Below are 109,762 nucleotides of genomic sequence, written 5' to 3' on the forward strand. Positions count from 1 at the left end.
GGTGACTTGCCCGTGCTGTCATGGCATAGGGAGGCCGCAACGCGACAACCTTACGCTCCATTCCACTCAACAAAGTCCTCCCGTTCCATGATCCGCATCGACAATATCAGCAAGTCCAACAGCCATCGCATTCTCTATATCGAGGCTTCCGCCGCTTTGAACCGTGGCGAAAAAATCGGCCTTGTCGGTCCCAACGGTGCGGGCAAGACAACCCTGTTTCGCATGATCACCGGCGATGAACTGCCGGACGAAGGCCAGGTTTCCGTCGAAAAAGGCGTGACGGTCGGTTATTTCGACCAGAATGTCGGCGAAATGGGCGGTCGATCAGCCGTTGCGGAAGTGATGGAAGGTGCGGGGCCCGTCAGCGTGGTTGCGGCTGAACTTCGCGAGCTGGAAGCCGCGATGGTCGATCCGGCCCGTATGGACGAGATGGATGCGATCATCGAACGCTACGGTGAAGTGCAGGCGCGCTACGAAGAGCTGGATGGCTACGGTCTGGATGGCCGTGCGCGTGAGGTTCTGGCAGGCCTTAGCTTTACGCAGGAAATGATGGATGGCGATGTCGGCAAGCTCTCCGGCGGTTGGAAAATGCGTGTTGCGCTGGCGCGCATTCTGCTGATGCGCCCGGATGTGATGCTGCTCGACGAACCAAGCAACCATCTTGATCTCGAAAGCCTCATCTGGCTGGAAGCATTCCTCAAGAACTACGACGGCGCGTTGCTGATGACTTCGCACGACCGTGAATTCATGAACCGCATCGTGACCAAGATCATTGAAATCGATGGTGGTTCGCTCACGACCTATTCCGGCGACTATGCCTTTTACGAGGGCCAGCGGGCGCTGAACGAAAAGCAGCAGCAGGCGCAGTTTGAACGTCAGCAGGCCATGCTTGCCAAGGAAATCAAGTTTATCGAGCGTTTCAAGGCGCGCGCGTCCCACGCTTCGCAGGTTCAAAGCCGCGTAAAGAAGCTGGAGAAGATCGACCGCGTGGAGCCGCCACGCCGTCGCCAGACGGTCGCTTTCGACTTCGCGCCGGCACCGCGTTCGGGTGAGGACGTTGTGAGCCTGAAGGGTGTGCACAAGACCTATGGCAGCCGCACGATCTATGACGGTTTTGACTTCATGGTTCGCCGCCGCGAACGGTGGTGCATCATGGGCATCAATGGTGCAGGAAAATCGACGCTGCTGAAACTGGTTGCAGGCGCTGCCGAGCCGGACAAGGGCAACGTCAATGTTGGCGCCAGCGTCAAGCTCGGCTATTTCGCGCAGCATGCGATGGATGTGCTCGACGGCGATGCAACGATACTGGAATGGCTGGAAGAGCGCTTCCCGAAGGCAGGGCAGGCCCCACTTCGCGCGCTGGCTGGCTGCTTTGGATTCTCCGGTGACGATATCGAAAAGAAGTGCCGCGTGCTATCGGGCGGTGAAAAGGCGCGTCTGGTCATGGCGGCCATGCTGTTCGATCCGCCGAATTTCCTGGTCCTGGACGAGCCGACCAACCACCTTGATCTCGATACGAAGGAAATGCTCATCAAGGCGCTTGCTGCCTATGAGGGCACGATGCTGTTCGTATCGCACGACCGGCATTTCCTCGGCGCTTTGTCGAACCGGGTTCTGGAGCTGACACCGGAAGGCATTCACCAATATGGCGGCGGCTATACGGAATATGTGGAGCGGACGGGGCAGGAGGCTCCCGGGTTGCGTTCATAGGGCGATTCAACTGTCTGTTCTGGTGCGCATCTTATCCGAAAACCGTTTCACACTTTTCGGGATGCGCTCTAACGGCAAAATTTGCGCCGCTTAATCAAAATAAGCCATTGATGCATATGCGCGGTTCAGTTAGAAACGCGCATGTAAAGGCTTCGAGCCTTCCGGCAATGCACCCGTAGCTCAGCTGGATAGAGTGCTGCCCTCCGAAGGCAGAGGTCACAGGTTCGAATCCTGTCGGGTGCGCCATTTTTCTCCAAAAATCCTTTAAATATCAATGGTGTCTATGATTTCTCGACCTTTCCGGTCCATAAACGGGTCCACGGAAGGTGCGCAATGGGCTTGCATTGAAGCATATCGTTATTACCCAAGCAGGGACATATCACTATCGCCGTCGATTCCTGCGAGACGTTGCACAGGTATGCGCCCGACGGGTCGTCATACGACGGTCGTTCCTCCTGGCGTTAATTGGATTGATTGGGTCGCTGGCCCCTGTGTTTCAAGCATCTGAAATTCACTGTGGAATTTCTGCGGGACAAGCTCCATTCTTATGGCGACTGGCTATCTCGCCGGCGTGAAGGCCGTCAACTGCGCGACCGAATGAAGGAAACGAGCAAGCTTCTCGATCCGGTACGGGCAGCATCACGTTCTTAAAGAGTTTTTTCCGTCCTGGCCAAGCTGCCTGCGAACAAACTCAACGACATTTCGAAGGGGAGCTGTGAGCTTCCAACAAGTTGAATTGCGGAGTTGGTCTATCTCATTCGTATATTTTACTATATCTTGTTGGGATTTTGAAAACGCTTCCAAATGGACGTTGCTTTCCGCCTTTTGATTGGCAAGCTGCTCGGAAAGTACGTTATTGCGTTCAGTTAGTGTGCGTAATTCTTCAGATAATACTTCGATCCTCCTGGCGTTGTCGTGTAAAAATCTAATGTTGTCCCAGGCAATCCTATTAACTAAATCGGTTGCGGCACGACGTAGTTTTGCCGGCCATAAGACTGGCTCTTCAAACAGCATTGATGCGAATACACTCTGCTCGTTCATTGAAGCTGTTACGTTGGGCCTGAGAGCGGTGGGCCACCAATCAGCGCTGTCGGCGATATCAAGAAAATTGGCAAATTGAGGCATGCCTGAACTTCGTGACTGTTTCCAGTGTGCCGAAAAATGAAGTACTGTCGGCAAGCGCCGATAAGTCAATGGATCGTCAGAGTTCTTTTGGATAATTTCGTGCCATAGCCGCCAGTCGCCGGCGGAAGAAACATCTTCTGGCCAAACATCCCTTCGCGACAGCGCGTCTGCCCGGTAAGCGAAGCAACTGGCTGGTATCGAGTTTTGATGCAGCATAAAGAATTCAAGTTCATCTTCGAACTCAAGATTTGTCAAAAATGGTGCCGCAATTCCATCTGTCGAAATCCAAATTGCCTGAGTATACGCGAGCGCGCTTCCTCCGCTTAATGCCTCCTCCAATACCTCCAGATGATCTGGCAATATTAGGTCATCGTCCGCCATGAAGGCTATGAATTTACCGCGCGATTCTTTCAATGCAATATTACGATTTGCATAGCCAAAATGCGGCGCCTTAGGCAGGTCAAAAAAGCGAATCCGAGGGTCGTTGAAGCCTTGCAAAATTGTACGCGTTTCGGGCGGGCATCCGTCCCCGACAACGAGTAGTTCAAAATCCTTAACTGTCTGATTTAATACTGATTGCACCGCATAGCCGATTACATCGACCCGGCTATGGGTAGGAAGCAATATCGAGAACAGAGGGTCGTCTACCATCCCTTTGCTGCTCCGAAGTCATAAGGTATCAAATCTGTATCGAGAGGCAGGCGATATTTATCTGGTTTTGAATGATCATATTGTATCGTTGGGAAATTTAGCACTACGAGTTCGGAGTTACCTATGTTGTGATCTGCATGCCAAACAAACTTCGGTACATTTACAAGCCTCGGCTGGTTTCCGGATAAATATACTTTACAAATTTTATTGTAAGTGCTCGATTCCGGCCTTGGATCAAATAAGACAAGCTCCAATTCGCCGCTGATCACAAAGTATCTATCTTCGTGCTCCTTATGTAGTCCCCAGCCTTTTACCATGCCGGGGCGTATCGTGAACATATAGGAGAACACCAGCGGATCTGGATGCCAGTTCCAGCGCGGGTCATATATTTCCGTTACGCTGCCACGGTCATCATTATGACGGATACTTTCATAGAAAGACATCCCATCCAGCAGAGGAGCAACACTGCGGCGATTATCGTCAACTGTTCTCTGGTCTTGTTTTGCTGCGTCAAGAGTCACATCAAGTAGGCTATTCATTGCACACCTTTGGCAATATTTGCGTGTTATGTTTAATGTATTCTATTATTTTCTATAATTTCGCGCCAATGTTTGGAACGATTTATGTTTATTTTAGTTAGCCCTCCCGCTGGGAACATCAACTCGTTAGCTTTATCCTAATCGCTTATCATGATTACTTTTTATCGTTGAAAAGGTCTATTTTGTATCGATCTTATCTATTGTCGGCGGTAGCTGTACGGTAGTTTGCAGAATAGGTTTTAGTGCTTGCCTAATTGATGAAGACACCGAAGGCAGAGGGCACAGGTTCGCATCTCGTATCGGGTGCGCCACTTACTTGATGAGCTTGATGAACAGCATTTATGCGTGCAATCAGGACAGAATCGAGAACTATTTCCGTATTCAAAAAGACATTGTGCAAGCTCCATCGAACCATCTATTGATAGCGGCGGGGGAGAAATCATGACGAGTCGGCGATTTGCATTGCCTGCTTGAGCCTCCCCTTGTCAGGGGCTTAACCAGAAGATCAATTCTGGAAAAGCCAAAATGAAATGGGAGGGATCTGAATGCGCGTATTAAAGCGTATCGCTGTGGCAGCTTCGATTGTCGGGATCGCGGCAACGGCAAGTGGTTTGGTGATCGGCGCGGCAACTGCCGAAGAGCCATTGAAACTTGTAATCGGAACGGAAGGCGCCTATCCGCCGTTCAATTTCACCAATCCGGATGGCTCGCTGTCGGGCTTTGATGTCGATATCGCAAGGGCGCTCTGCGAGGAAATGAAAGCCGAGTGTACATTCATCACGCAGGAGTGGGATGGCACTATTCCGGCACTTCAGGCCGGAAAGTTTGACGCTTATGTATCCTCCATGTCGATCACGGATGAGCGCAAGAAGCAGGTCGACTTCTCCAATAAGTATTACAACACACCTCCCGGCATCGCGGTCCCCAAGGACAGCGACATCAAGGGTGTGACCAAGGAAGACCTCGCCGGCAAGACAATTGGCGTTCAGGTGTCAACGACGCACGCCAACTATGCCGAACACGCCTTCACGGACAGCACGATCAAGGCTTATCCGACCGCCGAAGAATACCGGCTCGATATGGCCAATGGTCGCCTTGATGCCGTCAACGACGACAGTGTAACGCTCAGCGAATGGCTGAAGACGCCGGATGGTGCCTGCTGCAAGATGGTCGGCACTTATCCGTCCGACGACAACATCCATGGCGTTGGCGTCGGCGTTGCCATGAAGAAGGGCCGTCCTGAACTGGTCGAAAAGTTCAACAATGCCATCAAGGCGATCCGTGCGAACGGCAAGTACAAGGAAGTCAACGACAAGTACTTTGATTTCGACGCTTACGGCGCTGAAAACTGATCGCGCAGAACGAATGGGTCGTTTGGCATACTGAATTTTGCAACACCGCCCAATTTGGGCGGTGTTGCTGTGTCAGAAGGGCTACTCGCGCACGCGCAATAGCTAATCCATATAATTACGAGGCATTTGTTGGCGTTGAGAAATTCTCCGCCAGCAAGGACAATGTTGATCTTCCGGCGCAAGGGAGATCAAAATGTATCAAATATTGTGCCTGACGATTTCAGGCTTCGTACTTGTTGCAATTTATTCATTTTACGACCGGGAAAAGCCCGGACTATCCTATTCCGCGTCAAACGGTTGTATCTGCGATAAAAATCGCCAGCCAATCTCAGCATGTCTGGATGTTTGCCAGCCTGCGAACTGAAGATTGCCGGAACACTGAAATCAGGAGTCCAAATGCGACCTGAAAATCTCGTCATTCGCGCAGTAGAAGCTACGGATGCTGAAGGTCTCACCCGCCTGCAGAACATGCCGGGATTTCGGTTCGGCACTTTGCGCACGCCGTTCCAGCGCCTTGAGACCACGAAGAAATGGCTGGATTCGCTCGGACCGGAATCGACGGTGATTGTTGCGACGATCAATGAAGAGATCGTCGCAAACGCTGGCTTGCTGCGGCGCACCGGAAGACGGAGCCATACCGCAGGTATTATAATGGGAATAGACGACCAGTATGTCGGCAAGGGGATAGGCACGGCACTTATGACCGAGCTGATCGAGATCGCCGATAACTGGCTCGGTCTGAAGCGGCTTGAGCTGACCGTCTATGTCGACAATGTCGCCGCGATCCATCTCTATGAGAAGTTCGGTTTCGTCCCGGAGGGCATTCACGTGAAGGATGCTTTCCGAGCCGGAGAGTTTGTCGATTCACTTGCAATGGCCAGGCTCAATTTCTGATGCATTGCGCCAAAAATTGAGCGCCGAATGTTGTCTCCATTGGGTTGACTGATGAGTATCCGCATGGCCGCTGAACGAGAGTTACCCTTCGTCAACAACTGAGTGCGAAACAAACGTTGCATTTTCGCCACAATGCGTTGCATAGATGCAACGCTATTGGGTAACATGGTTAACATGAGCACGGCGAATCTGACGACGGACATGAACGGCGAGAAACAATCATCGCAAGGCGGCGAGGGGCGCAGGCTTCTGGCGCTGCCGGGTATCATCACTGTTGTTTCAGCGCTGATTACAGCATCGATATCCTTCGCCATTCTGATTGGCATCACCCCGATCACGCCTGACCGGACGGTAACGCTGGCATTGGTCATCATCAATGTCGCGTTGATTCTGTTCCTCATTCTGCTGATTTGCCGCGAAGTCTATCGCATCGTCATGGCCCGCCGGCTTGGAAAGGCCGCTTCGCGCCTGCATGTCCGCATCGTCGCGTTGTTTTCGTTGATTGCAGCGGTTCCTGCCATCGTGGTGGCCATCGTTGCTTCCGTAACGCTCAATCTGGGTCTTGATCGCTGGTTTGACACCAATACCCGCGACATTGTGAGTTCATCACAGAGCCTGACCACCGCCTATATTCGCGAAACCGCGCTCAACCTGCAAAGCACGTCCTATTCGATGCTGCAGGATCTCGATGCGCAGCGCACCATCTACAGTCTTGATCGTGGCGGCTTCGTCCAGTTGATGACGTTGCAGACGCGCGGTCGCGGTCTGCTCGGTGCGTTCCTGGTGCGTGAAAATGGTGAAGTGGTCGTCAAGAGCGATACCGGTGTCGAAGATCGCTTGCCGCCGCCGACTGAAGATGCACTGAAGACGGCACCGGACGGCAAGCCGGTCATCATCCCGCCGGGAAACAGTAATTTCGTCGGCGCAATTATCAAGATGCGCGAAATACCGGACGTCTATCTCTATACGGTTCGCGCCGTGGATTCGCAGATTCTCGACGCCATGCGCCTGATGGAAGCCAACACCCAGCGCTATCAGGAAATGGATGCGAACCGCATTCCAACGCAGATCGCGTTCGCGCTGCTCTATTTCGGTCTGACTCTGATCGTTCTGCTTTCGGCGATCTGGACCGGTATTGCTGTTGCTGACCGGCTGGTGCGCCCGATCCGTCTGCTGATCGGTGCGTCGGACGACGTGGCGGCTGGTAACCTCGATATCTCGGTTCCGGTGCGCGCTTCGGACGGTGATGTCGGCGCATTGTCAGGCACTTTCAACAACATGGTCGCGGAACTTAAGAGCCAGCGTAACGAGTTGATTTCCGCCAAGGACCAGATCGATGAGCGCCGTCGCTTCTCTGAAGCCGTGCTTTCCGGTGTGACGGCAGGCGTCATCGGCATCGAAACAGATGGCTGTATCTCCATTCTGAACCGTTCCGCAGAGCATATGTTCGGTGTCACATCGGATGATGCTGTTGGCAAAAGCCTTACCAGCATTGCGCCAGAGATCGGGCAGGCTTTCGAGGTCGCCCGTTCAACGGGACGTGCCGTACACCGCGAGCAGGTCAGCATGACCCGCGGCGGCGTGGCGCGCACGTTCAACGTGCAGGTGACCGTCGAGGATACGGAATCCGAAGATCATTCCTATGTCGTGACCGTGGATGACATCACCGATCTGGTGCAGGCGCAGCGTTCGTCGGCCTGGGCGGATGTCGCCCGCCGCATTGCGCATGAGATCAAGAATCCGCTCACGCCGATCCAGCTGTCCGCCGAACGCATTCGCCGCCGTTACGGCAAGGTGATCACCGAGGATCGCGAGGTTTTCGACCAGTGCACGGATACGATCATCCGCCAGGTGGGCGATATCGGGCGCATGGTCGATGAATTCTCCGCCTTTGCCCGCATGCCGAAGCCGGAAATGCGGCTTATGGACATGCGCGAGGCATTGCGCGAAGCCTCCTTCCTGATCGAAGTCAGCCGCAGCGATATTCGTTTCCAGAACGATTTCGGGGCGGAAAAGCTGGTCGGTTCCTTCGACAGCCGCCTGATCGGGCAGGCGTTCGGCAATGTCATCAAGAATGCCAGCGAAGCCATTGACGGACTTCCGAAGGAAGATCGTGCCAAGGAAGGTGAAGGCGGGCATATCCTCATCCGTTCCTATCAGGCGGATGGGCAACTGGTTGTCGATGTTATCGACAATGGCAAGGGCCTGCCGGGCGACGACCGCCAGAAGCTACTCGAACCTTATATGACGACGCGTGAGAAGGGCACTGGCCTTGGTCTCGCGATTGTCCGCAAGATCGTCGAGGATCATGGCGGGCATCTGGAATTGCATGACGCGCCTTCGGATTTCCACGGAGGCCGAGGCGCGATGATACGCATGGTCTTCCCGCAAGCGCCTGCCAACGAAGCTGGTGCGAATGCGGGACCTGCCGGCGAGGCTGGCACCAATGCGGAAAATAACGAAAAGAACATAGCTGGACAGGTGATTTGATATGGCTGCCGATATTCTTGTAGTTGATGACGAAGCGGATATCCGGGAACTTGTTGCAGGCATTCTGAGCGATGAAGGCCATGAAACCCGCACGGCTTTCGATGCGGACAGCGCGCTCGCGGCGATCAACGATCGCGTTCCCCGGCTGGTTTTTCTGGATATCTGGCTGCAGGGCAGCCGTCTGGATGGTCTGGCGCTGCTCGATGAAATCAAGAAGCAGCACCCCGAACTGCCGGTGGTGATGATTTCCGGTCACGGCAACATCGAAACGGCGGTGTCTGCAATCCGGCGCGGCGCTTACGATTTCATCGAAAAACCGTTCAAGGCTGATCGTCTGATCCTCGTTGCGGAACGGGCGCTTGAAACCTCAAAGCTGAAGCGCGAAGTCTCGAACTTGCGCAAACGTACTGGCGACCATCTGGAATTGATCGGTGCATCACTGGCGTTGAACCAGTTGCGCCAGACCATTGAACGCGTAGCGCCAACCAACAGCCGCATCATGATCACTGGCCCGTCGGGTGCGGGCAAGGAACTTGCCGCGCGTGCCATCCATGCGCAGTCGAGCCGCGCCAGCGGTCCGTTCGTGACGGTTAATGCCGCGACCATCACGCCAGAGCGGATGGAGATCGAGCTTTTCGGTACTGAGATGGACGGCGGCGAACGCAAGGTCGGCGCTCTGGAAGAAGCCCATGGCGGTATTCTCTATCTCGATGAAGTTGCGGATATGCCGCGCGAGACGCAAAACAAGATACTGCGTGTGCTTGTCGACCAGCAGTTTGAGCGCGTTGGCGGCACCAAGCGCGTGAAGGTGGATGTGCGCATCATCTCCTCGACGGCACAGAACCTCGAAGGCATGATTGCGGAAGGCACGTTCCGCGAAGACCTGTTCCACCGTCTGTCGGTTGTCCCTGTGCAGGTGCCGCCGCTTGCATCCCGGCGCGAGGATATTCCGTCTCTGGTCGATTACTTCATGAAGCAGATTGCCGAACAGGCTGGCATCAAGCCGCGCAAGATCGGTCCGGACGCGATGGCGGTTCTGCAGGCGCATAGCTGGCCGGGCAATCTTCGCCAACTGCGCAACAATGTCGAACGCCTGATGATTCTGGCACGTGGCGACGATCCAGAAGAGCCAGTGACAGCCGATCTTTTGCCGGCTGAAATCGGCGACACCCTGCCACGCGCACCAACGGAATCCGACCAGCACATCATGGCGCTTCCGTTGCGCGAGGCGCGCGAGCGTTTCGAGAAGGAATATCTGATCGCCCAGATCAACCGGTTCGGCGGCAATATTTCACGCACGGCGGAGTTCGTTGGCATGGAGCGTTCGGCGCTGCATCGCAAACTGAAGTCTCTGGGCGTATAAGCATTTAGAGCGCTCCAGCCAAAGAGGAGAGGCTGGAGACGCTCTAGATATCTGTTTTTTGCATTATCCTACGCAAAACCGCTTCGCACTTTTGCTGGAAATGCTCTCATTGTCTCGGACGGAGCAGTCATGCGGGTAATCGTTTGCGGAGCAGGGCAAGTCGGATACGGCATCGCCGAGCGGCTTGCCGCCGAAGAGAACGACGTCTCTGTCATCGACACATCCGCACGCCATGTCGAGATCGTGCGCGACACACTTGATGTGCGGGGATTTGTCGGTCACGGGTCGCAGCCCGATGTGCTTGCGGCTGCGGGCGCAGACGAAGCGGATATGATCATCGCCGTCACATTGTCCGACGAGGTCAATATGGTGGCCTGTCAGGTGGCGCACTCGGTCTTCAACGTGCCGACAAAGATTGCCCGCATCCGTGCGCAGTCCTATCTCAAGGCCGAGTATCAGGACCTGTTCCTGCGCGAAAACCTGCCAATCGATGTTATCATTTCGCCTGAGCTGGAAGTGGGCGAGGTGGTTCTGCGGCGCATCGCGTTGCAGGGCGCGACAGACGTGTTGCGCTTCGCGGACGACAAGATCATCGGCCTCGCGATCGAATGTCTTGATGAATGTCCGGTCATCAATACACCGCTGAAACAGCTGACTGATCTGTTTCCCGATCTTGCAGCGACTGTCGTTGGCGTGGTGCGCAATGATAGCCTGTTTATCCCGCGCTCATCCGACGAGCTGAATGCGGGCGATCTGGCCTATGTCGTGACAACGCGCGAGCAGGTTCGCCGCACGCTTGCCTTGTTCGGGCACGAGAAACCGGAAGCCAGCCGCATCGTTATTGCAGGCGGCGGCAATATTGGTCTCTACGTGGCCAAGGCCATCGAGGACCGCAAGTGGAACACGCGCGTCAAGATGATCGAGAGCGAGCATGATCGTGCGTTCGCGATTGCCGATCAGCTGAAGCGCACCATGGTCCTGCACGGCAGCGCACTGGACCAGAATCTCCTGCAGGAAGCCGATATTCAGGATGCCGACCTGATGGTGGCACTGACCAATCAGGATCAGGTCAATATCCTGTCGAGCATCATGGCCAAACGCCTGGGCTGCAAGTCCAACATGGCCCTGCTCAATACGGTCGCCTATCAGGATTTCACCCACATGGTGGGGATCGATGCCTACATCAATCCGAAAGCGGTCACGATCTCGAAAATCCTGCAGCATGTGCGCCGGGGCCGTATTCGCGCGGTCTATAGTGTTTATCGCGACATGGCCGAACTGATCGAAGCCGAGGCGCTGGAAACGTCATCGCTCGTTGGTGCGCCGCTGCGCGATCTCGACTTGCCGGAAGGCTTGCGAATCGGGGCAATCTATCGCGACGGGCAGGTGATCCGCCCCAATGGCGATGTGCGGATCAAGCCTAAGGATCGTGTCGTCATTTTCGCAACGTCTGACGCCGTAAAGCATGTGGAGCAGATGTTCCGCGTCAGTCTGGAGTTCTTCTGACGCATTGGGGCATCAAACTCCTGTCGGATTGGAACGTTCGTTTCGCTCCGGCCCGGAAGTTTTTGGATCGCACGATAGATTTCACGCAGCCACTGCTTGAATCGCCATTAAATGAAGAGCTTGTCGTGGCCGGTTGAGATAACGAAACCATCTCGCCTGACGGAATTTGCCGGGCGACTAATGAAATTGACGGTTGCGCAAAGATTCCCATCCTGTTAACCGAAGCTAAATAGCGAAGCAGTTGTCTTTCCACAGCAATTGCAGTCGAGCCCCGGTTTTGCACGCTCCGGTGCTTGATTTATGTGCATGCGCGTGTTCGTTTAACACATCGCGAGCTGGCTGCTGATCGATTAAAGGAATAAAAACAATGGCTGAACGATCGCAAAATCTACAAGACCTTTTTCTGAATTCTGTACGTAAGCAGAAAATTTCCCTGACGATTTTTCTTATCAATGGCGTGAAACTGACCGGCATTGTAACGTCGTTTGATAATTTCTGCGTGCTTCTGCGCCGTGACGGTCATTCGCAGCTTGTCTACAAGCATGCGATTTCGACGATCATGCCAAGCCAGCCTGTGCAGATGTTCGAAGGCGAAGAAGCCTGACGCTTTGCGAATTCCACTGGAGCGCGATGACTTAGAGCTTTTCCTGTTTTGATTGAATCATTGGAAATGCTCTATAATTTTTTTACGCATGTCTTTGTCCCGAAACCGGTTCCCACTTTCGGGAGACATGCTCCAAGTCGTTTCGCTCCAGTTTTGTTTCTGCTGATGATAACCGGACACGCTCTGCCTGTCCGGTTCGTCATGTTTAAACAATCCGGGGCGTCTTTCATTTGAAACAGCTTTAGCGGCGACTTATCTGCATTGGCAGATAGTGCATTGACCTGATTTTTTCAGCCAAATGCATCGACAATAGGTTCCGCGTCCCGGAGTGAATATATTTGTCCAAGTTCAAGGATAAAAAGCCGACATCTGCCGATGCAGACAAGGCTTTCGAGCTTTCAGAACCAGAGCCCACAAGGGCAGCCGTCATCGTTCCCGTCCTGCCGGAGCGATATAATACGGGCACGTCGGCGGAAGACGGGGCTCGCCCCGAATTTCAGCGCTCGAACGAGGCGCGCCTGGAGGAAGCCGTCGGGCTTGCCCGGGCAATCAATCTCGACATCGAACATGCCGAAATCGCGATTGTCGCCAATCCACGGCCTGCGACCTTGCTTGGCGCGGGAAAGGTGGAATCCATCGCCGAAACCGTCAAGGAAAAGGCTATCGGGCTGGTCATCGTCGATCACGCACTGACACCGGTACAGCAGCGCAATCTCGAAAAGGAATGGAACGTCAAGGTCATCGACCGCACCGGGCTCATTCTCGAAATTTTCGGTGAACGCGCGCGCACCAAGGAAGGTGCCTTGCAGGTCGAGCTGGCGCATCTGAATTATCAGAAGGGCCGTCTGGTCAGAAGCTGGACCCACCTTGAGCGTCAGCGCGGTGGTGGCGGCTTCCTCGGTGGTCCGGGTGAAACCCAGATCGAAGCCGACCGCCGCTTGCTGCAGGACAAGATTCTGAAGATCAAGCGCGAGCTTGAAACGGTGGTGCGCACACGCACACTGCATCGTCAGAAGCGGCGCAAGGTGCCGCATCCGATCGTGGCACTTGTCGGTTATACCAACGCTGGAAAATCTACGCTTTTCAACCGCATGACGGGTGCGGAAGTGTTGGCCGAAGACATGCTCTTCGCCACGCTCGATCCGACATTGCGGCGTATTCGCCTTCCGCATGGTGAAACGGTTATCCTGTCGGATACGGTCGGGTTCATTTCGAACCTGCCGCACCATCTCGTCGCGGCCTTCCGTGCCACCCTTGAAGAAGTGGTGGAGGCGGATCTGATCCTGCATGTCCGCGACATTTCCGATCCGGACAATGCCGCGCAGGCGGAAGACGTGGAAAGCATTCTTTCTGGGCTGGGCATCGAGCCGCAGGACCGTAAGCGTGTCGTCGAAATCTGGAACAAGATCGACAACCTTGACGAAAGCGGGCGCGAAGCCGCCCTGCGTCTGGCCGCCGCCGGTAGTGAGGAGGGGCGCCCGATCCCTCTGTCAGCCATTACCGGTGAAGGTGTTGACAGGTTGCTTTCACTTATCGAAACCCGGATAGCGGGCTCGCTCGGCCCGGTCGATGTTGTGCTGTCACCATTCGAGCTCCATCTTCTCGACTGGATTTACCAGCATGGCAGCAGCGTCGAACGCGAGAATCTGGAAGATGGCTCCGTTCGCATCAAGGCGCGACTGACCGAAGTGGCCCGCAAAACGCTGGACGAGAAGCGCGGCATTCGCCCCGAAAAGCCGGAGTCGGATTGGGAGTGAGGCAGGTAACGCTACGCCACTTGCGGAACAGGGGCGCAACGCCCTATGTATGGAACACTTACGATTCAGAACTATTCACTTCGCCATAAATATATCCAGAGGCCCATAATGAGAGATCCGATCGAAACCGTCATGAACCTCGTCCCGATGGTGGTTGAGCAGACCAACCGTGGCGAACGGGCCTATGATATTTTCTCGCGCCTTCTCAAGGAGCGCATCATCTTCGTGAACGGACCGGTTGAAGACGGAATGTCGATGCTGGTTTGCGCACAGCTTCTCTTTCTCGAGGCAGAAAACCCGAAGAAAGAGATCAACATGTACATCAATTCGCCTGGCGGCGTCGTAACCTCCGGCATGGCGATCTATGACACGATGCAGTTCATCCGTCCGCCGGTTTCCACGCTTTGCATGGGGCAGGCTGCTTCGATGGGCTCGCTGCTCCTGACCGCCGGTGCGACAGGCCAGCGTTATGCGCTGCCGAATGCCCGCATCATGGTTCACCAGCCATCGGGCGGTTTCCAGGGACAGGCTTCGGACATCGAACGTCATGCGCAGGACATCATCAAGATGAAGCGCCGCCTGAACGAGATCTACGTCAAGCACACGGGCCGCGATTACGAGACGATCGAACGCACGCTCGACCGCGACCATTTCATGACCGCGCAGGAAGCGCTCGAATTCGGCCTTATCGACAAGGTGGTTGAATCGCGTGACGTGGGCGCGGACGAATCGAAGTAAGAGCCGGAATCTCCGGCTCGCACCCGTTTTTAGCGCCCTTTGCCACAAAAGGGGCCCAATTCTTGCAACTACGTGATGGTTAACGCGCCACGTTAAGCATCTGTTGGGGTTCGGGGCGCTAAACTTGGTCAGATTATGCCGAATCTTTGCCGGGAACTTATTTTTCATTTGTTCGACGGTGCAGCTTCTGCAAAAGTCGCCAAATGGCTCCTTCGGTCGGGGAGCCATACGGTGACAGGAATCCTGAGACTACAGGCCCTACATGACAGGCAGCGCGTATCTGCTGCCGTTGTGACCGGCGGGAGGCGCGTTTCTCCTCCAGCACTGGGTCCGAACCGGAAGAAACGATCGATATGAACGCCCAAGGTTCATTTCGGTCAATTGAAAGGAAACTGCGATGAGCAAAGTCAGCAACAGCGGCGGCGATTCCAAGAATACGCTTTATTGCTCGTTCTGCGGCAAAAGCCAGCATGAAGTGCGCAAGCTGATTGCAGGCCCGACCGTTTTCATCTGCGACGAGTGCGTCGAACTCTGCATGGACATCATCCGCGAGGAAAACAAATCCTCGATGGTGAAGTCGCGCGAGGGCGTGCCTACGCCGCAGGAAATCATGGCCGTCCTTGACGATTACGTCATCGGTCAGAAGGATGCCAAGCGCGTTCTGTCGGTTGCGGTACACAATCATTACAAGCGTCTCGCCCATCAGTCCAAGAGCAGCGATATCGAGCTTGCGAAGTCGAACATTCTTCTCGTCGGTCCGACGGGTTGCGGCAAGACCTATCTTGCCCAGACGCTCGCACGCATCATCGATGTGCCATTCACCATGGCCGATGCGACGACACTGACGGAAGCAGGCTATGTCGGTGAAGATGTCGAGAACATCATCCTGAAGCTGCTTCAGGCCGCCGATTACAATGTGGAACGTGCGCAGCGCGGCATCGTCTATATCGACGAAGTCGACAAGATCAGCCGCAAGTCGGATAACCCGTCCATCACGCGCGACGTGTCGGGCGAGGGCGTCCAGCAGGCGCTTCTGAAGATCATGGAAGGCACCGTCGCTTCCGTGCCGCCGCAAGGTGGCCGCAAGCATCCGCAGCAGGAATTCCTGCAGGTGGACACGACGAACATCCTCTTCATCTGCGGCGGCGCATTTGCCGGTCTCGACAAGATCATCTCCGCACGCGGCGAGAAGACGTCCATCGGCTTCGGCGCTACCGTTCGTTCGGTCGATGAGCGCCGTATCGGTGATGTCTTCAGGGAACTGGAGCCGGAAGATCTTCTGAAGTTCGGCCTCATTCCGGAATTCGTCGGTCGTCTGCCGGTGATCGCGACGCTCGAAGACCTCGATGTCGATGCTCTGGTGCAGATCCTGACCGAGCCGAAGAATGCGCTCGTGAAGCAGTATCAGCGCCTGTTCGACATGGAAAGTGTCGAGCTGAGCTTCCACGACGACGCCCTGCGGGCGATTGCCAACAAGGCGGTCGAGCGCAAGACGGGTGCACGCGGTCTGCGTTCGATCATGGAAAAGATCCTGCTCGACACGATGTTCGAGCTTCCGACGCTGGAAGGCGTGCAGGAAGTTGTCATTTCCGGCGATGTGGTGGATGGCAGCGCCCGTCCGCTCTATATCTATGCCGAGCGCCAGGATGAAAAGGGTAATGTTTCCGCTTAAGCGGGGGCACCTAATCCATAAAAAGGCCGCGTAAGCGGCCTTTTTCATGTGCAAACTTGCGCCGGGCTGATCCTGTCACTATTGCAGGCGCAGCAATCGGGGTACAGCCTAAGCTAGATATTGTACTTAATGACGGTACAGCGCAGGATAGATGACGATTCTATGAAAGCCGTCCCGATCGAGGCTATTGAATTGCCGGGTTCGGCTCTCCAAGTATGGAACGAAGCACATTCGTGACCTGCCTCATGATGAAAGGGGGCGCGGACGTGGCAGTCAGGTTGAAAGACCTGAGAAAGGACTTGAGTTATGACGGGTACTGAACAGAAGACCCCATTGGGTGGTTCTGAAGCGGGCGGTTCGGACGGGCTCTATGCCGTTTTGCCGTTGCGTGACATTGTCGTTTTCCCGCATATGATCGTTCCGCTTTTTGTCGGCCGCGAAAAGTCCATTCGCGCGCTGGAGGAAGTGATGGGCGTGGACAAGCAGATTCTGCTTGCCACCCAGAAAAACGCTGCCGATGACGATCCGGCACCGGACGCGATTTATGAAATCGGCACGATTGCCAACGTATTGCAGCTCCTGAAGCTGCCGGACGGCACCGTCAAGGTGCTGGTCGAAGGCACGGCGCGCGCCAAGGTTTCCAAGTTTACCGACCGCGAAGATTATCACGAGGCCTATGCTGCAGCGTTGCCGGAGCCTGAAGAAGATGCCGTCGAGATCGAGGCGCTTGCCCGCTCGGTGGTTTCCGACTTCGAAAACTACGTCAAGCTGAACAAGAAGATTTCGCCGGAAGTGGTTGGCGCTGCCAGCCAGATCGATGACTATTCGAAGCTTGCCGATACGGTTGCCTCGCATCTCGCGATCAAGATTCCCGAGAAGCAGGAAATGCTGTCGATCCTCTCGGTGCGCGAGCGCCTCGAGAAGGCACTTTCCTTCATGGAAGCCGAAATTTCGGTTCTCCAGGTTGAGAAGCGTATCCGCAGCCGCGTCAAGCGCCAGATGGAGAAGACGCAGCGCGAATACTATCTCAACGAGCAGATGAAGGCGATCCAGAAGGAGCTTGGCGATGGCGAGGATGGTCGCGATGAAGCGGCTGAACTCGAAGAACGCATCAGCAAGACCAAGCTCTCCAAGGAAGCCCGCGAAAAGGCCCAGGCTGAGCTGAAGAAGCTGCGCAGCATGAGCCCGATGTCTGCCGAAGCAACGGTCGTCCGCAACTATCTCGACTGGCTGCTGTCCATTCCGTGGGGCAAGAAGTCGAAGATCAAGCAGGACCTGAACTTTGCCGAAGGCGTACTCGGTGACGATCACTTTGGTCTGGAAAAGGTCAAGGAGCGCATTGTCGAATATCTCGCGGTGCAGGCTCGCTCGACCAAGATCAAGGGCCCGATCCTTTGCCTCGTCGGACCTCCCGGCGTCGGCAAGACCTCGCTTGCCCGTTCGATTGCCAAGGCTACCGGCCGTGAATATGTCCGTATGTCGCTCGGCGGCGTGCGTGACGAGGCTGAAATCCGCGGTCACCGCCGTACCTATATCGGTTCGATGCCCGGCAAGGTCATCCAGTCGATGAAGAAGGCGAAGAAGTCCAACCCGCTCTTCCTGCTCGATGAAATCGACAAGATGGGCCAGGATTTCCGCGGCGATCCGTCATCGGCCATGCTTGAGGTGCTGGATCCGGAACAGAACTCGACCTTCATGGATCACTACCTTGAGGTGGAATATGATCTGTCGAACGTCATGTTCGTGACGACGGCAAATACGCTGAATATTCCCGGTCCATTGCTGGATCGTATGGAAGTCATCCGTATCGCCGGCTACACCGAGGATGAAAAGCTCGAGATCGCCAAGCGGCACCTGTTGCCGAAGGCAATCAAGGATCATGCCCTGCAGCCGAAGGAGTTTTCGGTCACGGACGATGCGCTGCGCAATGTTATCCGCCTCTACACGCGGGAAGCAGGTGTGCGTAGCCTCGAACGCGAATTGATGACTCTGGCACGTAAGGCCGTGACCGAAATCCTGAAGTCGAAGAAGAAGTCGGTGAAAGTCACCGAAAAGAACCTCTCCGACTATCTGGGTGTCGAGCGGTTCCGCTTCGGTCAGATCGACGGCGAAGATCAGGTTGGCGTTGTGACAGGTCTTGCCTGGACGGAAGTTGGCGGTGAATTGCTGACCATCGAAGGTGTCATGATGCCCGGCAAGGGCCGCATGACTGTCACGGGTAACCTCCGCGACGTGATGAAGGAATCGATCTCCGCAGCGGCTTCCTATGTCCGCTCGCGTGCCATCGATTTCGGCATCGAACCTCCGTTGTTCGACAAGCGCGACATCCACGTGCACGTGCCGGAGGGTGCAACGCCGAAGGACGGTCCGTCCGCCGGTATCGCCATGGTCACGGCGATCGTATCCGTGCTGACCGGCATTCCGGTTCGCAAGGACATCGCAATGACGGGTGAGGTCACCCTGCGCGGTCGTGTCCTGCCAATCGGCGGCCTGAAGGAAAAGCTCCTCGCAGCTCTGCGCGGCGGCATCAAGAAGGTTCTGATCCCAGAAGAAAACGCCAAGGATCTGGCGGATATTCCGGACAATGTGAAGAACAGTCTTGAGATCGTTCCGGTGTCTCGCGTGGGTGAAGTCCTCAAGCATGCTCTGGTTCGCGAACCTGAGCCGATTGAATGGACCGAGCCGGCAACCCCGGCGACCGTGCCTTCGGTCGAGGAAGAAGCAGGGGCCACGACCGCTCATTAAGGCATTTCCGGCAAACGTGCGAAGCGGTTTGCTTACAGGTAATGCACCGAAATGAACGTCCAGCGGGCGATTCTGTTTCAGTCAGATTGCCCCGCTGGAAGGCGTCTATCAGGACCAACAATTGAAATGCCGGGCAATTTGCCCGGCATTTCTGTGTTTAACCCCGGTTTTCCGGGGGTTTTTCACGTTGACAGGCTTGGTTTGTGAAACGATTTGAATAAACTCCGACCAATCCGGTCACGTTATCCGTTCCGGTAGATAAAGAAAGGAAATGCCAATGAACAAGAACGAATTGGTTGCCGCAGTTGCGGAAAAGGGCGGTTTGACGAAGGCTGATGCCGGTACTGCTGTTGACGCCGTACTCGCCGCTGTTACCGGCGCCCTGAAGGCTGGTGAAGAAGTCCGTCTGCCTGGCTTCGGCGTTTTCTCCGTTTCGCATCGCGCTGCCTCGACCGGCCGTAACCCATCGACCGGCAAGGAAGTTGCTATTCCGGCTCGCAATGTGCCGAAGTTCTCGGCTGGCAAGGGCCTGAAGGACGCCGTAAACGGCTAATCATGATCTGGAGAGTGAAAGCTCTTCGAACGGATCGTGACGTTAAATTTCCAGCCATCGCGGCATGATCGCGAATGGCTGTCGAGAAGGCCCGGCATTGCCGGGCTTTTTTCGTAAGTGTAGTAAGCGTGAATGAGTGCTTGCAACTGGATGTTGGTTTCTAAGAACCAAAAATATCCGTCAGGATTCTGGCCAGTGCGAAAACGGCTGCCAATGGTAGCAGCCAGTCGAAAAATATATCCGGGTTTTTCATGAGTGAAAGAATGCTCGGCTAATCTTATTAGATTGCACCGCCAAATGACACCATTTGGCGGCTCAATGGACTAGCGGACGATCTTCAGCAGGGAAGTGCGCTTCCCGAAGATCATATCGGTGCACAATGTGCCTTTACGAGAAAGTCTGTAGGTAGCAGCAGGCCGCGTATCACAAATGGACTTCACAAAACGCAGTGCTGATACGCGATCTGTGAAAAGTCCCCCGACAAGTCCCAGCCGGTCATAGACGACCCAGCGCCGTGCGGCTTCCTTGTCGACGATAAAGCGCGGCAGTGGAACGGCGGCGTTTCTCTGGTTTTTTGTGGTCATAGCGAGTGCTCCATCCAGAGACGCAACCGCATTCACTGTGTAAGTTGCATGATGAGGAACGTCACCAGAACGCCGGCTCCAATCACGGTCATCAAGCGGAGCAGTATGCTGATGTCCTGGCGCAATTCTTCCTCGGTAATGGCTGAACTGATGTTCCGGGACCCTGCATGCGTACGCTTTGCTTTGCTTAGGTGTAAAAACAGGCCCAATTTTCCGTACATGATCGAAACCTCACTTCTGATGGTTACACGAATGTTTCAATTGCTGGGGGGCTAGGCTGGCGGTGTTTCAGCGCGCCGCCAGTGTGATGGAAAGTACCGCTTGCTGATGCTGCGCTATGAGCGCCGAGGGTGTTTCTTCCACATGGTCAATGGCAGCACAGGCCCGACGAATGGCGCTGGCGGTTTCTTCGCTGACGCCAACCAACGGCAGCCGTACATCTGGCGAGAGACCGCGCCGATGGTGCAAGGCGTACTTCACCGGAACGGGATTGGTATCCTGTTCCATGGCAGTCAGAAGAGGCTTCAATTTGAAGCCGAGCGTTCTGGCAGCGCAGGCATCGGCTCGCTTACAGGCTTCGTAAAGTTCGACAGTGGTTGCTGGAAGCACATTCGATATGACTGAAATCATTCCGTCTCCCCCCTCAAGATTGAAGGAAACGGCGGTCGCGTCATGTCCTGATAGTTGTATCAGCCGATCGTCTATACGACGAACGATGCGTTTGGGCCGGTCGAGTTCACCAGTCGCGTCCTTGATACCAATGACGGTCGGGAGTTCACTCAGCCGTTCGATAGTTTCCAGAGAAAGATCGACGCCGGTTCGCTTCGGGACATTATAAAGGATGATTGGTATCTGAACATTGCGAGCCACCGCTTCGAAGTGGCGATACAAGCCTTCCTGAGACGGACAGTTATAGTATGGCGTCACAATCAGGGCGGCGTCAGCACCGCAGGCAGCTGCAGCGCTCGTCAATGCAATTGTCGATACAGTATCGTTGGTGCCTGTTCCTGCAACAATGGGTACACGTCCTGCAGAGACGTCAACACAGGTTTTGATGAGGCTGATCTTTTCCGCCGTATTGAGAGTTGGGGCCTCCCCGGTCGTGCCACAGGGAGAAAGAGCATGGATGCCTTCTCCAATCTGCCACTCCACCAACTCGGCGAAAGCCTTGTGCGCCACTTCTCCGTTTTCAAATGGGGTAACAAGAGCGGTTGTTACTCCGCGCAATCTGGTTCTGAGTTCGTCATAAGCCATTGTTCTGGATCTCCGTTACCCGAACCTCCGACTGCAAACGAACCTCGCATATGTCGCAGAAGCCATTCAGAACGCAGTCTTGCCGGGCGTGAACAAGCTATGAGTCCCGGCGTATAAATTCGAGATCGGGAACAGACCCGGAGTATTAGAAAGTCGTATATTGCCTCAGGGCATGATGTGACCGCGCTGGCCGTTATAGCGACTAACGTTTTTATTCTCAGGTCCTTGCCCGCTCAGACAGAGGAGTATCCGCAAAAAAGCCGGGCACTGGGCCCGGCTTCCAATAACTCTCTTTGCCTGCCGCTTATTCAGCAGCCTCTGAACTGCGCTTGGGGCGGCGTTCCAGCAGTTCCTTGAGGAAGTGGCCGGTGTAGGAGCGTTTCTCCTGCACGATGTCTTCCGGACGGCCCACGGCAACAATCTCGCCGCCGCCATCGCCACCTTCCGGTCCAAGGTCGATCACCCAGTCGGCAGTCTTGATGACTTCGAGATTATGCTCGATCACAACGACTGTGTTGCCCTGTTCCACCAACTCGTGCAGCACTTCGAGCAGCTTCGCCACATCGTGGAAGTGCAGGCCGGTTGTCGGTTCGTCCAGAATATAGAGCGTGCGGCCCGTTGCGCGGCGTGACAGTTCCTTGGCAAGCTTCACGCGCTGCGCTTCACCACCCGAAAGCGTCGTCGCCTGCTGGCCGACCTTGATATAGCCGAGACCCACCTTAACGAGCGTTTCCATCTTGTCGCGCACCGCAGGCACGGCTGAGAAAAACTCCGCGCCTTCCTCGACTGTCATATCCAGCACATCGGCGATGGACTTGCCCTTGAACAGGACTTCCAGCGTTTCGCGGTTATAGCGTTTGCCGTGACAGACATCACAAGTCACATAGACATCCGGCAGGAAGTGCATCTCGATCTTGATGACGCCATCGCCCTGGCAAGCCTCGCAGCGTCCGCCCTTCACATTGAACGAGAAGCGGCCCGCCTGATAACCGCGCGCCTTGGCTTCCGGCAGCCCCGCAAACCAGTCGCGGATCGGCGTGAAGGCACCCGTATAGGTTGCCGGGTTGGAACGAGGCGTACGACCAATCGGCGACTGGTCGATATCGATCACCTTGTCGAGGAACTCCAGTCCCTCAATACGGTCATGCTCAGCCGGATGCTCACGTGAACCCATGATGCGGCGCGAAGCGGCCTTGAACAGGGTTTCAATCAGAAAGGTGGACTTGCCGCCGCCTGAAACGCCGGTGACAGCGGTAAAGGTTCCAAGCGGAATATCCGCCGAGACATTTTTCAGATTGTTGCCGCGCGCGCCGACGACCTTGATGCGCTTGGACTTTGAAATCTTGCGGCGTTCCGCCGGAACGGCAACTTCCATCGCGCCTGACAGATATTTGCCAGTCAGCGAGTTCGCATTGGACATCACGTCCTGCGGCGACCCTTGAGCGATGATCTTGCCGCCATGGACACCTGCCGCAGGGCCGATATCGACCACATAGTCGGCAGTCAGGATCGCATCTTCGTCATGTTCGACCACGATGACCGTGTTGCCGAGATCGCGCAGATGGCGCAGCGTGTCGAGGAGACGCGCATTATCACGCTGATGCAGGCCGATGGATGGTTCATCCAGCACGTAAAGCACGCCGGTCAGGCCAGAGCCGATCTGCGAGGCAAGACGGATACGCTGGCTTTCACCGCCCGACAGCGTGCCGGAATTGCGCGCCAGCGTCAGATAGTCGAGGCCGACATCGTTGAGGAACTGCAGGCGCTCCCGGATTTCCTTGAGAATGCGGGCGGCAATCTCGCGCTGCTTGTCGTTAAAGCTGCTATCAATGTCGCGGAACCAGGCGTCGGCCTTGCGGATCGACATTTCCGTGATCTCGCCAACATGCTTCATGCCAACCTTAACCGCAAGCGCTTCCGGCTTCAGGCGGTAGCCGTTACAGGAAGGGCAGGGGGTCGAGGCCATGAAGCGCTCAATATCTTCGCGCGACCAGGCGGAATCGGTCTCCTTCCAGCGGCGTTCCAGATTGGGGATCACGCCCTCAAAAGGCTTCGTCGTCTGGTAGGAACGCAGGCCGTCATCATACTGGAAGGTGATTTCCTTGCCCTTGGTGCCATAGAGAATGGCCTGCTGGGCTTCTTCCGAAAGATCAACCCAGCGCGCGCCGATCTTGAAGCCATAGGCTTTGCCAAGCGCTTCCAGCGTCTGATTGTAATAGGGCGACGAGGACCGCGCCCATGGGGCAATCGCGCCGTCCTTCAACACTGCCGTTTCGTCGGGAACGATCAGGTTCGGATCAATGGCCTGCTGCGTGCCGAGACCATCACAGGTCGGGCAGGCGCCGAACGGGTTGTTGAACGAGAACAGGCGCGGTTCGATTTCTGGAATGGTGAAACCGGAAACCGGGCAGGCAAACTTTTCCGAAAACAGAATGCGCTCATGCGTTTCGTTGGCCGACTTGTTGGCAGCACCACCTTCAGCCGTTTCTTCAGGCGGCAGTGGCTTGTCGGCAAACTCGGCAACGGCCAGACCTTCGGCAAGCTTGAGGCAGGTTTCAAGACTGTCGGCGAGGCGGGTCGACAGGTCAGGCCGCACCACGACACGGTCCACCACAACATCGATGTCGTGCTTGTACTTCTTGTCCAGCGCCGGAACGTCGGAGATTTCATAGAAGGTGCCGTCCACCTTGACGCGCTGAAAGCCCTTCTTCTGAAGCTCTGCCAGCTCCTTCTTGTACTCGCCCTTGCGGCCACGAACGATGGGCGCGAGGATATAAAGGCGCGTGCCTTCTTCCAGCGCCATGACCCGATCAACCATCTGGCTGACGGTCTGGCTCTCAATGGGAAGGCCGGTTGCAGGCGAATAGGGCACGCCCACGCGCGCAAAGAGCAGGCGCATATAGTCGTAGATTTCGGTGACGGTGCCGACCGTCGAACGCGGATTGCGGCTCGTCGTCTTCTGTTCAATGGAAATGGCAGGAGATAGGCCGTCGATCTGGTCGACATCCGGCTTCTGCATCATTTCGAGGAACTGGCGCGCATAGGCCGAAAGACTTTCGACATAACGGCGCTGGCCTTCCGCATAGATCGTGTCGAAGGCAAGCGAGGATTTGCCCGAGCCGGAAAGCCCCGTCATCACGATCAGCTTGTCGCGAGGCAGATCGAGATCGACATTTTTCAGATTGTGTTCGCGCGCGCCACGTATGGAAATGAATTTCTGATCGCTCATTCCGCGTCCTGCCTGCTCATGATGCCATGGATAACGGGCGCCGAATGGTAAAACACGTCGCGCCGGTGTCTAATATGGGGTGAAACCCTCCAATAAGAAGGGGGCTCCGGTCATTCATCGGTGCACTCTTATCATTAGAACAAATATCGAACAACCAGCCTTCTGATAGGCGATACGAAATGTGAACGCAAGAGCGTTGACTGTCACTCCTGACAGGAGCAGACTACCCTTACTCGCTGATAGCGGAGAGGTGCCGCGGTGGGATGACACGGCATCGGCAAGAGGTCCGCAGGAGGCGGGGAGACCCAGTAGGGAGGTAAAGGAGCATGAGTCCACCTGACTACAGTGCCTAGCTTTCACAGAGATGAAAGCACAATCCGTTTCGGTTGCGGCAGCATCTTTTCGCAAGGAATGATGCCTCGTTGATCGAAAGTGTGATTGCCGACAATTTGAATTTGCGCGGAATGCAAATGGCCGTGCGCCTTTGCGATCCGAAAAGACCTGCCGACGAATTAATGTCGACACATGAGCATTGCTCAAACCCCAAGCCCTGCGCGCCAAAGATACAGTGAGCGGCAGGGCTTTTCCTTGGAAGCTGATCCCGTTTGCCAAGCGCAGGCAGCTATTGCTTTATGAAGGTTGTCGGCAAGGCTGTTTTGAAATTAAGGCAGATGCAGTTTCAGCCCCTGAAATGAGGCAAACTGCATTATCAGCGCGGTAAACGGTGCAAAAGCCCACTGAAATTTATGGCGAACGCGAGGCTTTTTAATGTCGGAAGGTTGCATTTTGAACAAAACAAGAACATAAACTCTGTGGACATTGAAGAATTCACCGGCCCGGATTGAGCGCGCTTTGAGCCAGTCCTGTAAGGTGAACATATGAGTTTCTGGTGATGGCGCATTGTTGCGCCTGATCTTTCATTTGAAAAGTGCCTCTTGTCCGCGCGAAGCAGTGCGGAAAGGGTGTGCATGCAAGACCCGGAGTAATTTTCGATGGCTGGTAGTGTCAATAAAGTCATTCTGGTCGGCAATCTTGGTGCCGATCCGGAAATTCGTCGTCTGAATTCCGGCGACGTGGTTGCCAATCTGCGCATTGCAACGTCGGAAAGCTGGCGCGACCGTCAGAGCGGCGAACGCAAGGACCGCACCGAATGGCACAGCGTTGTCATCTTCAATGAGAACCTCGCCAAGGTTGCGGAACAATATCTGAAGAAGGGCGCCAAGGTTTACATCGAAGGCGCGCTCCAGACCCGCAAATGGCAGGATCAGAACGGCAATGACCGTTATTCGACGGAAGTCGTGCTGCAGAAGTTCCGTGGTGAGCTGCAGATGCTCGATAGCCGTGGTGAAGGCGGCGGTGAAGGCCGTTCGTTCGGCGGCGGTGGCGGCAACCGTAACCAGATGTCTGATTATTCCGGTGGCGGCGGTGATTTCGGCTCGTCTGGCCCATCCAATCAGGGTGGCAGCAGCGGTGGCTTCTCGCGCGATCTGGACGACGAAATTCCGTTCTGAGAACGAATATAATCCAGTTTATAAGTGAATTACGATAAGGCGCTGTTTTACAGCGCCTTTTTTATTGGATCATACTTCCGATTTTCTAGGAAAAATGATGTCTGATCGCGAGCTCGTCAGCGTGATTTGCCCTCAGATGTAACCTGCTCGCCGTCTTCTTTGGTGAATGATGCGACCGGGTTTTCCAGAAGCGGCAGAACCAGCTCAGAGGGACGGCAAAGCCTGGTGCCGCGCGGCGTTTCGACGATGGGCCGGTTGATCAGAATTGGATGAGCCATCATGAAATCGATCAGCTCGTCGTCAGTCCATTTCGGATCGGACAGCCCGAGTTCAGCATAGGGTGTGCCTTTCTCGCGCAGCAGTTCGCGTGGTGTCATGTTCATTGCCGCCAGCAGACCGAGCAGACGTTTCCGCGTGGGTGGATTCTGCACATATTCGATGATGACGGGCTCTTCGCCACTGGCACGGATCATTGCCAGCGTATTGCGCGAGGTGCCGCATTTCGGATTATGAAAAATGGTCACGGTCATTGGAAATGTCCTGTCTGGATTGAGCGCGTTCATAACAGCTTCGAGAGCAGTTCAGCGCTAGCATGCTTCAGTTCATGTCGTTCATCTGCGGGTCACCGGGATACGTGTCGATAGAAAACTCCATATTATCCGCTGAAAACCGTGTCAGCGAATACTGGATTGGCACTCCATCGGTGTTCACATTGATCGCCTTGGCCGTCAGTACAATAGCGCCGGGCGAAAGCTTCAAATGTTTCAGATCATCTGAATCCGCATGGCGGGCGGATATGATTGTCGATTTACGGAAGTAATCGGCAATACCTGCTTTTCGGAAAGCCACGGTGATGGAACCGCTTTCCGCATAATCCTCGGCAATTTCCGGAAATTGTTCGGCACTGATCCAGAGCGTTGCGCGCGACACAGGGCGTCCGTCAGCGCTGTGCAAGGTTTCCAGCCGCAGGACCGGTGAACCAGGCTCGATCTCTAGCGCCTCGGCTATATCCTGAGAGGCAGGCGCTGTGCCGGAAGCGAGCAGCGCGCCCTTCATGTCGCGCACCTGCGAAGCCAGCGATTGCGAAATGCGGGTGCGACGTCCGATCTGGTAGGTGAGGCGCTTTGCATTGGCAACGAAGGTGCCGCGCCCTTGCTCGGCACGCAGCACGCCTTCCTGCGTCAGCGCGGCAATGGCGCTGCGCACCGTATGGCGATTGACTCCAAACCTGTCGGCAAGTTCCATCTCGGCGGGCATACGCGCACCCGACTGAAGCCTGCCAGCCCTGATCTCACCGCGTATCTCGTCGGCAATCTGCCGCCAGATGGCCACGCCGCTGTTTCTCTCAATTCGTCTGGTCTTTGTCATCAACTGTCATCGTCCTGTCATTGGCAGGGTGTAATCATTCTGGTATTGTATAGTTGTCTATATAACTAGACAATTTGAGAGAGCAAGTCAACGGGAGTGCATCCCGAAAAACATGAAACGGTTTTCGGACAAGATGCGCCTCAAAACAAACTCCAGAGCGACGATCTGATGCAATCAGGTCAAAGCGCGCTCTGGAACTAACAGGGCAGGGAAGCTCATGTACGGTACGGAGCAAAGTGCGAAGGGAGGCGGAGCCGGTTCCGCCACTGAAAGCGGAACGGTGCCGGATGCAGTGCCAGATTCAGTTCAAGCCGCACGGCAGGCAAGCATGGCAGTTCTTGCACGTGCAAGCGGCGAAGAGCTGCAAGCTTTCTGGCAGGCATGGTCCAACAAGCCGGAATTTGAAGTTCTGCGCGGACCGGAAACCGGTCTCGTAATGCTGCGTGGCCGCATTGGCGGCGGCGGCGCACCCTTCAATGTCGGCGAGGCAACGGTGACGCGCGCTACGGTGCGGCTCTCCGACGGTTCTGTCGGTCACTCTTATGCGCTCGGTCGCGATCAGGAAAAGGCGCGGCTTGCCGCTGTCTTTGATGCATTGTGGCTCGATGAAGGCCATCGCGATGCCGTGGAGGCACAAGTGCTGAATGTCTTGCGCAAGCGGCTGGACGATGCCGACGTCAAGCTGCGCGGCGAAGCCGCCGCTACTAAGGTCGATTTCTTCACAATGGTCCGGGGAGACAATTGATGCTTCCTTTTTCTCTCGAAAACAGCACTTCCTCCGCGTTTGAGGGTGGCTTTGTCGATCCGGTGACGAATGCGCAGTCGGTTTTTCATGCCGTCATGCACGCCATGGCTAATCCCGGTCGCATTTATCCATTGGCGCACACAGCCGCACCACCGCAACCGCTGACGCCTGAACTGGGCGTTATTGCAGCAACCCTGCTCGATCACGATGCGACTGTCTGGTGCGATGCAGCGATAGCAGCTGATGAAAGCGCAACCGCCTGGCTTACTTTCCACACGGGCGCGCCGCGTGTCGAAAGTGCGGATGCCGCACAATTCGCTCTAGCCAGCAATGTTTCGCTGCTGCCGTCTCTGGCAGGGTTTTCACAGGGCGACGCCGAATTTCCCGACCGTTCGACAACCGTTGTCCTCGCGGTTGCGTCGCTGACAAGCGGACAGGGCTTTGTGCTGAAAGGCCCCGGTATTGATGGCGAACGTGCACTTCAGGTTGATGGCCTGCCGCAGGACTTCATCCAGCAATGGCGTGAGAACGGCGCACAATACCCGCTCGGCGTTGATCTTGTTCTGGTCAGCGACGGCGCTGTTGCAGCGCTTCCCCGCACAACCCGCGTTTCCGCTCTGGAGGGCTGAAAATGTATGTTGCCGTAAAGGGTGGCGAAACGGCCATCCATAATGCCCACCGTCTTCTCGATGATCGTCGTCGCGGCGATCGTTCGGTTCCGGCTCTGCGTCTCGACCAGATTGCCGAACAGCTGGCGCTGGCGGTTGATCGCGTCATGGCCGAAGGTTCGCTCTATGATCGCGAACTGGCGGCACTTGCTGTTCGTCAGTCGCGCGGCGATCTGATCGAGGCAATCTTTCTGGTGCGCGCCTACCGCACAACCTTGCCGCGTTTTGGCTATTCGCGGCCGATGGAAACCGCTGAAATGCTGATCGAACGTCGCATTTCTGCGACCTACAAGGATCTGCCGGGCGGTCAGTTGCTCGGACCGACCTTTGATTACACGCACCGTCTGCTCGACCCAGATCTGGCCGGTGATGTTGCCGTTCCGGAACCCGAAATGCGGGAAGCCGTGAAGGAAGAGACGCCGCGTGTAACCGATATTCTTGGTGCGGTTGGCATGATCGAGGATGATGGTTCCCTGCCGGAAGGTCACGAACCGGGCGACCTGACTCGCGAACCGTGGACATTCCCGATGGAACGCGATCTGCGCCTTCAGGCATTGGCACGCGGTGATGAAGGTTTCCTGCTGGCACTCGGCTATTCCACCCAGCGCGGCTATGGCAATAACCATCCTTTCGTCGGCGAAATCCGCATTGGCGAAGTGGATGTCGAGTTCGACGTGCCCGAACTTGGTTTTGCCGTCTCGCTCGGTCGCGTGCAGCTGACCGAATGCCAGATGGTCAATCAGTTCAAGGGATCGGCCAAGCAGCCGCCGCAATTCACGCGCGGTTACGGTCTGGTGTTCGGCCAGAGCGAACGCAAGGCCATGTCCATGTCGCTCTGCGACCGTGCACTGCGCGTGCGGGAATTCGATGCGGATGTGACGGCACCTGCCGAGGACGAGGAATTCGTCATCTCGCATTCCGACAATGTGCAGGCGACGGGTTTCGTCGAGCATCTGAAACTGCCGCATTACGTGGATTTCCAGGCAGAACTCGACCTCATCCGCCGCATGCGTGCGGAATATGACCAAGCGCACAATGAGACTGAAGGCGTAACGAAGGAGGCCGCAGAATGAGCGATCTGGCCAATTATAACTTCGCCTATCTGGACGAACAGACCAAGCGGATGATCCGCCGCGCCATCCTGAAGGCCATCGCAATACCGGGCTATCAGGTGCCTTTTGCCAGCCGTGAAATGCCGATGCCTTATGGATGGGGCACCGGCGGCGTGCAGGTGACGGCTGCCATTCTGGGGCCGGATGATGTGCTGAAGGTCATCGATCAGGGTGCCGATGACACGACCAATGCCGTTTCCATCCGCGCCTTCTTCCAGAAGACTGCCGATGTCGCCGTCACCACCCATACGGGCGAGGCGACCATCATCCAGACCCGCCACCGTATCCCGGAATATCCGCTGACCGAGGGGCAGGTGATTGTCTATCAGGTGCCGATCCCGGAACCGCTGCGTTTTCTGGAGCCACGCGAAACGGAAACTCGCAAGATGCATGCGCTTGCCGAATATGGCCTCATGCATGTGAAGCTTTATGAAGATATTGCGCGCCACGGTCATATCGCCAAGACCTACGATTATCCGGTGATGATCGAAGGCCGCTATGTGATGGCGCCTTCGCCAACGCCGAAATTCGACAATCCGAAAATGCATATGTCTCCGGCATTGCAGCTGTTCGGCGCCGGTCGTGAAAAGCGCATTTATGCCGTCCCGCCCTATACGCAGGTGGTCAGCCTCGATTTCGAGGATCATCCGTTCGAAGTGCAGAAGTTCAAGGAACCCTGTGCGCTGTGCGGTGCCAAGGGTGTCTATCTGGATGAAGTCGTGCTCGATGATCGCGGCGGCTCGATGTTCGTCTGCTCCGACACTGATTTTTGCGAAGACCGTCAGGCCAACGGCCATTTCGGTCATCTGGCTGCAAACAAGGAGGCCGCGGCCAAGGAGACCGTAAAATGAACAGCGAACCCCTGCTCAGAGTAAACAGCCTGTCGAAGTTTTACGGCAATCGCCGTGGCTGTGCAGACATTTCCTTTAATCTGTGGCCAGGCGAAGTGCTGGCCATCGTCGGCGAATCCGGTTCGGGCAAGACGACGCTCCTGAACAGTCTGGCAACCCGTCTGGAGCCGACTTCCGGCACCGTCGAATACCGGATGCGTGACGGTGAATTCCGCGATCTCTACAAGATTGGTGAAGCGGAACGCCGTTTCCTGATGCGGACCGACTGGGGTTTTGTGCACCAGAACCCGGCAGACGGATTGCGTATGACGGTTTCGGCTGGTGCCAATGTCGGCGAACGCCTGATGGCTGTTGGTGAGCGACACTATGGCAATATCCGCTCGACGGCCACGGAATGGCTGGGACGTGTCGAAATCGCTTCCGACCGTATCGACGATCAGCCGCGTGCCTTCTCTGGCGGCATGCGTCAGCGCTTGCAGATTGCCCGCAATCTGGTGACGGCTCCGCGACTTGTTTTCATGGATGAACCGACCGGCGGTCTCGATGTGTCTGTGCAGGCACGTCTTCTCGATCTGTTGCGCGGCCTCGTCAGCGATCTTGGTCTGTCGGTGATTATCGTTACTCACGATCTTGCCGTAGCCCGGCTTCTGTCCCATCGCATCATGGTCATGAAAGACGGCCATATTGTCGAACAGGGCCTGACCGACCGCGTGCTGGATGACCCGCAGGCGCCATATACGCAACTGCTCGTGTCGTCTATTTTGCAGGTTTAGTAAATTAAAACAGATGTTTGCAGCGTGTTGTTCGTAAATTAGCGAAACTTCATGCGTGAGGTGAGAAATGACACAAGTTAGAACATCCTCTCCGCTGGCGGTGTCGGGTCTGGCGAAGACGTTCACGATGCACTTGCAGGGTGGCATTCAGTTGCCAGTCGTAAGTAACGTGGACTTCAATCTGGAAGCAGGCGAATGCGCCGTGCTTGGCGGACCTTCCGGTGCCGGTAAAAGCTCCATTCTCAAGATGGTCTATGGCAATTATGCCGTGAATGCAGGTTCGATCCTCATTCGTCACGAAGACCGTATGGTGGATCTGGCTACAGCCGATCCGCGCGAAGTGCTGGCGGTGCGTCGTGATACGATTGGTTATGTCAGCCAGTTTCTGCGCACATTGCCGCGCGTGGCGGCAATCGATGTCGTTGCGGAGCCATTGGTGGCTCGTGGCGTCGATCGCGAAGTTGCGCTGAACCGCGCTCGCGAGCTTCTGTCACAGCTCAACCTACCGGAACGGCTCTGGGTATTGCCACCTGCAACCTTCTCCGGCGGTGAGCAGCAGCGCGTGAATATTGCGCGCGGTTTCATCACGGATCATCCGGTGTTGCTGCTTGATGAGCCGACCGCTTCGCTTGATGCGAAGAACCGGGCTGTCGTGGTTGATCTCATCAAGACCAAGAAGGAGCAGGGCGTCGCCATGCTTGGCATCTTCCACGATGAAGATGTGCGTACGGAGGTTGCGGACCGGATTATCGACGTGACAGCTTTCTCTCCGAGGGCCGCCGCATGACCAAGCTATCGGTAGAACCGCTGGTGCATGAAACCGCCATCGTCAGCGGTTGCACAATCGGTCGCTACACAGAGATAGGCGAGCGCAGCCGCGTTTCGGAGACTGTGCTCGATGACTATTCCTATCTCGGTGTCGATTGTGAAATCTGGTGTACGGAAATCGGCAAGTTTTCCAATATCGCCAGCCATGTGCGCATCAACGCCACCAACCATCCGACATGGCGTCCGACGCTGCATCATTTCACCTACCGTGCCGGTGATTACTGGCCGGAAGAAAAGGATGAGACGGAGTTTTTCGAGTGGCGTCGCGGCAATGCCGTGAAAATCGGTCACGACACATGGCTCGGCCATGGCTCCACCATTTTGCCGGGTGTGACGGTTGGCAATGGTGCGGTTGTCGGGGCCGGAGCAGTGGTGAGCAAGGACGTGGCACCCTATACGATTGTGGGCGGTGTGCCTGCGCGTCTCATTCGCGAACGTTTCGATGCCGCGACCGGCAATCGTCTGGATCGGCTGGCCTGGTGGCACTGGAGCCATGATCGTCTGCATGAGGCGCTCGATGATTTCCGTGCGCTCGATATCGAAGCTTTCCTCTCAAAATATGAAACGGCCGCCAACACAAATGCGGTCATGAAAGAGCTATCCAATGGCTAATGAAATCGTTCTGAAAAATGCGCAGATCGTGCTCGCTGACGAGATTGTTTCCGGTTCTATCCTGATCCGTGACGGCAAAATTGCAGCCATCGATCAGGGCTATGCCAATGGCGGCGATGACATGGATGGCGATTATGTCATTCCGGGCCTCATCGAGCTGCACACCGACCAGCTCGAAAGCCATTACGCGCCGCGTCCGAAAGTGCGCTGGAATGTCGACGCTGCGGTTCAGGCCCATGATGCGCAGGTTGCAGCATCGGGCATCACGACGGTTTTCGATGCGATGCGTGTCGGCTCCGACTATGACCGCGACTTCGTTGGTAAGGATATGCGGATGCTTGCGGATGCCATTGAAAGCGGTGTTCGCGAAAATCGCCTGCGTGCAGACCACTTTCTGCATCTGCGCTGCGAAGTGTCATCTGCGGATTGCCTTGAAACATTCGAGCTTTTTGCGGGCGATGACCGCGTCAAACTCGCTTCGCTGATGGATCATGCGCCGGGACAGCGTCAATTCGTTGATCTTGAGACCTATCGCACTTATTACATGCGCAAGATGAAGCTCACGGATGAGGAGTTCCGGGTGCATTGTGAGAAGCGCATGGCGGATTCGGACGCCTATTCGGCCAATCATCGCCGCGCCATTGCCGAAATGGCTGCGACACGTGGCATCGTTCTGGCCAGCCATGACGATGCGACCAGTGCGCATGTCGATGAATCGCTCGACCATGGCGTGCGGATTGCCGAGTTTCCGACCACGATGGAAGCGGCCAATGCTTCGAAAGGCGCAGGCCTCTCGATCCTGATGGGCGCGCCGAACATCGTTCGCGGTGGCTCGCACTCCGGCAATATCGCCGCACGCGATCTCGTCGATAATGGCAGCCTCGACATCCTGTCTTCGGACTATATTCCGTTCAGCCTCATTCAGTCGGCTTTCGGCCTTGCTTCGGGCGAACGTCCGATTGCGCTGCCACAGGCTGTCCGCCTCGTGACCAAGAATCCTGCCGACGCCATGGCCATGGATGATCGCGGCGAAATCGCCATCGGCAAGCGCGCCGATCTCGTTCGCGTGCGCCCGAAAGGTGCAATCCCGGTTGTCCGCACGGTCTGGCGCGAAGGTGATCGGGTGCTTTGATGCAGATGCAATCCGATATGCCGAAAGGCTGTTTCGTCGCCGTCGTCGGCCCCAGCGGGGCCGGCAAGGATACGATCATGGATGCAGCGCGTGTGGCTCTTGCGGGCGACACGCGTTTTCATTTTGTGCGCCGCATCATCACCCGCCCGCAAATGCCGGGCACGGAAGATCATGACAGTCTGGATGAAGCATCTTTTGCAACAGCTGCAGGCGAGGGAGCCTTCGCCCTGCACTGGCAGGCACATGGCCTGAGCTATGGATTGCCGAAATCGCTTGAGGATGAAATCGCTGAGGGCACGGTGGTGATCGCCAACGTTTCACGGCGAGTGCTTGGCGATATTCGCAGGCTCTACAAATCACGTTCTGTGGTCGTGATAACAGCCCGACCGGACGTTCTGGCAGAACGGCTTGCGTCGCGTGGTCGTGAAAGCCGGGAAGAAATCACCGCGCGGCTTGCGCGTGAAGTGAGCTTCGATGACGATGCCGGAGATGTTGTCACAATAGACAATTCAGGTGATGTCAATGCATCCACAGAGACCTTCCTTCGTCATTTGAAGGAAATAACTGTTAAAACAATTGCTTAGGTGAAATCCCTATAGCGGTGTGTAAATTTACACAAACGTCATTATGCTTTCATTGCAGTGTCATGGAAGCAATTCAAAGTGAGCATGAATGGAGACGAATTCATGCTTCAACTGAACAACATAACGCGCCGCTATAATGACAAGGTGGCGGTTTCGGGCGTGGACCTCGAAATCGAGCCGGGCACGTTTGTGGGAATTATCGGGCGCTCAGGCGCTGGCAAGTCGACGCTTCTGCGTATGATCAATCGCCTTGTCGAGCCGTCCGAGGGAACAATTCACTGGGATGGTCGTGATGTTACGGGCCTTAAAGGCTCGGGACTGCGCGACTGGCGCGCGCAATGTGCGATGATTTTCCAGCACTTCAATCTGGTCGATCGTCTTGATGTTCTGACCAATGTTCTGATGGGGCGTCTCAACTATGTTTCGACGCCCAAGTCGCTCCTGCGTATCTGGAGCGACGAAGAACGCCTGATCGCGCTTTCCGCTCTGCAGCAGTTCGATATTGCGCATCTTGCGGCGCACCGCGCCGATGAACTTTCGGGTGGTCAGCAGCAGCGCGTGGCGATTGCCCGCGCGCTCGTGCAGCAGCCACGCATTATTCTTGCCGACGAGCCTATTGCATCGCTCGATCCGCGCAACACCCGCAGCGTCATGGACGCCCTGCGCCGCATCAATCGCGAGTATGGCATCACGGTCCTCTGCAATCTACACTCGCTCGATATTGCGCGCAGCTATTGCGACCGCCTCGTCGGCATGTCTGCCGGCAAGATCGTATTCCGTGGCACACCGTCGATGCTGACAGATATGGCATCACGTGACCTTTACGGCATGGAAGCCGCTGACGTCATCGACGCTGATGAACAGGCTGAAACAATGCCAATGCCAGTTCCGCAGTCGGCTGAAGCCGTTCTGCGCCAGCTTTCCGCCTGAGCGCATAAAGCTCCGGAAAAAAACACGCTCCAAACTCAGGATTAACAGGAGATACCTATGCTTAACCGTAGAAACTTTCTGGCGGCGGCTGCGCTTACCGCAACGCTGACCATGCCAATGATGGCCTCCACCGCTCAGGCTGCTGACTGGAGCAAGGATTATCCGGAAATCGTTCTGGGCGTTATCCCGGCTGAAAACGCCTCGACCACTTCCGACCGTTATGCGCCTCTGGCCGCCTATCTCGGCAAGGAACTTGGCACCAAGGTCACGCTGCGCGTCGCCAACGACTATGCCGCTGTCATTGAAGGCCAGCGCGCCGGCAACATCCAGATCGCATTCTATGGCCCGGCTTCTTATGCCCGTGCCGTCATGACCGGCGTTGAAACCACACCGCTCGTCAACCAGCGCCATGACACCGGCGTCAACGGCTACTACTCGGTCGTTTATGTTCGCGCCGACAGCCCGTACCAGAAAATGGATGACCTGAAGGGCAAGACCATTGCTCTCGTTGATCCGAACTCCACGTCGGGCAACAACGCGCCGCGCTTCTTCCTCAACCGCGAAGGCTATAGCGTCGATACGTTCTTCGGTAAGAACTTCTTTGCTGGCAGCCATGAAAATGCAGTTCTTGCTCTTGCGCAGGGTACCGCTGATGCCGCTGCCAACTCCTGGAACTCGGAAAACGATTCCAACCTGACCCGCATGGTCAGCCGCGGCGTGCTGAAAGATGCTGACGGCAAGGCAATGACGAAGGATGATTTCCGCGTCATCTTCAAGTCGGACTTCCTTCCAGAAGGTCCGTTCGCTGTTCTCAACACTCTGCCAGACCAGCTGAAGGCCGACATCAAGCAGGCTTTCCTCGATATGCCGAAGAAGGACAAGGCAGGTTTTGATGCCCTTTCCGACGGCAAGGATCAGGAATTCGTAGCGACCGAAGCTAAGGATTTCGAACCAATCATCGAGATGCTCAAGTTCAACGACAAGGCTCGCAAGTCCTAATCCGTAGAACAATTGAAGTGCCCGAAGCCGCAAAAGCTTCGGGCATTTTTTTAGAGCATGATCCCGAAAAGTGGGAACCGGTTTTCGGACAAGATCATGCTTGATTAAAGGAATCTCGCATGACGGTATCCTCACTCGACGGCAACGGTGCAAAAACTCTGCTTGCCGATTATCGAAGAGAAGTCGGCAAACGGCGTCTCTACGGTATCGCGCTGCTCCTCGCGCTTGTCGTTGTCGCCATTGCTGCCTCCGTCGTTGCCGATGTTCGGCCGGGCACACTGGTCGAAAATCTCTTTCGCTTTACAAGCTACCTCGGTCGCATTCTGCCGGATCTGACCATCGCCAATTTCTGGGGCGACCTCGCTGCCTGGTACTGGAACCTCGGCGGCTGGCTCAAGATGCTGTTTGAGACGCTGTTGATCGCCTATCTGGCGACGTTGATCGGTGCTGTGGTCGCTTTTGCGGCTTCCTTCGCAGCATCATCCAACATGGCTCCGAATTCGACGGTTCGTTTCATCGTTCGTCGCGGGCTGGAGCTATTGCGTACGGTTCCTGAAATCGTCTTCGCGCTGCTGTTCGTTATCGCCTTCGGTCTTGGGCCGATGGCCGGTGTGCTGGCACTGATGCTTCATACAACAGGGGCACTGGGCAAGCTGTTCTCCGAAGTCGTCGAGAATATCGATATGCGCCCGGTCGAAGGTATTCGCGCATCGGGCGGCTCCGGCCTGCAGGTCATCCGCTTTGCCGTGCTGCCACAAGTGGCCGCAAATTTTGCTTCCTATGGCCTGCTGCGTTTTGAAGTCAACGTGCGCGGTGCTTCCGTCATGGGTTTTGTGGGGGCAGGCGGTATCGGGCAGGAACTGCTCACCTCGATCCGCCAGTTCTATTACAGCGATGTCAGCGCCATTCTGCTGCTGATCATCGTGACGATCGTCGTGATCGATCTTGTCACCCAGCGCGTGCGTCACGCACTGCTTGGCCGTATTGGTTGAGGAGAGAATTATGACCGACATTGCACAAAGTCTCTCCCGCGAAGCACATGCGCACGAAAAGGAATTGAGGACCGAATATGCCGATCTGTTCGGCAATGGGCGCACATGGCGTAATCTGGCGATTTTAACCGTAGCGCTTATCGCTTCAGTCTGGTTCGCTTTCTATTGGCTCGATTTTTCACTGCTGCGCATTCTAAACGGCCTCGGTCGCCTCGGTGATTTCGCCTTGATGATGATGCCGCCATCGTCCGGCGGTCGTTTCAGTCTTTATCTGTGGTCTATGATGGAAACGTTGGCGATTGCCTATCTCGGCACATTGCTGGCGGCGATCCTTGCCTTCCCATTCGGCTTTCTGGCTGCGAAGAACATCATTCCGAATGTATTCCTGCATTTTGGCATTCGCCGCTTCCTCGATACCATCCGCGGCGTCGATACGCTGATATGGGCACTGATCTGGGTGTCGGTTGTGGGGCTTGGACCTTTCGCCGGTATTCTCGCCATCGCCTGCTCGGATTTCGGCGCATTCGGCAAGCTGTTCTCGGAAGCCATTGAAGGGGCGGACAAGAAGCCGGTCGAAGGCGTGGTCTCATCAGGAGGCGGCAAGCTGCACGGCTATCGCTTCGGCGTGCTGCCACAGGTTCTGCCTCTGATCGGCAGTCAGGTGCTTTATTTCTTCGAGTCAAATACCCGTTCGGCGACGATCATTGGTATCGTTGGGGCAGGCGGTATCGGCGCGCATCTGGCGGAACAGATCAAGGTTCTCAATCTTCAGGACGTTTCATTCCTGATTCTGATGATCCTCGTGGCTGTTGCCGTGATCGACTGGTTCTCATCCAAGCTTCGTCACGCGATGATCGGCAAGAAGGCGCAGAAGTCTGCTTAACCACTGATAAGTGTCTTGATGCCATCGGCAACGAACTGAACCGCAAGCGCTGCCAGAATGACGCCGAGAAGGCGTGTCAGGATGGAACGGCCGGTTTCGCCGAGAAACCGGTCGACCCGCTCTGCCAGCAGCAGCACGAGATAGGTAATCAGCAGGCAGACGAAAATTACGCCAAGAAGGGCCAAACGCGGCCCGATGCCATGGAATGAGTCCGAGGTCAGAACGATAGCCGAAATTGCGCCCGGACCGGCAATCAGCGGAATGGCGAGCGGGAAGGCGGCTATATTGCGGATATGGTCCTTGGTGATGGCAACCTCGGCGCTCTTTTCCTTGCGCTCTGTCCGCTTCTCGAAAATCATCTCAAATGCGATCCAGAACAGCAACAGGCCACCGGCAACGCGGAACGCACCGATGGTAATGCCGAACATGCCGAGTATCTGCGCGCCCGCAATGGCAAAGAGCGCCATCACGATAAAACCGATGATGGAGGCGCGAAGCGCCACCTGTCCGCGGTGGTGCCGCTCCATGCCCGGCGTGAGCGCCAGAAACAATGGCGCCAGTCCGGGCGGATCGATTGTAACAAGCAGGGTGACGAACGCGCTGAAAACCGTATCGTAGAACCCCATACTGCACGCGCCCTTCTTGTTGGCATGTTATGCTCAATCGGATACATGGATTGTAGACGATCAGTGGCACATGGTCGACGCAAAGCGCCAGTACGGGCAACATCGTTGCTCAATCTTTATGTGAATATCTTTTAAGTCATTGAATTGACAGACGGAAATAGCCCACCGAAACGGTCGTGAAATTGGCGTTTTTTGCTGGTTTCCGTTATAAAGTGACTTTATCGATTCTGTTGAGAAAGAAATCTGAATAGTGTCAGATCAAACGCCTCCACCCGGTTCCGACGATATGAATGGTGGCCCAAACGGCGGCCCTAGCGGTATCGAACCGATTTCCATTATCGAGGAGATGCAGCGCTCCTATCTCGATTACGCGATGAGCGTTATCGTGAGCCGTGCGCTGCCCGATGTGCGCGATGGCCTGAAGCCCGTACATCGCCGCATTCTCCACGCCATGAACGAGATGAACCTCGCCTATAACCGCCCGTACCGTAAGTCGGCGGGTGTGGTCGGTGAGGTCATGGGTAAGTATCACCCGCATGGCGACGCTTCTATTTATGACGCTCTCGTGCGTATGGCGCAGGATTTCTCCATGCGCGATCCGCTTGTCGACGGGCAGGGCAATTTCGGCTCCATCGACGGCGATCCGCCGGCAGCGATGCGTTACACCGAATGCCGTCTGGAAAAGCTTACCGAATCCATCCTGTCGGACATCGACAAGGACACGGTCGACTTCCAGGACAATTATGACGGCCGCGAGCAGGAACCTGTGGTTATGCCTGCACGCTTCCCGAACCTGCTCGTCAACGGTTCGGGCGGTATCGCTGTCGGCATGGCGACCAACATTCCGCCACACAATCTCGGTGAAGTCATTGACGGCTGCGTAGCGCTCATTGAGAATCCGGCTATTCAGCTGGAAGAAATGATTGAGATCATCCCTGGTCCGGATTTCCCGACCGGTGGCATCATCCTCGGACGCGCAGGCATCAATTCCGCCTACACGACCGGGCGCGGTTCGGTGATCATGCGCGGACGCGCCACCATTGAGCCGATGCGCGGTGACCGCGAAGCCATTATCATCACCGAGATCCCGTATCAGGTGAACAAGGCTTCGATGATCGAGAAAATGGCCGAACTGGTGCGCGACAAGCGCATCGAAGGTATTTCCGATCTGCGTGACGAATCCGACCGCGAAGGCTATCGCGTTGTGGTCGAACTCAAGCGCGACGCCGTTGCCGATGTCGTTCTGAACCAGCTCTATCGTTACACGCCGCTGCAGACCTCGTTCGGTTGCAACATGGTGGCGCTGAACGGCGGCAAGCCGGAACAGCTCAATCTGCTCGACATGCTGCGCGCTTTTGTTGCCTTCCGCGAGGAAGTCGTGACGCGTCGCACCAAGTTCCTGCTCAACAAGGCGCGCGACCGCGCGCATGTGTTGGTCGGCCTTGCAATTGCGGTCGCCAATATCGATGAGGTGATTGCACTCATCCGTCGCGCGCCCGATCCAACGACGGCCCGCGAGCAGTTGATGGAACGTCGTTGGCCTGCAGCCGATGTGGCTCCGCTGATCCGTCTCATCGACGATCCGCGCCATCGTATCAATGAAGACGACACCTATAACCTCTCCGAAGAACAGGCTCGTGCCATTCTCGATCTGCGTCTGCAGCGCCTGACCGCGCTCGGTCGCGACGAAGTGGCGGACGAACTGAACAAGATCGGTGAGGAAATCCGCGATTATCTCGACATTCTCTCGTCGCGCCTACGCGTGATGACGATCGTCAAGGATGAGATGATTGCGGTTCGTGACGAGTTCGGCACGCCACGCCGCACCGAAATCGGTTTCGGTGGCGCCGAAATGGATGACGAAGACCTGATCGCCCGTGAGGATATGGTCGTCACCGTCAGCCATGCAGGCTATATCAAGCGCGTTCCGCTGACGACCTATCGTGCGCAGCGCCGTGGCGGCAAGGGCCGCTCCGGCATGGCCACGAAGGACGAGGATTTCGTCACCCGCCTGTTCGTCGCCAATACGCATACGCCGGTTCTGTTCTTTTCCTCGCGTGGCATTGTCTACAAGGAGAAGGTCTGGCGTCTGCCCGTCGGCACGCCGCAGTCCCGTGGCAAGGCGCTCATCAACATGCTGCCGTTGCAGCAGGGCGAGCGCATCACCACAATCATGCCGTTGCCGGAGGATGAAGAATCCTGGGCAAATCTCGACGTCATGTTCTCGACCACGCGCGGTACGGTTCGCCGTAACAAGTTGTCCGACTTCGTTCAGGTCAACCGCAACGGCAAGATCGCGATGAAGTTGGAAGACGAGGGCGATGAAATCCTCTCCGTCGATACCTGTACGGAATTCGACGATGTGCTTCTGACCTGTGCCGGTGGCCAGTGCATTCGCTTCCCGGTTACCGATGTGCGCGTCTTTGCAGGCCGTAATTCCATCGGCGTGCGCGGCATCAATCTGGCCGATGGCGACAAGGTCATCTCCATGGCGATCCTGCATCACGTCGATGCCGATGCATCAACCCGTTCTGCCTATCTCAAGCGTTCGATTGCCGAGCGCCGGGCGCAGGGTGCGGACGACGCAGACGACATCGTGGTTGTCGGCGAGGAAGTCGGAACCGATGCGGAACTGACCGAAGAGCTCTATCAGGAGCTGAAGGCCCGCGAAGAAACCGTGCTGACTGTCAGCGAATACGGTTACGGCAAACGTTCCTCGTCCTACGAGTTCCGCGTTTCAGGCCGTGGCGGCAAGGGCATCCGCGCTACCGACACGTCGAAGACCGACGAAATCGGCAAGCTCGTTGCCCTGTTCCCGGTAGAGGCGAGCGACCAGATTCTGCTTGTTTCCGATGGCGGACAGCTCATTCGCGTACCGGTTGACGGTATCCGTATTGCCGGACGTTCCACCAAGGGCGTCACGATCTTCAACACGGCGGATGGCGAAAAGGTTGTCTCGGTCGAACGCATATCCGAAGCGGATAGCGACGAAGAAAACGGCAGTGAGGGCGAGGCAGCTTCTGAAGGCGAAGCACCAATCGCGGACACCGAAGAATAATAGAGAAGCCCGGGTTAGAGCATTTTCGAGCCAAAAGTGTGAAACGGTTTTGCGTCGGATAATGCGACAAACCAACGGACCCCGGCTTTTTATATAGATCAATGAAAAAGGCCGATGGCGGGAACCATCGGCCTTTTTCAGATGCCAAGACTGGAGGAATTGGCGATCACAGAAACTCTTTCACAGCAAGCTCCAACGCTATTGCGTGAACTCGGCTGCTAATACTTAGCGCGAACGCATGTTGCGCAAGCTATTGATGTCAAATGTCACCTGACGCACGCGCTGACGCTTGGACTCGTTCTCTTCGAGAAGGAGTATGATTGCCGATGCAGCCATCGCGACCATCATGGATAATGCCAGAAGAAAGATCATCATCGTGTTATCCTTTCGACATACATACGCTTCAGAAGCGAAAAGGTTGCACCAAACTTGCACCTATCTTGGTAAATCGGTTGTGAACTTGTCATGAAATCGCTGTTCATATCGCGTTCATCTGGTTTCTTGGTTTCTGTTTTCTTATCGCAGTGGTTCTTGTTGAAAATCCCGTCAGAAAAGGCTAGCTGGAAGAAATGACGATCGCGATTTATGCGGGCTCCTTCGACCCGGTGACAAACGGCCATATGGATGTCCTCAAAGGTGCCTTGCGCCTTGCCGACGAGGTTATTGTCGCGATCGGCGTTCATCCCGGCAAAAAACCTCTCTTCACGTTCGAGGAACGTGTGGCGCTCATCGGTGAAAGCTCCAAGGCCATATTGGGCAAGGATGCAGGCCGGGTTTCGGTCATTTCCTTCGACGGACTGGTCATCGATGCAGCGCGCAAACATGCCGCACAATTGATGGTGCGTGGTTTGCGCGATGGCACCGATCTCGACTATGAAATGCAGATGGCGGGCATGAACGGAACTATGGCGCCGGAATTGCAGACCGTGTTCCTGCCGGCAGATCCGGCAGTACGCACAATTACCGCCACATTGGTCCGCCAGATTGCCTCCATGGGCGGCGATATAAAGCCCTTCGTTCCTGCGGCTGTTGCTGCCGCCTTGAACACCAAATTCAAATCCTGACTGCAGGGAGTTTTTCGATCATGTCTTTCATCCGTTCGGCGCTTGCCGCTGTTGCCTTTATCGCGCTGTCGCAAGGAGCGGTCCAGACGGCTTCCGCCGCCAATGCCGAAAACACCGTCGTTCTCAAGCTGAAGGACGGCGACGTTGCAATTCAGCTTCGCCCCGACCTAGCGCCGAAGCATGTCGCCCAGATTGAAAAGCTGGTCGGGGAAGGCGCCTATAATGGCGTTGCATTTCACCGCGTCATTCCAGGCTTCATGGCCCAGACCGGCGATGTAAAGTTCGGTAACGTGGACAAGGGTTTCGATGCTTCGCGCGTCGGCACCGGCGGTTCAGACTATCCCGATATCCCGGCAGAGTTCTCAAAAGAACCCTTCGTGCGCGGCACGGTCGGCATGGCCCGCAGCCAAAACCCGAATTCAGCCAATTCGCAATTCTTCATCATGTTTGCGGACGGCGCATTCCTCAACGGCCAGTACACCGTGGTCGGCAAGGTTGTCAGCGGCATGGATATCGTCGACAAGATAAAGAAGGGTAGCGAAGCCGATAATGGCGCCGTGGAAAACCCCGACAAGATCATCAAGGCCACGCTTCAGGCCGATAAAAAGTAAAATACGATAAGAAGTAAATACAAGGAGAGGCCCAATGGCTTACAAAGACCCTGAAAACACGCTCGTTCTGGAAACCACCAAGGGCAACGTCGTTCTTGAACTCTATCCAGACCTCGCGCCGGATCATGTTGCGCGCGTCAAGGAACTGGCTCGCGAAGGCGCTTATGACGGCGTTGTGTTCCACCGCGTAATCGACGGATTCATGGCACAGACCGGCGACGTGAAGTTCGGCAAGACCGGCGGCGCGCATTTCAATGGCTCGCGTGCGGGCATGGGCGGTTCGGACAAGCCAGATCTGAAGGCTGAATTCTCCAACACGCCGCACAAGCGTGGCACTGCTTCGATGGCCCGTTCGGCCAACCCGAATTCGGCCAATTCGCAGTTCTTCATCTGCTTTGCCGACGCTCCGTGGCTCGACCGCCAGTACAGCGTCTGGGGCCAGGTCATTGAAGGCATGGACAATGTCGACAAGATCAAGCGCGGTGAGCCTGTTGCCGATCCGGACACGATCGTGACGGCCCGCATCGCTGCCGACATCTGATCCTACCAATTTCATTGAGAAATTACGGCTCCGGTTCATACCGGGGCCGTAATTTGTTTACCGCATTTCCGAACGCAAAACCGCTTCGCACTTTTGCTGGAAATGCTTTAGAGGTTCATAATGCGTGTTGATCTTTTCGATTTCGATTTGCCGGAAGAGAGCATTGCTCTGCGTCCAGCGGAGCCGCGTGACCACGCCAGATTGTTACGTGTCCGTCCCGGCCAGCCATTCGAAGATCGACAGGTATTCGAATTGCCCGATCTGTTGCAACCCGGCGATGCGCTTGTTTTCAATGATACCAAGGTGATACCCGCGCAGCTTGAAGGCATGCGCGAGCGCGATGGCAATATTTCGCAGGTCAGCGCCACGTTGCATATGCGCACCGGTCCGGATCGCTGGAAAGCGTTTCTGCGTCCGGGCAAGCGCGTAAAGGAGGGCGACCGCATCCGTTTCGGCCATTCCGGTTCAAGCTGCTTCCTTGGTACACTTGATGCCACCGTGGCGGAAAAGGGCGATGCGGGCGAAGCGCTTCTCGTGTTCGACCTTTCGGGCGGCATGCTGGATGAGGCCATCGCATCGGTCGGGCATATTCCACTGCCACCCTATATCGCGTCGAAGCGCGCCGAAGACGAGCGCGACCGCAAGGACTATCAGACGGTCTATGCCCGCGAAGAGGGCGCTGTTGCCGCTCCCACTGCCGGATTGCATTTCACGCCCGATCTTCTGGAAAAGATCAAGGCCAAAGGCGTTGAAGAACATTTCGTAACGCTGCATGTGGGGGCGGGAACGTTCTTGCCGGTCAAGGCCGACGATACGACCGACCACAAGATGCATTCTGAAATCGGTTATGTGTCGCAGCGGACCGCCGATGCGCTCAATGCTGTGCACGAGCGGGGCGGCAAGATCATCTGCGTTGGTACGACGTCGCTGCGCCTGATCGAAAGTGCTGCGGGCGAAGATGGCATCATCCGTCCGTGGGCCGGTGCGACCGATATCTTCATCACGCCGGGCTACAAGTTCCGTGCAGTCGATCTGCTGATGACCAACTTCCATCTGCCGCGCTCGACGCTGTTCATGCTGGTATCGGCCTTCAGCGGCTTTGAGACGATGCACGCCGCCTATGAACACGCCATCAGCAATGGCTATCGCTTTTATTCCTATGGTGACGGCAGCTTGCTTGAGCGGGCCGACAAAGCTAAAGACACCGCATGACTCTGGAAAATCTAAAGACAAGCGAAAACTTCGAATTCAAAGTGCTGGCAACCGACGGCGCTGCTCGTCAGGGCGAGATTTCCATGCCGCGCGGCGTGGTGCGCACGCCTGCCTTCATGCCGGTCGGTACGGCTGGCACGGTCAAGGCCATGTATATGGACCAGGTGAAAGAACTTGGCGCCGATATCATCCTTGGCAATACCTATCACCTGATGCTGCGGCCGGGTGCCGAGCGCGTGGCGCGGCTGGGTGGCCTGCATGAGTTCGGCGGCTGGAAAGGCCCGATCCTGACCGATTCCGGTGGTTTTCAAGTCATGTCGCTCGCGCAATTGCGCAAGCTCGACGAGAACGGCGTGACATTCCGCTCGCATATCGACGGCAAGCCTTATGAAATGACGCCGGAGCGATCCATCGAGATTCAGGGGCTGCTGGATAGCGATATCCAGATGCAGCTCGATGAATGCGTGGCGCTGCCTTCACCGGAAAAGAACACCGAGCGCGCAATGGAATTGTCGCTGCGCTGGGCCGAGCGCTGCAAGGTCGCTTTCGGCATTCAGCCGGGCAAGGCGATGTTCGGCATCGTGCAGGGCGGCGATGTAGCGCGTCTGCGTGAGAAATCGGCGGAAGCGCTGAAGGCCATGGATCTCAAGGGCTATTCGGTCGGTGGACTTGCGGTCGGCGAGCCGCAGCAGGTCATGCTCGACATGCTGGAAGTGGTCTGCCCGATCCTGCCATCGGAAAAGCCCCGCTACCTGATGGGCGTCGGCACGCCGGACGATATTCTGAAGTCGGTGGCGCGCGGGATCGACATGTTCGATTGCGTGATGCCGACGCGCGCAGGCCGTCACGGCCTCGCATTTACGCGCTTTGGCAAAGTGAACTTGCGCAATGCGCGCCATGCAGACGATCATCGCCCGCTCGATCCGGAATCGGATTGTCCGGCATCGCGCGACTATAGCCGCGCCTATCTGCATCATCTGGTAAAATCCGGTGAAGCGCTCGGCGCCATGCTCCTGACCTGGAATAACCTGGCCTATTATCAGTATCTGATGAAGGGCATCCGCGCATCAATTGCCGACGGGCGCTTTGGCGATTTTTCCGCCGAAACCTCGGAAGGATGGGCGAGGGGTGATATTCCCGCGCTCTGATTCGAAACTTGCTAAAATTAAGGGCGCCCGGCGCCCTTTTTCTTTATAGCTGTCAGTTTTCTGTCAGCATGTTTTCCAAACGGACGAGAACGGCCCGCTGTTCCTCATCGTTCAGAATTTCACATTCCATCAGTTTGGAGCATTCGAGACCCGCGACGGCCAGGTAGACAATCAGCGCGGTATCGGAATCGGTCGTGTCCTTGATCATGCGGTCGAGAAATGCCCTGTGATATTGGCGAACCGGCACCATGAAACCCGGATCTTCAGCAAGCGCGGCAAGGACACCACAAGCTGGCGGCTCATCATCGGCCTGAACCCGGTAAACATCGAGAAAAGCCCGTGCCACACGGTTTTTATCGCCTTTCTGGAGTGTTTCCTGAACCTCCATGGCGTGTTCGTGCTCTTTCATATATTCTTCGACCACTGCTTCGAGCAGTTTGGCCTTTGTCGGAAAAGAATAAAGTAGTCCGCCTTTTGAAAGGCCCGCACGGGCTGCTACAGCATCGAGAGACAGGTGAGCGGGTCCGATCTCACGGGCAAGCTCAGTAGCAGCGCGCAAAATACGCTCGCGCGACGAGACCTTCTTTTTTGTTAGCAATTTACTGGTGTCTCCTGACAGTTCATATGTTGACAATACCGTCCAGACGGTACAGTTATTCGCCACTTTCATTCAAGTAAAATACGCGCGACCTTTGCGTGACTGCGAAAGAAGGCGCCGCGGCCAATCCCCCAACCCTGATCGATCAGGGAGCCATCTGGAGTGCATCCGCAATGATCAAGCGCCTTATTCTGGCAACAATATTCCTCGTGATCGTCGTTGGAGGCCTCGTTGGCTTTAACCTGTTCCGATCACAGGCCATCAAAGACTTCTTTGCCAACATGCAGCAGCCCGCCCAGACGGTTTCGACCGTGACAGTGGAGCCGGGCGTATGGAAGCCTGGTGTGGAAGCCATCGGCACGGCCAACGCGCTCAACGGCGTCGATCTGACCGTACAGCTTGACGGCCTCGTGCAGAAGATCAACTTCAAGGCCAATCAGGAAGTCAAGGAAGGCGACCTGCTGCTTCAGCTCGAAGACAGCATTCAGAAGGCGGACCTCGCAGCCGCCGAAGCTGAAGCCGTTCTTGCCCAGCAGAACCTGAAACGCGCCGATACGCTGCGCACGCGCGGTGTCGGTGCTGTATCGAATGTCGATACGACCGCATCGGTCGCCAATGCCGCCGGTGCGGTGGTGGAAAAGATGCGTGCAACGCTGGCGCAGAAGTCGGTCAAGGCTCCGTTCTCAGGCGTTATCGGCATTTCCAAGGTCGATCTCGGCCAGTATCTGACGCCCGGCACGGTCATTGCCACGCTGCAGAACACCGACGTGATGCGCATCGACTTCACTGTCCCGGAACAGTCGCTTGCCTCCATCAAGCTTGGACAAACCGTCAAGGTCGGTTCGACTGCAGAAGCACTCAACTTCACCGGTACAATTATCGGTATCGATCCGAAGATCGACCCGACGACCCGTCTCGTTTCGGTGCGCGCGGAAGTACAGAATCCGGATCATGAACTGACACCGGGTCAGTTTGTGCAGGTTCGCGTCGAATTGCCGGAAGAAGACAATATCATTGCTCTGCCGCAGACCACGATCATCTCCAGCCTGTACGGCGACTATGTCTATGCGGTCCGTCCGGAACAGAAGCAGGAAGGCGCGAAGGCTGCCGAAGGCGACAACACCGCCAAGGCTCCTGCTGCCGATGCCAAGCCGGAAGATGGCGAGAAGCAGGTCGCACAGCAGGTCTTCATCAAGCTTGGACGCCGCTATTCCGGCATTGTCGAAGTGACGAGCGGCCTCAAGGCTGGAGACATCATCATCACGGCAGGCCAGAACCGGCTCTCGCCCGGCGTACCGGTGAACATCGACAACACCGTCAATCCGATTCCGGCCGGCCAACCGGCTGACAAGCAATAGGCGATCCCGATGAGCTTTTCTGATATTTTCATCCGGCGACCCGTGCTTGCCACGGTAGTTGCCCTCATGATCATTCTGTTGGGCCTTCAGGGTATCGCGCAGCTGACGGTGCGCGAATATCCGAAGGTCGATGAAACCGTTATCACGGTCACAACAAACTATGCCGGCGCGAGTGCCGATCTCATTCAGGGTTTCATCACCGCGCCGATCGCCGAAGCGGTCGCTACGACTGAAAACATCGACTATGTGACGTCTTCGAGCCGTCCGTCGTCGAGCACGGTGACCGTGCAGATGAAGCTCGGCGCAAACCCCGACGCGGCGCTGACGGAAGTAATCGCCAAGGTCAATCAGGTTCGCGGCGACCTGCCGGACGAATCCGATGATCCCGTCATCGTCAAGGGAACGGGTCAAAACTTCGCTACCATGTATCTGGCAGCGCAGAACCCGAATATGACGAGCGAACAGATCACGGAATATCTGGAACGCGTTATCCAGCCGCGCATGTCCACCATTCAGGGTGTTGCAAAGGCTGAAATTCTGGGCGGTCAGGTCTATTCGATGCGTGTCTGGCTCGACCCGATCCAGCTTGCGGCACGTCAGATCACGGCACCGGAAGTTCTGGCGGCAATCAACGCTTCCAACTTCCTGTCGGCGCCCGGCACGACCAAGAACGAATATGTGTCGTCGTCGATCACATTGAAGTCGACCTTGCAGACACCGGAAGCCTTTGGCGCCATGCCGATCAAGGCTTCGGGTGACGACGTCGTTCGTCTGCGTGATGTTGCGCGGGTCGAACTGGCTGCGAAAAGCACGGACACCATCGTTTCGTTCAACGGCTCGGCTGGTACCTTCCTCGGCGTCTTCCCGACACCGGCGGCGAACCCCATCGACATGGCCGCTGCCGTCCGCAAGGAACTGCCGTCGATCCAGGCGTCGCTGCCGGAAGGCATGTCGCTTGTTCTCGTCTATGACGCGACCGAGCAGATCAGCTCTTCGATCAAGGAAGTCTTCACCACCATCGGCGAAGCCGTGGCCATCGTCATTCTGGTCATCATCGTCTTCCTCGGGTCGTTCCGCTCGGTGCTGATTCCGATTGTCACGATCCCAATCTCGTTGATCGGCGTGTGCTTTTTCCTTTATGCGCTCGGCTTCTCGATCAACCTGTTGTCACTGCTCGCGATGGTTCTCGCCATCGGCCTTGTGGTCGATGATGCCATCGTGGTTCTGGAGAACATACACCGGCATATCGAAGAGGGTCTCCGGCCCATGGACGCTGCCTTCAAGGGCATGAAGGAAATCACCGGCTCGATCATCGCCATGACGATCACGCTGGCGGCGGTGTTCGCACCACTCGGCTTCACGGGCGGTCTGACGGGTGCCCTGTTCCGCGAATTCGCCTTCACGCTGGCTGGCGCCGTTATCATTTCGGGCGTTGCCGCCTTGACGGTTTCGCCAATGATGTGTGCGCGTATGCTCAAGCATGGCGACCAGACCCGGTTCCAGAAGTTCATCGACCGGACCTTCTCGCGTTTCGAAAAATGGTATCACCGTCGTGTCTCCAACTCGCTCAACTATCGCGGCATTACGCTCGCAATTGTCGTAGCGCTGATGGGATTGACGGGCTTCCTTTTCATGAACACGTCGAGCGAACTGGCACCGGAAGAAGATTCCGGCGCGCTGTTCTCGATGTTCCAGGCTCCGCAATATGCAACCTCGGCCTATACCAATCTCTATGCCGAACAGATCGACGAACTGACCAAGGATCTTCCGGAACTGAAGACCCGTTTCCAGATCGTCGGCATGGACGGTGGCACGACATCCGGTATCGCGCTGTGGGTTTTGAAGGACTGGAACGAGCGTACCCGTTCGCAGAAGCAGATTCAGGAAGACCTGACCGCACGTATTTCCAAGGTCGCAGGTGTTGAAGCATTCATCTTCGCGCCTCCGTCCCTGCCGGGAACGGGTGGCGGCCTGCCGATCTCGATTGCTATCCAATCGACTGGCCCAGCCGATCAGGTTTTCGCACTGGCTGAGGAAATCAAGAACGAAGCACAGGCTTCCGGCCAGTATATCATTGTGCAGAACTCGCTTTCCTTCAACGCACCGCAGGTCACGATCACCATCGATCGCGACCGCGCAGCAACGCTGGGTGTGCAGATCAGCGATATCGGTTCGACACTGGGTCTCCTGACCGGTGGCGCATCGGTCGCGAAGTTCGACCGCGATTCGAACAGCTATGACATCATCACGCAGGTACCCGATGCATACCGTTCGAACCCGGAAAAGCTCGGCGACTTCTATGTGCGCAGTGTTTCCGGCTCGATGATCCCGCTGTCGTCGGTCATCACGATCAGCCAGAACGCATCGCCTGCAGCAATCGAGCAGTTCAACCAGCTGAATTCGGCCACGATTTCAGCTCTGCCGCTGCCTGGCGTTACAACCGGGCAGGGCCTGCAAACTCTGGTTGATCTGGCCAAATCCAAGATGCCGGAAGGCTTCTTCCTGGATTATTCCGGTCAGTCGCGTCTGGAAGTGGAGCAGGGCAACACGATCCTGATCGCCTTCGGCCTCGCCGTCATCGTGATCTATCTCGTGCTTGCGGCGCAGTTCGAAAGCTTCCGCGATCCGTTCATCATCATGATGTCGGTTCCGCTGTCGATCTTCGGTGCCATCGTGCCGCTGAACATCGGTCTCGGCACTCTCAACATCTACACGCAGGTCGGTCTCATCACCCTTGTCGGGCTGATTACCAAGCACGGTATTCTGATGGTGGAATTCGCCAACCAGCAACGCCGTCTGCATGGTCTTTCACGCCGGGATGCGATCATCGTCGCGGCTGAAACCCGCCTGCGTCCGATCCTGATGACCACTGCCGCCATGGCGCTTGGCGTTGTACCGCTCATCATCGCGACCGGTGCCGGTGCAGCCGCACGTTACTCGATGGGTCTGGTGATCTTCACTGGTATCGTGATCGGCACGATCTTCACGTTGTTCGTGGTGCCGATGTTCTACACCTTCATCGCCAAGAAGGATGTTGAAGGCGAATATGTTGCGTCCTCGGATGAAGGCGGCGAACCGGCTCCAGCGCAACATCACTGAAACTTGCGTTGAACCAATGACAAAGGGCGGCCTAGAAATAGGTCGCCCTTTTGATTTTTGCTAACGTTGCAAACGCTGCGTTCCAACCCATATGAGCCAGTATGATACCCTTATCCGTTCTCGATCTTTCGCCCGTTCCCGAAGGTAGCGATGCAGCAAAATCGCTGCATAATACGCTGGAGCTTGCGCAACATGCCGAACGGCTCGGCTTTCACCGTTACTGGCTTGCCGAACACCACAATATGCCGGGCATCGCTAGTGCCGCCACATCTGTGGTCATCGGTTACGTCGCCAACGGCACCTCAACCATTCGCGTCGGTGCTGGCGGCGTCATGCTGCCCAACCACGCACCTCTGGTGATTGCAGAACAGTTCGGCACGCTGGCTTCCCTGTTTCCCGGGCGTATCGATCTCGGTCTTGGACGCGCTCCGGGCACTGACCAGATCACCGCTCATGCGCTTCGTCGCAATCTCGACAGTGACGCCAATGCGTTTCCACAGGATGTGGTCGAGTTGCTCAACTATTTCAAACCTGCCGAACCGGGCCAGCGCGTGCGCGCCGTGCCGGGCGAGGGGTTGAATGTGCCTGTCTGGATTCTCGGTTCCAGCCTGTTCGGCGCGCAGCTTGCCGCAATGCTGGGGCTGCCTTACGCATTTGCCTCGCACTTCGCGCCTGCCGAAATGGAGCGCGCCATCGCTCTATATCGCGAGCGGTTCGAGCCATCGGAATATATGCAGAAGCCTTATGTGATGCTGGGCCTAAACGTGATCGCAGCCGACACGGACGAAGAGGCGAACCATCTTTTCACGTCGCAACTGCAGGCTTTCGTCAACCTGCGCAGCGGTCGCCCCGGCAAGCTTCCTGCACCGGTCGAAGGCTATGCGGAGCGGCTTGATCCGGCAGCGCAGGCGCTTGTTCGCCAGATGCTGTCATGCCGTGTGGTCGGTGGACCGGACACGGTAGCGAAAGGCATCAAGGCCTTTGCAGAAAGCACCGGCGCCGATGAACTGATGTTGACCGGCATGATACATGATCACAAGAAGCGTCTGCATTCATACGAGATCGCCAGCCGTTCAATCGGCCAATCAATCGCCTGAGCGGCTGTTTTCGCTTTTGACTTCCGCCAACAGCCAATCCCGGAAAGCCGACACCGCCGGAGTGCTCGAACGAGCCTTCGGCGTCACAAAATAATAGCTGCTCGGGCTTTTGACCGTATGCGGACAGGCAACCACAAGCTGGCCACTATCGATTTCGGCGCGAATGAGGAACAGCGGCATCAGCGCAACGCCAAGGCCTGCAATGCAAGCCTGCGAGACGTTCGAAAACTGTTCAAAGCGCATTCCCGGTGAAACCGGAGCCGCGATATCGAGGCTCTTGAACCAGTGGTCCCATGCACCGGGGCGTGAAGCCATATTGAACAGGGGAAGCGGCAACAGATCGGCAGGCGCATGAACCGGATTCTGCTGTAGAAATGCAGGGCTGCACACAGGCGCAACCGTTTCATCCATCAGGAAGACACTATCGGCGTTGGGCCAGTCCGGCTGGCCAATATGGATCGCTGCATCCAATCCTTCGCGATCAAAATCGAACTGCCCGATACGCGTCGCAAAATTGAGGATGATATCGGGATACTTTGCCACGAAACGCGGTATGCGCGGGATCAGCCAGCGTGTGCCGAATGTCGGCAGAAAAGCGAGATTGAGCGTGGTGCCACGCATATGCGACATGACTTGCAGCGAAGCGGCACGGATGGATGCCAGCGCTGGCCCCACCGCCTTCAGATAGACGCGCCCGGCATCGGACAGAACCACATTGCGGCTGGTGCGGTCGAAAAGCGCTGTTCCAAGCTGCTCTTCGAGTGTTGCAATCTGTCGGCTCACCGCGCCTTGCGTCAGCGACAGTTCCTCGGCTGCAGCCGAAAAGCTTTCATGCCGCGCAACCGCATCGAAGGCGGCAAGCGCACTGGTGGAGGGGAGCAAGCGGCGTGATATCGAAGTCATGATCCATTACTAAATGGAATAGATCGATGAGTAAACGTCGATTGCACCAGACCTCGGCACAGTTCATATTTCCTGTAAATTTTCATTGAGGAGAATACACTGATGTCACGTGCGGCTTTTAGCTGGGAAGACCCGTTTCTGTTGGATGACCAGCTGACCGAAGACGAGCGCATGATCCGCGACTCGGCCAAGGCTTTTGCGACGGACGTTCTGCTGCCCCGCGTTGAAAAGGCCTATCTGGATGAGACGACCGATCCGGAACTGTTCCGTCTGATGGGGCAGGCTGGTCTTCTGGGCGTGACGCTTCCTGAAGAATATGGCGCAGCCAATGCAGGCTATGTTGCCTACGGCCTGGTGGCGCGTGAAGTCGAGCGTGTCGATTCCGGTTATCGTTCGATGATGAGCGTGCAGTCGTCGCTCGTGATGTATCCGATCTATGCCTATGGCTCGGACGAGCAGCGCAAGAAATATCTTCCGGGCCTCGTCTCCGGCGAGCTGATCGGCTGCTTCGGCCTGACCGAGCCCGATGCAGGCTCCGATCCGGCAGGCATGAAGACCCGCGCCGAAAAGATCGACGGTGGCTATCGCCTCAGCGGCTCCAAGATGTGGATTTCGAACTCACCGATCGCCGATGTGTTCGTCGTCTGGGCAAAGTCCGCTGCGCATGACAACGCCATTCGTGGCTTCATCCTCGAAAAGGGCATGAAGGGGCTTTCCGCACCGAAGATCGGCGGCAAGCTCTCGCTGCGAGCATCGATCACCGGCGAAATCGTCATGGATGGTGTCGAGGTTTCGGAAGACGCACTTCTGCCGAATGTCTCCGGTCTCAAAGGTCCGTTCGGCTGCCTCAATCGCGCCCGCTACGGCATTTCCTGGGGCGTCCTCGGCGCTGCAGAGGATTGCTGGTTCCGTGCTCGTCAGTATGGTCTTGATCGCAAGCAGTTCGACAAGCCGCTGGCTGGTACGCAGCTTTACCAGAAGAAGCTGGCTGACATGCAGACCGAAATTGCTCTTGGCCTTCAGGCAAGCTTGCGCGTCGGTCGTCTGTTCGACGACGGCAGGATGGCCCCGGAAATGATCTCCATCGTGAAGCGCAACAATTGCGGCAAGGCGCTCGATATTGCCCGTCAGGCCCGCGATATGCACGGCGGTAATGGTATCCAGATCGAATATCACGTCATGCGCCATGCGCAGAATCTGGAAACAGTGAACACCTATGAAGGCACGCATGACGTTCATGCGCTGATCCTGGGCCGCGCCCAGACCGGCATTCAGGCATTCTTCTGATCGCTGTATCGCCAAGCCTTCCATTCGGGCCCGTTCGCAGTTCGCGGGCGGGCCTCTTTATTTTAGTACGGGATTGCTGAAAATGCAGAACACGCCGCTTGACGGTCTCAAGGTGGTAGAACTGGCGCGCATTCTTGCCGGACCATGGGTAGGGCAGACGCTCTCCGATCTTGGCGCCGATGTCATCAAGGTGGAAAGCCCTGAAGGTGACGATACGCGCAAATGGGGCCCGCCATTCATCGATGTGGAAGGCGAACGGTCCGCCGCCTATTTCCATGCTTGCAATCGCGGCAAGCGCTCTATTACGGCGGATTTCCGCACTGATGAGGGCAGGGAACTGGTGCGCCAGCTCGTGGCTGACGCCGATGTTGTCATCGAGAACTTCAAGCTGGGTGGGCTGGATAAATACGGCCTCGACTATGAGAGCCTGAAGGCCATCAATCCACGCCTGATCTATTGCTCGATCACCGGTTTCGGCCATACCGGCCCATACGCCGAGCGTGCAGGCTATGATTTCATGATCCAGGGCATGGGCGGCATCATGGATCTGACCGGCGAACCTGACGGTGAGCCGCAGAAAATCGGCGTGGCTTTCGCCGACATTTTCACCGGGCTTTACAGCGTGATTGCGATCCAGTCCGCACTCATCATGCGCGAGCGCACCGGCATCGGCCAGCATATCGATATGGCGCTATTTGACTGTATGTCAGCGGTTTTGGCCAATCAGGCGATGAATTTTCTGGCGTCCGGTGTTTCACCAAAGCGCATGGGCAATGCCCATCCGAATATTGCGCCCTATCAGACGCTGCCTGTTTCCGACGGCTATTTCATCATCGCCTGCGGCAATGACGGACAGTTCGGAAAACTGACCTCATTGCTTGGCATTGGTGACATCGCAGGAGACGAGCGTTTCGTCAGCAATTCGGCGCGTGTGGCCAATCGGGCGGCTCTCACGGCACTTCTGGAAGACAAGACTCGGGCATGGAAGCGCGACGATCTTCTGGCCGAGCTTGCCAGAATTGGCGTGCCTGCCGGTCCGATCAACACGGTGGCCGATGTATTCGCAGACCCGCAATTCGAGGCGAGGGCGATGAAGATCGACCCGCAAGGCGTTCCCGGTCTGCGGACGCCTATTCGCTTCTCCGATGCCGAATTAAAGCTCGACAAGCGTTCGCCGAAGCTGGGAGAACACAGCAACATCATTCTTTCGGAAATCGGCAAAAGCTGAACGAGAATAGTGTCATCAACCAGACGCGCTCTTCATCGAAGGGCGCGTTTTTGTTTGTATTGCATCGATGAAAAGTGAAAGCCTCTAATCAAGAAACAACTTTAACCCCTTGCGGGGAAAGCATTTTAAATTGTTCTTGAGAGAAGATGGTGCGGTCGAGATGCACCAAGCGGAAGTTAGATAATGTCCGGAACCCTTGTAGAGCAAGGCTTCGGAGTGCTTTTCGAAATTTTTTGTGTACCAATTCGTGTGCCGATTGGTGTGCAAATTTTCAGGCATACTCCAACTATCATTCCAGTGAGACCATCCCCACGCATCTGTGGATTTCACAGCCGTTGGAGAGGTCTCATATGGTAGTTAGCGCTTGGATGTTATCTCCCGTCCAATCCTTTTAGCCGCTCCGGAACATGAGTTCGTATGATGCGCGCCCTGTGCCTTAAATAAAGGCGTCTGCTACCTCGCGCCTCAACGGCTTCATCCCATGCGGCGAGCGCAAACAACGCATTCATCGAACAGAGCAATAACTGTTCGACGTGCAGATCATCGTCGTCCCACTGTTCGATGTGAAATTCCATATCGTGATAAACTGGCAGACTGTAAGTCCCCATCTCGGATACCTTTCCTTGTATCGCGAGCATCACCGCCAGCCGCTTTATACGCCCCTCTATTCGTAAGCGCTAGTGGACTAGATTTCGATTTGATGTGATGCTCTCGTTCAGGACGCATCCGAGGATTATTTACTATGGAGAAAATTGACGGCCTCGCGGCTACCCTTCTTTCTTCGACCGCCACTTTCGCGGCACTGGTTGCTGTCCTGAAACGAAAGGCTGTCTTATCCGATAGAGATGAGCGCGAAATGTACGAGCACGCGCTGTTGATGCTTGAAACCAGTCAGGCGGACGATCCTGATTGCAGCTTCATTTACGAACTCGCCCGTAATGTGATCGAGGAGCAGTTAAAGCCTGATCGGGAGGGATAAGCATGTGCGGACGTTTCACGCAAACATACACGTGGGCCGAAATCTACGCGATGTATAATCTAACGGCGACCACGCCTCGAAATATTCAGCCTCGATATAACATCGCCCCGACGACGCAAGTCGGCGTGATCACTCAAGGCGGCGAACACATGGCCTATTCAGAAATGCGTTGGTGGCTGGTGCCGTCGTGGTGGGACAAGCCAATTAACAAAGTGCCGTCTACCTTCAACGCTCGTGCCGAAGGCGTGGCGACGAGCGGAATGTTTAAAGGCCCACTTCAACGAACCCGCTGCTTAATTCCAGCAACAGGCTTTTTTGAATGGTCGGGACCGAAAGAGGCACGCTTGCCTTGGTTTATCTCGGCAAAGGATGGACGGCCGTTGACGTTCGCCGGTCTGCATGACCGTTGGAGGGATCGAGAAACCGGCGAGGAAGTGACGAGTTGCACAATAATCACCTGCGATGCGAACCCATTCATGCGGAATATCCACACCCGCATGCCAGTCATCCTGCAGGAAAAGGATTGGCGGGGTTGGCTCGCCGAACCGCGCGTCGATCTATTGAAGCCTGCGAATGACGACAACTTGCAAGCATGGCGCGTTTCAACGAACGTCAATTCTAGCCGCTATCAAGGCGACGACACAATGGAGGAGGTGCAGGAATGAGAGGACCGAAGCGGGAAGGGGCCTATCCAGATCGTGCGATCGACTGTGAAGAGGACATGGCTGCAGGATTCGACGAACGGTACGATAGAGGAATGTTAAACGGGAATGAACGGCGTGGGACGGGCATGCGAGCCAGAATGCAACCGCCGCAAGATAATTGGAATGACCTGATCGGAGACGCCGTTGCAGCGGGTTGGTCAGAACAGGAAGCCATGACGGCACTCCATAAAGTTTTAGATGGCATGCGTCGGGGTGAAGCCGGTACAGATCCGGTTGAATGAAACGCAAAAAGCCCCGCCACCTTTCGGCAGCGGGGCATATCCTTGGGAGGATTTTATCGTGTTGACGTTTCCCTACGGAGGGACATGAGCAGCACGGCAGGCATATGCGGCCGTATCAGTCATCGCCCTGGGCACGAGTTGAATTACAAGTTCCTCGCGGGTCATGCTTACGTCCTCGATCAATCGAAACACCGGACGGTGCACGAGGAATGCGAGGAAAGCGATGAGCACTACCCATCCAAAGACCTTGTCACCAATGCGTGAAGATTCCGCAGGAGTGGTCATTTTCCACCTCTTAATGCGCGAACGAAATCAAGCAGCGTGTTGCCGTCGATGTTCGCAGTGAAACGCGTGAGTGCATAACCCATCATCGCGAAAAGACCGGCCACACCATTTCGGTATGTTCCCGGCTCGAGCTGCATGAAATCGATAAACGGATCTGCCAGGACAGTTGCGCAAAAAAGACCGGCCGCAACGCGGGTCATTGCAACAACGAATGAGTGGCGCTCAGACGACAAGACTGAGACGATCAATCCCCCGGCCGTTGCCAAGATGAAACCCATTTGCTCTTTAAAAAATTCGCCCATTATTCCCGCGCCTTTCGCACACCTTCGTCAAGCCGTTCCCATTCTGTTGCCAGCACATCGAGCCCCGTGGAAGGCGCGGCCTTATCGAGATAATCGAGGATTGCCTTTTGCCGGGCGGTCGGCGTCGGGGCAGGGCATACCCGCCCCATCGCCAATTCAGTTTGCGGTCCCGATACGGTCACGCAGCCTGCGAGCGACATCAGAAGCACCGCCCCTATCGACCATGTCGTTCTCATGTTGCTCATCAGCCTTATCCTGCAGCTGCTTTGAAATTTCGCCAATGGCTTCAGAGCGGCCGAGATCCTTCAGACTGCGCTCATAGCGCCAATCTTTGATCAGATCCCGGATCAGCGAGACCAACATCCCGGCCAGCGCCGATAGAAGTGTTTCAAGCACTCCCGCCTCCCGCTTTCGGAGACTCTTCATAAGGCGCCAACTCGCCGACGGCCGGGTAAACGGTCAGCTTCGCCTCGAGGAGATCACCCAAACGTTCGGGCGTCAGTCCAAAGAACCGCACTGCGTCCGGTGCAGACTTGAGAACGTAGTCGATACCGGCAGCGAGAATTGCACTCTTGACGTCGATGGAAGCCTTGTTTGCTTTATCTTCGAGTCGATTAAGTGCGAAGTTGACGGCGTTCTGTAGCGTGGTTTGAAGAGCGTCACGATGACTGGCTTCAATATTCAAGCCGGTAAGCTTCGACCATTTTACGAGGAGCCAGCCTATGGCTGCAGCTACAAGAGCGAAGGCGGCTTCCTGTATGTACGGCATGAAGACATTGAAGATGGACGACACCGGGACCGAAGTCGTTGCGTCCTGTGCCATGGCTCCCGCGATGGTGCCGATCAAGATGATGGTTGCACTGACCAACGCGAGAATGACATACGCGGAAAGTGCTTTGAGGGAATAATGCATGGTGTGTCTCCTACTATGCCGCCTCAGCGGCCAACTAGTCAGTCGAGGTTAGCTTCGAGGTCGTCGAGAAGCTTTCGAATGTCTGCGATGTTCTGGCGCTTGGGGTCGGGCTTTGTTTCGGATTCGGTATCCGGGCCATCGATCACTTCGAAGTCAGCGCGGTCGGCCCATACGAGGAAGCCAGCCGGCGTTTCGACCTGGATGAACAGCCCATCGACCGCGACCACTTCAACCGTCGTGCCAGAAGGTATGCTGCCGGAGTCGGGGCCATTCTTCTGACTGCGGGTCTTCGCAAGGCGAACGGTCGCGGCAATCGCACCTGTCGGAATAGGTTCAAGCGCGACAGAATTGTCGCTTTTCATGCGGGACGAGACTTCGGATCGCATTAGGTTGCCGACGGTAGCTGCGCCGGAAATACTGCTGTTGAAGGGTAGGCGAGTGACGTCCCACTTGTTCTTCTGTTTGATCCCGAGGTTCGCCTGGACCTCAGCGTGGAACAGAATGGTTTTCGGCGTGACCTCGATCCCATAGAACGTAGCTAACTCGGCCACCACTTCGATAAGTGCGCCCCACTGCACCTGAGTGATGGGATGCTTGCCAGCGTTGAACGGAGATTCCACCGCTCCAGCCATGCCACACATCGAGATCCCGATGGAATCGGTATTGCAGTTAAGCGTGTGAGCGGCATAGGTATCGGACAGTTTGCCAGAGTTCGCCGAGATCGACGCCACACCGCGCACTGTTGTGCCGTCTCCCTGTACGAGGATGTGGTACGCCTTCTTGTCGACGTCGTTGGCCGTGTTCGTGCCAGCCGTCCAATGGCAGATGATGCGCTTCATAGGGACGCGCGGCATCCATTGCGCCGGAATGCGCGACATGATGTTTCTCCTGTTCAATGTTTGGTGCGCCCGCCCGCTCCGGGTGGAAGGGGAAGCAGGCGGGCTACGTCATCCTGTGAGGGTGACGATCAGTCCCAAAGGCTCTTGAACGACTGAGCCTTTTCTTCCTGGGAAATGGTGGGGAGCTTGACTCGCACGCCGGCCGGCAGAATGGGGCCGTATTTCAGCACGTCAGGATTTGCTTCCAGCAATGCCTCTGAATTTTTCCCGTGCTTGCCGTAGTAGGCGTAAGCGATAGCGTCGAGAACGTCGCCGTCGATGGTGATATAGACATTCTCACCAGTGATGCTTGTAACCACGCGGTCCAGCATTAGCGCCTCCTATCCAACGTTAGAGCCGGGATCACCCGTTAGGCTCGGAGCACCGGACTCCAGTTGTGAGCCATCGCGAGGCATGGCGCCTGCGGGGTTTGCTTTCTTCTTGGTAGGCGAGGAAGCTTTCTCTGAGCGTTTCGAGCCATTGCTCTCGTTTGTTCCAGAGCAGGAGAGGGAGTTTGTGTAAGCACCGCTGGCTGAAAAGTTATGAACCACTGTTGTTATCGACCAAGTGCCGTCGACATTCGATCGGCATCCACTGGCATAAGCATTCGCTCCGGCTTGTGCGAATGGATCGCCATCGATTTCGAAGGAAGCTTCTCGGGTGTCACGCACCAGCTTCTTGGCCTGCGCCGTAGCGGCCCGCTTTGCCTCATCTCTATTCTGGTGCGGAGTGCGGATGCAGAATTTGGGACCGTCGAGACCTGTCGATTCTTCGACGGTTTCTTTCTTACTCTTCTTCCGGTCGTAGTAGGAAGCTTCAACGGTTGAGTGTTTCGGCTCGTCCTTCTCCGTTACAGAATAGCTGAGCAAGTTCACACCGCGCGCGATGTTAACGATAGGAAGCTCTACGCCACTGGCGCTTACACCTTCGCCTCGTGCAACGACGACGACATGTCCCGCCTTGACTGTGACCGAGGCGTTAAGCTTGTCGCCAATGCGGGTCATGAACTCGAGCGAACTCTCTTCGGTTTGAGCCTCGTAGACATTAACCGCCGCTTTGATACTGTCTGAGATGCTGAGCGACAAACCTACGCGGCCAACCACATCAGCGAAAATGTCCCCATAGGTGGCGAAATCTTTCTGCGGATATGCCTTTGGATCTCGCTGCTTTGCAAGGGACTTGGCCGCGACCGACTTGGCTTGGATCGTAATTTTCTGCGGCCAGCCTGAGAAGACGACGGAGTCCACGGAGAATTGACCGAAGTCACGCATCCGCCCTTCGTATCCGCCAACCGGGTTAAGTATAGCCCCCGTCTTCGGCGCGGCTATTGAGCCGTCGACGTCATCAAGCACTATCGACAACGTGTCGGATTTTGCTCCGACATTGTCCGTGATCGTCATCGATACACCGGAACCTGCAAGCCGAGCGGTAATGTCGACGCCGTTCGCGCTGATTGAGAATTTGGGAACTGGCATCAGAATCCAAGCCTCAGAGAAACGCTGAACGAACCACCTGCGCCGATGCCACCGGATAACGAGATGCCACCGGCTGACAGCGAGAGCGCAGCCATCCGAGCTGGTGACTGATCGTAACGCTTCAAGGCAAGGTTCACGGTAACCGTCTGCGGAGTGCCCGCATTGTCAAATACCGTTTCCTCATTACTGATCGACGTTGCCAGCCATTGGCCAAATATGTTCTGTCCAGCTGCGTTGATGTGCACGAGGTGCAGAGGGATGAGTGCATTAACTGCTTCCCGCACGCCCGCGAGCTGAGCCAGCCCCCGGCCGTTGAAGTGCCGGGGATGGAATGTTGACTCGAGTGTGATCTCCTCGGCGCCTGGGCCAAGGCGATGTAAGAGAGGAGCTGCACCGATAACGGGCTGCTCCTCCATGCGTGGCGACAGAGAGCGTCGGATTGTCTCGACCGAGTAATTCGGTACTGTGAACCGAAACGGTCCCCAAGCCATAAGCATCATGCGTCTCCGTAAGCTAAGTTGCTCCAACTTGTCTCGAGCGATCGCGAGAGTTTAGCGTTGAGTTGATTGACAGCCTCTTCGACGCCTTCCCGAATGGCTGCTTTGATTGAGGCCACATCTCCACCGCCGCTGATTGTGACGCCAACATTGATGGGAGCGTGAACGGTAACCCCGCCACCACCGATCTTATGGTTCGGGATGATCGTGCCGTTCGCACCGGGGGCGAACAGCTCTTGGCCTTTCTCGTTGATCTGGTAGATGCCGCCTTTTTTCACGGGGCCACCAGATGCACGCTTGCCGTCCAGCTTCGGATCGAGTGACCCGCCTGAAGGCGAAACAACTGCCCCCCCGCGAACTGCGCCGGAAAGCTGGCGAGCAAGGCCGAGCGCCCGTTCAAGCTGGCTGGTGTCAATCGACAGAGATCCGTTGATCGTAAGAGCCTGCTTGATCTGTTCGCCAGTCGCAGCCGCCTTGGCCTCAGCTTCAGCGCCGCCAGTCGCCAAGGCTTGGATGTAGCCCTGAATACCTTGCTGCGCTGCCGCCGGCCACGACGCCGTAATGGCTCCCAGATCGTCCTGCGCACCCGGCTGACCTCCGCCACTGGCCTTGGTCTTGACACCCATGTGCTCACGGAAGTTGAAGTTCGGGTCCGCCGCCTTGCCGAGGAGCATGCGCTTGATCCAAGGGCCGAACTGCTGGTCCGGGTTGGCCGCGTTATGCGCTTCGGCTTGCTTTCGAGCCTCGTCCCGCATCTTCTGCCGGTCTTCTTCCGACGCATCCAAGTAGGGGTTGTTGGCTGTCGACCCTCTTAGAAACAGAAGGTCGGCCAGACCGAGAGCCTTGCCGCCAAACTTCATAGCCTTGCCGAGCCATGCACCCTTGGTTGCAGCGCCCGCCACGGTCGAGGCTTTGCTAGCCGCAGCACCTGCTGCAGCACCGCCACCACCGCCAAGGATTCTACCGAGGATGCCTCGACCCGCCCGCATGGCAGCATAGCCACCTGCGGCCAGAGCAAGCGCACCCAAGGCTTCGATAACTCGACGAGTGGTTTCACTCAGCTGCGTGAACTCGGAAGCCAGCCAGTCAACGGACTTGAGAACGGAGCTAATCGGCTTGTTCCAGTCTTCGACCACCTTGATCAATGCGGTTTCAATAGCACCCGTTGCCCGAGTGTAATCACCGTAAAGCCCTTCGTTCGCCTTCACGCCAATTGTGTTGGTGATGTTTTCTGGCGTGTTCTGCATCAGCTGTATGGCCTGCAGGAACTCAGGAAAGCGCTTTGAGAGAACGGAAGCACGAGCGCCTTGCCTCTGCGTGAAGAGCGCATTGAGCTGAGCTATCGTCGGGTCCGACTTCAAAACATCCATAAGCAAGCGCTCGGAGTCGACGCTCTCTGCACTGAACTTATGGAAATCGCCGAGCTTTTTGGCGACGTCCTTCTTGTCCTTGGCCGACATCTTACCGAATAACGGCTCAATGATGTCCATGATACCGGAGGTGAACATGCCGCGGTCGCTGCCGACTGGCATCTCTTCGCCGAGATCCTCGTTGAAGAATGTGCCTTCCTCGATGTACTTCGTGATCTGATCCTGAATGTCCTTGTTCAACCGAACACCGAAGTTTTCTTGGATCATTTTGGCAATGCCATTCACCTTGAAGGCATCAGGCTGCGTCACGTAGTCATCGAAATTCAGCCCCATGGTCTGCAATGCCAAGCGACCGGGATTGGTCGGAGCGCCGAGCTTTGCGGCAGCCGTTCGTGCAAAGACACCGGCCTCATCGCCCTTGTAACCTGAGCGCCGAAGCACGACGCCCATCGCGTTGGCAACCGGGTCGGGTAGGCCGACGCTCTGCATGGCGCTTCCGCCATACCGGACATATTGGCGAACGTCGCTGTCATCCATACCTGCGTTCTTCGCCATCCAGACCAGTGAGTCCACGAAGGTGGTTACGGCTTTGGCGTCGGTCAAGGATATCTGCCGGATCTGTGTGGAGCTTCGGATTGTTTCCGTTGCCTCTTCCAGCGTGACGCCCATCGCCAGAGCGTAGTCTGTGATCGGGCGCATTGCGTTGATGATGGCGTCCGCATCACGGATACCACCCTGAAGCAAGCCTACCTGACCACGGACAACGTCAGCGTTGGTGAAGCGGGTTTCATAACCGATCTTCTCGGCCTGCTGGTTCATGGCCGCTCGACCGGACGCATCGAACGCGTCGTAGCCGAGAGCGTCACGATATGACTTGGCCTGATCGTAGGACACTGTGTCCAAGAAAGCGTTTCGAGCGATTCCACCCGCGCGGTGGGCTGCGTAGCCACCAACGGCACCAGCGGCGACACCGCCTACCGACGGCCCACTTGGTCTCCGTCCGGGCGGCTGCTGTTGCGGAGGCTTAGGTTTGCGCGCCTCACGTTCCATCTCGCGCATCTTGCGGATGGTCTGCGCCATTTCATTGCGGATCTGACGCTGCGAGGATGAGACACCCGTCCGGCTGTTGACGCTGAAGGATTTCAATGCCTGCTCTGCCGAGCGAACAGCGGTTCGCTGCTCTTTGAAAGCCGTAGTTGCGGTCTTCAACACGCTCCTTGCGGTGCGCATCTCGGCATTCATTTTAGCCGTAGGTCTGGTGACGGCCGCGAGCGCCGCCTCCAGTTCCTTCACCCGCGCGCGAGCCGTACGGAACTCACCGAAGGCGGCAGCAGTACCGCGCCGCAACTCACGGAAGTCACCGACCGCCGCAGCCTTACGACGGAGATAGTCGAGCTGGTTGCCAAGGTTTTTGGCACCAGCTACGCCGTTGCGGCCGAGCTTACCAATCGAAGACTCGAGAGCCTTGAGGGCTTCAGAGGTCTTCTTGGCCGGGCCGCTGGCGGAATCGATCAGTTGAAGACGAAGGGTAGCGACACGAGATGCCATGACTATCCACCTATTGCAGCTGGATAGCCTCCGCCCAAAGCTCAACGAGTTCGGGGAACGTCATATCCAGAATGGATTCAAGGGAGACCCCGCCGCTGCTTTCGCGCATTACCTTGAAGGCAATGCTCAGCCAGACTTGGATTCTTGCGGGGATTGGTTCTCCGTACCCTCCTCGGGGGGTAACGTTGACTGTGCGAAAAAACCTTCTTGCGCCGCCTCCACGCGGGAGCCGTCCACAAAGTCAAGGCTTTCGAGAACAACTGCCGGGGCGCTGACCCAAGGCATGTCGATAGTCTCGTCCGCACCTTCGCCATGTTCCTTCACGGCCTGAGCGCACTCCTGAACATAAGCGCGCCATTCTCGGATGATCGGCCGGCGGATGGTGATCTGGCTGTAGGTGATGCCGTCGTATTCGACGGGGAAATCGAGATCGATAACCATCGCTCGACCCTTATCACCATCAACGAAGCGGGGAGGCGTCTTTGCAATCGCTTCCTGAAGTGTCTTCGTTTCCGCCTGGCGAGCTTCCACCCTCGCGATTTCCTCTCGGCTGAGAGACTTCGTGACCTGGTTCATTCCACTCTCCTGAAAAAGAAAACGCCCGGCTTAGTAGCCGAGCGCCTGATTGAGTTCGGCGAGCTGATTGACGCCGTTGATGATCCGCTTAGGCGGCCATGCCTGGAGTTCGTGGATAACGTCCGTACCGGCCTCGTAGCGCATGTACTTGATCGAGTTCATGAGGAACTCGACACCGCTCTTTTCGCCACGCTGCCAGCGGTCGCGGGAGCTTCCGTTGATGGCGCCTTCCACGATGCAGACATGAGGATCGATACCGCCGTCCAGCTCTCGAAGCATACCGCCACGGAAGGTAACGCGGGTGGTGCGGCCGGGACGAAGCGCCATGCGCTTCATGATGTCCGGGTTGTGACCAGCCATCTTTACGGTGACCTCGAGAGCTTCGATGGCCGACATTGCTTGATTGACGCCGAGGTCCATACCGCCGCCGCGATATTCCTGTGTCATGGGGCGAGGAAGCGGGAGTTCCACTTCCTCCGTGTCGATACCGAAATCGAGGCCTTCCATGAACATGGTGAAGCCTTGCAAGATATGCCGCATTGGATGATCTCCTTATCGCGCGGGATGTTTCGTTACGCCGACTGGAGGGCGGTGCCGGCCAGTCGGGCAATCTCACGAGCGGCGTTCTCGGCAAGGACCGTGTAGTATCCGGTGTTACGGGAGAACATGAACGTGATGTGCTCGATCGGAGCAGGGGCTTCAGCGTCGTAGCTGATGTAGAGATGACCAGACGCCCAACTCTCCTTGGTGTTCAGGCTTGCATCCAGCCACACGCGACCGCCGAGCGTTGCACCAAGAGCAGCCCACCGACGTAGGGCCGAATTAACGGTCTCAGCGATGTCGGTCAGGTTCTGCAGGCTGAAGGGTTTGTCGATGAACGCCTCAGAAGCGATCTCGACCGAGTCAATGATCGTGTCGTGAGCGCGGCGCACGGACCAGAAGTTCTTCAGCGAGTCCGAGGAAGGCACTCGGCTACCCCAGAGCTTGAAACCGCCGCTCGGTGCACGAATGATCGCAGCCACAGCGTTCTTATTGAGAAGCTGTGACTCTGCCGATGGATCGGTGATCGAATGCTCGATGGGCCGGGAAATTCCGACGATGCCTTCCACAACGTGGTTCGAAGGCGAAACCCAGAAACCCTCGCTGTAGTCGACACGCGCCTGCAGACCTGCGACACGCGCCGACGCGGGCTCGTTCACAACCGCCGCTTCCTTGAACACTTTCACCATCGGCTCGACGATCAAGAGACGGTCCGTGTCGTAGTCGAGGCGGTCCTGAATAGCGGCAGAAGTGTTCGTTGCCGTCGAGTCCTTGATCACGCCAGCACGGAACCGGTTGGCCAAAGTGAGAAACTCTACCGTGACCGGATTGGCGACAGTACCGACTGTTGCTGTGGCCGTAGCTTGCTCCGTTGCACCACCATCAGACAGAGTTACCGCGGGTGCAGTGGAGTAGCCAAAGCCCGGCTTTACGATGACGATCTCGTCAACAATACCCGTGGTGGAGTTGATCGTGGCGACTGCTTCCGCTCCGAAGCCTCCTCCACCGGTGATGGAAACGGTAGGAGCAGAGGTGTAGCCGACGCCACCGGCGGTCACGTTGATCTTGGTGAGACCGTCAGAGGGACGGGCAGCCATAAAACCAGGAGCGATGAGGAGTTTCGGCTTCAAGCCATGCTCGCCCTGCGCTGTGCGAAGCGCATGCATGCCGGTGTAACTGGTCGAGCTACCGATGATGTTACTCATCGTTTCGTTGATGTTGGCCCCTTCTTCCACGCGAACGACGAGGATAGTTTGAGACACCCGACCAGCCTGATCGAAAATCCCATCGATCGCGTCTTTCAGCGTGCCTGCGGCGCCGAGACCCTTGACCGTACCGTTCGAACCATAGATGGGCACGACAGTGTTGATCGGCCAAAGCGTTGCGTCCGCGTCGGGTGCAGTACCGAGTAGGCCGATAATACCCGTATCGATGGTTTCAACCGGGCGAGGGCCGTTATTCTGTTCGACCGTCTCGACGCCGTGAAGATAGATGTCCGTCATTTGATCGGCTCCGTGTAAACGACAAAACCCGGCACGTGGGCCGGGTTTGTCGAAGTGGAATCAAAAAGCCCGGCGCTGAGGCCGGGCTTGGTGGTCATAAAGAAGCCGCCCGAAGGCGGCTGGTTCTGTTACGTGCGGATCAACCCAAGAGCATACCCTGTCAAGACAATGGCTGTGGCCAGAACACCACGCCCTTCCAGACGCAATCGCTCGCGCACGTAGGTTAAATTTCGACGCTTCCTTTTCCCTTTTGCCGTCCAGACTGTAGCGCCGGGCTTGAAGGTCCAGTCGAGCCAACCTGTTTCGGCTAGGTCAAAAATCCGCACGTCGTTATTAGCCAAAAACGTGCGATAGAGCGCATGCTGATCAATGTAGTAAAGCCTCGGATGCTTGTCCAAATAGCTCACAACATCATCAAAGAAGCCAACACCCTTTGGGTCTGCATAGACCATTGCTCCGAGAACCTGCATTCCTTCACGTTCGAAGTCAGTCCTCCCCGTCTGATTACCAAGCCGAAGATAGAGACCCACTTCGGCATCGTGTCTGGCTGGAATTGACTGCATGACCAAACTGTCAATATCGAGGATAACGATCGGTCGGCAGTAGTTCCGAAGAAGCGACGGAAGATAGAAGAAACGCAATGACTGATAAAAAACCACAGCCTCGTTGTCGCCCATTTCTGCCGAAGCACGAGAGTTCTCGACGACTTCTACAACCAAGCGTGCAATGTCAAATGCTCCAAATCGAGCAAGAAAAGGCGCAACGATATCCTTTTCTAACTGCCTCGCTCGCCGCGAAAGGCCTGGCCCCGGTGCAGGAGACACGATCAAATGAACATTGTGTCCCGCAGCAAGAGCTGATTTTGCAAAACCGACAGCATGTTTACGAAAGTAATGCTCATCTGATGCTGCCATTACAATAGGCAACGCCGATGCGAAGTTTGACCCGTCCATTATGCCCCCACTATCTATCGGCTAGGTATAGTCCGGACGGCTCAGAATTCAACTTTATTTTATGCTGTCGTCTGCCAATATAGGTCATTCGTAAAGTCAGCGGGTATGGGCTGCATTTGTTGTAGCACGAATGACGCTTGATAGAGGGGTTGGCGGTAGGCTGCTGACGCAATGAGTATTTGTTGCCATTCGGCGGCGGTGATTGTAACAGGGCCAGTTTCGGTAAATATACCAATTGATCCCGTTGGATCGTTTCGATTAATGAACGCCTGAGCGAGCGGCGTTACTTCATCCATCCAGCGCCGCATATCTGTTTCTGTGGTACCTATATGATGGACCCCCCGGCTACCCCCAAAGTCGTAATCGAAACCAAGCTGCAGTCGTCGATCCCGTTCTGATACAATATCGTCAATCGTCGGCTCAGGGCTGATTATTGCGGTTCCTGTCCATGTTTTGCCGTAGACATTGCCGCCGGGTCCAAAAGTCATCCCGAAATTCTCATCAATGCCGATAATCATATAACCCGCAATCTGCGATTGCTGAAAATCATCGGTCATCGAAACGACGCGGTTATTATCGTCAACAGCGATGTAAAAAGGATGGGGAAACCGTTTGACCAAGTCAAACCAGTCGACGCCATCTTTATCGCGAAATATCCGGACGGGGTATTCTTGTTCTGGTCCGAAGATCGGTTCTCCGTCGTCATCCACGCCGATTTGAACTGGTGGAATTTTAACCCGTTCTGGCGTTTCGGTCATCTTCCCGAAGATTTTCATTACCAGCCTCCTAGTGCTCGCCAACCTGCATTGGGAATGTGAATTTGCGGCTGTCGGGCACCAAAAAAGTACTGATCACCACCTTTGCGGAATGCATAGGTGAAGACATAGCCGCTTGGAGCATGCCAGCCGGTGTCTCTGTCCATTGCATGTTCCACGTAGCCGGCGAAACGAGTGTCGGTCACCCGCCAGTTGTCTTGATCTGCAATTGTTCCTTGCGACCAACCGCCGACCGTATTCGCGTTCCCGGCACTATTCGCATAGTTCGCACTGTTTGCGTAATTTACGTTGAAGTTAGCCGGATTGTAGACGCGAACATCTGTACCCGGCTCATTCGCACCCCAAAGCCAAGACGGCTGACCGCCTTGCCCCGACCATGAAAAATTCATGGCCGCGCCGTCTGCTCTGCGCGGATACGCTCGTCCGGCCATATTCCCGGCAACGATATTGTTGACCTCGGCTTTCGAATAGAAAATCGCAGTAAGAGCCGACTTGATGTTTCCCCATGTCCAACGGGCAAGGGTTCCAGTACCCGCCAACACACCTGTAAAACTATCACCATCAGCGATGGACGCTTGGCCATTTGCGCCAGCCACTGCGGCCCCGACAGTAACGGTAGTGGTCAACACGGGCAATTGCGCGGGTGGTACTTTACCAGTGCTGTCGAGGCTGGCGATTCCATCCGGTCTGCCGATTCTATTGTCAACCTGCTCCTTAGTGTAATAATCCACTGCGCTCGTCGACAGGTAGGCCTCGACAAAGAAACGATCCCCCTCGATCGGGGTATGCACAGTGATCGTAGGACTGGCGGCCGTATAGTGAGTGCCTTCGTCTAACAGTTCCCCATTAACAAAGACAAGCGCCGCAGTGAAACCGCCGCCAACTGTGATCACACCATCAGCGTTGGCCCCAAACACACCTTTTTCATAGCGTCGTCCGCCAATCGACACTGTGACGGTTGGAACATATCCAACGCCTGATTGGTACACGCGCATGATGGTGCCGTCCCACCACAGCTGACCTTCTACGGGATTGGAAGGGGTAGTGATTGGTGGAGCAACGGCTTTGCGAAGATCGGCGAGGACTTGTTCCGAACCGCTTCGAGCAGCAACGGCACCAGCTCGTGCAGTTTGTGCCTCGTCACGCATTGTACTTACGGCTTGGCGGTCCGCCTTGGTATCGTCTTTGTCGCGGCCAACTGCCTGTCGGAGGGCAACGGTCTGCTCGTAATAATACTTCTGCAGGAAAGTTGCACCCGGCAGACTGGTGAGAACCCAATCATTGTATGGACCACCTGGGTTTTCGACCTTTTCAAGAGTAGCGACAAGCAGGCCGGTCGCACGCTGAAATGATTTCACCTTAGCGATGGCCCAATTGGCAACGGTCGAAGCGCGCGATATTGAGATGTAAGGGGTGGGGGCAAAGAACTCTCGGTCGACAGCGTCTAAATAGATTCCGATATCGTCGCCTTCGCGAAATTGGCTTGGCGTTGACGATAGCGCGATGACGGTTCCACCCGTGACTTTATGTTCGAAGCGCTGAAGCTTGCTATCGATGTTTGCACCAGTTTCGCCAAGCAAAGCCTCCGCCTGCCGAACGATCGGCGCTAACTCCTGTTCAATGACAGTGAGTCCGCGCGCGATGATCGCGTCGGTGATCTCGCGCTGTATGCCGAGATTTTCTTCGAGAGGCGCCAGTCTAGCTTGAACCGCCTCAATGAAGCCGTCCCAGAGCTTGGCGCTCCAACCGCTCTTGTTTGTCGATGAGAGGAAGCTAGACAGATCTGACATTTCACACCGCCTCGTAATTTTTAACGGCGCTGGTATCCTGCGAGATCAGCTCGGTGAGAGCGTCCCCACGTATGCGCGCAGCATTGGAAGGATTGATCACGAGCCGCCCGATTTTGACGCTCTTCGTGAGTTCGACTTTGTAAAGGTAGTCCGGCTGGATCTGCGGCTTCGCCATCACATATCTCCAAAACGAAAAGCCCCGCTCGAAGGCGGGGCTAGGATTGTTTTTCGGGATCAAATCAGGGGTAGGAAACGCTCGTTGCCGACGACACCAGGAAGACGGTCAAAGCCGAGTTCGTGGTGTAAGTGGTTTTGCGCTTCCAAGAAGTGATCGCTGTACCAAGCGTCCAGGTGAAGACACGACGTACTGATCCGTCAGGCTGAACCTCATCTGTTACCGCCGTCGGCTGCACGTCAGTATCGAAGTTGTTGCCCGTTTGAATAACACAGGACAGGTCGTGGTTAACCTCGTTGAAGTGCTCGAGAATAAGTATCTCGATTACTTCTTTGATCGGACCCGGTGCCACGCGTGGTTTGGTTAAGTGAACCCCATTCAGCCGCGGACGAGATACCGTAACTTTCGACTGGCCGAGATTGATACCGGGCATGAGCTCCGTGGTGCCAAGCAGCACGATACGGGCGTTGATGTTCGCCGGAAGGTTATAGAGTGGCGAAGAGCCACTAACCACCTGCTCGATCGTGTGCCAAGCTGAACCCACCTGGATCTCGAACGCAATAGTGCAGCCGTCCGGCACGACCTGCTTAAGCATCAGGTCAATCCCGCAGATGCCGCCCGAGAGATTCCAAGCGTTGAGGTTTACAGTGACACGAGGTGCGTGGAAGTCTGCGATCAACACTTCAAAGCATGCATCGAGAGAAATGCTGCCCTGCGACCACAGGCCATCAGTTGATACAAAGAACGAGCCCTGCGCGTACTTGTTGTTTTCTGCCATCGCCAGCCAGTGATTGCCGGATGTGATGACAAACCAAGCATAGCGCTTTCCGCCTTCCAGGAACGTCGGTTCAATCGCGAACTTGGTCTTCGCCGGATAAATCTTCAGATCGGCAGAAGCGACGGTAGTTATCGCATAACATGCCGCATAGTTCGGTGCGCCGTTCTCGAAGATTTCACACAGGCCCAAGCGGACGTCGCCACCTCCCGCATCAACGCGGCTCAGCATCAGATTGAAACCGGTAACCCAGCCGGAGCGTGGCATCATAAAGGTATTGCCGGCAACCTGGCCGGTATATGATGCCTGAACGACGGTGGCGGCCCAATACGGCTCTTCATACGTGTCGATGAAGATTTGCCGAAGTCGCTTGAACGAATGATCTGGATTTCCGCTCGGATGCTGTTCTGCAAACTCGACGTTGTATTCGACGCCATCCTTGTAGAACACGCCTTTCACGCTGTCATATCGTCCGGTCTGCCACCACGCCGCGTTCGTGCAAACGAGGAAAGGGTCGCCATAACGAATGCGCGTCTTCGACGTCGTCATGAGCGTGTAATTTACAGTCTGAGAACCACCGTTCGCCAGAGCGTGCTCGGTCGATTTCTCCGTGATGGAAATCAGATTGTTCTCCGTATAGCGTGGAAGCACCAATCCGCCTTGCGACAGCTGGATGCTCGTATCGGAGGGGGTGAGCAATCCGAGCGTATGCTCTTGCGCATTATCGTCAGCGAAGCGAATACCTTCTTCGACCTTCGTGAGCGACAATACGTTATCGAGGTCGCTGTCGCTGGTATCGAGGAAGTGATCGGTTTTGGAATACGACTTCCCATCCGGCATGCCAGTCTGCTCAAACAACCGGGCAATCTGCTCGAGCAAATACACCTGCATGTCTCTGGACATTTTTTCTGCATTCGAGGCAACAAGCTTCGCGACGTCAGTTTTCAAGCCCTCGACGACGGGCTGAGTTTCATCCCGCCATTCTTCCAGCACCTGGACGCGCGAATTGATCGAACGAAGGGTATTGATCCGGTTCGTCACATTCTGCTCGACGGTCACGATCTCGGTCGACGAAAGCGTTACCCAAGCGATAACCGTATTGGCACTGTCGACAACGGGCTTTGATGGCGACGGCGCTTGATCGCCGAGCTGGATTGCAATTGCGGCCTTACGCCATTCGACGGTTGCCGTAGGCTGTGGGTCGACCTGCGGTGGATAGACCGAACCATTGACGACGAAGTCACGCGGCTCGGTTGCATCCTGTACGGTCTGAGCCTGCAGCATGATGGCAACAATGCGACGGTTCCCCGACGTTGGCATGTGCGCCAAGAAATTCTGGTTGCTCGGGGTTTCAGGCCCGGTGTAGAGCTTCGCATCCTTGAAGAGGATAATCGGTGCCTCAACGGTCACCTGCGTCGTGCCAGTCTTCGAAACTGATGCACCCGCATAGCAAGCGTCCAGTTGTCCACTGATCGCCGCCTGGATAAGAGTATCAAGTGCATCCCGTGGAAATTCCGCGAGGTTTTCGAAATCGGTAAGAACCGCGTTCTGGTTGGCCGTAAAACGGGCGATCTTCATAATGAAGTCCTCTCAATAGGAATCATGCCTTCCCATGGCTGGATGGCAGCGAAACTCAAATCGTTGATTTTCATGGGTCGGTAGGTCGCGGTCGTGAACCAAATCTGGTCACGAAGTGAGCGCGATCTGTAGATCGCTTCTCCAACTTCATTCACGCGTTCAGTCGTTAGGCCGACGTGCATCTGCCCCACGTAAGAATGACCAACGTAAGACCAGAGGCCCTCACGTCGATACGTTGCCTTGACCCGGAGGAGGGCCGTAAACGGCGTAAGGCCGATGTAGCTGTAGCCGATGAACGGCGCCAGCATGCCGCCAACTGGCGCAACCACCACCTTGCGGTCGTCGAGGAGCCGCCATCGGTCATAAATGTACTGAGCCGCCTCGTCAGAATATACGAAGCTGTACCCCATTCCGGACGGGACCGCGCCAGACATGAACGGTTCAAGATGGCGTGCGCGGTGGCGTTCATACACTCGCTCAGGCGCGATGTTCAGGGGCGCTACACTTTCGATGCCTGCCGGAATTTGGCCAGAGCCAAATGTTCCGTCAGTGCCAATCGTTATCAGGCGGCCGCGATTCTTGGCGCTGAGAAACGAATGGCCGACGAAACAATGGTCGACGACCGTGTCGATGGGCGAAGCTTCGGCTGGAATAGCGAACGTCGTTACTCCGAGAGCGACGTCACTTCCCCATGATCGCAACTGATCGAAGGAACGTATTTCAGTTTCGACCCCGTCTTCGACAAGGGTCGCCCGACGTCCGTAATAGCGCGCTGCTTGGTTTTCAGTGACGAAGAACCCACCAACATAACCGGGTACTGTCTTACGACCGTTGCCGATAGCGAATGTTGGACGCTCACCTGGAATGGCGTAAGGATAGAGCCTTAATTCGGGAAACTGCGAACGCCAATTATCCAGTGAATCCCGGGAATACTCGGTCACATAGATGCCAACAGGCGGGATCACGGCGTCATAAATCTCAGCATCCATATAGCTCAGGTACTTATTGATGCCGGGTAGCGTCCCCTTCAGTCCCTTCATGCCATAGATTTCGGCCGTTATTCTGCGCTTCTTCCATTCTGGCCAGCTGTCTCTCCAGAGGTCGACGCCCCGACCCCACGCAAGAAATGGGAGATGCGAAACCGAACACAGGAACGGATCTCGCATATTCTTGACGAGTTCCAGATCCACCCTGGATAGGGCAAATGCGTCGATCCCTTCCAGCACCTTTTCAAAGTCGGTCGCATTCAGGGGAAGTAAAGACGCTTCATTTTGCATCACGCCTACTCCACTGTGATTTCAGGCACGAAGACAGCACCATACTTGCCCGGGTCGATGTCACCGACGGGCTCAATGACCGTCACACTTTCGAGCGCATTGTCTTTGTGTGCCGCGCCAATGATGCCGTCGACACGCAAAACCGTTCCGATCGCGGATCTGGATGCGGCATATGCGGTGATAGATGCCTTCGCTTTGGCTTTGAGGGTAGAAATGTCTGGCCCCGTGGGGGCCGTGACCGCTACTCGGATTGGTTGGCGCAAGATGGTGGAAGACCGCACGTAAGTGTTGTCCGTGAGCGGCCGCCGGACTTTGGCGGATAAGGCCTTGTAAACCTTTGCCACGACCTCTTGCGAAACCGAACCGTCACCCTCGCGCCCGAGCAAAATTATATCGCAACGGTTATCGTCCCCTTTGACAGCTTCGACCTGCTTGATAGAGCCGTCAGCGGACCAAGCGAAAAAGCGATAAGCGTCTTCTGGTCCGGCTGCAGCGTAACCATCAGGCGCCAGATTTCGGCGTTGCCGAAACTCTTCGTCGCTTTCGTAGACTGGATTGCCTGCATCATCGTTTCGGATAATTCGGCGCGTCATGCCGAAATCGGCTGCGAAGTTATCGAGATCCGTTCCGGTTGTAGAAGCCAGCATCAGAGCGCGGGCGATCTGGTTACCTCGCGCGCGCCAGAACATCTCCCTGTAGGCCGACGATTGAATAGCGATCATCGCGGGATCTGTTTCAAGCAGCTCCACATTGTAGGCAGGAAGTTCGGGTTTCGTTTTCCGCACTTCTTCCCACCGCATTTTAAAGTCAGCGATGCGCTCTTGCAGGATGGTTTCGTAGTCGAGAGTTTCGATCACATCCGGAAACGGAACAAGGGTGAGGTCGATAGCCACTTTCACTTCCTCTCGAATGGGCAGATATCAGCTTACGACCAGAACACCCCCGTCGATTTCCTTGAGGGCGAGAATGGCGGTACGCTCGACAGGGTTTGAATAATCACCAAGGTGGCCGTTCTCGAAAAACACTCCAGCCACTTGCAGCCGGACAATTCCCGGCGTTTCCGCATCGACATTGGCTCGAAGTAGAACGAAACCCGGTTCGCCAAGCTGCCTGCCTTCAACGATACGAGGCTCAAGAGCCTGAGCCGTTGCGACGTACAGATCGATGATGGATTCCGTTACTTGCGGTCGGTCGATAATGTTCGGAACGTTAGAGCCGAACCCTCGCAACTGAACACGTTCTCGCAGTTCGGTCGTAAGGATGGTGATTATGCTCTGCAGACAATGGTCCCATCCGAAAAGGCATCGACCCGTAGTTGCGTCAATGCCAACCCTAGCCATTAGCGCGTCTTCTTATCCAAGGCGGCCGGGGAGGGCTCCTGCTTCGGCGCTTCGGTCTTGGCGTGGGTTTCGCTGACCAGCCCCGAGAGCACGAGATACTTTGCCTCGCGCTCAGTCAGCTGGAGACGGTCACCTTTGTTCCGGTGCGCTCCTGCGATGAAGCCTTCAGCCTTCACGATGTAAGTCTTCTTGCTGCTCATTGGTCTTCTCCTTAGTTCGCGGGAACGTCGGTGTTCGCACCACCAGGCACAACTCCGCCATGGATGTGCGTGCTGCCGACATCCTTGCCGTCATGTTCCTGCTTGCCTCCGGTCTGAACGAAACCCTTGGCGGTGAAATGGAATGTCGTACCGCCAACCTCAATGAAGAGGCCATCGGCGGTATGAGTTATTGTTGCACTGCCAATCACGACGCGCTTCTCCCCGCCCTTATTGTGCGGCTGTGGCGTGTCTTCGGTGAAACCACCCTTGATCATGAAAGACTTGGCAAGCTCGCCGTCGGGAGACACGAGAATTACCCGCTGCCCAATTGATGGCGGCGTCCACTCGTTTATGTCGCCTGCCTGTTCTGACCACGAAGTAGGCGGTGAATCGATGCCGTGCGCTTCGACAATGACAGTGCCATTTTCGTAGTCGATTTCCTTCACGATGCCTTCGCGGAACATATTGTTCTGCCTGACAGCCATACGGCGTACGACGGATTCTACGACCTCGAGCCGCTCGATCAGTTTGTCAAAGATCGTGAAAGGGGTCATAGAGATATCCCCTGATGGTGCCATACAATAGGCGTCTTCAAGACGGGCATGACCCCCGCTGGAGCCCCGAGGCGTTCAGACAAATCGCGAGTATACCCGAGCGTCTTCATTGCCCGGTCGTTCGGGGTGTCGGCCGCGTTGGCAGTAAGCAAGGCGATGATGTCATCAACCCGGTCGCTATAATCAGGGAAGCTCTGGAGCCTGTCGAGGAAGGGGGCAATCTGCGCAGGTATCGCGCCGACGGCATTTTCTCGGAGGGCCTTCATTTCAACCGTGATCTGTCGGGCAGCCAGTCGCAAGCCTCCTTCTACAGACGCACCTCGGCGGCTGATGACCGTGTGGTATGCCGGGCAAATATAATTGAACGCGTCGCTTGCCACGGTGCCCTTTGTCAGAGCACGAAACATTTGAAGCTCGAGGGCATCCAGTGTCGTCTCAATTTCGCTGTCCGTCGATGGACATTCGAGACTGTACGGCTCCGGCGTATTGGAACCCTCTCGGTTTTTTACCGTCTGCACCACGAGCATTTCGAACGTGAGTGACATGAAGCGGTCGTCATGCACCCGGCCAGCCTTTGGCCATGGGTCTTTGTCGTAATCGGTGTAGACGACGACGCATGGAAATACCCGGTCGATCTTCATGTCTTCGACTGGCTCGATCTTGGAATCGAAAATGTAAGGGCCAGCCAGTGTAGGCCACGGCTCTTCCATGTAATTGTTCAGCGCGCAGACTGCAGATAAACGGACGATGCTACGATACACGCTCATGCCTGACCTCCAAGCTGCACAAGCTTCATGACCATACGGGAGAGGCCATCTCGCTGTGACGAGACGACCTGGAAGTCAGGAAGTTCCGGCCGGGTTGGGAAGACGATCAAGTCGCCTTGCTTCGGCTCCTCGCGACCAATTGGAAAATACCTGCGGTCAATCGAAAGCTGCGGATCTCTTCCCGACTGGAGCGAACGCAAGTCGTTCGCCTCACGGTAGGATCGACGCACGCCGAGCTGCACGCCGTATTCGACTGAGACGTAATCGAAGATGCCTTTGCCGTTGACGACTTGACGGGTTGCGTCAGGGCCAGATCTACCGTTCGGTGTAGATGCTTGCGGCGTAAATACGAACGGGATCGCGTTGACCCGATCGACCGTCTTGCTGATCACTCTATCCATACGGTCGAATACGGCCATGACGCACCTCTTTACTTGTCGGCCTTCTTGGCGGGGGCCTTCTCGATTTCAGTTTTTGCCGGCTCGGCAGTCTTGACCTCGGCGATCAGCCCTGCGGCTTTGTAGCCCTTGGCGTCATCGTCGGAGAGGGAGACAATGTCCTTCTCGATCACCGGGCGACCCAAGATGATGGTGTCGTGCTTGACGGAATACTGTTTCATGACTCTCTCCACGCGGAGGAGGTGGCCGCTAAGGACCACCACGCACCGGGATTAGAAGTTGTCGTTGAGACGGACGCGACCGACACCCGACTGGTTTGCGGCGGCAACCACGGCAACGCCGACCTTGGTATTGTCAGTGGCGACCTTCGTGGCGATCCCATTCGGGTCCATGTAGATTTCGTCACCGAAATCCCAAACTTCAGCAGCGGGCTTCGGGAACTCATAAACTTCGCCGAGCGCGAGCTCGAACTCTTCGCCGACCATTGCGTTAGTTGCGGCTACGCCGAAGATCGAGCCGATCTTTACGAACTGGCCGCTGGCGACGGAGGCTGCAGCAACAGCAGTGACGACCTTGCCGGGCTGAATGAAATTGCGCATTGGGATGCTCCCTTGTTTCGCAAAAAAAGGATGGGCGCTGATGATGAGTCAGCGCCCTTGGTGATGGTGACCGAAGGCCAGATTACTTGGCGGTGCCGGCGTTCTTGTACGCGAAGCGATAGTCGGTCAGGCCAACACCGAAGTCATGGGCCAGCGTGTACTCGACACCTTCGACGTCGAAGCCGAGGCGCTCATTCGTGCGCGGGGTTTCCGAACCGAGGAGGTGCAGGTAATGAATACCGCGCCCCATGGTGGAAGCAGCATCCGCGAACAGGAACCATGCCTTGGTGTTCAGAGCGTCAATGCGATGCTCGTAAACCGGCTGAATCGAACGGATCACTTGCGGGACAACGTCCGCCGTGGTGGTCGGAACGGTAACGCCGGAGATCAGCTTCTGTGCGACGGTTTCATTGTCAGCGCCGACGAAGAGGAACTTCGGCGTGACGTTGATGGATTCGCCGTCGATGTTCTTCTGCTGGCGGAACTGCAGGCGGGCAGCTTCAAGCGTGGCTTGGTCGATCCCGCCGCCGGTGCCAGCAAGGTTCTTGTGGTCCGCGTGGAACAGGGCCTTGCCGTCCTTCAGCTTCATCGAGTTCTGGAGAATAGCGCCCCACACGATGTCGCCTTCCAGCTTCGCGGCCTTCATGCCCCAATTAGCGACGAGCTGCATGAACGCATTGAGCTGGTCGTTGATCAGCATTTCACGGGTGAACCCGATCTTGCGACCGTACGACTGGAGCTTCATGCCTTCTTCACTCTCGCGAACGGTGCCGGACTTGAACTCGCCGTGCTCATTCTTCGGCAGCAGGTCAGGAGCCGAACCGATATCGAGCACCTTCGTTTCACGGAAGTCGGAAAGGACCGTCCGGGTTGAGAAGAGCTGGAAGGTGTTTTCGTACAGGCCGTACGCATTGAGGAGCGTCTGCGTCGTGATGTCCTGAAGGATGATCGGGAAATCCGACGTGCTGTGCAGAGCGCGCTGTGCGACGTCATGCATCGAGCCGCGAGTGCTTTCGCCACGGGCACGGAGCAGTTCCTTGGCGATGTCCATGGTGGACATACCGCGCCATTCGCGAGCACCGTCTTCCAGCTTGGTGACTACGTTGTTGCGATGAAGGATGGCGTTGGCGACCATGCGGCGCATGGTTTCCTGAGAGTCCTGCATGCCGCGAGTCTCCACGATGGGGAAGGTTGGATTGGTCGCCTGGCGCTCAACCATCTTGTCGAACAGCGCGTTGCGGAATGCTTCCACATCCGTGCCGCCGTCGATGGCGTTGCGGACCATCTCGTCGTCGGTCTTGAACCCTGCCGTGCGGGCGAGGTCGTTGATGTCCTTGACGCGCTTGCGCTCGGCCGCGACGGCAGCGCGGGACTGCTCGGCAACTTCGGATGCGCTGACAGCAGCTGGCTGAGTGACAACCGGTGCGGGCTGAGCGGAAGTGCGGGTCTGCGTCTCTTCAGCTGCAGCGCGGGCAGCCGCGTCTTCAGCTTCCTTGCGCTGCTTGTCTTCCTCATCATAAGCGGCGAGGAGGCGAGCACGCAGAGCGTCATCGGTTTCGCCTTCGCTGCGGGAAATACCAGAGCCGAGGGCCAGAGCGTCGAGCTTATCGCCATTGAAGGACTTAGCTGCATCGCGCTTGTTCATGGGTGTAGTCTCCGTGGTGTTTGCGGACTCGGCCGCTTGATGATCTTCCTGGCGAACCAAAACCTTTTCGACATCCTTGCCGGTCGGCTCGGAGCGTGAGATGGCCTCGGCGTCAGCAGGCACCGGCACAACTGAAAGCTCCAAGGGCTCCCAATCGATCGCGCGAAGCGTTGGCAGCTGACCGTCAGCCCCCTCCGTTTTCTCGTACCGGTGGATTTTGTAACCAACCGAGATCGAGAGCGGATGCCCGTCCTTGAGATCCCGGAGGATGATTTCAGCCTTCTCATTGCGCGAGAACTTGATGGTGGCGTAGCCCCGGCCGTTCTCGATCTTCACGCTACCCGGCACGACCGTGCCAAGACGTGAGTCCATGGACCACTGTTCGTGGGTGTCGAGCAGGGACATGGCAGCAAAACGGTCCATACGGATCGCCTTCTTATCCACGGCCAGCTCTTCCATGTAGTACCCTTCGTCCCAAGAGTACCGTTTGACCTTGGCGCCGGTTGTCCAGCAAACCTCGACTGTTCGGTCATCTTCGTTGAAGGTATCTGCGCGCACCTCACAGGCCGCATAGGGCTTTGGGATGCGTATCTCTTTCTCAAGAGACTCCCTAATTGCTCTTGGCATTATCGCCTCCTGAGTTGGAACCGCCGTCCTGGACCCACTGAGACTGGCCTTGCGACGTGACCTTGCGCGGGTCACTGTCGAAGACGACCTTGCTCGCCGTCTTGTCGACGGCTTGGTTCCATTGATCGAATTCATTAAGGACAGTCATCGGATCGCGACCGGTGGAGGCGATAACCTCTTGCGGCGAACGCTTACCAATGCGCATTTCAATGAGGTCTGCCCGTGCGTCATCGAGACGGGTGATGCTCGCCACTTCTGGCGGAACCCACTCGACCTCTTCGTTCCACGTTTTTGGGATCGAACCGTCCAGAATTGCGGCCTGAACAAACCAGTCCCAGACCTTCTGAAGCACCATCGGAATGATGAGGTGCCACTGAACAATCTCAACGAAATTCTGGTACGCAAGCAGGCCAAGTTTGCCAGATGCGAAGTTTGCCTGACTGAAATCGCCAGTCATGATCTCGTACGGCATACGAACGCCGGCTGCGATGCTGCGCTGACGCGTGCGGATGTAAGCTTCAATACCTGCTGATATGGCCGGACTGTTGAACTTGATATCCTTGCCGCCACGCAGTACGCCGAACATGCCGGGCTCCATTCTTTCGAACGGGAATCCGTAGATGTCCGTGACGCCAACAGGGTCAGCCTTGTCCTCAGTCTCGTCGAGACCGATGTTCGGATCGCTCTCGTCTACTTCGTCATCGCCGGGGATGACCATGCCGACCATGCAGGACTCGACTTTCTTGCGGATGTTCTCGGCAAGTTCGTAGTCCTTCAGGTCGCGGATCTCGTTCATCACCGAGTGCAACCAAGGCACACCGTGCACCTGATTGTTCTGCGGCTCGTACAGGTGTGCGATCTCATTCTCTGGGATGAACTTGCTCACCATGCTGTCGAGGCCACCGGTCAGATATGACAGGCCGGATTTCGGATGATCATTGAACATCCAGTAGCCACGACGATTGCCGACGGCATCGAACTCCACACCCTGAACAATCCGATTTCCGGGGTTGCCGGGCGGGACACCCTGCTTGCTCCAGTCGCAATATTCAGCTTCCAAAATCTGGAGCTGGAGGGGGACAGGGAACCCGTCGCTTCGACTGCGGATGCGACGGCGAACATAGACCTCGCCGTCCTGAACCATCATCCGAGCCAGCAGATAAACACCGCCGTCGAAGTCAAGACCGGTGCCGGAGAAGCAAACCTTCTTCCACTTCTTGAACAACGACATCACCTTCTCGTCTTTGACGCGGGGGGTAATGCCGAAGCCAACAAAGTTATCGGCGTGTTTTCCTACAATCGTTGTCGCGAGCGGATTATTGCGGACAAGATCTCTCGATCGATCCCGGAGAGTTTGACCTGCTTTCCTGATTTCTGAATCCGCTGTACCCGAAACAACGTTGATGCCTTTAGCAAGGCGCCCGGTCGACGCCCCCTCGTAGGAACGAGCGCCATCCAGGATCTCCATGCGCCGTCTGTGCGCCGCGCGCGCCGCTCCAGCCTTCGGGCTGATATACCCGATGGCCTTGTCCAGTAGGTTCGCCATTAGTACCCCCTGCTGAACGTGGTTAGGATCGTACGCTTCCGACGCCGTTGCGGGGTCACCTCGGCCTCGAGCTCGTCGATGATGGCCTTCATATCGGCCCGGTTTCTGTAGGAAACGTCTCGCTCTCGGAACTTCACGCGAGTTGCTCCAAGGTAATACGCTTCCTTCAAATCCCGGAGAAAGGCGGCCTTCTCTTCCGGCGTGAACGTGGAAACGTTCAATGCTGGTTCTTCGCTGCCTTCGGCCATCACCAGATGCTCCCTCTACTGCCCCACACGCTCGATGGCCGCGCAGGCCGGTTAGGGGCTGGACGGGTCGGCGGTGCTTCTGGCATTTCGGTTGGTTGAACTTCGCGAGTAGAGCGTCTCCTTTGAGGAGGACCGTCTCGCAACTTAGTCAGATTGAGGATCAGCGAACAGGCGCCGTGCATCGCTTCGCAGTCGAGGAAGTGGTTCTCCTTCGACTTCATCACCCATTTAATCTTGCCTCCGGGAGCGCGGATGCGGCTCTCGGAAACGATCTGTTTGCAGTAGTCGTCGCTGATATCCTCGGGCAGATTCCACGCACCGGGTGCACCATCCTCCCAACGAACCTTCTGCTGAACCCACGACTTGAAATAGTCGGTGTCGAGGCGCAGAAGGTCGAGCCCCTTCTTGATGTCCTTGCCGTCGATCTTGATGTCGATCTTGCTCGAAGTCACAGGCTTGCGCATCGGAGAGGATGAACCCTTCGTTGCATGGACAAGGTTCGGGAAGCGGCGTGCAAATGCGTAGACCCGATGCTCTGGCACCAGGAATTTCTTACCAGGGCGGAAGCCAGAATCTATCAGCACCATGCGTAGTGGCAAACCGTCGTAAAGGTCCGTCACCATGCTAGCGAGCGTATCCCAGACTTCTTGATCTTCGGTCGGGCCGTAGATTTCGGAAGCCTCGATCAGCCAAGACGATGCATACGCGCCCCACCCACGGATTACGTAAATGAGGCGGTTCTTTTGCACGTCGATGGTCATAGTGAGGAGACGAACGCCTTCCGGCACGTCACCCATCTTGTAGCCGCTGTCTTCACCGCGCTTGGCGACTTCGCTCCATTCCGGTGCCGCACCGCCACCCGGTGAATAAAGCTCGCCAAAGCCTTGGTTTTTCACGGCTTGGATGTCGTCAGGGGAGCCAGATCGGGTTGCTTCGACGTAACGCGCTGCTCGCTCGCCCCATTTTACGAAGGGTGAGCTGAGCCCAGAGACCCAATAACTGAGCGTCCAGCTCTCAGGCGGTAGACCAATTACCGTTCCGTCAGGGTCGACAGATTGGCCGGGCGATACATAAACGCCGCGGTCATTCATCCATTCCTTAGTAGTACGGTTGCTACCGTCTGGTCCCGGTTGCTCTTCATAAATCAGGCAGCCGTTCTTCGGACAAACCAGATGTGCCGTACGATGCGCCAGCGATGGCGTCGACGGCATTTCTTTTCCGTCCTCTGATTTCGGTTTGTCCCATGCGAGACAAGCGAAACGGGGAATGAAATATTCACCGCAATGAGGGCAGGGCCAAGCCCAATGATACCGAGTTCCCGTCAGCCACAGCCGCCATACAGTCGACTTGACTTCCTCTGGGTCGGAGTCTGCCCAAAATTCAAGGCCACTGTCAGGGTCGGTTTCCACTTCGGCCACCCCTTCGCTTGGCGTTGACGTAATCGCGTGAACAAAGTCGGGATGCGTGTCACCGCGTGCGTCGATCAGGCCCACGGGATCACCCTGTTTTTTCAGATTGCTCCTCAGCTCATCCACTTCGTCAGTGAACGCCATGCCGAATGGATCGGACTTCATCGCAGTCGATGAGCCACCATGCGCCAGGCGCAGCGGCACGCCGTTGATCACCTTCTTCGTCTTCTTTTGCTTGGACTTCACCGCGCATACTTCTTTCAACGCAGTGCTTTTCATCAGCTCATCAATGCGCGGTTCCCACTGATCAGTGAGAAACTGCTTTGAAGGACCGACGTAAATAATCGGAACAGGATTTGTATCGAGACGTTCGCCGATCAGATCGATAAACGTTTCCGATTTTCCCGACTGTGCCGACACCACCATGACCACACGCTTGTGCGTGCGCCCGTGTACGGCCATTGCGAACGGGATCATGTAAGGTGTTTTGTACGGATTGCGCGGGCCTGGATGCCCCGATGTTTCCGGATACTCGCGGTTGGCCTGCGCCCACCGGATTGGGTCAGTCCTCGTCCTCGGTGTCAGGAGCTTCTTCGCCCGTGCGAAGAGCAGCTGTCTTTTCGGCGAGACGATCGGCAAGTCTGAGACGTCCTTTGTCAATGATGTCATTCAGCCTTCGCCGCTCTCGCGGCTCCCCTGTAATCTCGGCCGGTAGCCCGGTTAGGTACGAGAGAAAGAGACCGACCAGCTCATCGGTCACGCCAAGAGCTTCATCGAGCGTGATCAGCTCGCGGCCTTTCCTCATGCGGTTAAGGCGGATGTCGAGGGCCTTCTCGTCGCGCAGACGATCCATGCTCTCGTTGCCGGATTTCTTGACGGCGCCTTCCCGAAGGAAAGTTGCGTACGCCTGGACAACTCGGCCAACATGAAACCGGCCCATTGCTTCGGCTACGATGACTTGCTCTTCCTTCTCCAGCTGGCGGAGACGCCGCGTCGATATGCCGAGCACTTCTGCCATCTCTGTCTGGTTGACGATCATGTCGGCAGGTTTGATTTTTGCGGGCGACTTGGTTGACGAAGCTGGCTTTTTGGTTGCCGCTTTCTTCGTCGCAGGTTTCTTCGCGGCCATCAGAACCTCATCAGTTTCTCGATACGCTTGCCGACATGCAGCTCAAGCTGCTGCGGTCCAATCCGCAGGAACGTGTCCAGGGACTCGTCTTCCGGGATTTCCTTCATGAGAGCGGGGCCGAACAACCGGCGGATCTTGCCGTACTGCACCCCCGAGGAGGCGAACTTGCCGCCTGCGCCTCGAGGCTGGTTTGGCTTCCGGCCGAAGGTCCAAAGCGCTTTTGGTGCGCGACTAGACGTCCCGGCGCTCGGTGGCAGCATCGCGTAGAAATTCCCGTCCGCTTCAAACGATCGCTTGAACACGCGCGGATGGTTCCACACTCCCGACCGGATTGTCCCGCGTTCGAGAGCTGAGCGGCCAACGTTCAGACGGTTGCCTTTGCGAACCGACCGAAGTCCCCGATATTCCTCAATGTCTGTCCCGCCCTTCACACCGAAGATGTCGAACGCGAGAATTGCTTTGCGTGAAATGCCTCTGGTTCCGGCAACGACATACCGATTGTAGTTTCCGGCCTTCAGGTTCATTTGCTTGGTGACGGCACGCTGCACGCTCGTCTTTGTTTTGCGACCAGCGTCGACAACACCTCGGTGCAGCTCGTTCTTGAAGGTGCCCTTTGCTAAGCGCTCCGCCAATTTGCTGAAGCTTCGAAGCGACGACATGTTGGAAGTCCCGAGCTTGATCTGCATTTCGGGCCTCTTTTCAACTTGCGATTGGTAAAACCCCTGCGTGGAAGCACACCTCTGAGCATCGATTACAACCTGCGAGGTTGTGATCTGCCTCAACGTCTGGGCAGGAACTCAGACCCGGAATTGTCGGAATCGGAACCCCAAAATTGAAATCATCAAAACCACTCAAAGACTGCGCTGCGGCTGACCCGCGGTCCGGGGGCCCCCACCTCGGAAGAACCTAATGCCACCGGGGGTCTAACCCATTGATATGCATTAACATTTGCGTGCTGACCATGGCGACGGCATGAGACCGGCGCAAGATACGGTAGCAAGGCAGGGTAGGGCATTGGCATGGCATGGCGTGGCGTGGCACTTGGTGGCGCATGGCAGAGCGGTGCATGGCGTGGCACGTGGTGCCAATGCGCGTGTGGTGTATGCGCCCCCGGCCTCCGGCCTACCGGCCTTGTGCCCTTGTATGTGTGTCTATGTGTGAGGTGGAGGGAAAGCTTGCGCGGCGGTCGCTCATCATGGCGCGGCGTGTCGCCGGTCGCATTGCTGGCCTATGGGCATTTGTTTGACTCGCCTGTTTGAGTCCACACAAGGCCCCTATTGAAAATACGTACCGGATAAAATGCCCACGGGCCTACCCAATGCAACGCGCCTTGCCCTTCGCCATACGGCTTGCGCCCTTATTGAACCTGACAGGAATCAATCGACCTTATCGGCGGTTCAGGCACGCTTTTCTATGCATCGGCCTAATCCAGCAATCCCCAAAACATACGTATAACGCATGATAACAATACGTTTGGTATAAATTTGTTTTGTTTAAAATCAATCATTTAGATACGTATCGTGTAGAAAATCAAAAATACCGCTTGCGTTTAATACGTTACGAATTATTCTACATGTATCGAAACGACGGCAACGGCGGTTCGGGACGGCTCCCCGGTCAGAGCGGGTGCTAAGGCGGTTCTTATGAGCCGGGTTCTTTGACAGTAAGACAACGGCATTTCGCCTTAGTGCTTTAGTAGGTGGACGTAGATCGTGACTGGCTTGCCAGTGTGGATTAGCGGGATTGAACGGGCATGAGGGAACAACGAAAGGCGCGGTTGCGAATCGGTGATTGATGCGTGGGAAGTCTTACAAGCTTTTCCAGTCAATCGGGGCCTGCGAGAAAATCTAGCGTTAATGCTAGTCCGGCCTGACTTAACAATAGGACGCTTGCGAATATGCGCCGCCGGAAACGGGACGGGCGATAAGGCAAAGCACAATAGGCAATATGCGGTCCGGCTGGAATAACCCGGTTTGATGCACTGAACATGCGCCGCTCTATAAGGCTAGTCCCCGGCAAGCGCCGGATGTTTCAGGAAAAAAACCATTCAACGAATTTTCAATGTGAAAAGGCCGGAACTGCTGAAAAAGCTTTCCGGCTTTTTCCGTTGCGATAGTGCGGCGATTATGGCCGCTCTTTTTCAACGGAAAGGCACGACGATGGATTTTGAAACTGCGATGGAAAGCACCGTCTCGATTAACTCGGCAATCGCTGAGTTGGCACGGCACGGACACAAGGCAGTCGATTTTGACGATTGCGAGTTGTTCGATTGCACTTCAGGCGAAGCAATCGCCGCTATCAATGGCGGTTGCGTTTCAGGCGGTGCCGTTCTGGCATGGCTCGGCTATTGAATGACAGCATCAAGGGCAGGGCTACCCTGCCTTTTGTGAAGTCATTTCGGCTTCTACCCCCGCAATTATGCGAAAAACGGAAAAGGAAATTCAACATGGCTACTTTCAACGTTCTCAAGGGCGCAGCACTCGGCAAGGCTATTTCCGGTCAGGGCAAGGCTATCGCCACCTTTACCGCACGTGAGCACCAGCTCGCCTATTCCGCTATCGCTCATCTGGATGAGCATAACGACGTCAAGTATTTGAACGCGCTCTATGACGTCACGCCGGTCAATTACCGCGCCGGACTCCGTGCCTGGGCTGCGGCTTTCTCCAAGGCGAAGTTTGACAAGGAATCGCAGTCTTTCACCTTTGCCAAGGGCAAGGCGTCGGATCTCGAAAAGGCGCTTGAAGTGGCTCCGGCCAATTTCGCGAAGGAAGCAAATGCTGGCGCCGCGAAGCCTGCAAAGTCCTTGATGGAACGGGTGGAAGCGGCCGCGAAAAAGGCGATTGAGGATGACGCCGCGAGCAGGGAAGACAAGGCTTTCGCTCGCGCGCTGAACAACTTCCTCACCATGCACAAGCGTGCCCTCACGCAGCCTAAGCCGGAAAAGGTGGAAAAGCCTGCCGCACGTCTCATCAAGGCAAAGCCGGAAGCCGTCGCGGAGGTCGCAGAAGCGGCCTGAAAAGCCGCGCCGTTCAGCGTCATTCATGGGGGTAGGCGATAGCCTGCCCCTTTCCCATGCGGCTACGCAAATGCGCCCTTGCGCCTTTTCGCGGCTTCATGCCGATCCCGCAATCATGCACGAAAGGAATGGACTATTGGCCGCTACCATTGATACACTTGGTTTTGCAAAACACCTTCGCGAAGCAGGTGTCCCGGACAAACAGGCGGAGGCGCACGCGGAAGCGGTGCGCGATTATCTGATGAGCGAAGTTGCAACCAAGGCCGATATTGTCAGGCTGGAAGCCATGATCGAGCGTCAAACGCTGCAACTGACCGTTCGCCTGGGCGGAATTATCGTCGCTGCGGTCGGCTTCATGGTCACGGTAACAAAGTTCTTCTAATCCTGACCACATACTGAATTTTGCAAGCCGCGGGCCTTCGCTCGCGGCTTTTTCTATTCCCCGCAAACATGCGATTTATGGAGATTTTGCCATGCTTAAAAGCCCGGAATCCGTCCGGCGGCATATCGACGTGCCGCCATTCCGTCATCCGCATTTCGAGTCCTTCCGCGCCATGCAGCGCGAGGCTTTCGTGCGCGAAGTGGAAGCCGCAGTGCGCCGCTCCGATGAATTGCGTGTCCGACTGTCAACGTCCCGCATTTTGGAGACACTGCAATGAAAACCATTTTCGCCGCGCTTGCTCTCATGCCTTTCTCCCTGCCACACGACAATGCGCCTATCCAGCGGCCTGATATGCCAGCGCAATATGTCGTGGTCGCGTTCGACAACGGCTTCACAAAAGCTACCGTCGTCGAAGAATTTCGAGACCTCGACGACTTTGAAACGTGCGTTGACGTTGCGCAATCGTCCGGTGAAGGCCAATGGACGTCGTGCGTTCCCGTCACTGGCGAAGCTGAAGCGTATGCGCTTGCCGAACCGACTGACTCGATTGCCTGCCTTTTGGCGGCAATTCAGCCCACAGATGCAAATCTCGAAGCCTGCACGGGCATTCCAGTAGGGGAGTCCGTCAATGAATGACGCTGTTAGTTGTCATCGCCCGCTCGCTGCACCGGGGCTTATCAGTTTTCGGTGCCGCTCGCCTTTTGGCTGGATCATGATCGGCGCCCTCGACCCTGAGGATGCAATGAATGAAGCGCGCCGCTCCAGCGAATCTGCGAGCCGCGACACACTGCAAGTCTGGAACGGGTCACGTTACGTACCTGTATGACAAGCACAACCACCCGCAACAATGCGATTTTGAGGAGAGACTGAAATGAAACGTCCAGTTCCTTACACTTACATCGTGGCCTGCCAGCGCCGCCGGACATCCAGCCGATGGGCGCTTTCCGTCCATCTGGCAAACGGGTTGACCGAGACACTGACAACCTATCGCAGCAGGACACGGGCATTGTCTGCCGCGCGCCTGCTCGCCGGTAGCATGAAGAACGTAGAAATCCGTGCATAGGCGGTAGCCGCCAGCACGCATGCCTTCGGCCGCACCGACGCGGCTAACTTCCGATCCCTCTAAACCGGAGGTGCCCCATGCGCCGGGCTTTTAAAGCCGGCTGACTTGTTTCGGCGGGAAAATTGCGTGACCGCCCGCCCTCGCAACCGGCACGCATCCCATCCGCAATCATGCAAAAAAGGTCAATTCATGTTCGCCGCTTTCATCGCCTATCTTGCAGCCGCATTTCTGCTCATCGTCGGAGTTTTCGGCCTGATCCAAGTAGGATGCAATAAATATCCAAAGCATAGCGAAGGCGCCGCTTTGATAACGTCGGCAGGCTTTATCATTGCCGCGTGGCTGGTCGCCCGAATTGCCGGGATTTAACTGACGTGTCCTTCGAGGTCGTCTGTATCCTTATTGGCGTTGCTTACATCGCCGCTTCGCTCGTCGCCTACCGCCTGTTGTTGCGGTGCCGGTGACAACCCGTCCGCAATCATGCGCAAAATGGAGACGAATTATGAACGCGCAGCCGTATATCGTGACACTGTCCTGTCCCTGTTTTTTCAGAGGGCGGGACTTCATCATTTCACCGGAATGCACAGAGCATGCCGAGGATGAAACCGACGACAAAACAGAGTTTTCGTTCGACGAACTGTCTGAACGCGCCAAACAGCAAGCCCGGTCCAACTACCGCAACCGCGACTACCCGCACGACAACTGGTGGGACACCACGTATAACGACGCTAACAAGATAGCTGAAATGCTTGGGATTATCGTCGATACGCATCCTGTCACGCTATATGGCGGCGGAACACGTCTGGACCTGAGCATTTGGTTTTCCGGCTTCTGCTCGCAAGGCGACGGAGCGTGCCTTGAAGGCGAGTGGAGACCAACGAAAGACCCGCTCGCCGCGCTCAACAAGGTGATGGAACACGCCCCGCAAGACACTCGCTTGCACGAGATCGCGTTCGACCTTGCTCACTTGTCCGAGCGGTGCAACCCACTCATCCCGAACGCATATGTCCGCGTCACGCACTCCGGCCACTACTCTAATTCCATGTGCACCAACTTCGACGTTGACCTCCCCACGCCGGACCACGTCGATTATGAAAACGAGCTCCAGATGATGACGTGGAACGCGCTCGTCACGCACCACGGGCTCGAGTTCTACGCTTTCGAGGCAGAGATCAAAGATTGCCTGCGAGCCTTCATGAACTGGATCTACCGCCAGCTCGAAGCTGAGCACGAATATCTCACGTCCGACGACGTGATTGACGAGGCGCTGGCCGACTACAACTTCGATGAAGATGGAGAAATGCTATGATCGCCGAGTTCTCGATTTATCTGCGCATCTTTGACGTACACACGCTTGTTAACACTGCGCAAGAACGCGCCAGAATCGAAGGCGTGGATAAAGATGATGTTCTACAAACGTACAACGAGGCCAACCTCGACAATTGCCTCATCATGTTGCTCGATCCATCCACGCTGCCCGGCTGCGAAATACTGGAAAGCAACGCTGAGGTCGCCTGACAACCCGCCAATCATGGCAACTATGGAGAATACCGTGAACATCATGACCAAACCGCAATCCGCGTCCTCAATCCTCGCAACTCGTGCGATGATCGTTTCCCTGTCCATCTCGCAATGGTCCGGCCGTCGCCTTGACCGGCAGATCACCGACGAGGTGAACCAGCAACACAATGCGGCACAGGATGCAGGCCGCTACAACAAGCTGCTCCTGCCGAAAGAGGCACTTGCGCCCATTGTTTCCATCGTAAGCGAAACGCGCGCCGATTTCCTCAAGCGCACCCTCCCGTGGATGGACAACGGCACCCGCATCATGGCTTCCGACGGGTATCTCGCCCACATGAGTTGGGTTCGATCGCAAGCCGCGAAGTTTGAACGGGCGGTGGGAGACTTCATCCGCGACTATCCCGCTCATGTGATCGACGCGCAGAACCGGCTTGGCTCGCTGTTCAAGCACGAAGACTACCCGAACACCGACATGCTGCGCGGCAAGTTTGGACTCGATTGCCGTGTCCTGCCGGTCCCGACGTCGGAAGACTTCCGCGTCGACATGTCCGATGCACAGGCCGAACGTATCCGCGATGAGATCGAGCAGCAGGTGACCGAGGCCACCACCTCCGCAGTACAGGACATTTACAAGCGTGTGGCAGAAGTGACTGGCCGCATGGTTGAACGGTTGAACGGATATAAACCCGCCGGACGCCCGGGCGATAAGACGGAAGGCGTGTTTCGCGATAGCCTTGTCGAGAATGTCCGCGACCTGATCGGCATTTTACCTGCACTGAATATCACCGGCGACCCCGAACTGACGGCCATGGCCGACAAGTTGAAACCGTTGGCTGCGTATGACGCGCACGTCCTTCGCGATAACCCGAAAATCCGCCGTGACGTAGCCGATGAGGCCCAGAAAATCCTCGACAGTCTGTCTGACTTCCTCGCATGAGTAGGCTCCGCTTCAACCATGCGTACAACCTCGCCTTTGAGGTGCTTTCCGATAAGGAGGATGCATCCGACGTGACAGCGAGCAAACTACGACGCGCCATACGAAAGCGACTCCGCGACATGGACGATCAGGAGATCATGCAAGCCTGCGAGCGCTTCGACACGATGGGCCGAGACGACTGACACTAAACAGGTGCCCCTCCACGGGGCGCTTTTCACCCCGCAAACATGCGAACATTAGGAGACGAACATGGGCGACCGTGTGTGGGCAAACATTAAGATCGGGGGCCACCTCGACACGATTGAAGACGCCGAGGAGCTGGTAGAAGCATTGGTTTCCGACGATATCGCGGAAGATGAGGAGCACGGGCAAACCTTGCTCCGTACCGCTGTTGAGAACGAGGAGCCCGTCGCATACGAAGGCGACGAGATCAACTACGGCACCTATGAAGCGGTCGATAGCTGCGTGTCGGGCAACCCGAAACTGTCCTGCATTACGAACTTTGGTCGTGGCGACGGCTACGACTCTGGAAGTCGGACGACCCACGAAGGCGCTGAGACGCACTTCGTCGGCGATGGAGGCCTCGTTGATAGTGACTCTGTGAGAAGAGCGATCCTCACAGGTGGCACAGATGCGGTTGCCGAATTGCTAGACCGAATGGATTTCCTCGAAACGAAGTGCGTGACCAAGCTCACAGCATCCCCTGCCGTCGCAGCCTGGCTGAAGATCTTTGGGGAGAAGGCGGCATGAGTGAACGCAATCACCCATCCCCGGTGCGCTTTCTTCTCATCCCTGTACTCGGGGACATTAAAGAGGAACGGTTTACGGTTCCCCAAGCCACTGTCGTCCTTCGCGCCAAGCTTTTGGAACATGTTCGTACGTTCTTCGACGAGCCGATCGAGCGCGTCAATGTTCTCTACCGCCACGAATACCGCGACATGTTCGTAGGAGAGACGTCATCAATAAACGGTCGTCATATCCGAAACGTCAGAGCGACCGATATTTACCGGAACAATGTCCTGTCCAATGGATGGGAAGCATCTGAATCCAATCTGCCCTACATCTGTGGGCCGGCCGTGCTCTTCCCCGATTATCAAGTCTGGAAGTAACCACCCGCAATCATGCGAGAAAGGAAATGCCATGTTCATCGTGGCGTGGTCCGTCAATCACGGCGGCAACGAGATCGAAGACCATTGGATCGTCGCCGAGACACGGAAACAGGCTGACGCCGAAGCAGCCAAACTGCAAAAGATCGACAACCTGCATTGTTGGGCGGTCTCTGAAATCAAAGCCGGCTCTGAACCTCACTGGATAGACTGATCGCCATGTTTACCGGCGTATTGCACGGTCCGTATTCGCGACAGGTCACCGAGTTTAACCTGAAATTCTGGTTCGTTCTGGTGTGTGACGACGGTAAAGGCAACCGCCGTTACGAGCTGACGTTTGGACGAGGCAACGCCAACCCGAGGACGAGATATCGTGGGTACTTCGGCGAAAGGGCGCCGAAATACCGGTCCAACTTCAACGATTACTTAGCACCAGAAGACCTGTCGCCTTTCAACCTCACACCTTTTCCACGCTTTGAGCGTGACAAGCTTGCCAATGCAGCGGCCTCGCTGCTGCAGGGCGAAGATTTAGCCGACGTGGTCAGACTGACCCGCTTCGGCATCGTTCCCAACCTCGCCAGATATGGCAAACACGGAGATCTTCTATGAACCTCAAGTCCGCAACGACTTTGCTAAATCACTTCATCGACGCCGATATCCCGGCTTTCATGTGGGGGCCTCCCGGTGTCGGCAAGTCCGCATCGCTTCATCAAATTGTCGAGGACCGCACGTGGGGCTTCGTCGACTTCCGCGCTTCAACCCGAGACTCGGTGGCGCTTATGGGTCTGCCGGATATCTCCGGCGATACGACGAAATGGAAGGTGCCCGACGAATTTCCGCAGGTAGAACGCGACGGGGAGGAGGGCATTCTATTCCTCGATGAGCTGAATGCTGCACCTCCGTCCATGATGGCGGCAATGTTCGGTCTGGTTCTCGATCGCAAGGTCGGCGACTACAAACTGCCCGAAGGCTGGCGTGTGGTGGCAGCTGGCAATCGTCAGGCTGACCGTGCGGCGGCACAGCGTATGCCTACCGCACTCGCCAATCGCTTCGCCCACATCGACGTGGATGCAGACACGAGCGCCGGACATGACAACGTCCACATCGAATACTTCAACAGGATCGGCATTGACCCGCAGATGATCGCCTTCCTGCGCTTCCGTCCTGCCTTCATGCACCTCATGCCTGGCCAGAAGGTGGGCAGCATAGAACTACCGGCAGACACCCGAGCTTTCCCGACTCCGCGGTCGTGGGAACAGGTAGCGAAGATCGTCAACCTCCCGAGTGCACTGCGCCTCCAAGGTGTGTCGGCTATCGTCGGTGAAGGCGCTGCGGCAGAGCTCGAAGGATTCCTCCGCGTCTACCAGAACCTGCCGTCGCTGGATCTGGTTCTTGCCAACCCCAACAGCGCTCCGGTCCCTGAAGATCCGGCCGCACGCTTCGCCATCTCTGCCGGGCTGGCTCGCAAGGTCGACGCCAAGACATTCGACAACGGCATGGCCTACATCCAGCGCATCCCAGCGCGTGAGTTCGAGATCATGTTCACGGTCGATGCGGTGCGCCGTGACGCCGGTCTGTCTCACACGGCGACATTCACAAATTGGGCCGTGAGAAATCAGGACGTGACCCTTGGCTAGGCTCAAGGAGCTTTTCGGGCCGTACACTCATGCGTTTGAGCAACGGGTTGCGATCTGGAAGTTCTCAGGAGTCCGCGACAATGGTGAGTTCGCCGCTTGGGAGCTCACCTATTACTACGCCAGTCGCAAGTTCACTGTCTCAGCCCTGCGGACGGATCAGGAAACAAAGTACGCCAAGGCCATGTCGCAGGGACGGCTCTTCAATGAGGGCGAAGATGCCACCGGGCCCATTCTCGAGGGCACTGTGACCGAGTTGCTCAAGGCTCGTATCCCGGCAGATCAACTCGCCAAGGCAGTTGCCAAGTCAATCCTGATGGGAGGCTGACATGCCAATAATACGCAAGGTGTTTGGTCCCTTCCGTCCGTCGATCGAGAACCCGAACACCACGAATGTAGAGCTGCACTGGCACTTCATCGGCATCCGGGACGACAAGACGACCGCAGCCGGAAGGCACTTATCGCCGCCAAGATCGACCCGGTCGTGAAGGGTGAAACCGCTCACCCCGACACTTGGCTCGATGACTCTCCTGTCATGGAGGGCACCATCGCCAACATCCTGAAATCGAAACTCTCACCAGAGGATATCGCAAAGGCGACCGCACTGGTGATCACAAGGAGATGATCCGTGCTGACAACCGACGTGATCATGAACAACTTCCGGAAGAGCGACCACCCCGACAATCGGTGGAGCTTCTCGCCGCTACCTGAAACCGTGCTCAATACGCACATCTACTACATGCAGTTCATCAAGCAGGAACGGCGGTTCATGATCTCACGAAAGCAGATCGTGCCCTACGTGCCGGTCGAAGACGACGAACTCCTGAAGGCATTCAAGGCAACCCTGCATGCGGACGAGGTGGCTGCGTGCATGAGAGCCACTCTCGAGCAGGGCATAGACCCAGACGACATTCCATTCTGAGGTGGTGATAACGATGAGACCCATCATAACCAAGATCAAGCGACTGCACCGGAAAGATAAGCTCATCTGGTTCGGCTCGCAGCTCAAGGTGAACACGCTCGGCTTCCGCGTCGAGCTCACCTACCGGCCGGCTGCCCGCCTGTTCACAGTCGAGATCCAGACCCGCCGTTTTCGCGGCGATGCATGGTCATATCAGGATGGAGGCACACCCGAGCAGGTCGAGTACCTCAAGTCTTTACTCTCACCAGAGGAGCTGGCCGAGTGCATGGCCGCTTCTATCACCCGAACAACCTGACTCGCCAAGCATGGCACCACGGAGAACGTAATGAAAACCGAAGACAAGATCCTCGCGGCACAGACCGCTCTTCTCTGGGACCACCCATTCTTTGGCGTCCTCATGCTCCAGCTCAAGAAGGTGCCGGTCGATGACCCGAAGGTCGTCGACACCATGGCGACCGACGCCAAGCATCTGTACTATCACCCGCCTTTCGTCGACGGGATGAAGAAGGACGAGACTGTCTTTGTCCTGGCGCACGAGGTCATGCACAACGCGCTCGAGCATCACATTCGCCGCCAGCATCGCAAGCCCGGCCGCTGGAACAAGGCCTGCGACTACGCCATCAACGGCGAGTTGGTTGACTGCAAGGTCGGCAAGATGCCTTCCTGCGGGCTGATCGAGCCCCGCTTTACCGGTCTTTCGGCCGAGGAGATCTACCGAATCCTCGACGACGAGAACAACGGCGACGATTCAGACGAAGGGCAGGGCGACATCGGCGGCTGCGGAGGCACGCTGGATGGCTGCGCCCCGCACGACGAAGCGGCCAAGGCCGAGCTACATGCAGAGATGCAGACGCAGATTCGTCAGGCAGCCATGACCGCGAAGGCGGCACAGGCTGGCGCTCTCCCGGCTGGTATCCAGCGCATCATCGACGAGCTGCTCACCCCGAAGGTGGACTGGCGTTCGGTATTGCGGCGCTTTATCGACGAGTCCATCACCCGTGACTTCTCGTGGTCGAAGCCAAACCGCCGGCTGCTTCCGCTCGGTCTGGTTACGCCGGGCACAGTGAGTGATGGCGTGCCTCACATCGTGATTGCGGTCGACACCTCCGGTTCGATTGACGCCGAGATCCTCCGCGATTTCGCTGCCGAGATTAACGGAGCGTTCAACGAGGGTGCAGTCGACAGGCTGACAGTGGTCTATGCCGACGCCTCGGTGAACCACGTCGAGGAGTTTGAGACTGGCGACGAGTTGGTCCTCCACCCCAAGGGCGGTGGCGGCACGGCATTCTCGGATACGTTCCGGCTGATCAATGAGCAATTCCCGGACGCAAAAGCCACGATCTATCTCACCGATCTTTACGTCCACGACTACGGCGAGGAGCCGCCGCACCCCGTTTTGTGGGGAGTCTACGGACGCAACCGTGACTTCAACACCCTCAATCCACCGTTCGGGGAAACGATCAACATCAGCATCTAACGCGACCACCCCGCCGCGCATGGCAGAAAGGAGATGTGCAATGAAGCTGCCAAGATGGTTATCGAAGGCGAACTTCGATCGCTTGCAGACGATGGAACCCGACGAAGCCGAGGCAGAGCTGGCGCGTCGTTACGAGGCCGAAAAGGAACGCAAGAGGGCATGGCGCGCCGCCAATAAGGAGAAGGCGGCGGCGATGGCTCGCGAATGGCGGAAGAGAAATCCGAAGGCGGCGCGGGCTGCGTATAAACGGTGTCGTGAAGCGATCAAAGCGGACCCGGAACGCCGTGCCCGCACCTTGGAAGTCCGTCGCGAATGGATCAAGCGTACCGGCCACAAACGTCCGCCGATAACGAAAGAGCAAGAGCGGCGATATGATGTCACTCGCTATCAGCGATCAAAGACTAGAAGGCTCGCGCTACAGAAGCCGGATGAGTTGCGGAAGATCATCCAGCAACACTTGCCGGGATACCTACCACCTCCGGCGCGCATGGACATCATTAACTCAGTGAACGAACTGGCACTCGACCATAAGGTGCGACACGACGAGCTTGCGCAGACGGTCAAACAATGCGTGACCGCGTACAATCGCCAGTTCGATCACTTCAAGAACGTTTCCATCGACGCCCCGATCGCCGGTACAGATGGCCTGACACGAGCCGATCTGCTCGATAGCGAAGCGTTCCATTTCTAACCCGCCATCTATGGCACCGAAGGAGAATACATATGGCTGACATGTCCAAGGTCATCAGCTTTATCGAGGGCTTCGAGGATGACGAGCTGCAGGAAGGCATCCCTGAGCTGATCGCAGCCGCCAAGAAGGCGGACGAGCTGCTTCACCTGAACCTCGACGCATGGGACGGCGAAGAGGATTCCGTGCAGGAAGAGCACGAGGACCTGATTACCGAGCTTCGCGAGTTCCTGGCTCACGACGAGGTCACGATCGAAAAATCCCAGGCCATGGGCAAGACGGATCAGTTGCTGGAGGCGCTTCGCAACGTGATCGCGTCATCTGACGCCAACGACCACGGCTCTCTCATGAATGCGATCCTCGACGCTAAGAATCTGGTGGCGGATCTGCCTCATCCCGACGAGCAGAAATGCCCGGACTGCAACGGCCTCGGCGCGTTCCCTGAAACGGGCTTGGATTGTGGCCGCTGTTATGGCGGTGGGACAATCCACGCGGAGGGTCAGTGAGATGTCGTTTCAAATGAAGATCGACGAGATGCTCGACGCACTCTGCCTCATGGGGCACCCGGACGCGGCAGCTCTTACCCGCCAAGTCGAGGCTGCAGCTGATGCTCTTTCATTCGCACTCTGCACGCAGCTCGACATCCAATGCGAACCGGCTTCGTTCCAAGGAGTGGCTTTCGCCGGCACTTGCGTCCCGTTCCGCCCGAAGTATGAGGGGCAGCCGTTGCCAGAAGAGATCGCGTCTTATGACAGCGAAGAGGAGTGGGGAGCTTGACATGCAAGAGCATTCATTCTGCGACAACTGCCTTCGCCCTACCAAGATCGACTGTCTCGACGGCAAGCCGACGCTGACCAGATGGCTGAGGATTATCCGGTTCTTCCGCGGTCAAGCCTTCATGCTCCAGTATGCCGCCGACCACGGGTACGACTTTGACAGGTTGGAATGCCTTGATTGCTACGGCCCCGGCTACACCATGAACGAGGAGGACTACTGATGCCAAGCTACCTCGTCACTTGGGAGATCGACATTGATGCCGACACAGCACATGAGGCGGCTCGGCAAGCTCATGAGATCGTCCGCCGCCCCGACACATCGGCAAATGTCTACAAGGTTATCGAACATGACAGCAATGGCGAGGCGGTGACGGTCGACCTCGAGGAGGAAACCAATGTCGAGTAAGTCAATCGGTGAAGCCCTGCGTGATGAAGCGCATCGAAAGCTTATGACCCGCTTTGAGTTGAAGGATTGGCAGTTAGGCGATCCATCCAATGATCTGGCGATAGTCGAACCATCCAGACAGATGAGCATCACCGTCGAGGATGATCGGATCAGCATCTTCAGCGGTGACGAGACAAGCCCTTCCGTGTGGCTCGAACTGAACAATGGAGAGCTCACCATCCACGCTTACGACAAAGCACACGTGGAGCCGGTCATCTTGCGGATCGGTGACATCGACATCGAGATAGAGAACTACAGCAGATAACCCGCCAATCATGGCAAATTAGGAGACGGACATGAGAACCGATCAACAGATAGTCGACGAGACCAACGAGCTGGCAAGGCTGTGCCTCCGCCACGTCGGCATCGGCTTCGAAGCCCCCGAAGGACACAAGTTCTACGAAGCGGACGACCCGCGCTCAAAGAGGGCATGGCAAATGGCCTGTGAAATTCAGGCGCTCATGACCAAGACCGACCCGAACGACGCACTCTCCGCCTTGGTCGAAGACGAGGAGGAAGCAGCTGTCATCCGCAATTATCCCGTCCGCCTTTGGATAACCGCCCGCATGGTCAGCGAGATTGAAATCGCGGCAACATCCATGAAAGACGCCGCCGCCCAGGCTAGGGAACTCGACTTCGCTGACTACGATTTTGTCTACGAAGAACAGGAAGGTGACGAGACTGCGTACATCGTCGACCCGGAAAACGTTGAGGCTGATCCTGTCGAGGTCGACCTTCGCGATGAAGGTGAGCCGTTCAGTTGGGATGCGTGCCGATTGGTCCAAGATTTAGCCGAGATCGACATAGAAACCACAGACGCTTTCCATGCTTCAGGCGGGTACGAGATGGTCGCTGAGCTGGTGTCCCGCGCCAAGCGCGCCTGCACCAAGATCACCGGTGGGATGGAGGGCTGAGTTGTACGTCCTTCACTTCTACCAGCACGGGCAGACGCTCAAAGAAATGACGGCCAAGGAATTTCGGGCCGCGCAAGAGATCGATCGCTACGCCTATCGCCGTGTCTCAGCAGAACAAGCCCGCCGCCATGTGAAGGCTGGCTGCATTCACGAGACCAGCCTATGGATTGACTCCGACGGCAAGGTCCGAGCCGCCAAGCGATCCGCCTAACCCCGCAATCATGCGAAAGGAAGAGAACAATGCCTGACGAACTCAGCGCTGACAAACTGTTCAACTGCTGCACCGAACTCCGTGAACCCGAATGGTCGCAGTTCACTCACCTCGAATTAGCAGGCTGCGTCAATGAGAATGAACCGGATGCTGGCGAAACCTGCATCAACGGGAACCAGCCCGCGCGAGAGGCGGAGTTCTTCACGGTCTACGGTCGCGACAAGGAGGGGCTGGCCGAGGCCATTACGGACATAGACGACGCCCTGTCTGCTCTGCAGGTGGCAGCCGCACTTTCATACAGATCAAAGCTGGCTTGCCACGTAGCTCCATCCTTGATGTGACGCCATGCAAGATTTCGTCGTAACAATGACCCTCAAACTTGTCATCAAGGCCGACAACCCGGGTCTCGCCGTGTCCGATACGGTAACCCGCATGCAAAAATTGCTTGAAACTCACGACCCTCTGCTGTTGACTTCCATCCTACGGGAAGCGGTCGCTTATCCAGCCAAGTTTTCCGGAAGGAATTAACCGGCGAGGGGCTCTGATGGAAAGCAGTATCGAGATTATAACGGGACTGATCATCCTTGGATCAGTGATCTTCATCTATTTTATCCCTGCGATATTCGCTTACCGTCATGCTCACCCCAAAACCGGTGCCATCCTTGCGCTCAATGTACTTGCCGGGTGGACTTTCTTCGGGTGGATTGCCGCGGCTGTCTGGGCCATGGCTCCGCAACGAGGGCATTAACATTTCCATCGTCAGTTTCGAGAGGCCGGGCCAAGCGTCCGGCCTTTTCTTTTTATCCCGCAATCATGCGACAACGGAGAATTTCCATGAACAAGATCGTCAATTCGACATCCATTGCCACTGCTTCACTTGACTATTCGGTTTTCAAGAAGGCCATCGTCAACGTCTGCAAGGTTGTTGAAAAGCGCAACTCGATCCCCGTTCTCGACACGGTATTAATCAAAGCCACAACTAACGGCGTGATTGTCTGTGGGACGGATCTCGACACCTATTCCTCAACGTTCGTGCCGGGCAACGTTTCACAGGATTTCACTGCCGTTGTAGATGCGCACAAGCTCAAGGCAACAATGGATAAGGTGAAGGATGCTGCGCACATCAACTTTGCCCGCTCGGAATCCAATCTCACTGCCAACGTTGGGAAGCTTAACCTGAACCTAAAGCAGGATATTCCGGCTGACGATTTCCCGGAAAGCGCAACCTTCCGCGACAAGCTCAAGGCTTCCGACGTTTGTTTCACACTCCTGTCGAGCACGCTCCTCGAGATTATCAGTAAGATTGAGTTCGCCATCTCCTCCGAAGAGACCCGCTACTATCTCAACGGCGTCTACATGCATGTATTCGAAGGTTCGGAGAAGCTCCGGTTTGTCACAACTGACGGCCACCGTTTGGCACGCTACGAGATCGACCTTCCGCAAGGCGCCAGAGATATCCCGGGTGTAATCATCCCCCGCAAGGCAGCGCTGGAGCTGATGCGTATGCTCAAGCGCAAGGATTGCCCGGAAGAAACCATGATCACGGTGGTCAACACGGGCGTTAGCTTCATGGTTGGCGAGGACGAAATCCTTGAGACGAAAGTGATTGATGGCAACTTCCCTGACTATCAACGCGTGATCCCGATTTCCAACGAGCACGAGGTTGACGCAGATCCGGTGGCGCTCATTAACGGCGTTAAGCAAGCCAGTTCGATCCTCACAGAGAAGGGGATGTCGGTCCTTCTGAGCCTGACACCGGGCCTCGCAACTCTCGTCTGCCGTGACGTGGAGTTCGGCGAAGCATCTATCGACGTTCCGGTCCAGAACGAGAAGGGGATCGAGATCGGTTTCAACTACCAGTACCTTGTCGATATCCTGTCCCGTATCGATGGCTCGGTTAAGCTCTTGCTCAACGATTCCGGATCTCCGACGATCTTCATGGGCTCGGCCAATGACTGCCTGACCTACGTCCTGATGCCGACTCGTGTCTAACGACCGGGCAGGGCGCTCCGTTGCCCTGCTCTCTCACTCCCCAATTATGGAATTACGGAGACAACATGTGCACGCTTGTACCCACCGCAACCATCGAACAACTTTGCGCCTATCGCGATGAAGCAATTCGTTTGTACGAAGAAGCATTTGAGAAAATAGCGGAAGCTTCGGCAGCCGTCGTAAAGGCCGGTCGTATGTGGGAGTCTGCCTCCCCGGGCAAGGCCAGCCCATACTATGACAGTGCAGAAGAGGTGAAGGAGTTCTTCCGAGCCGTCAGTCTTCCGGATCGTGATCGCTATCTCCGTACAGCTCGCCGACTGATTGATGTATCGGTGTGGTCACATATCATCGACGTTGCTGGCATCGAACAACTCATGGATATGCAGGCCAAGAACGAACTTCGCGACCAGATGAAGTACGTTCCGGAACGCACCGGACGCGACGGCGAGATCATCAACCAGGACGAGATCGATAGGATGCTGCCACCTGTCACGCCGGAGAATATCTACGCCACCCTCGAGCGCTTTCAGGGTGACGCCGAGATGATCTTCCGCCGCGGAATCGTGAATGTTTTCACGAAGCTGGACCGCCGCTTCCGATCGCACGACGGGTTCAAGGTCGGCTCTCGCATGATCATCGACAACCTGATGCGCAGCAGCTCGCATCTGTATGGCGACCGTGCCGACATGCTCACCGATGTGGAGCGCACTTTCCTCGTGCTCGACGGCCAGTCTGCTCGGGCAAACTACGCCGGCATCGTTGCACAGATCAACCACACAAACCCGGGGAGCTATTTCCGGCCGGCACAGTTCGAAGTCGAGTCCGAATATTTCAAGGTCCGCATCTTCAAGAACGGCAATGCACACCTCTGGTTTTCCCGCAAGGATCTGGTGAAGAAGGTCAACGAGATCTTGGCCGACCACTATGGCGAGGTGATCGGCGACGGCATGACGAAAGAGGAAGATCCTCTGGAGAACGTCAAAACCACACCGGCCCGCTACTTCGGGTTCTACCCTACGCCAGACGCTGCCGCAGACACCGTGCTCAGCCATGTCCGTCTGCTCCAGAGAAAGGACGAGCCTCAACTTCGAATCCTTGAACCATCGGCAGGAACCGGAAACCTAGCGCGCCGCTGTATTAGGACAGCTGCCGCCTTCGACAGTTGGTCCGGCGGCCGCGATCGATATATGGACCAGTATCGCTTGGACAATGTGGTCGACTGTGTGGAGGTGCAGCCTCACTTGGCACACCAGCTCGAAGCTCAAGGCCTTTTTGCCAAGGTAATTTGTTCCGACTTTTTGCAGCTTCAGCCCGATCCCACCCGTCTCTACGACCGGATCGTAATGAATCCACCCTTTGACCGAGAGAGGGACATCGACCATGTCGTTCATGCCCTAAAATTCCTCAAGCCAGACGGGCAGCTCGTAGCAATCATGTCCGCCGGGACGGAGTTTCGGCAGACTAAAAAGGCCATCGCTTTCCGCAACTTGATGGAAGACCTTGGAGCGGAATGGAAAGATCTACCGCCCAATTCCTTTTCGGATGTGGGTACATATGTGAACACCGGGTTCATCACGGTTTGGAAGAACGGACGCAAGAAAACCGGCCGTTATGACAGACCGACTTGGCCGAAGGTGGGATAAGAGAGTAAGTGTGAGTCAGTAACAACGAGGGATTCCCATGTCGCAGAAACCATCTTCGAAGCTTATCGCCAAGGCTCTACCCAAGGGTGATCGCTTCACTGGGCAATTTTCACTACCCGGCCTGATCCCCGATCTCGTGCGGGGCAGGGATGGCAACGTCCAATTCTACGACACGGAGCAACAGGCGTACGTTGCGGCAATGGAAGCGGTTCTTCGCCTTTACGACAGCAGAACAATCGATACTCGTAAAGCCGGTGGCTATCGCCGACTGACCGGCGCCGAGCTTGCTGTGTTACTCGACGAAATTGACATCACGCCCACTTACTTTGCAGAGATCGCCGGTGTCCCGCAGCACCGGGTCATGAAATGGTTGGACGGAGAGCAGGACATTCCGCACTCCGTCCACGTCCTTGTTAAGCTGATGAAATTGAATGGCGACAACTTCGACGTCGCTGAAAGAATCACAGAAGAATATCGAGAGAGCTCATGAAAACAGCAATCAATCACTTCAGAGTTTGGTCAAATCGTATGGGCTTCAATCAGAAGCAAGTTTCGATTGCGGCCAAAGCGATCGGCATTCATAGTTCTTCTACGGCGAGCCTCACGTTCAATGGCAAGCGAGAGCTCAGCCAGACCGAACGCCTTGCGATGTCAGCAGTGCGAGCTGGTTTGCAACCCTGGACTCCTGATTACGACGCCGAACTGACGGCGGCATATCCGGAGACCCATGAGACCACCGCTGTCTGAAGGCAGCGTCGTTCATATATCCGAGCGACCTGCCTACCTTGTCTAAACCGTAATGCAGGGCAAGTATCGTCTTCAGTCTTTGCTTGCGCTTGATGCCTCGCTTGTCCGTCTTCCGGTTCTCCGGCCATAGATCAAGCCATTCGTCCATAACGACGACCGCCTCGAGCATTCGGAATATCCATTCCTCATCAATGGCATCTCTCACACGTTGCAGGATCTTGCGGCAATCAACCTGATAGCTGACGATGTCTACCGGTGCGAACCCTCCACCGCCTGTTGTTTCGAGGTTGGCGGATTTCATGCCCTTTACCTGGGCACCTTGGACAAGATCTCGAAAGCGAATGGCGGTGTGAAACCGCACACCGCCCATCCCATCTTCATCTTCCGCTCCTTCCATTTCTCCGTTCGAGACGAGGAACTCGATTGGACTGGCCTGAGCGTTGAGAATTGTCACTGCGTCCCGCACATCGAGAATGTGCATCCTGCTTTGCATGGTTGGGGCGGAAGCGGTATTGCCGACCATTGTATTAGAAGACATCACGCGCCCGATCATTTCATACATCCTGTCCCGGCATTCATTGGATTCATCACCTCGACCGTAAAATGCGACGAGGGGAAGCACGCCGGGTTTCAGCTTCTCGCTCTCGAGATCCTTCACTTTTTTCAACCGGTCCTTCAGTCTCTTGCTGGCAGTCATTTCGAGCCCCTCGCGCCTTTCTTCTGTTTACCCCTGAGAGGGATGATCTTTAGAGGTATTCTGTCCAGCATCCCGCCATCGATTGGCTTGCCATCCTCACCAATGCGGATCGCTAGAAGCCCCTTCAACGCCGCGTCCCTTTCACCGTCGGTCATGGCCGACCGATTGGAATAGGGGGAACGAGTAACGAGACCGGCGATCTGCTTCGGCCGCTTCATCAAGACGGTGGCAATACTCCGTTCCGACATGCCTATTACCCATAGCACCCACGCGACATAGACTTCGCGATCTGTGTGCCTGTCCATCCGGATCATTTCTTTCTCACCCATCGTACTGGCTTCCCCTTATACGTCACTGAAATCGTGCGGGTTTTGCCCTTCTGCTTTACAGTGTCTTTGAACGCTTTCTCAGCCTCATTCATTTCAGTTCCGGCAATAGAACCGAAGCGATAAAGATGCCCGTTGACGTACCTGACGAGGTGCCGGTTGATGCACTCGAGTGCTTTCTCCCGTGTTGGGAAGAGCTGTTCTTTCCCGCCTGGACCCAGGATAGGTTTCGCCTCATCGTCGGCAGGAGTCCGGAGGTAGGCGATGAATCCCGTGGCGAGTTGTTTCGTATAGGTCTCAAACTGGTTCATAGCTTCCTCACATCCCCGCCGTTTCTTCCCACAAGGTCGTCTGCGAGACTTGATCCTTGAACAAGGTGAGCTTCCCATCCCAATCGAAGATGTGGCGATCACGAGGAGTGCCGAAGCGATCTTTCAGTTTGTAGATTTCGATTTTTCCCCTCGTCACTTCGAGGTCGGCGTCCCATTTCTCCCGGCCTTTCCCATTCGCGGCCGGTGGGTTCTTCTTCAGCCAATCGTTGCGATTGAAATTGGCAAGCATGATGTCGGCATGCTCTTCGAGCGAACCACCATAGAAATCTTCCATCTCGGGCTCTGGATGTTCCTTCTGTCGGGCGGCCTTTGTGAACTGGCATAGCCCGATCACGACGCAGTTAAGATCCTTCGCCAATGCCTTGAGATCACGAGCGTTTTCATATGCGCGCTCGACCGGGTCCATACGGTTCTTCGTTACGCGATCTACCAGCTTCAGGTGGTCGACGCAGAGTAAGTCCAGCCCGAACTTGCGCTTGTGAGCGAACGCGCGGCTGCGGATCTGCTGGATCGTCATCTTGGATGGCGATACGATTGTCAGCTTGCGGTCCTGAAAATGCTTCTCCGCTCTAATTAGAGATTCCATCTGCTTCTCATCAACGCCCCGCAGGATGTCGCGCATGGAGACTCCGGTCTCTCCGGCAATCGACCGTGCGACGAGGGCCATATTGTCCATCTCCAGCTCGAAGAGAGATGTCGGGTGAGCGACAGAAGAGAACAGCATCTGCTGCATTGCAGCCGCCGTTTTGCCCGAGCCGGGATTCCCACCCCACAGCACCAACGATCCTTGCGGGAAGAGGCCGACCATTTGCTCCAGCCCCTTGAGGCACGGACGCAGCGCCATCCCGCTGCCTTGTGTCGACGCCGACGTGTAAATCTGGCGGATCGTGCTCGACACACTGGACTCAAACTCAATGGCCGCATTGCGCGACATATCGGACAGACGCTCTGTTGCACGGTCGATGATCTGATCCGGGTCGAGGTTGATGTCGCCGACGGACTTCAGCATCCCTTCAGCCAGAGCTTTCACCTTACGGCGACTGGCCGACTTGCGTAGCTCATGTGCATAATCGACCAGCGGTATCTCTTCTTCACGGCTTGCCACATGCAGGAGCATGGACAGGTAAGCGTCCGGGTCTTGATCATTACTCAGCGTGCCCAAACGACCGGCGACGATAGGCACGCGCACCGCACGGCCGTCGCTTGCCAGCTCATAGATCACAGCGAAAATCTTCTGATGATCGTTCGATGCGAACAGGTCCATATTCACCAGCTCCTGGATATTCCAGTAGTTGGTTTCGTCCATCAGGATGGCGCCGAGGATCAGCTGCTCGATCTTCAAATTGCTAAAGGTATTGGACGTTGCGGATTCGTTGCTCATCATTCTTCCTCTGCACCCACACGTCGAGCCAATCGTCTGGCTCAGGAGATGCGTAGATTGCCGCTTCAAGGCCAGCTTCCATGGCCCGCTGCTGTAGTTTCTTGGCGGCCACGATGCCGGGCGGGTCGGTTACTTGTCCGGTTTGCTGATGCAGGCGGAACCTGTCGCCGTCAGCAAATATCTCCAGCCGCTTAACCCCGGCCGGTATATCCAGATTGATCATTCCCGAGGTTGACAGCGTGGCCCACACGGACGACGGCTTGCGAGATAGAAGCGAAACACCGAGTGCCGTCTCAATCCCTTCTGCGAGCCGAAGTGTCTCCGTCACCGGACCAAGCCGCACCGCCCCACCATTGGCAGGACCAAGACCAAGTTTCACTTTTCTGCCTTCGTCGTTGACGAGAGCTCTGCCGTTCGGCTGCAGGAAGATTCGCCAGATCGCGATCAGTCTGCGGTTCTTGCCTTGGACACCACCGATCAGGGCAGGGTGCTTTGCCTTTTGCAGCGAAAGTCCCGGATGGAACCGGAGGCTTGGCATCCACTGCGTCCCTTCAGGGAAATCAGACAGCTCGATCGAGCGGGAGTTGAGGTAGGTCTCCGCCAGTGTGCCAGCGATGGGCTTGGCTTCATCCCATATCGAGCGGACGGTCTCTGCCTTGCGCTCTATATCTCTCAGCTCTTGTTTTGCTCGCTGCTCGTCTCGGCGCTTGCGCTCCTGCTCTCGCGAGATCCGTTCACGACGTTCCCTTTCGGTCTCTTCGCGTCCCGGCAAATTGACACCTGCCAGAGATGCCACCATCTCGACCGCGCGGGGAAACGAGACGCCGTCAAGCTCCATGAAGAACTTGAAGTGGTTACCCGTCACGCCGCAGCCGAAACAATGGTATCGGCCTTTGCGGTCTTCGCAGTGGAATGAAGGGCGACTCTCGCCATGGAAGGGGCAACAGCCCCAATAGTCCCCCTTCTGTGGCTTGGTCTTGGCCCGGTCCCATGAGACGCGAGTAGCAATAACTTCCGAAATTGGTATGCGGTCTCGTAGGTCATCGAGGAAGCTGTCGGTAAACCGGCCGCTGCCATTGTTACGCATTGCCTTGAGCCCCCGCCATAAAGAGGTCGAGGCTGGCGTAGATCTCTTTCAGAGCAGCCGACCGCCGCATACTGGCTTCGCCACGGGTGCGGTCGTCGAGTGCGGGATCGTTCATATCGGCGAGAGCCCGATAATAATCCAGCGCTGCTTTGTGATTGATCTCGGTGAGTTCGCCCAAGAAAATCCCTGCACTAATCAGGACGAAGGCCGCTCCTGTGCATCCGACCTCGGCTGAAGCTGCCTGTGTCGCGTTGAACAGGTGACCGTGAACCACCTGACGAACAACG

124 protein-coding genes, 1 tRNA gene and 2 pseudogenes (1 of these 127 cut by a window edge) are annotated in these 109,762 nt (G+C 56.3%); 77 read left to right on the plus strand and 50 right to left on the minus strand.

Features of this window, described 5'->3' with window-relative positions; genetic code table 11:
- Positions 1-87 precede the first annotated feature (87 nt).
- A complete protein-coding gene (locus tag AC1RHM_RS00560) occupies positions 88-1,710 on the plus strand; it encodes an ABC-F family ATP-binding cassette domain-containing protein (RefSeq protein WP_010660169.1) in 1,623 nt (540 codons plus the stop codon).
- Positions 1,711-1,879: 169 nt separating this feature from the next.
- Positions 1,880-1,956 (plus strand) — tRNA-Arg (locus AC1RHM_RS00565).
- Positions 1,957-2,349: 393 nt separating this feature from the next.
- Here the strand turns inward: AC1RHM_RS00565 and AC1RHM_RS00570 are convergent.
- Positions 2,350-3,486 (minus strand): glycosyltransferase family 2 protein, encoded by a 1,137-nt coding sequence (locus tag AC1RHM_RS00570; protein WP_151576374.1) that lies wholly within the window; start codon positions 3,484-3,486, stop codon positions 2,350-2,352.
- A complete protein-coding gene (locus tag AC1RHM_RS00575) occupies positions 3,480-4,025 on the minus strand; it encodes a polysaccharide biosynthesis C-terminal domain-containing protein (RefSeq protein WP_094513737.1) in 546 nt (181 codons plus the stop codon). The genes AC1RHM_RS00570 and AC1RHM_RS00575 overlap by 7 nt, the downstream gene beginning before the upstream one ends.
- A 545-nt stretch (positions 4,026-4,570) precedes the next feature.
- Here AC1RHM_RS00575 and AC1RHM_RS00580 point away from each other — a divergent pair.
- The 12 genes and pseudogenes from AC1RHM_RS00580 (at position 4,571) to AC1RHM_RS00635 (ending at position 19,699) form a co-directional block, all read left to right on the plus strand.
- On the plus strand, positions 4,571-5,377 hold the full coding sequence (locus AC1RHM_RS00580; RefSeq protein WP_151576373.1) for an ABC transporter substrate-binding protein: 807 nt from the start codon (positions 4,571-4,573) through the stop codon (positions 5,375-5,377).
- A 396-nt stretch (positions 5,378-5,773) separates the two neighbouring features.
- Positions 5,774-6,271, plus strand: a complete 498-nt coding sequence (locus AC1RHM_RS00585; protein ID WP_012092095.1) for a GNAT family N-acetyltransferase — start codon at positions 5,774-5,776, stop codon at positions 6,269-6,271.
- Positions 6,272-6,403: 132 nt separating this feature from the next.
- Positions 6,404-8,761 carry a sensor histidine kinase NtrY-like gene (locus tag AC1RHM_RS00590; RefSeq protein ID WP_151576372.1) on the plus strand — a complete coding sequence of 786 codons (2,358 nt, stop codon included), beginning with the start codon at positions 6,404-6,406 and terminating at the stop codon, positions 8,759-8,761.
- Between the two features lies 1 nt (position 8,762).
- Entirely contained in the window at positions 8,763-10,124 is a 1,362-nt protein-coding gene (gene ntrX, locus AC1RHM_RS00595) for a nitrogen assimilation response regulator NtrX (protein WP_010660147.1), read from the plus strand.
- A gap of 129 nt (positions 10,125-10,253) precedes the next feature.
- Positions 10,254-11,630 (plus strand): Trk system potassium transporter TrkA, encoded by a 1,377-nt coding sequence (trkA, locus tag AC1RHM_RS00600; RefSeq protein ID WP_010660146.1) that lies wholly within the window; start codon positions 10,254-10,256, stop codon positions 11,628-11,630.
- Positions 11,631-11,779: 149 nt separating this feature from the next.
- A pseudogene (locus AC1RHM_RS00605) lies at positions 11,780-11,992 on the plus strand (hypothetical protein).
- A 5-nt stretch (positions 11,993-11,997) separates the two neighbouring features.
- The gene (hfq, locus tag AC1RHM_RS00610; protein ID WP_002964239.1) at positions 11,998-12,234 is read left to right on the plus strand and encodes an RNA chaperone Hfq; all 237 of its coding nucleotides are present in this window, start codon (positions 11,998-12,000) and stop codon (positions 12,232-12,234) included.
- 338 nt (positions 12,235-12,572) lie between these two features.
- Positions 12,573-13,991 carry a GTPase HflX gene (gene hflX / locus AC1RHM_RS00615; protein WP_012092092.1) on the plus strand — a complete coding sequence of 473 codons (1,419 nt, stop codon included), beginning with the start codon at positions 12,573-12,575 and terminating at the stop codon, positions 13,989-13,991.
- 108 nt (positions 13,992-14,099) lie between these two features.
- Positions 14,100-14,729 carry an ATP-dependent Clp endopeptidase proteolytic subunit ClpP gene (gene clpP / locus AC1RHM_RS00620; protein ID WP_010660144.1) on the plus strand — a complete coding sequence of 210 codons (630 nt, stop codon included), beginning with the start codon at positions 14,100-14,102 and terminating at the stop codon, positions 14,727-14,729.
- Between the two features lie 397 nt (positions 14,730-15,126).
- Entirely contained in the window at positions 15,127-16,401 is a 1,275-nt protein-coding gene (gene clpX / locus AC1RHM_RS00625) for an ATP-dependent Clp protease ATP-binding subunit ClpX (protein ID WP_010660143.1), read from the plus strand.
- Positions 16,402-16,707: 306 nt separating this feature from the next.
- Positions 16,708-19,146 carry an endopeptidase La gene (lon, locus tag AC1RHM_RS00630; protein WP_010660142.1) on the plus strand — a complete coding sequence of 813 codons (2,439 nt, stop codon included), beginning with the start codon at positions 16,708-16,710 and terminating at the stop codon, positions 19,144-19,146.
- Between the two features lie 277 nt (positions 19,147-19,423).
- A complete protein-coding gene (locus AC1RHM_RS00635) occupies positions 19,424-19,699 on the plus strand; it encodes an HU family DNA-binding protein (protein WP_006470422.1) in 276 nt (91 codons plus the stop codon).
- A 323-nt stretch (positions 19,700-20,022) separates the two neighbouring features.
- Here the strand turns inward: AC1RHM_RS00635 and AC1RHM_RS00640 are convergent, their stop codons facing one another.
- From AC1RHM_RS00640 to uvrA, 3 genes are all read right to left on the minus strand, one after another.
- Positions 20,023-20,283: a hypothetical protein gene (locus AC1RHM_RS00640; RefSeq protein ID WP_010660141.1), complete on the minus strand. Its 261-nt coding sequence runs from the start codon at positions 20,281-20,283 to the stop codon at positions 20,023-20,025.
- A gap of 288 nt (positions 20,284-20,571) precedes the next feature.
- Entirely contained in the window at positions 20,572-21,537 is a 966-nt protein-coding gene (dapA, locus tag AC1RHM_RS00645; RefSeq protein WP_036584097.1) for a 4-hydroxy-tetrahydrodipicolinate synthase, read from the minus strand.
- A 304-nt stretch (positions 21,538-21,841) separates the two neighbouring features.
- Positions 21,842-24,766, minus strand: a complete 2,925-nt coding sequence (uvrA, locus tag AC1RHM_RS00650; protein WP_151576371.1) for an excinuclease ABC subunit UvrA — start codon at positions 24,764-24,766, stop codon at positions 21,842-21,844.
- Between the two features lie 992 nt (positions 24,767-25,758).
- On the opposite strand from uvrA, the gene ssb reads away from it, so the two are divergent.
- Positions 25,759-26,277: a single-stranded DNA-binding protein gene (gene ssb, locus AC1RHM_RS00655; protein WP_029924876.1), complete on the plus strand. Its 519-nt coding sequence runs from the start codon at positions 25,759-25,761 to the stop codon at positions 26,275-26,277.
- 116 nt (positions 26,278-26,393) lie between these two features.
- Here the strand turns inward: ssb and arsC are convergent, their stop codons facing one another.
- Entirely contained in the window at positions 26,394-26,807 is a 414-nt protein-coding gene (gene arsC, locus AC1RHM_RS00660; RefSeq protein ID WP_151576369.1) for an arsenate reductase (glutaredoxin), read from the minus strand.
- A gap of 67 nt (positions 26,808-26,874) precedes the next feature.
- Positions 26,875-27,648 carry a phosphonate metabolism transcriptional regulator PhnF gene (gene phnF / locus AC1RHM_RS00665; protein WP_166942007.1) on the minus strand — a complete coding sequence of 258 codons (774 nt, stop codon included), beginning with the start codon at positions 27,646-27,648 and terminating at the stop codon, positions 26,875-26,877.
- Positions 27,649-27,862: 214 nt separating this feature from the next.
- On the opposite strand from phnF, the gene phnG reads away from it, so the two are divergent.
- From phnG to phnE (AC1RHM_RS00730), 13 genes are all read left to right on the plus strand, one after another.
- Positions 27,863-28,390 carry a phosphonate C-P lyase system protein PhnG gene (gene phnG, locus AC1RHM_RS00670; RefSeq protein WP_080641751.1) on the plus strand — a complete coding sequence of 176 codons (528 nt, stop codon included), beginning with the start codon at positions 27,863-27,865 and terminating at the stop codon, positions 28,388-28,390.
- Positions 28,390-29,019: a phosphonate C-P lyase system protein PhnH gene (gene phnH / locus AC1RHM_RS00675; protein WP_151576367.1), complete on the plus strand. Its 630-nt coding sequence runs from the start codon at positions 28,390-28,392 to the stop codon at positions 29,017-29,019. Before phnG ends, phnH begins: the two co-directional genes overlap by 1 nt.
- Before the next feature lie 2 nt (positions 29,020-29,021).
- Entirely contained in the window at positions 29,022-30,131 is a 1,110-nt protein-coding gene (locus AC1RHM_RS00680; RefSeq protein ID WP_010660131.1) for a carbon-phosphorus lyase complex subunit, read from the plus strand.
- On the plus strand, positions 30,128-31,021 hold the full coding sequence (locus tag AC1RHM_RS00685; RefSeq protein ID WP_012092082.1) for an alpha-D-ribose 1-methylphosphonate 5-phosphate C-P-lyase PhnJ: 894 nt from the start codon (positions 30,128-30,130) through the stop codon (positions 31,019-31,021). The genes AC1RHM_RS00680 and AC1RHM_RS00685 overlap by 4 nt, the downstream gene beginning before the upstream one ends.
- On the plus strand, positions 31,018-31,794 hold the full coding sequence (gene phnK / locus AC1RHM_RS00690; RefSeq protein ID WP_010660129.1) for a phosphonate C-P lyase system protein PhnK: 777 nt from the start codon (positions 31,018-31,020) through the stop codon (positions 31,792-31,794). Before AC1RHM_RS00685 ends, phnK begins: the two co-directional genes overlap by 4 nt.
- Before the next feature lie 67 nt (positions 31,795-31,861).
- Positions 31,862-32,581, plus strand: coding sequence for a phosphonate C-P lyase system protein PhnL (phnL, locus tag AC1RHM_RS00695; protein ID WP_151576365.1), 720 nt, complete (start codon positions 31,862-31,864; stop codon positions 32,579-32,581).
- Positions 32,578-33,234: a DapH/DapD/GlmU-related protein gene (locus AC1RHM_RS00700; RefSeq protein WP_492332337.1), complete on the plus strand. Its 657-nt coding sequence runs from the start codon at positions 32,578-32,580 to the stop codon at positions 33,232-33,234. The genes phnL and AC1RHM_RS00700 overlap by 4 nt, the downstream gene beginning before the upstream one ends.
- On the plus strand, positions 33,227-34,366 hold the full coding sequence (locus AC1RHM_RS00705) for an alpha-D-ribose 1-methylphosphonate 5-triphosphate diphosphatase (protein ID WP_029924865.1): 1,140 nt from the start codon (positions 33,227-33,229) through the stop codon (positions 34,364-34,366). Before AC1RHM_RS00700 ends, AC1RHM_RS00705 begins: the two co-directional genes overlap by 8 nt.
- 5 nt (positions 34,367-34,371) lie before the next feature.
- Positions 34,372-34,950 (plus strand): phosphonate metabolism protein/1,5-bisphosphokinase (PRPP-forming) PhnN, encoded by a 579-nt coding sequence (gene phnN, locus AC1RHM_RS00710; protein ID WP_151576395.1) that lies wholly within the window; start codon positions 34,372-34,374, stop codon positions 34,948-34,950.
- A gap of 102 nt (positions 34,951-35,052) precedes the next feature.
- Positions 35,053-35,880, plus strand: a complete 828-nt coding sequence (gene phnC, locus AC1RHM_RS00715; protein ID WP_012092077.1) for a phosphonate ABC transporter ATP-binding protein — start codon at positions 35,053-35,055, stop codon at positions 35,878-35,880.
- A 57-nt stretch (positions 35,881-35,937) separates the two neighbouring features.
- On the plus strand, positions 35,938-36,879 hold the full coding sequence (phnD, locus tag AC1RHM_RS00720; protein WP_010660123.1) for a phosphonate ABC transporter substrate-binding protein: 942 nt from the start codon (positions 35,938-35,940) through the stop codon (positions 36,877-36,879).
- A gap of 119 nt (positions 36,880-36,998) precedes the next feature.
- The gene (phnE, locus tag AC1RHM_RS00725) at positions 36,999-37,871 is read left to right on the plus strand and encodes a phosphonate ABC transporter, permease protein PhnE (RefSeq protein ID WP_010660122.1); all 873 of its coding nucleotides are present in this window, start codon (positions 36,999-37,001) and stop codon (positions 37,869-37,871) included.
- A gap of 10 nt (positions 37,872-37,881) precedes the next feature.
- A complete protein-coding gene (gene phnE / locus AC1RHM_RS00730) occupies positions 37,882-38,754 on the plus strand; it encodes a phosphonate ABC transporter, permease protein PhnE (RefSeq protein WP_043061725.1) in 873 nt (290 codons plus the stop codon).
- On the opposite strand, the gene AC1RHM_RS00735 is transcribed toward phnE (AC1RHM_RS00730), so the two are convergent.
- Positions 38,751-39,380: a MarC family protein gene (locus tag AC1RHM_RS00735; protein WP_029924858.1), complete on the minus strand. Its 630-nt coding sequence runs from the start codon at positions 39,378-39,380 to the stop codon at positions 38,751-38,753. The genes phnE (AC1RHM_RS00730) and AC1RHM_RS00735 overlap by 4 nt on opposite strands.
- A 286-nt stretch (positions 39,381-39,666) precedes the next feature.
- Between AC1RHM_RS00735 and gyrA the strand changes: the two genes are divergently transcribed.
- Positions 39,667-42,438 carry a DNA gyrase subunit A gene (gene gyrA / locus AC1RHM_RS00740; RefSeq protein WP_151576394.1) on the plus strand — a complete coding sequence of 924 codons (2,772 nt, stop codon included), beginning with the start codon at positions 39,667-39,669 and terminating at the stop codon, positions 42,436-42,438.
- Positions 42,439-42,663: 225 nt separating this feature from the next.
- On the opposite strand, the gene AC1RHM_RS00745 is transcribed toward gyrA, so the two are convergent.
- On the minus strand, positions 42,664-42,813 hold the full coding sequence (locus AC1RHM_RS00745; RefSeq protein WP_010660118.1) for a hypothetical protein: 150 nt from the start codon (positions 42,811-42,813) through the stop codon (positions 42,664-42,666).
- A 194-nt stretch (positions 42,814-43,007) separates the two neighbouring features.
- On the opposite strand from AC1RHM_RS00745, the gene coaD reads away from it, so the two are divergent.
- The 5 genes from coaD to tgt all read left to right on the plus strand — a co-directional run bounded on the left by coaD (position 43,008) and on the right by tgt (position 47,014).
- Positions 43,008-43,502 (plus strand): pantetheine-phosphate adenylyltransferase, encoded by a 495-nt coding sequence (gene coaD, locus AC1RHM_RS00750; protein WP_012092071.1) that lies wholly within the window; start codon positions 43,008-43,010, stop codon positions 43,500-43,502.
- Positions 43,503-43,522: 20 nt separating this feature from the next.
- Entirely contained in the window at positions 43,523-44,113 is a 591-nt protein-coding gene (locus tag AC1RHM_RS00755; RefSeq protein WP_012092070.1) for a peptidylprolyl isomerase, read from the plus strand.
- 34 nt (positions 44,114-44,147) lie between these two features.
- Complete coding sequence (locus AC1RHM_RS00760; RefSeq protein WP_012092069.1) at positions 44,148-44,654, plus strand: peptidylprolyl isomerase; 507 nt, start codon at positions 44,148-44,150, stop codon at positions 44,652-44,654.
- A gap of 120 nt (positions 44,655-44,774) precedes the next feature.
- Positions 44,775-45,866, plus strand: coding sequence for a tRNA preQ1(34) S-adenosylmethionine ribosyltransferase-isomerase QueA (gene queA / locus AC1RHM_RS00765; RefSeq protein ID WP_151576361.1), 1,092 nt, complete (start codon positions 44,775-44,777; stop codon positions 45,864-45,866).
- The gene (gene tgt / locus AC1RHM_RS00770; protein WP_010660113.1) at positions 45,863-47,014 is read left to right on the plus strand and encodes a tRNA guanosine(34) transglycosylase Tgt; all 1,152 of its coding nucleotides are present in this window, start codon (positions 45,863-45,865) and stop codon (positions 47,012-47,014) included. The genes queA and tgt overlap by 4 nt, the downstream gene beginning before the upstream one ends.
- Positions 47,015-47,066: 52 nt before the next feature.
- Here tgt and AC1RHM_RS00775 read toward each other — a convergent pair whose 3' ends face one another.
- Positions 47,067-47,684, minus strand: a complete 618-nt coding sequence (locus AC1RHM_RS00775) for a TetR/AcrR family transcriptional regulator (RefSeq protein WP_373418770.1) — start codon at positions 47,682-47,684, stop codon at positions 47,067-47,069.
- Positions 47,685-47,785: 101 nt separating this feature from the next.
- On the opposite strand from AC1RHM_RS00775, the gene AC1RHM_RS00780 reads away from it, so the two are divergent.
- The 3 genes from AC1RHM_RS00780 (at position 47,786) to AC1RHM_RS00790 (ending at position 53,166) form a co-directional block, all read left to right on the plus strand.
- Positions 47,786-48,970, plus strand: a complete 1,185-nt coding sequence (locus tag AC1RHM_RS00780; protein ID WP_151576393.1) for an efflux RND transporter periplasmic adaptor subunit — start codon at positions 47,786-47,788, stop codon at positions 48,968-48,970.
- Between the two features lie 9 nt (positions 48,971-48,979).
- The gene (locus AC1RHM_RS00785; protein WP_010660110.1) at positions 48,980-52,069 is read left to right on the plus strand and encodes an efflux RND transporter permease subunit; all 3,090 of its coding nucleotides are present in this window, start codon (positions 48,980-48,982) and stop codon (positions 52,067-52,069) included.
- 101 nt (positions 52,070-52,170) lie between these two features.
- Positions 52,171-53,166, plus strand: coding sequence for an LLM class flavin-dependent oxidoreductase (locus tag AC1RHM_RS00790; RefSeq protein ID WP_151576360.1), 996 nt, complete (start codon positions 52,171-52,173; stop codon positions 53,164-53,166).
- Here the strand turns inward: AC1RHM_RS00790 and AC1RHM_RS00795 are convergent.
- Entirely contained in the window at positions 53,155-54,069 is a 915-nt protein-coding gene (locus AC1RHM_RS00795) for a LysR family transcriptional regulator (protein ID WP_010660108.1), read from the minus strand. The genes AC1RHM_RS00790 and AC1RHM_RS00795 overlap by 12 nt on opposite strands.
- A 102-nt stretch (positions 54,070-54,171) precedes the next feature.
- Between AC1RHM_RS00795 and AC1RHM_RS00800 the strand changes: the two genes are divergently transcribed.
- The 6 genes from AC1RHM_RS00800 (at position 54,172) to AC1RHM_RS00825 (ending at position 58,773) form a co-directional block, all read left to right on the plus strand.
- Entirely contained in the window at positions 54,172-55,356 is a 1,185-nt protein-coding gene (locus AC1RHM_RS00800; RefSeq protein WP_010660107.1) for an acyl-CoA dehydrogenase, read from the plus strand.
- An 82-nt stretch (positions 55,357-55,438) separates the two neighbouring features.
- Positions 55,439-56,584, plus strand: a complete 1,146-nt coding sequence (locus tag AC1RHM_RS00805; RefSeq protein ID WP_151576359.1) for a CaiB/BaiF CoA transferase family protein — start codon at positions 55,439-55,441, stop codon at positions 56,582-56,584.
- 742 nt (positions 56,585-57,326) lie between these two features.
- Complete coding sequence (locus AC1RHM_RS00810; protein WP_492332338.1) at positions 57,327-57,563, plus strand: hypothetical protein; 237 nt, start codon at positions 57,327-57,329, stop codon at positions 57,561-57,563.
- A 2-nt stretch (positions 57,564-57,565) separates the two neighbouring features.
- Complete coding sequence (locus AC1RHM_RS00815) at positions 57,566-58,228, plus strand: SOS response-associated peptidase (protein ID WP_492332339.1); 663 nt, start codon at positions 57,566-57,568, stop codon at positions 58,226-58,228.
- Complete coding sequence (locus AC1RHM_RS00820; RefSeq protein ID WP_492332340.1) at positions 58,225-58,509, plus strand: hypothetical protein; 285 nt, start codon at positions 58,225-58,227, stop codon at positions 58,507-58,509. The genes AC1RHM_RS00815 and AC1RHM_RS00820 overlap by 4 nt, the downstream gene beginning before the upstream one ends.
- An 84-nt stretch (positions 58,510-58,593) precedes the next feature.
- Positions 58,594-58,773 carry a hypothetical protein gene (locus AC1RHM_RS00825; protein ID WP_492332341.1) on the plus strand — a complete coding sequence of 60 codons (180 nt, stop codon included), beginning with the start codon at positions 58,594-58,596 and terminating at the stop codon, positions 58,771-58,773.
- Between the two features lie 17 nt (positions 58,774-58,790).
- Here AC1RHM_RS00825 and AC1RHM_RS00830 read toward each other — a convergent pair whose 3' ends face one another.
- From AC1RHM_RS00830 to AC1RHM_RS00980, 31 genes are all read right to left on the minus strand, one after another.
- Entirely contained in the window at positions 58,791-59,096 is a 306-nt protein-coding gene (locus AC1RHM_RS00830) for a hypothetical protein (RefSeq protein ID WP_492332342.1), read from the minus strand.
- Positions 59,096-59,341 (minus strand): hypothetical protein, encoded by a 246-nt coding sequence (locus tag AC1RHM_RS00835; RefSeq protein ID WP_492332343.1) that lies wholly within the window; start codon positions 59,339-59,341, stop codon positions 59,096-59,098. The genes AC1RHM_RS00830 and AC1RHM_RS00835 overlap by 1 nt, the downstream gene beginning before the upstream one ends.
- A gap of 143 nt (positions 59,342-59,484) precedes the next feature.
- On the minus strand, positions 59,485-60,009 hold the full coding sequence (locus AC1RHM_RS00840) for a hypothetical protein (protein WP_492332344.1): 525 nt from the start codon (positions 60,007-60,009) through the stop codon (positions 59,485-59,487).
- A 38-nt stretch (positions 60,010-60,047) separates the two neighbouring features.
- Positions 60,048-60,887, minus strand: a complete 840-nt coding sequence (locus tag AC1RHM_RS00845) for a peptidoglycan recognition protein family protein (RefSeq protein WP_492332345.1) — start codon at positions 60,885-60,887, stop codon at positions 60,048-60,050.
- An 89-nt stretch (positions 60,888-60,976) separates the two neighbouring features.
- A complete protein-coding gene (locus tag AC1RHM_RS00850) occupies positions 60,977-61,219 on the minus strand; it encodes a tail protein X (protein WP_492332346.1) in 243 nt (80 codons plus the stop codon).
- A gap of 9 nt (positions 61,220-61,228) precedes the next feature.
- Positions 61,229-62,287 carry a phage late control D family protein gene (locus AC1RHM_RS00855; protein WP_492332347.1) on the minus strand — a complete coding sequence of 353 codons (1,059 nt, stop codon included), beginning with the start codon at positions 62,285-62,287 and terminating at the stop codon, positions 61,229-61,231.
- 74 nt (positions 62,288-62,361) lie between these two features.
- Positions 62,362-62,862 carry a phage tail protein gene (locus tag AC1RHM_RS00860; RefSeq protein ID WP_492332348.1) on the minus strand — a complete coding sequence of 167 codons (501 nt, stop codon included), beginning with the start codon at positions 62,860-62,862 and terminating at the stop codon, positions 62,362-62,364.
- A complete protein-coding gene (locus tag AC1RHM_RS00865) occupies positions 62,859-65,777 on the minus strand; it encodes a phage tail tape measure protein (RefSeq protein WP_492332349.1) in 2,919 nt (972 codons plus the stop codon). Before AC1RHM_RS00865 ends, AC1RHM_RS00860 begins: the two co-directional genes overlap by 4 nt.
- Before the next feature lie 126 nt (positions 65,778-65,903).
- Positions 65,904-66,353 (minus strand): phage tail assembly protein, encoded by a 450-nt coding sequence (locus tag AC1RHM_RS00870; protein WP_492332350.1) that lies wholly within the window; start codon positions 66,351-66,353, stop codon positions 65,904-65,906.
- A gap of 30 nt (positions 66,354-66,383) precedes the next feature.
- Entirely contained in the window at positions 66,384-66,893 is a 510-nt protein-coding gene (locus AC1RHM_RS00875) for a phage major tail tube protein (RefSeq protein ID WP_492332351.1), read from the minus strand.
- 32 nt (positions 66,894-66,925) lie between these two features.
- Complete coding sequence (locus tag AC1RHM_RS00880; protein ID WP_492332352.1) at positions 66,926-68,395, minus strand: phage tail sheath subtilisin-like domain-containing protein; 1,470 nt, start codon at positions 68,393-68,395, stop codon at positions 66,926-66,928.
- Positions 68,396-68,523: 128 nt separating this feature from the next.
- On the minus strand, positions 68,524-69,348 hold the full coding sequence (locus tag AC1RHM_RS00885; RefSeq protein WP_492332353.1) for a hypothetical protein: 825 nt from the start codon (positions 69,346-69,348) through the stop codon (positions 68,524-68,526).
- A gap of 59 nt (positions 69,349-69,407) precedes the next feature.
- Positions 69,408-70,124: a hypothetical protein gene (locus AC1RHM_RS00890; protein WP_492332354.1), complete on the minus strand. Its 717-nt coding sequence runs from the start codon at positions 70,122-70,124 to the stop codon at positions 69,408-69,410.
- Complete coding sequence (locus tag AC1RHM_RS00895; RefSeq protein WP_492332355.1) at positions 70,124-71,914, minus strand: hypothetical protein; 1,791 nt, start codon at positions 71,912-71,914, stop codon at positions 70,124-70,126. The genes AC1RHM_RS00890 and AC1RHM_RS00895 overlap by 1 nt, the downstream gene beginning before the upstream one ends.
- A gap of 1 nt (position 71,915) precedes the next feature.
- Positions 71,916-72,089: a hypothetical protein gene (locus tag AC1RHM_RS00900; protein ID WP_492332356.1), complete on the minus strand. Its 174-nt coding sequence runs from the start codon at positions 72,087-72,089 to the stop codon at positions 71,916-71,918.
- Between the two features lie 64 nt (positions 72,090-72,153).
- Entirely contained in the window at positions 72,154-74,442 is a 2,289-nt protein-coding gene (locus AC1RHM_RS00905; RefSeq protein WP_492332357.1) for a hypothetical protein, read from the minus strand.
- Entirely contained in the window at positions 74,439-75,719 is a 1,281-nt protein-coding gene (locus AC1RHM_RS00910; RefSeq protein WP_492332358.1) for a phage tail protein I, read from the minus strand. Before AC1RHM_RS00910 ends, AC1RHM_RS00905 begins: the two co-directional genes overlap by 4 nt.
- A gap of 5 nt (positions 75,720-75,724) precedes the next feature.
- Positions 75,725-76,612 (minus strand): baseplate assembly protein, encoded by an 888-nt coding sequence (locus tag AC1RHM_RS00915; protein ID WP_492332359.1) that lies wholly within the window; start codon positions 76,610-76,612, stop codon positions 75,725-75,727.
- A 27-nt stretch (positions 76,613-76,639) separates the two neighbouring features.
- Complete coding sequence (locus AC1RHM_RS00920) at positions 76,640-77,059, minus strand: GPW/gp25 family protein (RefSeq protein ID WP_492332360.1); 420 nt, start codon at positions 77,057-77,059, stop codon at positions 76,640-76,642.
- Entirely contained in the window at positions 77,059-77,259 is a 201-nt protein-coding gene (locus AC1RHM_RS00925; RefSeq protein WP_492332361.1) for a hypothetical protein, read from the minus strand. The genes AC1RHM_RS00920 and AC1RHM_RS00925 overlap by 1 nt, the downstream gene beginning before the upstream one ends.
- Before the next feature lie 11 nt (positions 77,260-77,270).
- The gene (locus AC1RHM_RS00930; protein ID WP_492332362.1) at positions 77,271-77,813 is read right to left on the minus strand and encodes a hypothetical protein; all 543 of its coding nucleotides are present in this window, start codon (positions 77,811-77,813) and stop codon (positions 77,271-77,273) included.
- Positions 77,810-78,580 carry a hypothetical protein gene (locus AC1RHM_RS00935; RefSeq protein ID WP_492332363.1) on the minus strand — a complete coding sequence of 257 codons (771 nt, stop codon included), beginning with the start codon at positions 78,578-78,580 and terminating at the stop codon, positions 77,810-77,812. Before AC1RHM_RS00935 ends, AC1RHM_RS00930 begins: the two co-directional genes overlap by 4 nt.
- Positions 78,577-78,999, minus strand: coding sequence for a hypothetical protein (locus AC1RHM_RS00940; protein WP_492332364.1), 423 nt, complete (start codon positions 78,997-78,999; stop codon positions 78,577-78,579). The genes AC1RHM_RS00935 and AC1RHM_RS00940 overlap by 4 nt, the downstream gene beginning before the upstream one ends.
- Before the next feature lie 11 nt (positions 79,000-79,010).
- Entirely contained in the window at positions 79,011-79,199 is a 189-nt protein-coding gene (locus tag AC1RHM_RS00945) for a hypothetical protein (protein ID WP_492332365.1), read from the minus strand.
- 51 nt (positions 79,200-79,250) lie between these two features.
- Positions 79,251-79,577, minus strand: a complete 327-nt coding sequence (locus AC1RHM_RS00950; protein ID WP_492332366.1) for a DUF2190 family protein — start codon at positions 79,575-79,577, stop codon at positions 79,251-79,253.
- 82 nt (positions 79,578-79,659) lie between these two features.
- On the minus strand, positions 79,660-81,849 hold the full coding sequence (locus tag AC1RHM_RS00955; protein WP_492332367.1) for a prohead protease/major capsid protein fusion protein: 2,190 nt from the start codon (positions 81,847-81,849) through the stop codon (positions 79,660-79,662).
- Complete coding sequence (locus tag AC1RHM_RS00960; protein WP_492332368.1) at positions 81,833-83,395, minus strand: phage portal protein; 1,563 nt, start codon at positions 83,393-83,395, stop codon at positions 81,833-81,835. Before AC1RHM_RS00960 ends, AC1RHM_RS00955 begins: the two co-directional genes overlap by 17 nt.
- A complete protein-coding gene (locus tag AC1RHM_RS00965; RefSeq protein WP_492332369.1) occupies positions 83,395-83,643 on the minus strand; it encodes a phage head-tail joining protein in 249 nt (82 codons plus the stop codon). The genes AC1RHM_RS00960 and AC1RHM_RS00965 overlap by 1 nt, the downstream gene beginning before the upstream one ends.
- On the minus strand, positions 83,643-85,721 hold the full coding sequence (locus AC1RHM_RS00970; protein WP_492332370.1) for a terminase gpA endonuclease subunit: 2,079 nt from the start codon (positions 85,719-85,721) through the stop codon (positions 83,643-83,645). The genes AC1RHM_RS00965 and AC1RHM_RS00970 overlap by 1 nt, the downstream gene beginning before the upstream one ends.
- A complete protein-coding gene (locus tag AC1RHM_RS00975) occupies positions 85,615-86,181 on the minus strand; it encodes a hypothetical protein (RefSeq protein WP_492332371.1) in 567 nt (188 codons plus the stop codon). Before AC1RHM_RS00975 ends, AC1RHM_RS00970 begins: the two co-directional genes overlap by 107 nt.
- On the minus strand, positions 86,181-86,867 hold the full coding sequence (locus tag AC1RHM_RS00980; RefSeq protein ID WP_492332372.1) for a hypothetical protein: 687 nt from the start codon (positions 86,865-86,867) through the stop codon (positions 86,181-86,183). Before AC1RHM_RS00980 ends, AC1RHM_RS00975 begins: the two co-directional genes overlap by 1 nt.
- Before the next feature lie 1,473 nt (positions 86,868-88,340).
- Here AC1RHM_RS00980 and AC1RHM_RS00985 point away from each other — a divergent pair.
- The 25 genes from AC1RHM_RS00985 (at position 88,341) to AC1RHM_RS01105 (ending at position 99,701) form a co-directional block, all read left to right on the plus strand.
- Complete coding sequence (locus AC1RHM_RS00985) at positions 88,341-88,532, plus strand: hypothetical protein (RefSeq protein ID WP_492332373.1); 192 nt, start codon at positions 88,341-88,343, stop codon at positions 88,530-88,532.
- Positions 88,533-88,627: 95 nt separating this feature from the next.
- On the plus strand, positions 88,628-89,197 hold the full coding sequence (locus AC1RHM_RS00990; RefSeq protein WP_492332374.1) for a Rossmann-fold NAD(P)-binding domain-containing protein: 570 nt from the start codon (positions 88,628-88,630) through the stop codon (positions 89,195-89,197).
- A gap of 136 nt (positions 89,198-89,333) precedes the next feature.
- A complete protein-coding gene (locus AC1RHM_RS00995; RefSeq protein ID WP_492332375.1) occupies positions 89,334-89,579 on the plus strand; it encodes a hypothetical protein in 246 nt (81 codons plus the stop codon).
- Between the two features lie 91 nt (positions 89,580-89,670).
- Complete coding sequence (locus AC1RHM_RS01000; protein ID WP_492332376.1) at positions 89,671-89,856, plus strand: hypothetical protein; 186 nt, start codon at positions 89,671-89,673, stop codon at positions 89,854-89,856.
- Entirely contained in the window at positions 89,853-90,215 is a 363-nt protein-coding gene (locus AC1RHM_RS01005) for a hypothetical protein (protein WP_492332377.1), read from the plus strand. Before AC1RHM_RS01000 ends, AC1RHM_RS01005 begins: the two co-directional genes overlap by 4 nt.
- Complete coding sequence (locus tag AC1RHM_RS01010) at positions 90,208-90,405, plus strand: hypothetical protein (RefSeq protein WP_492332378.1); 198 nt, start codon at positions 90,208-90,210, stop codon at positions 90,403-90,405. The genes AC1RHM_RS01005 and AC1RHM_RS01010 overlap by 8 nt, the downstream gene beginning before the upstream one ends.
- A 45-nt stretch (positions 90,406-90,450) precedes the next feature.
- Complete coding sequence (locus AC1RHM_RS01015; protein WP_492332379.1) at positions 90,451-90,642, plus strand: hypothetical protein; 192 nt, start codon at positions 90,451-90,453, stop codon at positions 90,640-90,642.
- Positions 90,643-90,831: 189 nt separating this feature from the next.
- Complete coding sequence (locus AC1RHM_RS01020) at positions 90,832-91,008, plus strand: hypothetical protein (RefSeq protein WP_492332380.1); 177 nt, start codon at positions 90,832-90,834, stop codon at positions 91,006-91,008.
- A 133-nt stretch (positions 91,009-91,141) separates the two neighbouring features.
- Positions 91,142-91,948 carry a DUF8835 domain-containing pootine gene (locus AC1RHM_RS01025; protein ID WP_492332381.1) on the plus strand — a complete coding sequence of 269 codons (807 nt, stop codon included), beginning with the start codon at positions 91,142-91,144 and terminating at the stop codon, positions 91,946-91,948.
- Entirely contained in the window at positions 91,945-92,157 is a 213-nt protein-coding gene (locus tag AC1RHM_RS01030; RefSeq protein ID WP_492332382.1) for a hypothetical protein, read from the plus strand. The genes AC1RHM_RS01025 and AC1RHM_RS01030 overlap by 4 nt, the downstream gene beginning before the upstream one ends.
- A 34-nt stretch (positions 92,158-92,191) precedes the next feature.
- Positions 92,192-93,097 (plus strand): hypothetical protein, encoded by a 906-nt coding sequence (locus tag AC1RHM_RS01035; RefSeq protein WP_492332383.1) that lies wholly within the window; start codon positions 92,192-92,194, stop codon positions 93,095-93,097.
- The gene (locus AC1RHM_RS01040; protein WP_492332384.1) at positions 93,094-93,279 is read left to right on the plus strand and encodes a hypothetical protein; all 186 of its coding nucleotides are present in this window, start codon (positions 93,094-93,096) and stop codon (positions 93,277-93,279) included. Before AC1RHM_RS01035 ends, AC1RHM_RS01040 begins: the two co-directional genes overlap by 4 nt.
- Before the next feature lie 67 nt (positions 93,280-93,346).
- Positions 93,347-93,847 (plus strand): hypothetical protein, encoded by a 501-nt coding sequence (locus AC1RHM_RS01045; RefSeq protein ID WP_492332385.1) that lies wholly within the window; start codon positions 93,347-93,349, stop codon positions 93,845-93,847.
- A complete protein-coding gene (locus AC1RHM_RS01050) occupies positions 93,844-94,206 on the plus strand; it encodes a hypothetical protein (RefSeq protein WP_492332386.1) in 363 nt (120 codons plus the stop codon). The genes AC1RHM_RS01045 and AC1RHM_RS01050 overlap by 4 nt, the downstream gene beginning before the upstream one ends.
- A gap of 31 nt (positions 94,207-94,237) precedes the next feature.
- Positions 94,238-94,417, plus strand: a complete 180-nt coding sequence (locus AC1RHM_RS01055; RefSeq protein WP_492332387.1) for a hypothetical protein — start codon at positions 94,238-94,240, stop codon at positions 94,415-94,417.
- A 5-nt stretch (positions 94,418-94,422) separates the two neighbouring features.
- Positions 94,423-94,812, plus strand: coding sequence for a hypothetical protein (locus AC1RHM_RS01060; RefSeq protein ID WP_492332388.1), 390 nt, complete (start codon positions 94,423-94,425; stop codon positions 94,810-94,812).
- On the plus strand, positions 94,809-95,840 hold the full coding sequence (locus AC1RHM_RS01065; protein WP_492332389.1) for an AAA family ATPase: 1,032 nt from the start codon (positions 94,809-94,811) through the stop codon (positions 95,838-95,840). The genes AC1RHM_RS01060 and AC1RHM_RS01065 overlap by 4 nt, the downstream gene beginning before the upstream one ends.
- Positions 95,833-96,165 (plus strand): hypothetical protein, encoded by a 333-nt coding sequence (locus AC1RHM_RS01070; protein WP_492332390.1) that lies wholly within the window; start codon positions 95,833-95,835, stop codon positions 96,163-96,165. Before AC1RHM_RS01065 ends, AC1RHM_RS01070 begins: the two co-directional genes overlap by 8 nt.
- A 1-nt stretch (position 96,166) precedes the next feature.
- Positions 96,167-96,325, plus strand: coding sequence for a hypothetical protein (locus AC1RHM_RS01075; protein ID WP_492332391.1), 159 nt, complete (start codon positions 96,167-96,169; stop codon positions 96,323-96,325).
- A 140-nt stretch (positions 96,326-96,465) separates the two neighbouring features.
- Entirely contained in the window at positions 96,466-96,759 is a 294-nt protein-coding gene (locus AC1RHM_RS01080) for a hypothetical protein (protein WP_492332392.1), read from the plus strand.
- Between the two features lie 13 nt (positions 96,760-96,772).
- Positions 96,773-97,054, plus strand: coding sequence for a hypothetical protein (locus tag AC1RHM_RS01085; protein ID WP_492332393.1), 282 nt, complete (start codon positions 96,773-96,775; stop codon positions 97,052-97,054).
- A 30-nt stretch (positions 97,055-97,084) separates the two neighbouring features.
- Positions 97,085-98,236 (plus strand): vWA domain-containing protein, encoded by a 1,152-nt coding sequence (locus AC1RHM_RS01090; protein ID WP_492332394.1) that lies wholly within the window; start codon positions 97,085-97,087, stop codon positions 98,234-98,236.
- 40 nt (positions 98,237-98,276) lie between these two features.
- Complete coding sequence (locus tag AC1RHM_RS01095) at positions 98,277-98,927, plus strand: hypothetical protein (protein ID WP_492332395.1); 651 nt, start codon at positions 98,277-98,279, stop codon at positions 98,925-98,927.
- 32 nt (positions 98,928-98,959) lie between these two features.
- Complete coding sequence (locus AC1RHM_RS01100; protein WP_492332396.1) at positions 98,960-99,430, plus strand: hypothetical protein; 471 nt, start codon at positions 98,960-98,962, stop codon at positions 99,428-99,430.
- 1 nt (position 99,431) lies between these two features.
- Positions 99,432-99,701 carry a hypothetical protein gene (locus AC1RHM_RS01105; RefSeq protein ID WP_492332397.1) on the plus strand — a complete coding sequence of 90 codons (270 nt, stop codon included), beginning with the start codon at positions 99,432-99,434 and terminating at the stop codon, positions 99,699-99,701.
- A 13-nt stretch (positions 99,702-99,714) separates the two neighbouring features.
- Here AC1RHM_RS01105 and AC1RHM_RS01110 read toward each other — a convergent pair whose 3' ends face one another.
- Positions 99,715-99,927 (minus strand): hypothetical protein, encoded by a 213-nt coding sequence (locus tag AC1RHM_RS01110; RefSeq protein WP_492332398.1) that lies wholly within the window; start codon positions 99,925-99,927, stop codon positions 99,715-99,717.
- Between AC1RHM_RS01110 and AC1RHM_RS01115 the strand changes: the two genes are divergently transcribed.
- The 9 genes from AC1RHM_RS01115 to AC1RHM_RS01155 all read left to right on the plus strand — a co-directional run bounded on the left by AC1RHM_RS01115 (position 99,921) and on the right by AC1RHM_RS01155 (position 105,395).
- Positions 99,921-100,106 carry a hypothetical protein gene (locus tag AC1RHM_RS01115; RefSeq protein ID WP_492332399.1) on the plus strand — a complete coding sequence of 62 codons (186 nt, stop codon included), beginning with the start codon at positions 99,921-99,923 and terminating at the stop codon, positions 100,104-100,106. The genes AC1RHM_RS01110 and AC1RHM_RS01115 overlap by 7 nt on opposite strands.
- On the plus strand, positions 100,096-100,410 hold the full coding sequence (locus AC1RHM_RS01120) for a hypothetical protein (protein WP_492332400.1): 315 nt from the start codon (positions 100,096-100,098) through the stop codon (positions 100,408-100,410). The genes AC1RHM_RS01115 and AC1RHM_RS01120 overlap by 11 nt, the downstream gene beginning before the upstream one ends.
- A gap of 31 nt (positions 100,411-100,441) precedes the next feature.
- Positions 100,442-101,059, plus strand: a complete 618-nt coding sequence (locus AC1RHM_RS01125; protein WP_492332401.1) for a hypothetical protein — start codon at positions 100,442-100,444, stop codon at positions 101,057-101,059.
- 1 nt (position 101,060) lies between these two features.
- Positions 101,061-101,270: a hypothetical protein gene (locus AC1RHM_RS01130; protein WP_492332402.1), complete on the plus strand. Its 210-nt coding sequence runs from the start codon at positions 101,061-101,063 to the stop codon at positions 101,268-101,270.
- Positions 101,271-101,299: 29 nt separating this feature from the next.
- On the plus strand, positions 101,300-101,611 hold the full coding sequence (locus AC1RHM_RS01135; RefSeq protein WP_492332403.1) for a hypothetical protein: 312 nt from the start codon (positions 101,300-101,302) through the stop codon (positions 101,609-101,611).
- A gap of 203 nt (positions 101,612-101,814) precedes the next feature.
- Positions 101,815-102,018 (plus strand): superinfection immunity protein, encoded by a 204-nt coding sequence (locus tag AC1RHM_RS01140; RefSeq protein ID WP_492332404.1) that lies wholly within the window; start codon positions 101,815-101,817, stop codon positions 102,016-102,018.
- Positions 102,019-102,104: 86 nt separating this feature from the next.
- Positions 102,105-103,262 (plus strand): DNA polymerase III subunit beta, encoded by a 1,158-nt coding sequence (gene dnaN, locus AC1RHM_RS01145; protein ID WP_492332405.1) that lies wholly within the window; start codon positions 102,105-102,107, stop codon positions 103,260-103,262.
- A 65-nt stretch (positions 103,263-103,327) separates the two neighbouring features.
- Positions 103,328-104,905, plus strand: coding sequence for a DUF4942 domain-containing protein (locus AC1RHM_RS01150; protein ID WP_492332406.1), 1,578 nt, complete (start codon positions 103,328-103,330; stop codon positions 104,903-104,905).
- A gap of 37 nt (positions 104,906-104,942) precedes the next feature.
- The gene (locus tag AC1RHM_RS01155) at positions 104,943-105,395 is read left to right on the plus strand and encodes a hypothetical protein (protein WP_492332407.1); all 453 of its coding nucleotides are present in this window, start codon (positions 104,943-104,945) and stop codon (positions 105,393-105,395) included.
- Positions 105,396-105,530: 135 nt separating this feature from the next.
- Here the strand turns inward: AC1RHM_RS01155 and AC1RHM_RS01160 are convergent, their stop codons facing one another.
- The 7 genes and pseudogenes from AC1RHM_RS01160 to AC1RHM_RS01190 all read right to left on the minus strand — a co-directional run.
- Positions 105,531-106,349, minus strand: a complete 819-nt coding sequence (locus AC1RHM_RS01160; protein WP_492332408.1) for a hypothetical protein — start codon at positions 106,347-106,349, stop codon at positions 105,531-105,533.
- On the minus strand, positions 106,346-106,678 hold the full coding sequence (locus tag AC1RHM_RS01165) for a hypothetical protein (RefSeq protein ID WP_492332409.1): 333 nt from the start codon (positions 106,676-106,678) through the stop codon (positions 106,346-106,348). Before AC1RHM_RS01165 ends, AC1RHM_RS01160 begins: the two co-directional genes overlap by 4 nt.
- A complete protein-coding gene (locus tag AC1RHM_RS01170; protein ID WP_492332410.1) occupies positions 106,660-106,986 on the minus strand; it encodes a hypothetical protein in 327 nt (108 codons plus the stop codon). The genes AC1RHM_RS01165 and AC1RHM_RS01170 overlap by 19 nt, the downstream gene beginning before the upstream one ends.
- Before the next feature lie 7 nt (positions 106,987-106,993).
- Complete coding sequence (locus AC1RHM_RS01175) at positions 106,994-108,388, minus strand: DnaB-like helicase C-terminal domain-containing protein (RefSeq protein WP_492332411.1); 1,395 nt, start codon at positions 108,386-108,388, stop codon at positions 106,994-106,996.
- Positions 108,354-109,118 (minus strand): DUF7146 domain-containing protein, encoded by a 765-nt coding sequence (locus AC1RHM_RS01180; protein ID WP_492332486.1) that lies wholly within the window; start codon positions 109,116-109,118, stop codon positions 108,354-108,356. The genes AC1RHM_RS01175 and AC1RHM_RS01180 overlap by 35 nt, the downstream gene beginning before the upstream one ends.
- A pseudogene (locus tag AC1RHM_RS01185) lies at positions 109,113-109,475 on the minus strand (CHC2 zinc finger domain-containing protein); the annotation flags it as partial. The pseudogene AC1RHM_RS01185 and the gene AC1RHM_RS01180, both read right to left, overlap by 6 nt.
- On the minus strand, positions 109,468-109,762 hold the 3' portion of the coding sequence (locus AC1RHM_RS01190; RefSeq protein WP_492332412.1) for a hypothetical protein. Its footprint extends 50 nt past the window's final position; only the last 295 of its 345 coding nucleotides appear in the window; the start codon falls outside the window, past its right edge; its stop codon occupies positions 109,468-109,470. The gene AC1RHM_RS01190 and the pseudogene AC1RHM_RS01185, both read right to left, overlap by 8 nt.

Source organism: Brucella sp. GW823-FHT04E01 (genome assembly GCF_058796175.1).

What these genes read in the sequence shown, in the direction of transcription:
- AC1RHM_RS00635 (WP_006470422.1), top strand. Translation starts at nt 19,424, where the DNA reads ATGAACAAGAACGAATTGGTTGCCGCAGTTGCGGAAAAGGGCGGTTTG.
- AC1RHM_RS00870 (WP_492332350.1), bottom strand. Translation starts at nt 66,353, where the DNA reads ATGAACCAGGTCACGAAGTCTCTCAGCCGAGAGGAAATCGCGAGGGTG.
- uvrA (WP_151576371.1), bottom strand. Translation starts at nt 24,766, where the DNA reads ATGAGCGATCAGAAATTCATTTCCATACGTGGCGCGCGCGAACACAAT.
- AC1RHM_RS00885 (WP_492332353.1), bottom strand. Translation starts at nt 69,348, where the DNA reads ATGGACGGGTCAAACTTCGCATCGGCGTTGCCTATTGTAATGGCAGCA.
- gyrA (WP_151576394.1), top strand. Translation starts at nt 39,667, where the DNA reads ATGAATGGTGGCCCAAACGGCGGCCCTAGCGGTATCGAACCGATTTCC.
- AC1RHM_RS00860 (WP_492332348.1), bottom strand. Translation starts at nt 62,862, where the DNA reads ATGATGCTTATGGCTTGGGGACCGTTTCGGTTCACAGTACCGAATTAC.
- AC1RHM_RS00875 (WP_492332351.1), bottom strand. Translation starts at nt 66,893, where the DNA reads ATGCGGCATATCTTGCAAGGCTTCACCATGTTCATGGAAGGCCTCGAT.
- dapA (WP_036584097.1), bottom strand. Translation starts at nt 21,537, where the DNA reads ATGGCTTATGACGAACTCAGAACCAGATTGCGCGGAGTAACAACCGCT.
- AC1RHM_RS01015 (WP_492332379.1), top strand. Translation starts at nt 90,451, where the DNA reads ATGAAACGTCCAGTTCCTTACACTTACATCGTGGCCTGCCAGCGCCGC.
- AC1RHM_RS01065 (WP_492332389.1), top strand. Translation starts at nt 94,809, where the DNA reads ATGAACCTCAAGTCCGCAACGACTTTGCTAAATCACTTCATCGACGCC.
- AC1RHM_RS00905 (WP_492332357.1), bottom strand. Translation starts at nt 74,442, where the DNA reads ATGAAGATCGCCCGTTTTACGGCCAACCAGAACGCGGTTCTTACCGAT.
- AC1RHM_RS00590 (WP_151576372.1), top strand. Translation starts at nt 6,404, where the DNA reads ATGCGTTGCATAGATGCAACGCTATTGGGTAACATGGTTAACATGAGC.
- AC1RHM_RS01085 (WP_492332393.1), top strand. Translation starts at nt 96,773, where the DNA reads ATGAGACCCATCATAACCAAGATCAAGCGACTGCACCGGAAAGATAAG.
- arsC (WP_151576369.1), bottom strand. Translation starts at nt 26,807, where the DNA reads ATGACCGTGACCATTTTTCATAATCCGAAATGCGGCACCTCGCGCAAT.
- AC1RHM_RS01025 (WP_492332381.1), top strand. Translation starts at nt 91,142, where the DNA reads ATGAACGCGCAGCCGTATATCGTGACACTGTCCTGTCCCTGTTTTTTC.
- queA (WP_151576361.1), top strand. Translation starts at nt 44,775, where the DNA reads ATGCGTGTTGATCTTTTCGATTTCGATTTGCCGGAAGAGAGCATTGCT.
- AC1RHM_RS00745 (WP_010660118.1), bottom strand. Translation starts at nt 42,813, where the DNA reads ATGATGATCTTTCTTCTGGCATTATCCATGATGGTCGCGATGGCTGCA.
- AC1RHM_RS00930 (WP_492332362.1), bottom strand. Translation starts at nt 77,813, where the DNA reads ATGACCCCTTTCACGATCTTTGACAAACTGATCGAGCGGCTCGAGGTC.
- AC1RHM_RS00960 (WP_492332368.1), bottom strand. Translation starts at nt 83,395, where the DNA reads ATGGCGAACCTACTGGACAAGGCCATCGGGTATATCAGCCCGAAGGCT.
- AC1RHM_RS00845 (WP_492332345.1), bottom strand. Translation starts at nt 60,887, where the DNA reads ATGTCGCGCATTCCGGCGCAATGGATGCCGCGCGTCCCTATGAAGCGC.
- AC1RHM_RS00945 (WP_492332365.1), bottom strand. Translation starts at nt 79,199, where the DNA reads ATGAAACAGTATTCCGTCAAGCACGACACCATCATCTTGGGTCGCCCG.
- phnD (WP_010660123.1), top strand. Translation starts at nt 35,938, where the DNA reads ATGCTTAACCGTAGAAACTTTCTGGCGGCGGCTGCGCTTACCGCAACG.
- AC1RHM_RS00835 (WP_492332343.1), bottom strand. Translation starts at nt 59,341, where the DNA reads ATGAGCAACATGAGAACGACATGGTCGATAGGGGCGGTGCTTCTGATG.
- AC1RHM_RS01170 (WP_492332410.1), bottom strand. Translation starts at nt 106,986, where the DNA reads ATGAACCAGTTTGAGACCTATACGAAACAACTCGCCACGGGATTCATC.
- AC1RHM_RS01095 (WP_492332395.1), top strand. Translation starts at nt 98,277, where the DNA reads ATGAAGCTGCCAAGATGGTTATCGAAGGCGAACTTCGATCGCTTGCAG.
- AC1RHM_RS01005 (WP_492332377.1), top strand. Translation starts at nt 89,853, where the DNA reads ATGAAAACCATTTTCGCCGCGCTTGCTCTCATGCCTTTCTCCCTGCCA.
- AC1RHM_RS00970 (WP_492332370.1), bottom strand. Translation starts at nt 85,721, where the DNA reads ATGACATCATTGACAAAGGACGTCTCAGACTTGCCGATCGTCTCGCCG.
- AC1RHM_RS00890 (WP_492332354.1), bottom strand. Translation starts at nt 70,124, where the DNA reads ATGAAAATCTTCGGGAAGATGACCGAAACGCCAGAACGGGTTAAAATT.
- phnL (WP_151576365.1), top strand. Translation starts at nt 31,862, where the DNA reads ATGACACAAGTTAGAACATCCTCTCCGCTGGCGGTGTCGGGTCTGGCG.
- phnH (WP_151576367.1), top strand. Translation starts at nt 28,390, where the DNA reads ATGCTTCCTTTTTCTCTCGAAAACAGCACTTCCTCCGCGTTTGAGGGT.
- AC1RHM_RS01175 (WP_492332411.1), bottom strand. Translation starts at nt 108,388, where the DNA reads ATGAGCAACGAATCCGCAACGTCCAATACCTTTAGCAATTTGAAGATC.
- AC1RHM_RS00575 (WP_094513737.1), bottom strand. Translation starts at nt 4,025, where the DNA reads ATGAATAGCCTACTTGATGTGACTCTTGACGCAGCAAAACAAGACCAG.
- AC1RHM_RS00830 (WP_492332342.1), bottom strand. Translation starts at nt 59,096, where the DNA reads ATGGGCGAATTTTTTAAAGAGCAAATGGGTTTCATCTTGGCAACGGCC.
- AC1RHM_RS00805 (WP_151576359.1), top strand. Translation starts at nt 55,439, where the DNA reads ATGCAGAACACGCCGCTTGACGGTCTCAAGGTGGTAGAACTGGCGCGC.
- AC1RHM_RS00780 (WP_151576393.1), top strand. Translation starts at nt 47,786, where the DNA reads ATGATCAAGCGCCTTATTCTGGCAACAATATTCCTCGTGATCGTCGTT.
- AC1RHM_RS00865 (WP_492332349.1), bottom strand. Translation starts at nt 65,777, where the DNA reads ATGGCATCTCGTGTCGCTACCCTTCGTCTTCAACTGATCGATTCCGCC.
- phnE (WP_010660122.1), top strand. Translation starts at nt 36,999, where the DNA reads ATGACGGTATCCTCACTCGACGGCAACGGTGCAAAAACTCTGCTTGCC.
- hfq (WP_002964239.1), top strand. Translation starts at nt 11,998, where the DNA reads ATGGCTGAACGATCGCAAAATCTACAAGACCTTTTTCTGAATTCTGTA.
- AC1RHM_RS01000 (WP_492332376.1), top strand. Translation starts at nt 89,671, where the DNA reads ATGCTTAAAAGCCCGGAATCCGTCCGGCGGCATATCGACGTGCCGCCA.
- AC1RHM_RS01160 (WP_492332408.1), bottom strand. Translation starts at nt 106,349, where the DNA reads ATGACTGCCAGCAAGAGACTGAAGGACCGGTTGAAAAAAGTGAAGGAT.
- AC1RHM_RS00855 (WP_492332347.1), bottom strand. Translation starts at nt 62,287, where the DNA reads ATGACGATCACGGACAATGTCGGAGCAAAATCCGACACGTTGTCGATA.
- AC1RHM_RS00705 (WP_029924865.1), top strand. Translation starts at nt 33,227, where the DNA reads ATGGCTAATGAAATCGTTCTGAAAAATGCGCAGATCGTGCTCGCTGAC.
- AC1RHM_RS01030 (WP_492332382.1), top strand. Translation starts at nt 91,945, where the DNA reads ATGATCGCCGAGTTCTCGATTTATCTGCGCATCTTTGACGTACACACG.
- AC1RHM_RS00785 (WP_010660110.1), top strand. Translation starts at nt 48,980, where the DNA reads ATGAGCTTTTCTGATATTTTCATCCGGCGACCCGTGCTTGCCACGGTA.
- AC1RHM_RS01100 (WP_492332396.1), top strand. Translation starts at nt 98,960, where the DNA reads ATGGCTGACATGTCCAAGGTCATCAGCTTTATCGAGGGCTTCGAGGAT.
- AC1RHM_RS00735 (WP_029924858.1), bottom strand. Translation starts at nt 39,380, where the DNA reads ATGGGGTTCTACGATACGGTTTTCAGCGCGTTCGTCACCCTGCTTGTT.
- AC1RHM_RS00755 (WP_012092070.1), top strand. Translation starts at nt 43,523, where the DNA reads ATGTCTTTCATCCGTTCGGCGCTTGCCGCTGTTGCCTTTATCGCGCTG.
- AC1RHM_RS00980 (WP_492332372.1), bottom strand. Translation starts at nt 86,867, where the DNA reads ATGCAGATCAAGCTCGGGACTTCCAACATGTCGTCGCTTCGAAGCTTC.
- AC1RHM_RS00910 (WP_492332358.1), bottom strand. Translation starts at nt 75,719, where the DNA reads ATGCAAAATGAAGCGTCTTTACTTCCCCTGAATGCGACCGACTTTGAA.
- AC1RHM_RS00850 (WP_492332346.1), bottom strand. Translation starts at nt 61,219, where the DNA reads ATGCTGGACCGCGTGGTTACAAGCATCACTGGTGAGAATGTCTATATC.
- coaD (WP_012092071.1), top strand. Translation starts at nt 43,008, where the DNA reads ATGACGATCGCGATTTATGCGGGCTCCTTCGACCCGGTGACAAACGGC.
- AC1RHM_RS00920 (WP_492332360.1), bottom strand. Translation starts at nt 77,059, where the DNA reads ATGGCTAGGGTTGGCATTGACGCAACTACGGGTCGATGCCTTTTCGGA.
- ssb (WP_029924876.1), top strand. Translation starts at nt 25,759, where the DNA reads ATGGCTGGTAGTGTCAATAAAGTCATTCTGGTCGGCAATCTTGGTGCC.
- AC1RHM_RS00800 (WP_010660107.1), top strand. Translation starts at nt 54,172, where the DNA reads ATGTCACGTGCGGCTTTTAGCTGGGAAGACCCGTTTCTGTTGGATGAC.
- AC1RHM_RS00810 (WP_492332338.1), top strand. Translation starts at nt 57,327, where the DNA reads ATGGAGAAAATTGACGGCCTCGCGGCTACCCTTCTTTCTTCGACCGCC.
- AC1RHM_RS01040 (WP_492332384.1), top strand. Translation starts at nt 93,094, where the DNA reads ATGAGTAGGCTCCGCTTCAACCATGCGTACAACCTCGCCTTTGAGGTG.
- AC1RHM_RS00795 (WP_010660108.1), bottom strand. Translation starts at nt 54,069, where the DNA reads ATGACTTCGATATCACGCCGCTTGCTCCCCTCCACCAGTGCGCTTGCC.
- AC1RHM_RS00825 (WP_492332341.1), top strand. Translation starts at nt 58,594, where the DNA reads ATGAGCAGCACGGCAGGCATATGCGGCCGTATCAGTCATCGCCCTGGG.
- phnN (WP_151576395.1), top strand. Translation starts at nt 34,372, where the DNA reads ATGCAATCCGATATGCCGAAAGGCTGTTTCGTCGCCGTCGTCGGCCCC.
- clpP (WP_010660144.1), top strand. Translation starts at nt 14,100, where the DNA reads ATGAGAGATCCGATCGAAACCGTCATGAACCTCGTCCCGATGGTGGTT.
- AC1RHM_RS01115 (WP_492332399.1), top strand. Translation starts at nt 99,921, where the DNA reads ATGCCAAGCTACCTCGTCACTTGGGAGATCGACATTGATGCCGACACA.
- AC1RHM_RS01135 (WP_492332403.1), top strand. Translation starts at nt 101,300, where the DNA reads ATGCCTGACGAACTCAGCGCTGACAAACTGTTCAACTGCTGCACCGAA.
- dnaN (WP_492332405.1), top strand. Translation starts at nt 102,105, where the DNA reads ATGAACAAGATCGTCAATTCGACATCCATTGCCACTGCTTCACTTGAC.
- trkA (WP_010660146.1), top strand. Translation starts at nt 10,254, where the DNA reads ATGCGGGTAATCGTTTGCGGAGCAGGGCAAGTCGGATACGGCATCGCC.
- AC1RHM_RS00680 (WP_010660131.1), top strand. Translation starts at nt 29,022, where the DNA reads ATGTATGTTGCCGTAAAGGGTGGCGAAACGGCCATCCATAATGCCCAC.
- AC1RHM_RS01155 (WP_492332407.1), top strand. Translation starts at nt 104,943, where the DNA reads ATGTCGCAGAAACCATCTTCGAAGCTTATCGCCAAGGCTCTACCCAAG.
- AC1RHM_RS01105 (WP_492332397.1), top strand. Translation starts at nt 99,432, where the DNA reads ATGTCGTTTCAAATGAAGATCGACGAGATGCTCGACGCACTCTGCCTC.
- AC1RHM_RS00775 (WP_373418770.1), bottom strand. Translation starts at nt 47,684, where the DNA reads ATGAAAGTGGCGAATAACTGTACCGTCTGGACGGTATTGTCAACATAT.
- AC1RHM_RS00640 (WP_010660141.1), bottom strand. Translation starts at nt 20,283, where the DNA reads ATGACCACAAAAAACCAGAGAAACGCCGCCGTTCCACTGCCGCGCTTT.
- AC1RHM_RS00985 (WP_492332373.1), top strand. Translation starts at nt 88,341, where the DNA reads ATGGATTTTGAAACTGCGATGGAAAGCACCGTCTCGATTAACTCGGCA.
- tgt (WP_010660113.1), top strand. Translation starts at nt 45,863, where the DNA reads ATGACTCTGGAAAATCTAAAGACAAGCGAAAACTTCGAATTCAAAGTG.
- phnE (WP_043061725.1), top strand. Translation starts at nt 37,882, where the DNA reads ATGACCGACATTGCACAAAGTCTCTCCCGCGAAGCACATGCGCACGAA.
- AC1RHM_RS01075 (WP_492332391.1), top strand. Translation starts at nt 96,167, where the DNA reads ATGCCAATAATACGCAAGGTGTTTGGTCCCTTCCGTCCGTCGATCGAG.
- AC1RHM_RS00700 (WP_492332337.1), top strand. Translation starts at nt 32,578, where the DNA reads ATGACCAAGCTATCGGTAGAACCGCTGGTGCATGAAACCGCCATCGTC.
- AC1RHM_RS01165 (WP_492332409.1), bottom strand. Translation starts at nt 106,678, where the DNA reads ATGGGTGAGAAAGAAATGATCCGGATGGACAGGCACACAGATCGCGAA.
- clpX (WP_010660143.1), top strand. Translation starts at nt 15,127, where the DNA reads ATGAGCAAAGTCAGCAACAGCGGCGGCGATTCCAAGAATACGCTTTAT.
- AC1RHM_RS01055 (WP_492332387.1), top strand. Translation starts at nt 94,238, where the DNA reads ATGTTCATCGTGGCGTGGTCCGTCAATCACGGCGGCAACGAGATCGAA.
- AC1RHM_RS00815 (WP_492332339.1), top strand. Translation starts at nt 57,566, where the DNA reads ATGTGCGGACGTTTCACGCAAACATACACGTGGGCCGAAATCTACGCG.
- AC1RHM_RS01150 (WP_492332406.1), top strand. Translation starts at nt 103,328, where the DNA reads ATGTGCACGCTTGTACCCACCGCAACCATCGAACAACTTTGCGCCTAT.
- AC1RHM_RS00760 (WP_012092069.1), top strand. Translation starts at nt 44,148, where the DNA reads ATGGCTTACAAAGACCCTGAAAACACGCTCGTTCTGGAAACCACCAAG.
- AC1RHM_RS00570 (WP_151576374.1), bottom strand. Translation starts at nt 3,486, where the DNA reads ATGGTAGACGACCCTCTGTTCTCGATATTGCTTCCTACCCATAGCCGG.
- AC1RHM_RS00975 (WP_492332371.1), bottom strand. Translation starts at nt 86,181, where the DNA reads ATGGCCGCGAAGAAACCTGCGACGAAGAAAGCGGCAACCAAAAAGCCA.
- AC1RHM_RS00880 (WP_492332352.1), bottom strand. Translation starts at nt 68,395, where the DNA reads ATGACGGACATCTATCTTCACGGCGTCGAGACGGTCGAACAGAATAAC.
- AC1RHM_RS00820 (WP_492332340.1), top strand. Translation starts at nt 58,225, where the DNA reads ATGAGAGGACCGAAGCGGGAAGGGGCCTATCCAGATCGTGCGATCGAC.
- lon (WP_010660142.1), top strand. Translation starts at nt 16,708, where the DNA reads ATGACGGGTACTGAACAGAAGACCCCATTGGGTGGTTCTGAAGCGGGC.
- AC1RHM_RS00790 (WP_151576360.1), top strand. Translation starts at nt 52,171, where the DNA reads ATGATACCCTTATCCGTTCTCGATCTTTCGCCCGTTCCCGAAGGTAGC.
- AC1RHM_RS00900 (WP_492332356.1), bottom strand. Translation starts at nt 72,089, where the DNA reads ATGGCGAAGCCGCAGATCCAGCCGGACTACCTTTACAAAGTCGAACTC.
- AC1RHM_RS00940 (WP_492332364.1), bottom strand. Translation starts at nt 78,999, where the DNA reads ATGGCCGTATTCGACCGTATGGATAGAGTGATCAGCAAGACGGTCGAT.
- AC1RHM_RS01020 (WP_492332380.1), top strand. Translation starts at nt 90,832, where the DNA reads ATGTTCGCCGCTTTCATCGCCTATCTTGCAGCCGCATTTCTGCTCATC.
- AC1RHM_RS01090 (WP_492332394.1), top strand. Translation starts at nt 97,085, where the DNA reads ATGAAAACCGAAGACAAGATCCTCGCGGCACAGACCGCTCTTCTCTGG.
- AC1RHM_RS00560 (WP_010660169.1), top strand. Translation starts at nt 88, where the DNA reads ATGATCCGCATCGACAATATCAGCAAGTCCAACAGCCATCGCATTCTC.
- phnK (WP_010660129.1), top strand. Translation starts at nt 31,018, where the DNA reads ATGAACAGCGAACCCCTGCTCAGAGTAAACAGCCTGTCGAAGTTTTAC.
- AC1RHM_RS00925 (WP_492332361.1), bottom strand. Translation starts at nt 77,259, where the DNA reads ATGAGCAGCAAGAAGACTTACATCGTGAAGGCTGAAGGCTTCATCGCA.
- AC1RHM_RS01050 (WP_492332386.1), top strand. Translation starts at nt 93,844, where the DNA reads ATGAGTGAACGCAATCACCCATCCCCGGTGCGCTTTCTTCTCATCCCT.
- AC1RHM_RS01125 (WP_492332401.1), top strand. Translation starts at nt 100,442, where the DNA reads ATGAGAACCGATCAACAGATAGTCGACGAGACCAACGAGCTGGCAAGG.
- AC1RHM_RS01060 (WP_492332388.1), top strand. Translation starts at nt 94,423, where the DNA reads ATGTTTACCGGCGTATTGCACGGTCCGTATTCGCGACAGGTCACCGAG.
- AC1RHM_RS01010 (WP_492332378.1), top strand. Translation starts at nt 90,208, where the DNA reads ATGAATGACGCTGTTAGTTGTCATCGCCCGCTCGCTGCACCGGGGCTT.
- AC1RHM_RS01045 (WP_492332385.1), top strand. Translation starts at nt 93,347, where the DNA reads ATGGGCGACCGTGTGTGGGCAAACATTAAGATCGGGGGCCACCTCGAC.
- AC1RHM_RS00965 (WP_492332369.1), bottom strand. Translation starts at nt 83,643, where the DNA reads ATGGCCGAAGGCAGCGAAGAACCAGCATTGAACGTTTCCACGTTCACG.
- AC1RHM_RS00955 (WP_492332367.1), bottom strand. Translation starts at nt 81,849, where the DNA reads ATGCCAAGAGCAATTAGGGAGTCTCTTGAGAAAGAGATACGCATCCCA.
- phnG (WP_080641751.1), top strand. Translation starts at nt 27,863, where the DNA reads ATGTACGGTACGGAGCAAAGTGCGAAGGGAGGCGGAGCCGGTTCCGCC.
- AC1RHM_RS00685 (WP_012092082.1), top strand. Translation starts at nt 30,128, where the DNA reads ATGAGCGATCTGGCCAATTATAACTTCGCCTATCTGGACGAACAGACC.
- AC1RHM_RS01120 (WP_492332400.1), top strand. Translation starts at nt 100,096, where the DNA reads ATGTCGAGTAAGTCAATCGGTGAAGCCCTGCGTGATGAAGCGCATCGA.
- AC1RHM_RS00950 (WP_492332366.1), bottom strand. Translation starts at nt 79,577, where the DNA reads ATGCGCAATTTCATTCAGCCCGGCAAGGTCGTCACTGCTGTTGCTGCA.
- ntrX (WP_010660147.1), top strand. Translation starts at nt 8,763, where the DNA reads ATGGCTGCCGATATTCTTGTAGTTGATGACGAAGCGGATATCCGGGAA.
- phnC (WP_012092077.1), top strand. Translation starts at nt 35,053, where the DNA reads ATGCTTCAACTGAACAACATAACGCGCCGCTATAATGACAAGGTGGCG.
- AC1RHM_RS01140 (WP_492332404.1), top strand. Translation starts at nt 101,815, where the DNA reads ATGGAAAGCAGTATCGAGATTATAACGGGACTGATCATCCTTGGATCA.
- AC1RHM_RS00585 (WP_012092095.1), top strand. Translation starts at nt 5,774, where the DNA reads ATGCGACCTGAAAATCTCGTCATTCGCGCAGTAGAAGCTACGGATGCT.
- AC1RHM_RS00580 (WP_151576373.1), top strand. Translation starts at nt 4,571, where the DNA reads ATGCGCGTATTAAAGCGTATCGCTGTGGCAGCTTCGATTGTCGGGATC.
- AC1RHM_RS00990 (WP_492332374.1), top strand. Translation starts at nt 88,628, where the DNA reads ATGGCTACTTTCAACGTTCTCAAGGGCGCAGCACTCGGCAAGGCTATT.
- AC1RHM_RS00840 (WP_492332344.1), bottom strand. Translation starts at nt 60,009, where the DNA reads ATGCATTATTCCCTCAAAGCACTTTCCGCGTATGTCATTCTCGCGTTG.
- AC1RHM_RS00935 (WP_492332363.1), bottom strand. Translation starts at nt 78,580, where the DNA reads ATGAGCGTGTATCGTAGCATCGTCCGTTTATCTGCAGTCTGCGCGCTG.
- AC1RHM_RS00895 (WP_492332355.1), bottom strand. Translation starts at nt 71,914, where the DNA reads ATGTCAGATCTGTCTAGCTTCCTCTCATCGACAAACAAGAGCGGTTGG.